The organism is Pseudomonas sp. R43(2017), from assembly GCF_002112345.1.
GTDB lineage: Bacteria > Pseudomonadota > Gammaproteobacteria > Pseudomonadales > Pseudomonadaceae > Aquipseudomonas > Aquipseudomonas kribbensis.
This window is the reverse complement of sequence record NZ_NEHJ01000007.1, coordinates 1-115,343: the sequence shown is the minus strand read 5'-3', so window position 1 is coordinate 115,343 and position 115,343 is coordinate 1. Positions and strand designations below refer to the sequence as shown.

At 59.7% G+C, this 115,343-nt stretch carries 96 protein-coding genes, 3 tRNA genes, 1 rRNA gene, 1 other RNA gene and 1 pseudogene (1 of these 102 running past the window's edge); 28 read left to right on the top strand and 74 right to left on the bottom strand.

Features of this window, described 5'->3' with window-relative positions:
• Both ampD and CAG02_RS20215 read right to left on the bottom strand, forming a co-directional pair.
• On the bottom strand, positions 1–450 hold the 5' portion of the coding sequence (gene ampD, locus CAG02_RS20220) for a 1,6-anhydro-N-acetylmuramyl-L-alanine amidase AmpD (RefSeq protein ID WP_085711840.1). Its footprint begins 111 nt before the window's first position; 450 of the gene's 561 nt are visible here — the first part of the coding sequence; the start codon lies at positions 448–450; its stop codon lies beyond the left edge, outside the window.
• 63 nt (positions 451–513) lie between these two features.
• Positions 514–2,703 (bottom strand): DUF1631 domain-containing protein, encoded by a 2,190-nt coding sequence (locus tag CAG02_RS20215; protein WP_085711841.1) that lies wholly within the window; start codon positions 2,701–2,703, stop codon positions 514–516.
• 254 nt (positions 2,704–2,957) lie between these two features.
• Between CAG02_RS20215 and nadC the strand changes: the two genes are divergently transcribed.
• Positions 2,958–3,806 carry a carboxylating nicotinate-nucleotide diphosphorylase gene (nadC, locus tag CAG02_RS20210; protein WP_085711842.1) on the top strand — a complete coding sequence of 283 codons (849 nt, stop codon included), beginning with the start codon at positions 2,958–2,960 and terminating at the stop codon, positions 3,804–3,806.
• Between the two features lie 51 nt (positions 3,807–3,857).
• Here nadC and CAG02_RS20205 read toward each other — a convergent pair whose 3' ends face one another.
• The gene (locus tag CAG02_RS20205; protein WP_085711843.1) at positions 3,858–4,157 is read right to left on the bottom strand and encodes a DUF6388 family protein; all 300 of its coding nucleotides are present in this window, start codon (positions 4,155–4,157) and stop codon (positions 3,858–3,860) included.
• Positions 4,158–4,433: 276 nt separating this feature from the next.
• Between CAG02_RS20205 and CAG02_RS20200 the strand changes: the two genes are divergently transcribed.
• Positions 4,434–4,937, top strand: a complete 504-nt coding sequence (locus CAG02_RS20200; RefSeq protein ID WP_085711844.1) for a hypothetical protein — start codon at positions 4,434–4,436, stop codon at positions 4,935–4,937.
• Between the two features lie 7 nt (positions 4,938–4,944).
• Here the strand turns inward: CAG02_RS20200 and CAG02_RS20195 are convergent.
• The 16 genes from CAG02_RS20195 to rlmE all read right to left on the bottom strand — a co-directional run bounded on the left by CAG02_RS20195 (position 4,945) and on the right by rlmE (position 20,435).
• Positions 4,945–5,020, bottom strand: a tRNA-Thr gene (locus tag CAG02_RS20195).
• A 129-nt stretch (positions 5,021–5,149) separates the two neighbouring features.
• Positions 5,150–7,255 (bottom strand): polyribonucleotide nucleotidyltransferase, encoded by a 2,106-nt coding sequence (gene pnp / locus CAG02_RS20190; protein WP_007953735.1) that lies wholly within the window; start codon positions 7,253–7,255, stop codon positions 5,150–5,152.
• Between the two features lie 193 nt (positions 7,256–7,448).
• On the bottom strand, positions 7,449–7,718 hold the full coding sequence (gene rpsO / locus CAG02_RS20185; protein ID WP_085698397.1) for a 30S ribosomal protein S15: 270 nt from the start codon (positions 7,716–7,718) through the stop codon (positions 7,449–7,451).
• 115 nt (positions 7,719–7,833) lie between these two features.
• On the bottom strand, positions 7,834–8,751 hold the full coding sequence (gene truB / locus CAG02_RS20180) for a tRNA pseudouridine(55) synthase TruB (RefSeq protein WP_007953739.1): 918 nt from the start codon (positions 8,749–8,751) through the stop codon (positions 7,834–7,836).
• A 4-nt stretch (positions 8,752–8,755) separates the two neighbouring features.
• A complete protein-coding gene (rbfA, locus tag CAG02_RS20175; RefSeq protein ID WP_085698395.1) occupies positions 8,756–9,154 on the bottom strand; it encodes a 30S ribosome-binding factor RbfA in 399 nt (132 codons plus the stop codon).
• Between the two features lie 160 nt (positions 9,155–9,314).
• On the bottom strand, positions 9,315–11,834 hold the full coding sequence (infB, locus tag CAG02_RS20170) for a translation initiation factor IF-2 (RefSeq protein WP_085711845.1): 2,520 nt from the start codon (positions 11,832–11,834) through the stop codon (positions 9,315–9,317).
• A 27-nt stretch (positions 11,835–11,861) separates the two neighbouring features.
• A complete protein-coding gene (gene nusA, locus CAG02_RS20165) occupies positions 11,862–13,343 on the bottom strand; it encodes a transcription termination factor NusA (RefSeq protein WP_003221546.1) in 1,482 nt (493 codons plus the stop codon).
• A gap of 47 nt (positions 13,344–13,390) precedes the next feature.
• Positions 13,391–13,849, bottom strand: coding sequence for a ribosome maturation factor RimP (gene rimP / locus CAG02_RS20160; RefSeq protein ID WP_065260004.1), 459 nt, complete (start codon positions 13,847–13,849; stop codon positions 13,391–13,393).
• Positions 13,850–13,987: 138 nt separating this feature from the next.
• Positions 13,988–14,064, bottom strand: a tRNA-Met gene (locus tag CAG02_RS20155).
• 97 nt (positions 14,065–14,161) lie between these two features.
• Positions 14,162–14,247: transfer RNA gene (locus tag CAG02_RS20150), tRNA-Leu, on the bottom strand.
• A gap of 22 nt (positions 14,248–14,269) precedes the next feature.
• Positions 14,270–14,653, bottom strand: coding sequence for a preprotein translocase subunit SecG (gene secG / locus CAG02_RS20145; RefSeq protein WP_011332406.1), 384 nt, complete (start codon positions 14,651–14,653; stop codon positions 14,270–14,272).
• 4 nt (positions 14,654–14,657) lie between these two features.
• Positions 14,658–15,413, bottom strand: coding sequence for a triose-phosphate isomerase (gene tpiA / locus CAG02_RS20140; protein ID WP_085711846.1), 756 nt, complete (start codon positions 15,411–15,413; stop codon positions 14,658–14,660).
• Between the two features lie 65 nt (positions 15,414–15,478).
• Positions 15,479–16,816 (bottom strand): phosphoglucosamine mutase, encoded by a 1,338-nt coding sequence (gene glmM / locus CAG02_RS20135; protein WP_085711847.1) that lies wholly within the window; start codon positions 16,814–16,816, stop codon positions 15,479–15,481.
• 16 nt (positions 16,817–16,832) lie between these two features.
• Positions 16,833–17,684, bottom strand: coding sequence for a dihydropteroate synthase (gene folP, locus CAG02_RS20130; protein WP_085711848.1), 852 nt, complete (start codon positions 17,682–17,684; stop codon positions 16,833–16,835).
• Between the two features lie 8 nt (positions 17,685–17,692).
• Positions 17,693–19,603: an ATP-dependent zinc metalloprotease FtsH gene (ftsH, locus tag CAG02_RS20125; RefSeq protein WP_085711849.1), complete on the bottom strand. Its 1,911-nt coding sequence runs from the start codon at positions 19,601–19,603 to the stop codon at positions 17,693–17,695.
• A gap of 202 nt (positions 19,604–19,805) precedes the next feature.
• Positions 19,806–20,435 (bottom strand): 23S rRNA (uridine(2552)-2'-O)-methyltransferase RlmE, encoded by a 630-nt coding sequence (gene rlmE, locus CAG02_RS20120; protein WP_085711850.1) that lies wholly within the window; start codon positions 20,433–20,435, stop codon positions 19,806–19,808.
• 101 nt (positions 20,436–20,536) lie between these two features.
• On the opposite strand from rlmE, the gene CAG02_RS20115 reads away from it, so the two are divergent.
• Positions 20,537–20,845, top strand: a complete 309-nt coding sequence (locus tag CAG02_RS20115; RefSeq protein WP_011332401.1) for a YhbY family RNA-binding protein — start codon at positions 20,537–20,539, stop codon at positions 20,843–20,845.
• A gap of 9 nt (positions 20,846–20,854) precedes the next feature.
• Here CAG02_RS20115 and CAG02_RS20110 read toward each other — a convergent pair whose 3' ends face one another.
• The 8 genes from CAG02_RS20110 to grpE all read right to left on the bottom strand — a co-directional run bounded on the left by CAG02_RS20110 (position 20,855) and on the right by grpE (position 31,328).
• Complete coding sequence (locus CAG02_RS20110) at positions 20,855–21,259, bottom strand: MFS transporter (RefSeq protein WP_085711851.1); 405 nt, start codon at positions 21,257–21,259, stop codon at positions 20,855–20,857.
• Between the two features lie 28 nt (positions 21,260–21,287).
• Positions 21,288–21,764: a transcription elongation factor GreA gene (gene greA, locus CAG02_RS20105; RefSeq protein ID WP_085711852.1), complete on the bottom strand. Its 477-nt coding sequence runs from the start codon at positions 21,762–21,764 to the stop codon at positions 21,288–21,290.
• Positions 21,761–24,982 (bottom strand): carbamoyl-phosphate synthase large subunit, encoded by a 3,222-nt coding sequence (gene carB / locus CAG02_RS20100; protein WP_085711853.1) that lies wholly within the window; start codon positions 24,980–24,982, stop codon positions 21,761–21,763. The genes greA and carB overlap by 4 nt, the downstream gene beginning before the upstream one ends.
• 126 nt (positions 24,983–25,108) lie before the next feature.
• Complete coding sequence (gene carA, locus CAG02_RS20095; RefSeq protein ID WP_085711854.1) at positions 25,109–26,245, bottom strand: glutamine-hydrolyzing carbamoyl-phosphate synthase small subunit; 1,137 nt, start codon at positions 26,243–26,245, stop codon at positions 25,109–25,111.
• Positions 26,246–26,502: 257 nt separating this feature from the next.
• Entirely contained in the window at positions 26,503–27,309 is an 807-nt protein-coding gene (gene dapB / locus CAG02_RS20090; RefSeq protein ID WP_085711855.1) for a 4-hydroxy-tetrahydrodipicolinate reductase, read from the bottom strand.
• Between the two features lie 9 nt (positions 27,310–27,318).
• Positions 27,319–28,443, bottom strand: coding sequence for a molecular chaperone DnaJ (dnaJ, locus tag CAG02_RS20085; protein ID WP_085711856.1), 1,125 nt, complete (start codon positions 28,441–28,443; stop codon positions 27,319–27,321).
• 296 nt (positions 28,444–28,739) lie between these two features.
• Positions 28,740–30,656 (bottom strand): molecular chaperone DnaK, encoded by a 1,917-nt coding sequence (gene dnaK / locus CAG02_RS20080; RefSeq protein ID WP_085711857.1) that lies wholly within the window; start codon positions 30,654–30,656, stop codon positions 28,740–28,742.
• A gap of 102 nt (positions 30,657–30,758) precedes the next feature.
• Positions 30,759–31,328 (bottom strand): nucleotide exchange factor GrpE, encoded by a 570-nt coding sequence (gene grpE / locus CAG02_RS20075; RefSeq protein ID WP_085685597.1) that lies wholly within the window; start codon positions 31,326–31,328, stop codon positions 30,759–30,761.
• A gap of 240 nt (positions 31,329–31,568) precedes the next feature.
• Here grpE and recN point away from each other — a divergent pair, with 240 nt between their 5' ends.
• Complete coding sequence (gene recN / locus CAG02_RS20070) at positions 31,569–33,242, top strand: DNA repair protein RecN (RefSeq protein WP_085711858.1); 1,674 nt, start codon at positions 31,569–31,571, stop codon at positions 33,240–33,242.
• Between the two features lie 75 nt (positions 33,243–33,317).
• Here the strand turns inward: recN and fur are convergent, their stop codons facing one another.
• Complete coding sequence (fur, locus tag CAG02_RS20065; protein WP_064119476.1) at positions 33,318–33,722, bottom strand: ferric iron uptake transcriptional regulator; 405 nt, start codon at positions 33,720–33,722, stop codon at positions 33,318–33,320.
• A 97-nt stretch (positions 33,723–33,819) separates the two neighbouring features.
• Between fur and CAG02_RS20060 the strand changes: the two genes are divergently transcribed.
• Positions 33,820–34,347 carry an outer membrane protein assembly factor BamE gene (locus CAG02_RS20060; protein ID WP_085711859.1) on the top strand — a complete coding sequence of 176 codons (528 nt, stop codon included), beginning with the start codon at positions 33,820–33,822 and terminating at the stop codon, positions 34,345–34,347.
• Between the two features lie 61 nt (positions 34,348–34,408).
• On the opposite strand, the gene CAG02_RS20055 is transcribed toward CAG02_RS20060, so the two are convergent.
• The 3 genes from CAG02_RS20055 to CAG02_RS20045 are packed head-to-tail and all read right to left on the bottom strand — an operon-like array spanning position 34,409 to position 36,561.
• Positions 34,409–34,723 (bottom strand): RnfH family protein, encoded by a 315-nt coding sequence (locus CAG02_RS20055; RefSeq protein ID WP_085711860.1) that lies wholly within the window; start codon positions 34,721–34,723, stop codon positions 34,409–34,411.
• Positions 34,716–35,150, bottom strand: a complete 435-nt coding sequence (locus CAG02_RS20050) for a type II toxin-antitoxin system RatA family toxin (protein WP_003221509.1) — start codon at positions 35,148–35,150, stop codon at positions 34,716–34,718. Before CAG02_RS20050 ends, CAG02_RS20055 begins: the two co-directional genes overlap by 8 nt.
• 7 nt (positions 35,151–35,157) lie before the next feature.
• Positions 35,158–36,561 (bottom strand): sodium-dependent transporter, encoded by a 1,404-nt coding sequence (locus tag CAG02_RS20045; RefSeq protein ID WP_085711861.1) that lies wholly within the window; start codon positions 36,559–36,561, stop codon positions 35,158–35,160.
• Positions 36,562–36,680: 119 nt separating this feature from the next.
• Here CAG02_RS20045 and smpB point away from each other — a divergent pair, with 119 nt between their 5' ends.
• Positions 36,681–37,163, top strand: a complete 483-nt coding sequence (gene smpB, locus CAG02_RS20040; RefSeq protein ID WP_007953781.1) for an SsrA-binding protein SmpB — start codon at positions 36,681–36,683, stop codon at positions 37,161–37,163.
• Positions 37,164–37,213: 50 nt separating this feature from the next.
• Here the strand turns inward: smpB and CAG02_RS20035 are convergent, their stop codons facing one another.
• A complete protein-coding gene (locus CAG02_RS20035; RefSeq protein WP_085711862.1) occupies positions 37,214–37,981 on the bottom strand; it encodes an FCD domain-containing protein in 768 nt (255 codons plus the stop codon).
• 261 nt (positions 37,982–38,242) lie between these two features.
• On the opposite strand from CAG02_RS20035, the gene CAG02_RS20030 reads away from it, so the two are divergent.
• From CAG02_RS20030 to CAG02_RS19995, 8 genes are all read left to right on the top strand, one after another.
• The gene (locus CAG02_RS20030) at positions 38,243–39,937 is read left to right on the top strand and encodes a lactate permease LctP family transporter (protein WP_085711863.1); all 1,695 of its coding nucleotides are present in this window, start codon (positions 38,243–38,245) and stop codon (positions 39,935–39,937) included.
• A gap of 161 nt (positions 39,938–40,098) precedes the next feature.
• The gene (locus tag CAG02_RS20025; RefSeq protein ID WP_085711864.1) at positions 40,099–40,923 is read left to right on the top strand and encodes a (Fe-S)-binding protein; all 825 of its coding nucleotides are present in this window, start codon (positions 40,099–40,101) and stop codon (positions 40,921–40,923) included.
• Complete coding sequence (locus CAG02_RS20020) at positions 40,920–42,374, top strand: LutB/LldF family L-lactate oxidation iron-sulfur protein (protein WP_085711865.1); 1,455 nt, start codon at positions 40,920–40,922, stop codon at positions 42,372–42,374. Before CAG02_RS20025 ends, CAG02_RS20020 begins: the two co-directional genes overlap by 4 nt.
• The gene (locus CAG02_RS20015) at positions 42,374–43,045 is read left to right on the top strand and encodes a lactate utilization protein C (protein WP_085711866.1); all 672 of its coding nucleotides are present in this window, start codon (positions 42,374–42,376) and stop codon (positions 43,043–43,045) included. The genes CAG02_RS20020 and CAG02_RS20015 overlap by 1 nt, the downstream gene beginning before the upstream one ends.
• The gene (locus CAG02_RS20010) at positions 43,042–45,864 is read left to right on the top strand and encodes an FAD-binding and (Fe-S)-binding domain-containing protein (protein WP_085711867.1); all 2,823 of its coding nucleotides are present in this window, start codon (positions 43,042–43,044) and stop codon (positions 45,862–45,864) included. Before CAG02_RS20015 ends, CAG02_RS20010 begins: the two co-directional genes overlap by 4 nt.
• Positions 45,865–45,994: 130 nt before the next feature.
• Positions 45,995–46,273 carry a hypothetical protein gene (locus CAG02_RS20005; protein WP_085711868.1) on the top strand — a complete coding sequence of 93 codons (279 nt, stop codon included), beginning with the start codon at positions 45,995–45,997 and terminating at the stop codon, positions 46,271–46,273.
• Positions 46,274–46,368: 95 nt separating this feature from the next.
• Positions 46,369–46,758: a transfer-messenger RNA gene (gene ssrA / locus CAG02_RS20000) on the top strand.
• Between the two features lie 67 nt (positions 46,759–46,825).
• Positions 46,826–47,308, top strand: coding sequence for a cysteine hydrolase family protein (locus tag CAG02_RS19995; protein WP_085711869.1), 483 nt, complete (start codon positions 46,826–46,828; stop codon positions 47,306–47,308).
• 411 nt (positions 47,309–47,719) lie between these two features.
• Here CAG02_RS19995 and CAG02_RS19990 read toward each other — a convergent pair whose 3' ends face one another.
• Positions 47,720–48,850, bottom strand: a complete 1,131-nt coding sequence (locus CAG02_RS19990) for a beta family protein (protein WP_085711870.1) — start codon at positions 48,848–48,850, stop codon at positions 47,720–47,722.
• 11 nt (positions 48,851–48,861) lie between these two features.
• Complete coding sequence (locus CAG02_RS19985; RefSeq protein WP_085711871.1) at positions 48,862–50,073, bottom strand: ImmA/IrrE family metallo-endopeptidase; 1,212 nt, start codon at positions 50,071–50,073, stop codon at positions 48,862–48,864.
• A gap of 706 nt (positions 50,074–50,779) precedes the next feature.
• Here CAG02_RS19985 and CAG02_RS19975 point away from each other — a divergent pair.
• The 3 genes from CAG02_RS19975 to CAG02_RS19965 all read left to right on the top strand — a co-directional run bounded on the left by CAG02_RS19975 (position 50,780) and on the right by CAG02_RS19965 (position 53,451).
• Complete coding sequence (locus CAG02_RS19975) at positions 50,780–51,121, top strand: DUF6124 family protein (RefSeq protein WP_085741429.1); 342 nt, start codon at positions 50,780–50,782, stop codon at positions 51,119–51,121.
• Positions 51,122–51,357: 236 nt separating this feature from the next.
• Positions 51,358–51,945: a ribosomal protein S5-alanine N-acetyltransferase gene (gene rimJ, locus CAG02_RS19970; RefSeq protein ID WP_085713231.1), complete on the top strand. Its 588-nt coding sequence runs from the start codon at positions 51,358–51,360 to the stop codon at positions 51,943–51,945.
• A gap of 69 nt (positions 51,946–52,014) precedes the next feature.
• Positions 52,015–53,451 (top strand): glycosyltransferase family 39 protein, encoded by a 1,437-nt coding sequence (locus tag CAG02_RS19965; RefSeq protein WP_085713230.1) that lies wholly within the window; start codon positions 52,015–52,017, stop codon positions 53,449–53,451.
• Between the two features lie 64 nt (positions 53,452–53,515).
• On the opposite strand, the gene CAG02_RS19960 is transcribed toward CAG02_RS19965, so the two are convergent.
• Both CAG02_RS19960 and CAG02_RS19955 read right to left on the bottom strand, forming a co-directional pair.
• Positions 53,516–54,337: a phosphatase PAP2 family protein gene (locus tag CAG02_RS19960; RefSeq protein WP_085713229.1), complete on the bottom strand. Its 822-nt coding sequence runs from the start codon at positions 54,335–54,337 to the stop codon at positions 53,516–53,518.
• Positions 54,334–55,005 (bottom strand): histidine phosphatase family protein, encoded by a 672-nt coding sequence (locus CAG02_RS19955; protein WP_085713228.1) that lies wholly within the window; start codon positions 55,003–55,005, stop codon positions 54,334–54,336. Before CAG02_RS19955 ends, CAG02_RS19960 begins: the two co-directional genes overlap by 4 nt.
• Positions 55,006–55,259: 254 nt before the next feature.
• Between CAG02_RS19955 and CAG02_RS30295 the strand changes: the two are divergent.
• The 3 genes and pseudogenes from CAG02_RS30295 to CAG02_RS19945 all read left to right on the top strand — a co-directional run.
• Positions 55,260–56,273 (top strand): annotated as a pseudogene (locus tag CAG02_RS30295) (methyl-accepting chemotaxis protein); the annotation flags it as partial.
• Between the two features lie 42 nt (positions 56,274–56,315).
• On the top strand, positions 56,316–57,179 hold the full coding sequence (locus tag CAG02_RS30290) for a methyl-accepting chemotaxis protein (protein ID WP_371321019.1): 864 nt from the start codon (positions 56,316–56,318) through the stop codon (positions 57,177–57,179).
• 469 nt (positions 57,180–57,648) lie between these two features.
• A complete protein-coding gene (locus CAG02_RS19945; RefSeq protein ID WP_085713226.1) occupies positions 57,649–58,032 on the top strand; it encodes a DUF6124 family protein in 384 nt (127 codons plus the stop codon).
• A 109-nt stretch (positions 58,033–58,141) separates the two neighbouring features.
• On the opposite strand, the gene CAG02_RS19940 is transcribed toward CAG02_RS19945, so the two are convergent.
• The 7 genes from CAG02_RS19940 to CAG02_RS19910 form a co-directional block, all read right to left on the bottom strand.
• Positions 58,142–58,369 (bottom strand): plasmid stabilization protein, encoded by a 228-nt coding sequence (locus CAG02_RS19940; RefSeq protein WP_085713225.1) that lies wholly within the window; start codon positions 58,367–58,369, stop codon positions 58,142–58,144.
• A gap of 92 nt (positions 58,370–58,461) precedes the next feature.
• Positions 58,462–59,835: a DUF1329 domain-containing protein gene (locus CAG02_RS19935; protein WP_085713224.1), complete on the bottom strand. Its 1,374-nt coding sequence runs from the start codon at positions 59,833–59,835 to the stop codon at positions 58,462–58,464.
• A gap of 32 nt (positions 59,836–59,867) precedes the next feature.
• Positions 59,868–61,826 (bottom strand): DUF1302 domain-containing protein, encoded by a 1,959-nt coding sequence (locus CAG02_RS19930; protein WP_085713223.1) that lies wholly within the window; start codon positions 61,824–61,826, stop codon positions 59,868–59,870.
• Between the two features lie 45 nt (positions 61,827–61,871).
• Positions 61,872–63,158, bottom strand: coding sequence for a phospholipase (locus CAG02_RS19925; RefSeq protein WP_085713222.1), 1,287 nt, complete (start codon positions 63,156–63,158; stop codon positions 61,872–61,874).
• A gap of 116 nt (positions 63,159–63,274) precedes the next feature.
• Positions 63,275–64,843: an FGGY-family carbohydrate kinase gene (locus tag CAG02_RS19920; RefSeq protein ID WP_085713234.1), complete on the bottom strand. Its 1,569-nt coding sequence runs from the start codon at positions 64,841–64,843 to the stop codon at positions 63,275–63,277.
• A gap of 20 nt (positions 64,844–64,863) precedes the next feature.
• Entirely contained in the window at positions 64,864–66,459 is a 1,596-nt protein-coding gene (locus tag CAG02_RS19915; RefSeq protein WP_085713221.1) for a glycerol-3-phosphate dehydrogenase/oxidase, read from the bottom strand.
• Positions 66,460–66,464: 5 nt separating this feature from the next.
• The gene (locus tag CAG02_RS19910; RefSeq protein ID WP_085713220.1) at positions 66,465–68,060 is read right to left on the bottom strand and encodes an FAD-binding oxidoreductase; all 1,596 of its coding nucleotides are present in this window, start codon (positions 68,058–68,060) and stop codon (positions 66,465–66,467) included.
• Positions 68,061–68,271: 211 nt separating this feature from the next.
• On the opposite strand from CAG02_RS19910, the gene CAG02_RS19905 reads away from it, so the two are divergent.
• Entirely contained in the window at positions 68,272–69,300 is a 1,029-nt protein-coding gene (locus CAG02_RS19905) for an AraC family transcriptional regulator (RefSeq protein ID WP_085713219.1), read from the top strand.
• Here CAG02_RS19905 and CAG02_RS19900 read toward each other — a convergent pair.
• The 9 genes from CAG02_RS19900 to CAG02_RS19860 form a co-directional block, all read right to left on the bottom strand.
• Positions 69,297–69,665: a glyoxalase superfamily protein gene (locus tag CAG02_RS19900; protein ID WP_085713218.1), complete on the bottom strand. Its 369-nt coding sequence runs from the start codon at positions 69,663–69,665 to the stop codon at positions 69,297–69,299. The two genes, CAG02_RS19905 and CAG02_RS19900, sit on opposite strands and share 4 nt — an antisense overlap.
• A 117-nt stretch (positions 69,666–69,782) precedes the next feature.
• Complete coding sequence (locus tag CAG02_RS19895) at positions 69,783–71,240, bottom strand: amidohydrolase family protein (RefSeq protein WP_085713217.1); 1,458 nt, start codon at positions 71,238–71,240, stop codon at positions 69,783–69,785.
• Between the two features lie 25 nt (positions 71,241–71,265).
• Positions 71,266–71,904: a YdcF family protein gene (locus CAG02_RS19890; protein ID WP_085713216.1), complete on the bottom strand. Its 639-nt coding sequence runs from the start codon at positions 71,902–71,904 to the stop codon at positions 71,266–71,268.
• Positions 71,901–72,608 (bottom strand): HAD family phosphatase, encoded by a 708-nt coding sequence (locus CAG02_RS19885; protein WP_085713215.1) that lies wholly within the window; start codon positions 72,606–72,608, stop codon positions 71,901–71,903. Before CAG02_RS19885 ends, CAG02_RS19890 begins: the two co-directional genes overlap by 4 nt.
• Positions 72,574–73,749: an MFS transporter gene (locus tag CAG02_RS19880; RefSeq protein ID WP_085713214.1), complete on the bottom strand. Its 1,176-nt coding sequence runs from the start codon at positions 73,747–73,749 to the stop codon at positions 72,574–72,576. Before CAG02_RS19880 ends, CAG02_RS19885 begins: the two co-directional genes overlap by 35 nt.
• Before the next feature lie 64 nt (positions 73,750–73,813).
• Positions 73,814–75,535: a carbamoyltransferase C-terminal domain-containing protein gene (locus CAG02_RS19875; RefSeq protein ID WP_085713213.1), complete on the bottom strand. Its 1,722-nt coding sequence runs from the start codon at positions 75,533–75,535 to the stop codon at positions 73,814–73,816.
• A gap of 419 nt (positions 75,536–75,954) precedes the next feature.
• Positions 75,955–76,848, bottom strand: coding sequence for an NAD-dependent epimerase/dehydratase family protein (locus CAG02_RS19870; RefSeq protein ID WP_085713212.1), 894 nt, complete (start codon positions 76,846–76,848; stop codon positions 75,955–75,957).
• Between the two features lie 103 nt (positions 76,849–76,951).
• Positions 76,952–77,863, bottom strand: a complete 912-nt coding sequence (locus tag CAG02_RS19865) for a LysR family transcriptional regulator (RefSeq protein ID WP_085713211.1) — start codon at positions 77,861–77,863, stop codon at positions 76,952–76,954.
• Between the two features lie 60 nt (positions 77,864–77,923).
• Positions 77,924–78,514 carry an NAD(P)H-dependent oxidoreductase gene (locus CAG02_RS19860; RefSeq protein ID WP_085713210.1) on the bottom strand — a complete coding sequence of 197 codons (591 nt, stop codon included), beginning with the start codon at positions 78,512–78,514 and terminating at the stop codon, positions 77,924–77,926.
• A 203-nt stretch (positions 78,515–78,717) separates the two neighbouring features.
• Here CAG02_RS19860 and CAG02_RS19855 point away from each other — a divergent pair, with 203 nt between their 5' ends.
• The gene (locus CAG02_RS19855) at positions 78,718–79,032 is read left to right on the top strand and encodes a putative quinol monooxygenase (RefSeq protein WP_085713209.1); all 315 of its coding nucleotides are present in this window, start codon (positions 78,718–78,720) and stop codon (positions 79,030–79,032) included.
• On the opposite strand, the gene CAG02_RS19850 is transcribed toward CAG02_RS19855, so the two are convergent.
• Positions 79,022–79,786: a sulfite exporter TauE/SafE family protein gene (locus tag CAG02_RS19850; protein WP_085713208.1), complete on the bottom strand. Its 765-nt coding sequence runs from the start codon at positions 79,784–79,786 to the stop codon at positions 79,022–79,024. The two genes, CAG02_RS19855 and CAG02_RS19850, sit on opposite strands and share 11 nt — an antisense overlap.
• A gap of 82 nt (positions 79,787–79,868) precedes the next feature.
• Here CAG02_RS19850 and CAG02_RS19845 point away from each other — a divergent pair, with 82 nt between their 5' ends.
• The 3 genes from CAG02_RS19845 (at position 79,869) to CAG02_RS19835 (ending at position 81,767) form a co-directional block, all read left to right on the top strand.
• Positions 79,869–80,750 carry a LysR substrate-binding domain-containing protein gene (locus CAG02_RS19845; RefSeq protein ID WP_085713207.1) on the top strand — a complete coding sequence of 294 codons (882 nt, stop codon included), beginning with the start codon at positions 79,869–79,871 and terminating at the stop codon, positions 80,748–80,750.
• 172 nt (positions 80,751–80,922) lie between these two features.
• The gene (locus CAG02_RS19840) at positions 80,923–81,432 is read left to right on the top strand and encodes a flavin reductase (RefSeq protein ID WP_007953834.1); all 510 of its coding nucleotides are present in this window, start codon (positions 80,923–80,925) and stop codon (positions 81,430–81,432) included.
• A 59-nt stretch (positions 81,433–81,491) separates the two neighbouring features.
• A complete protein-coding gene (locus tag CAG02_RS19835) occupies positions 81,492–81,767 on the top strand; it encodes a LysR family transcriptional regulator (protein WP_085713206.1) in 276 nt (91 codons plus the stop codon).
• Between the two features lie 50 nt (positions 81,768–81,817).
• On the opposite strand, the gene CAG02_RS19830 is transcribed toward CAG02_RS19835, so the two are convergent.
• From CAG02_RS19830 to CAG02_RS19800, 7 genes are all read right to left on the bottom strand, one after another.
• The gene (locus CAG02_RS19830; protein WP_085713205.1) at positions 81,818–82,375 is read right to left on the bottom strand and encodes a chorismate lyase; all 558 of its coding nucleotides are present in this window, start codon (positions 82,373–82,375) and stop codon (positions 81,818–81,820) included.
• A gap of 75 nt (positions 82,376–82,450) precedes the next feature.
• The gene (locus tag CAG02_RS19825) at positions 82,451–82,816 is read right to left on the bottom strand and encodes a helix-turn-helix transcriptional regulator (protein WP_085713204.1); all 366 of its coding nucleotides are present in this window, start codon (positions 82,814–82,816) and stop codon (positions 82,451–82,453) included.
• A gap of 129 nt (positions 82,817–82,945) precedes the next feature.
• On the bottom strand, positions 82,946–84,397 hold the full coding sequence (locus CAG02_RS19820) for an efflux transporter outer membrane subunit (RefSeq protein WP_085713203.1): 1,452 nt from the start codon (positions 84,395–84,397) through the stop codon (positions 82,946–82,948).
• Positions 84,398–84,406: 9 nt separating this feature from the next.
• Positions 84,407–87,484, bottom strand: a complete 3,078-nt coding sequence (locus CAG02_RS19815) for a MexW/MexI family multidrug efflux RND transporter permease subunit (protein ID WP_085713202.1) — start codon at positions 87,482–87,484, stop codon at positions 84,407–84,409.
• A complete protein-coding gene (locus tag CAG02_RS19810) occupies positions 87,481–88,581 on the bottom strand; it encodes an efflux RND transporter periplasmic adaptor subunit (protein ID WP_085713201.1) in 1,101 nt (366 codons plus the stop codon). Before CAG02_RS19810 ends, CAG02_RS19815 begins: the two co-directional genes overlap by 4 nt.
• 136 nt (positions 88,582–88,717) lie before the next feature.
• On the bottom strand, positions 88,718–89,875 hold the full coding sequence (locus CAG02_RS19805) for an oxidoreductase (RefSeq protein WP_085713200.1): 1,158 nt from the start codon (positions 89,873–89,875) through the stop codon (positions 88,718–88,720).
• Positions 89,876–90,105: 230 nt separating this feature from the next.
• On the bottom strand, positions 90,106–91,068 hold the full coding sequence (locus CAG02_RS19800) for an NAD(P)-dependent oxidoreductase (RefSeq protein ID WP_256576970.1): 963 nt from the start codon (positions 91,066–91,068) through the stop codon (positions 90,106–90,108).
• A gap of 68 nt (positions 91,069–91,136) precedes the next feature.
• Here CAG02_RS19800 and CAG02_RS19795 point away from each other — a divergent pair, with 68 nt between their 5' ends.
• A complete protein-coding gene (locus CAG02_RS19795) occupies positions 91,137–92,273 on the top strand; it encodes an LLM class flavin-dependent oxidoreductase (protein WP_085713198.1) in 1,137 nt (378 codons plus the stop codon).
• A gap of 100 nt (positions 92,274–92,373) precedes the next feature.
• Here the strand turns inward: CAG02_RS19795 and rfbA are convergent, their stop codons facing one another.
• From rfbA to CAG02_RS19770, 5 genes are read right to left on the bottom strand one after another with little or no spacing between them, the layout of a single operon-like run.
• Positions 92,374–93,297 carry a glucose-1-phosphate thymidylyltransferase RfbA gene (gene rfbA, locus CAG02_RS19790; RefSeq protein WP_085713197.1) on the bottom strand — a complete coding sequence of 308 codons (924 nt, stop codon included), beginning with the start codon at positions 93,295–93,297 and terminating at the stop codon, positions 92,374–92,376.
• Positions 93,298–93,339: 42 nt separating this feature from the next.
• Positions 93,340–94,422, bottom strand: a complete 1,083-nt coding sequence (gene rfbB / locus CAG02_RS19785) for a dTDP-glucose 4,6-dehydratase (RefSeq protein WP_218189844.1) — start codon at positions 94,420–94,422, stop codon at positions 93,340–93,342.
• 54 nt (positions 94,423–94,476) lie between these two features.
• Positions 94,477–96,654, bottom strand: coding sequence for a prenyltransferase/squalene oxidase repeat-containing protein (locus tag CAG02_RS19780; RefSeq protein WP_085713196.1), 2,178 nt, complete (start codon positions 96,652–96,654; stop codon positions 94,477–94,479).
• Between the two features lie 22 nt (positions 96,655–96,676).
• Positions 96,677–97,927 (bottom strand): hypothetical protein, encoded by a 1,251-nt coding sequence (locus CAG02_RS19775; RefSeq protein WP_085713195.1) that lies wholly within the window; start codon positions 97,925–97,927, stop codon positions 96,677–96,679.
• Entirely contained in the window at positions 97,924–98,724 is an 801-nt protein-coding gene (locus CAG02_RS19770) for a DapH/DapD/GlmU-related protein (RefSeq protein WP_256576969.1), read from the bottom strand. Before CAG02_RS19770 ends, CAG02_RS19775 begins: the two co-directional genes overlap by 4 nt.
• Before the next feature lie 739 nt (positions 98,725–99,463).
• On the opposite strand from CAG02_RS19770, the gene CAG02_RS19765 reads away from it, so the two are divergent.
• Positions 99,464–99,808 carry a cupin domain-containing protein gene (locus tag CAG02_RS19765; protein ID WP_007953863.1) on the top strand — a complete coding sequence of 115 codons (345 nt, stop codon included), beginning with the start codon at positions 99,464–99,466 and terminating at the stop codon, positions 99,806–99,808.
• 76 nt (positions 99,809–99,884) lie between these two features.
• Here CAG02_RS19765 and mmsB read toward each other — a convergent pair whose 3' ends face one another.
• A complete protein-coding gene (gene mmsB, locus CAG02_RS19760; RefSeq protein WP_085713193.1) occupies positions 99,885–100,772 on the bottom strand; it encodes a 3-hydroxyisobutyrate dehydrogenase in 888 nt (295 codons plus the stop codon).
• A 9-nt stretch (positions 100,773–100,781) separates the two neighbouring features.
• Positions 100,782–102,308, bottom strand: coding sequence for a CoA-acylating methylmalonate-semialdehyde dehydrogenase (locus CAG02_RS19755; protein WP_085607979.1), 1,527 nt, complete (start codon positions 102,306–102,308; stop codon positions 100,782–100,784).
• 149 nt (positions 102,309–102,457) lie between these two features.
• On the opposite strand from CAG02_RS19755, the gene CAG02_RS19750 reads away from it, so the two are divergent.
• Positions 102,458–103,405, top strand: a complete 948-nt coding sequence (locus tag CAG02_RS19750) for a LysR family transcriptional regulator (RefSeq protein ID WP_085713192.1) — start codon at positions 102,458–102,460, stop codon at positions 103,403–103,405.
• On the opposite strand, the gene CAG02_RS19745 is transcribed toward CAG02_RS19750, so the two are convergent.
• From CAG02_RS19745 to rrf, 7 genes are all read right to left on the bottom strand, one after another.
• On the bottom strand, positions 103,402–103,902 hold the full coding sequence (locus CAG02_RS19745) for an OmpA family protein (protein ID WP_170931625.1): 501 nt from the start codon (positions 103,900–103,902) through the stop codon (positions 103,402–103,404). The genes CAG02_RS19750 and CAG02_RS19745 overlap by 4 nt on opposite strands.
• Positions 103,902–105,170: a diguanylate cyclase domain-containing protein gene (locus CAG02_RS19740; RefSeq protein ID WP_085713191.1), complete on the bottom strand. Its 1,269-nt coding sequence runs from the start codon at positions 105,168–105,170 to the stop codon at positions 103,902–103,904. The genes CAG02_RS19745 and CAG02_RS19740 overlap by 1 nt, the downstream gene beginning before the upstream one ends.
• Positions 105,167–105,742, bottom strand: coding sequence for a YfiR family protein (locus CAG02_RS19735; protein WP_085713190.1), 576 nt, complete (start codon positions 105,740–105,742; stop codon positions 105,167–105,169). The genes CAG02_RS19740 and CAG02_RS19735 overlap by 4 nt, the downstream gene beginning before the upstream one ends.
• 119 nt (positions 105,743–105,861) lie before the next feature.
• Positions 105,862–107,967: an exodeoxyribonuclease V subunit alpha gene (gene recD, locus CAG02_RS19730; RefSeq protein WP_085713189.1), complete on the bottom strand. Its 2,106-nt coding sequence runs from the start codon at positions 107,965–107,967 to the stop codon at positions 105,862–105,864.
• Complete coding sequence (gene recB, locus CAG02_RS19725; protein WP_085713188.1) at positions 107,964–111,653, bottom strand: exodeoxyribonuclease V subunit beta; 3,690 nt, start codon at positions 111,651–111,653, stop codon at positions 107,964–107,966. The genes recD and recB overlap by 4 nt, the downstream gene beginning before the upstream one ends.
• Positions 111,650–115,102 (bottom strand): exodeoxyribonuclease V subunit gamma, encoded by a 3,453-nt coding sequence (gene recC, locus CAG02_RS19720; protein WP_085713187.1) that lies wholly within the window; start codon positions 115,100–115,102, stop codon positions 111,650–111,652. The genes recB and recC overlap by 4 nt, the downstream gene beginning before the upstream one ends.
• Positions 115,103–115,255: 153 nt before the next feature.
• Positions 115,256–115,343: ribosomal RNA gene (gene rrf, locus CAG02_RS19715) — 5S ribosomal RNA — on the bottom strand; the annotation flags it as partial.

The window sequence follows — 115,343 nt, the reverse complement described above, 5'->3', positions numbered from 1 at the left end:
GACAGTGATCGCTGGAAACGCTTTTTGCAAATGCCGGGTCAGCACGATCAACGCCTGATACTGCGCCTCGGTGAACGGCAGATCATCGGTGCCTTCGAGTTCGATGCCCACGGAAAAATCGTTACAGGTTTCCCGTCCTTCGAACACCGACACGCCGGCATGCCAGGCACGCTCAAGGCAGGAGACAAACTGGGTGACCTTGCCGTCACGTTCGATCAGGAAATGCGCAGAGACGCGCAGGTCGGCGATCCCTGCAAAATAGGGATGCTCCGTGACATCCAGACGATTCTGGAAAAATTCCTGCACCTTGCCGGTGGCGAACTGCGCCGGCGGCAGGCTGATGTTGTGGATGACCAACAGGGAGACTTCGCCCGCCGGGCGTTCATTGAAGTTGGGCGAGGGGCAGACCTGCACCCCGTGACACCACCCGCTTGCGGGATCCAACTGCATACCGATTCCTTCAACGCCGACTGTGTTGCGCCCAGTATGCCGTGATCGGCCCCCGGCGCGCGATCACTTGCCGCGATTGAGCCGTCGCAGATTGCCGAGCACAGACTCCAGCGCGCGGTCGAACAACAACGTGTCATCCAGCGCCCGCACCGTCCCGCGACGGAACTCCATGGCCAGGGCGATGCGGTTACGCTCCTGCACTTTCGTTCCGGTGCGGTCGACAAACACATACTTGCCGGTCGCCTCGATGATCGCCGCCAGTTTACAGCGCAAGGTGTGCTCTTCATCCTCCTGGAACGCCACCCAGCTACCCAGGCGCAACTGGTCGACCTGACGCAGGCTGGCGTCATCGGCTGGCAAACGCTCCGGCCCCAACATCGGATGACCTTCATCGGCGGTCTGCAAAACGATGGCCTGAGACACCTGGATCATCGGCGGCGACTCGGCCTGATCCGGCTCGGCGGAAGGCTGGAGCAAACGCACGTGCAACGCTTCCAGCGCGCTGAAGAACTCGCTGGTGGCAAACGGATCGAACGCCGAGCTGCTCAGCCCGTCACGCAGCGACTTGAGCAGTCCCGGCACCAGCGACAGCAAACGCAGACCCGACTCGGCATCCTCGTGACGCTGCACACTCCAGATCAACTGTTCCATGGTCTGCACGTCGGCTTGCCATTCGGCAGACTGATCTCCGTGCTTGAGGCACGTCAGCAGCAAGACTTTGCTCCAGGCCGCCTGGACGAAGGTCACCACCGTCGGCGGCAGGACTTTGCCGAGCATTGCCTGGTTCAACGCCTGCTCGACACGCAGGCGGGCCAGTTCGGTCTTCGCCCGGCCCTCTTCGGCATCGCGCAGACGCTGTTCAAGCAATTCACTGCGACGACGCTCGTCGCTGGTGAAGGTGAGGAAGTCCGCCAGCAACTCGGAGAAAATCGCCGGGTCATCGACGAAATCCGTCAGCAAGCGCTGCACTACTTGCTCGATGCGCAGATAGAGGCTGTCGCGCGCATCGCCATCGCATTCACCCCAGCCCATGGCCGCTTCAGCGATTTCATTGAGCAGGCGTCGTGCCGGATGGCTGCTGCGACTGAAAAAACTCTTGTCGATCACCGCGACTTTCAACATCGGGATCTGCAACCGGGCGATCAGCGCCTTGAGTGAATCCGGCAGGTTGCGGTCGTCGAGAATGCAGTCGAACACCATGGCAACCAGGTTGATCACGTCCTCATCCGCACCGCCGACGATCCGCGACTTGCCGCTTTTCACGCTGACCCGGGTCAGCAATTGCTCAAGCTGATTGCGTAGATCGAAGTCTTCCTGCCCCGCCAGCGCCGGCACGTACTGCTGCAAGTGCGAGAGCAGACGCAGCAGGTCGCGGGTGGAAATCGGCTGGGGCGCCGCACTCGGTTCAAGGGTCGGCGCGACACTGCCGCGCACGTGCAACAGCAACTCCTGAAGCGCGGCGAAAACTTCCTGCACGCCCGCGTCCGCCGGTGATTGATCGTGTTCGTCGAACTCGCTGTGCGCGCTGGCCGAGGCGTGATCCCTGGCCCGGCGGGCCGGTGCAGGCTTGAGCTCGGGCAACACCCCGGTGGCGACCAACAGTTGGTTGGCCTCCGCGAAGAGTTGGTCGGTATCGGCCAGCACATAACGCTCGAACAGTTTGAGCAGGATCAGCTTGACCTTGATCTCCACGCCCAGGTTGCGCCCGGCCTGGAGGAAAAACTCACACAGCATCGCCGGGCCCAGCGGGTTGTGTTGATCGTCCAGGGATTTGCCGAGCAGCGCATTGAAGCGCGCGGTCAATTGATCAAGGGCGAAACCGTCGCGATTCAGTACGCGCCCCACCATCGTTTCGATCGCGACGCTGCGCTCCATATCGTCGGTGCGCGCAGTGGTGTCCTCGTACTGCAACGCGTGAGGCACGACGTTTGGTACGGGATCATATTGAGTGAGGCCGACAAAGGCCTCGAAGAATTGTTCGAGAAAGCCGCGCTCGATGTTCTTGCGCTTGAGGCGCAGGTCGCGCATGGCTTCGAAAAAGATGTTCTGTTCGACGTCGTTGCGGGCCCGGTCGGCCATTTCGAACAGGGTGTCGTCGGCGTTATCGAACAGTTCCTGCAGGCCGTTGCGCAGGCGCTGTGCAGCCTTGTCGCGAACCTGAAGCAGAATCACAGGCAGGCGGGCGAGCGGCGAGTGAGTCGCCTGATCGGTAGCAGCCTTGTGCAAAGGCACTACATTCCCGTCGTTGTGCATCCAAGCCTCCTGAAACGGTGATTTGCCGACGTCAAAGTCATGGCGTCAAATGCAAGGCGGATTATCTTGCAAAAGTTGTCTCCGGCGCCAGAGCCGTCAGGGTTTCCCCTATGCGCGATACCTTTCAGTGACCACACCGGAATCGGGTTTGCTCAAAGAAAATCGACCGGATGCAGCGCTACGTAGCCGTTCTCGCCTTGGGTTGGCCGACGCCATGCCCCTATAATCGGGCCACTTAGTTTGTGGAGCCCGTTATGCCGAATCTACGTCTCGCCGATTTGACCGCCGAAATCGAAGCCAACGTGCGCCGTGCGTTGCTCGAAGACATCGGCAGCGGCGACATCACCGCGCAACTGATCCCGGCCGAACGCCTGGCCAAAGCCACCATCATTACCCGCGACGCGGCTGTCATTTGCGGCACAGCCTGGGTCGATACGGTGTTCCGTCAGCTCGACCCTCGGGTGGCGGTGCACTGGCAAGTGCGCGATGGCGAACGGGTTTCGCCGAACCAGCCGTTGTTTCATCTGGAAGGCCCGGCCCGTTCGCTGCTGACCGGTGAACGCAGTGCCCTGAACTTCCTGCAGTTGCTGTCCGGCGTCGCCACCCGTGCGCAATACCTCGCGGACTTCGTCGCCGAAACCGACGTGAAACTGCTCGACACCCGCAAGACCCTGCCGGGCCTGCGCCTGGCGCAGAAATACGCGGTCACCTGCGGTGGTTGCCATAACCATCGCATCGGTCTGTACGACGCGTTCCTGATCAAGGAAAACCATATTGCCGCCAGCGGCGGAATCCCGCAGGCCATTGCCGCCGCGCACAAGATCGCGCCGGGCAAACCGGTGGAAATCGAAGTGGAAAGCCTGGATGAACTGAAGGAAGCGCTGGCAGCCGGTGCCGACATCATCATGCTCGACGAACTGAGCCTCGACGACATGCGCGAAGCCGTGCGCCTGAACGGCGGCAAGGCGAAGCTGGAAGCCAGCGGCGGCATCAACGAAAGCACGCTGTTGCCGATTGCCCAGACCGGGGTGGATTACATCTCGATCGGTGCGATGACCAAGGATGTGAAGGCCGTGGACCTGTCAATGCGCCTGAGCCTCTGAATCGAGCGCGCAATAAAAAACGCCAGCCCTTTCGAGGCTGGCGTTTTTGTTTCAGACCACCAGATTGTTCATCTCGCAGTACTCTTCCCAATCGACACCCAGCACTTCGGCCGCCTCCTTGTGCAGTTCCAGGCGCTTGGCCTCGAACTCTTCAGGGGTGCTGGTGTACTTGAGCGTCAGTTCCCACGGCTGCAAACCCTGGGCTTCGGCTTCATCTTCGAACGCCCACTGGATCTGGTCCTTCTGCTCATCGGGACTCAGGTCCTTGATCTCGTCCATCAACTCCGGCGCATCAAGTTTGTACTTCTCCAGCGCTTGTTCGTGGCGTTGCTCTTGGGTCAATTCAGTCATGGCGTTCTCGCTGATCGTAAGAATGGAAGATGGATCTGGATCATCAAGGATCTCTCTGACGCGGATTGTCCGGCCTTCGGAACCATTCGGGATCATCTGAAAACTGCTGGGCGATGCTCATGCAGACAGCGAATATAGGACGTTTGGCGAGCGAATTACACGGGTCTTTACATCTCTCCCACAAAAAGTTGACCTGCGGAACATAAACCGGATTTCCAAGTCGTAGCGATGTGCCATATCGGCACTCACCTTCGCTGTTCACAAGGAAACCCAGTGATGCGCAGTTTTTCGAAGATTTCTTCTGTTGTGTCCGCCACCGCTTTGACCGCCCTGCTGGGCACACTGGCCCTGCCGGCCAGCGCAATGGCCGTTGAACTGAGTAGCAGCAGCCCTTCCTATGGCGACCAGATCTCCGCCATTCACAACGATTTCGGCAAAGACGTGGTGATCAAAAGCGGTATCGGTGTCGAAGACCTGAAAAAGATGCGCGACACCGTTAACGACCAGTCGCGTCAGATCGAAGAACTCAAGCGCAGCAGCGGTTCGAGCTCAAGCTCCAGCGGCAGAGAGATTGATGATCTGAAAAGCAAGGTCAAGGAACAGGACCGTCAGATCGATACGCTGAGTCGTCAGGTCGACGACCTCAAGCGCAACAGCGGCTCCAGCTCCAGTTCGAACAACAGCGAAATCTCCAGCCTGAAGCAGAAGCTCAACGATCAGGATCGCGCGATGGATCAGCTCAAACGCACCGTCGAGGAGTTGAGCCGCAAGGTGAAATAAGGGGAAGTGGTGCCCGAGACAGGAATCGAACCTGCGACCTTCGCGTTACGAGTGCGCTGCTCTACCGGCTGAGCTACACGGGCGGTGGGCTAAACCTAGCACCGGTATTGAAGGTCGGCAACTTCGTAGAATGACTCGATATTTCGCAGACAAAAAAATGCCCCGCCGTTTTCACGGCGGGGCATTTTTATTGCGCTAATGCTGCGGGGTAATTAAACGCCCGAAGCCTTGGCCGCTGCCACGTCTTTGATGGACAGCTTGATACGGCCGCGGTTGTCCACGTCCAGTACCAGCACTTCCACTTCCTGGCCTTCTTTCAGGATGTCGGTCACTTTCTCTACGCGAGCATCGCTCAGCATCGAGATGTGCACCAGACCGTCCTTGCCCGGCAGGATGTTGACGAACGCGCCGAAGTCGACGATGCGCTCAACCTTGCCGACGTAGATCTTGCCGATCTCGGCTTCTGCGGTGATACCCAGAACGCGCTGACGTGCTGCTTCAGCTGCTTCCTTGGTTTCGCCGAAGATCTTGATCGAGCCGTCGTCTTCGATGTCGATCGAAGCCTTGGTTTCTTCGCAGATCGCACGGATGGTCGCGCCGCCTTTACCGATAACGTCACGGATCTTGTCGGTGTCGATCTTCATCGCGATCATGGTCGGAGCGTTGGCCGACAGCTCGGTACGCGACTGACCGATGATCTGGTTCATCTGGCCGAGGATGTTCAGGCGCGCTTCCAGGGCCTGGCCCAGAGCGATTTCCATGATCTCTTCGGTGATGCCCTTGATCTTGATGTCCATCTGCAGCGCGGTAACACCTTTGGCGGTACCGGCTACTTTGAAGTCCATGTCGCCCAGGTGGTCTTCGTCACCCAGGATGTCGGTCAGGACGGCGAATTTCTCGCCCTCTTTAACCAGACCCATGGCGATACCGGCAACCGGAGCCTTCATCGGAACACCAGCGTCCATCAGGGCCAGGGAAGCGCCGCAAACGGAAGCCATCGAGCTCGAACCGTTGGATTCGGTGATTTCCGAAACCACACGGATGGTGTACGGGAACACGTCAGCGGCTGGCAGCATCGCCGAAACCGAACGACGGGCCAGACGGCCGTGACCGATTTCGCGACGACCGGCGCCACCCATACGACCACACTCGCCCACCGAGAACGGAGGGAAGTTGTAGTGCAGCATGAACGGGTCTTTTTTCTCGCCTTCCAGGGTGTCCAGCAGTTGTGCATCACGGGCGGTGCCCAGCGTCGCGACAACCAGAGCCTGGGTTTCGCCACGGGTGAACAGTGCCGAACCGTGGGTCTTCGGCAGAACGCCGACTTCGATGTTCAGCGGACGTACGGTGCGAGTGTCGCGGCCGTCGATACGTGGCTTGCCGTTAACGATGTTTTCGCGAACGGTGCGGTATTCGATTTCGCCGAATGCAGCTTTGACGTCGGACGCCGAAGGCTGGCCTTCTTCGCCGGACAGCTTGGCAACCACCTGGTCACGCAGCTCGCCCAGACGCGCATAGCGGTCGGCCTTGATGGTGATGGTGTAAGCCTGGGAGATCGCTTCGCCGAACTCGGAACGGATGGCGGCCAGCAGCTCGGTGGCTTCCGGAGCAGGCGCCCAGGTCCAGGTTGGCTTGGCCGCTTCAGCAGCCAGTTCTTTAACAGCATTGATCACGACCTGGAACTCGTCGTGAGCAAACAGTACCGCGCCCAGCATCTGGTCTTCGGTCAGCTCTTTGGCTTCCGATTCAACCATCAGTACGGCGTCCGAGGTACCGGCAACGACCATGTCCAGGCTCGAGGCAGCTTGTTGCTCGTAGGTCGGGTTCAGCAGGTAGCCGGTGCTTTCGTGGAAAGCAACGCGGGCGGCGCCGATCGGGCCGTCGAACGGAATGCCCGAAATAGCCAGGGCTGCCGAGGTACCGATCATCGCAGCGATGTCCGGATCGGTCTTCTTGCTGGTGGAAACAACGGTGCAGACAACCTGCACTTCGTTCATGAAGCCTTCAGGGAACAGCGGACGGATCGGACGGTCGATCAGTCGGGAAGTCAGGGTTTCTTTCTCGGAAGGACGGCCTTCACGCTTGAAGAAACCGCCAGGGATCTTGCCGGCAGCGTAGGTCTTTTCCTGGTAGTGAACGGACAGAGGGAAGAAGCCCTTGCCCGGATCGGCTTGCTTGGCACCGACTACGGTCACCAATACGCTGACGTCGTCGTCAACGGTGACCAATACTGCGCCGGAGGCCTGACGGGCGATACGGCCAGTCTCGAGGGTAACGGTCGACTGACCGAACTGGAATTTTTTGATTACCGGGTTCACGGTGTCCTACCTTCTTTGTGGCTCTTGGGGGAACTGGTTTCTTGCGAAATTCTTGGGCAACGTCGGGAATCGGCCCGCTGATTGTCCGGGTAAAACGGTAGTTCAGATAAAACTTGAGGCTGGGAGCCTGCCATGCGCCAGCGGGAAACCCGTTGACGCACGACAGACAACCAACCTCTAGCGCAATCGCTGATTAGCGACGCAGACCCAGGCGAGCGATCAGAGCGCTGTAACGGCTCAGGTCCTTGCCTTTCAGGTAGTCCAGCAGCTTGCGACGCTGGTTTACCATGCGGATCAGACCACGACGGGAGTGGTGGTCTTTACCGTTGGCCTTGAAGTGACCTTGCAGCTTGTTGATGTTGGCGGTCAGCAGTGCAACTTGCACTTCTGGCGAACCAGTGTCACCAACAGCTTGCTGGTAGTCAGCTACGATTTGGGCTTTTTCTTGAACGTCGAGAGCCATGAGGCAATCCTTTTATCAGGAAACCGTTACAAAAACGGTTTCAACAGGCCAGGGACAAATCCCTGTATCTATAAATGAGTAGTGACCGTGCCTGTTAACAGCCACACTCGTTCGGTCATTCTGACCGAATCAGTCGACGCGGCGCGATGCGCCCGTCTTCGCTCACTTCACCGATGCCGATGAAGCGACCGTTATGATCCTGTACCCGCACCATGCCGAACTTCGGAGCATCCGGGGCACGTACCGGCTGGCCGTTGAGCCAGTAGAACGCGCTCGCTTCCGAGAACTGCAGCAGTGGCCAATCCTGCAGGCCGCTGTCCGATGGCATCAGGAAGCGGTCGACCGCTTCGTTGCCGCCTTCGGCATGTACCGCTTCCAGCTCTTCGAGGGTCACAGTCTGCGCCAGGGTAAAAGGCCCGGCCTGGGTACGACGCAGTTCAGCGACGTACGCACCACAACCGAGTTGCTCACCGATATCCTCCACCAGGGTACGAATATAGGTGCCCTTGCTGCAATCCACCGCAAGACGCGCAGTATCGCCTTCGAAGGCCAGCAATTCCAAGCGCGCAATAGTAACAGAACGCGGTTCGCGCTCCACTACTTCGCCTGCACGGGCCAGCTTGTACAGCGGCTGGCCATCACGCTTGAGAGCCGAGTACATCGGCGGTATCTGACTGATTTGACCGCGAAATTTCGGCAAGACCGCTTCAATGTCGGCCTGACCAACGGTCACCGGGCGCTCCTGCAAAACCTCGCCTTCGGCGTCTGCCGTGGTGGTGGTCTTGCCCAGTTGCGCCAGGGTTTCATAACCCTTGTCGGAATCGAGCAGGTACTGCGAGAACTTGGTCGCCTCGCCAAAGCACAGCGGCAGAACGCCGGTGGCCAGCGGGTCGAGACTGCCGGTGTGACCGGCCTTCTCGGCGTTGAGCAGCCAGCGAACCTTCTGCAACGCGGCGTTGGAGGTGAACCCCAACGGTTTGTCGAGCAGGATGATGCCGCTGACGTTACGACGGATACGTTTGACCTGAGCCACCGAGTTACTCCTTGGTGTCTTCGGGTGCAGCAGTTTCGTGCTGACTGTCTTCGGCCACCGCGCGCTCGATCAGAGCCGACAGGTGTGCACCACGGGCGACACTTTCGTCGTAGTGGAAATGCAATTGCGGCACGCTGCGCAGCTTCATTTCACGGGCCAACTGCATGCGCAGGAAACCGGCGGCAGCATTGAGCACCTTGATGCTTTGCGCGATGTCTTCGGCGTTGTCCTGCCCCATCACGGTGATGAAGATCTTCGCGTGACCCACGTCACGGCTGACATCAACAGCGGTAATGGTGACCAGGCCGACACGCGGATCTTTGACTTCACGACGGATCAGCTGGGCCAGCTCGCGCTGCATCTGATCGCCGATACGTTGGGTACGGCTGTATTCTTTTGCCATGATTTGTTACCTGTTACTGCCCCGCGGTGAAACCCGCAAGGTCTGAAAGCGGCAAACGCCCGGCCTGACAAAAAGCCAGACCGGGCGTTGCGTTTAGAGTCCTGACGCCGTGCCGCGCATTTTCATGCGACGGCCCGACGTGGCCCTTGAAGTGCGCGAGTCAGAGGCTGCGAGCAACCTGAACCTTCTCGAAGACTTCGATCTTGTCACCGACCTTGACGTCGTTGTAGCTCTTCACGCCGATACCGCATTCCATGCCGGCACGGACTTCGGAAGCGTCATCCTTGAAGCGGCGCAGGGATTCCAGCTCGCCTTCGAAGATCACGATGTCTTCACGCAGTACACGGATCGGACGGTTACGGTGAACAGTACCCTCGATCACCATGCAGCCGGCGATGGCGCCGAACTTAGGCGAGCGGAACACGTCACGAACTTCGGCCACACCGAGGATGTTCTCGCGAACATCGCTGCCAAGCATACCGGTCAGGGCTTTCTTGACGTCTTCGATGATGTCGTAGATCACGTTGTAGTAACGCATGTCCAGACCTTCCTGCTCGACGATCTTCCGTGCGCCGGCATCGGCACGCACGTTGAAGCCGAACAGTACAGCGTTGGAAGCCAGTGCCAGGTTGGCGTCGGATTCGGTGATACCACCGACACCGCCACCGACCACGCGCACTTGCACTTCGTCGTTGCCCAGGCCGTTCAGAGCGCCCTGCAGTGCTTCCAGCGAACCACGGACGTCGGATTTGAGGACGATGTTGAGCGTCTTCTTCTCTTCCTGACCCATGCTTTCGAAGATGTTTTCCAGCTTGCCGGCGTGAGCGCGAGCCAGTTTGACTTCGCGGAACTTGCCTTGACGGAACAGAGCCACTTCACGGGCTTTCTTCTCGTCGGCAACCACGCTCATCTCGTCGCCAGCATCAGGCGTACCGTCCAGGCCGAGGATCTCGACCGGAATGGCCGGACCTGCTTCCTTGATCGGCTTGCCGTTCTCGTCGAGCATGGCGCGCACGCGGCCGTAGTTCGAGCCGACCAGCACCATGTCGCCTTGACGCAGCGTACCGTCCTGAACCAGAACAGTCGCTACCGGGCCACGGCCCTTGTCCAGGCGCGATTCAACCACGACACCACGGCCAGGAGCCGATGGGGTTGCAGTCAGCTCGAGAACTTCGGCTTGCAGCAATACCGCTTCTAGCAGTTCGTCGACGCCGGTACCCATTTTCGCCGAGACCGGAACGAATGGAGTGTCACCACCCCAGTCTTCGGAGGTCACGCCGTGGGCCGACAGTTCGCTACGGATGCGATCGAGATCAGCGCCCGGCTTGTCGATCTTGTTCACTGCAACTACCAGCGGAACGCCAGCCGCCTGAGCGTGCTGAACGGCTTCGATGGTTTGTGGCATCACGCCGTCGTCCGCCGCAACCACCAGGATCACGATGTCGGTCGCCTTGGCACCACGGGCACGCATTGCGGTAAACGCGGCGTGACCCGGGGTGTCGAGGAAGGTGACCATGCCGCGTTCGGTTTCAACGTGGTAGGCACCGATGTGCTGGGTGATACCACCGGCTTCGCCAGCGGCTACCTTCGCACGACGGATGTAGTCGAGCAGCGAGGTCTTACCGTGGTCAACGTGACCCATTACGGTCACAACCGGCGCACGAGGAACAGCCTCACCTTCAAACTTCAGGGACTCGGCCAGGGAATCTTCCAGGGCGGTGTCGCTGACCAGGGTCACTTTGTGGCCCAGCTCTTCGGCTACCAGTTGAGCAGTTTCCTGATCAAGCACCTGGTTGATGGTCGCTGGAGTACCCAGTTTGAACATGAACTTGATGATTTCAGCAGCCTTCACCGACATCTGCTGAGCGAGATCGCCAACAGTGATGGTTTCGCCGATCTTCACTTCACGCACGACAGGGCCGGTCGGGCTCTGGAAACCGTGGGCGTTGCGTTTCTTCAGCTTGGCCTTGCCGCGACCACCGCGACGGAAGCCATCGCTTTCTTCGTCGGTAGTGCGTGGCGCCACACGTGGAGCCGGTGCCTTTTCCTTGACCGAAGCGCGATGCGGAGCGTTCTTGCGCTCGCCATCGCCGCTGCCGCGACGGTTGTTGTCGTCGGCGCGTGGTTTGTCCGGACGGCGCTGTTCGTCACGCTTGCGAGTGTCGGCAGCTGGCGCAGCAGCCACAACCGGTGCAGCTTCGCGCACGGGTTCAGCGGCTGGCGCAGGCGCAGCAACAGGCTCGGCAGAAGCGGTCGGTGCGGCAGCAGGCTGGCGACGCGCTTCTTCTTCGGCGCGAACACGGGCTTCTTCTTCAGCCTTTTGACGGGCAGCATTTTCTACTGCGCGACGCTCATCCAGTTCACGCTTGCGCTCGGCTTCGATTTCTTCCGGGCTACGCTGTACGAAAACTTTCTTCTTGCGGACTTCAACGCTGATGCTTTTGCTGCCAGCCACACGCAGGGTGCTGGTGGTTTTACGCTGCAGCGTGATCTTGCGTGGTTCTTCCACTTTCGCCTTGTGGCTGCTCTTCAAGTGAGTCAGCAGGGATTGCTTCTCACTGTCAGTCACATGTTCTTCGGCGGCGGTGTGCGGCAGACCTGCCTCACGCATCTGCTGCAACAGGCGCTCTACCGGTGTTTTGACCTCATCGGCCAGTTGTTTCACCGTGACTTGCGTCATGCATTTCTCTCCTCAGGCCGCGCCTAATTACTCGAACCAGTGGGCTCGGGCGGCCATGATCAACTTGCCGGCACGATCATCGTCAATGCCGTCGATGTCGAGCAGGTCGTCAATAGACTGCTCGGCCAGGTCTTCGCGGGTAATTACGCCGCGCACCGCCAGTTCCATCGCCAAATCCTTGTCCATACCCTCAAGCGAGAGCAGGTCTTCGGCCGGATGGGCGTCTGCCAGCTTTTCCTCAGTAGCGATGGCTTTGGTCAACAAGCGATCCTTGGCACGAGCGCGAAGCTCGTTGACGATGTCTTCGTCAAAGCCGTCGATGTTGAGCATTTCTTCCAACGGTACGTAGGCAATCTCTTCCAGGCTGGTGAAGCCTTCGTCTACCAGCACCTGAGCCAGCTCCTCGTCGACTTCCAGCTCGTCGATGAAGTTGCGCAGGATGTCGCCGGTTTCTGCTTGTTGCTTAGCCTGGATGTCCGATTCGGTCATCACGTTCAGGGTCCAGCCAGTCAGCTGGCTCGCCAGACGCACGTTCTGACCACCACGACCGATGGCCTGAGCCAGATTGTCTGCGCCAACGGCGATGTCCATGGCGTGGGCATCTTCGTCAACGATGATGGCCGCCACTTCTGCCGGCGACATGGCATTGATCACGAACTGCGCCGGGTTGTCGTCCCACAGGACGATGTCGACACGCTCGCCACCCAACTCGCCCGACACGGCCTGGACGCGCGAACCGCGCATACCGATGCACGCGCCCTGCGGGTCGATGCGTTTGTCCTTGGAGCGGACGGCGATCTTGGCGCGCGAACCCGGATCACGGGAAGCGGCCATGACTTCGATGAGGCCTTCAGCGATTTCCGGCACTTCGATACGGAACAGCTCGATCAGCATTTCCGGCGCGGTGCGCGACAGGATCAGCTGCGGGCCACGGTTCTCGGTGCGGATTTCCTTGAGCAGCGCACGCAGACGCACGCCAACACGGAAGGTCTCGCGAGAAATGATGTCTTCACGGGCCAGCAACGCTTCAGCGTTATTACCCAGGTCGACGATCACGTTGTCGCGGGTCACTTTTTTCACGGTGCCGGAGATGATTTCTCCCAGGCGCTCGCGATAAGCGTCGACCACTTGAGCGCGCTCGGCTTCGCGCACTTTCTGCACGATGACCTGCTTGGCGGTCTGCGCAGCAATACGGCCGAATTCGATGGATTCGATCTTTTCTTCGACGACGTCACCAACCTTGGCACCAGGATGCGTTTCGGCAACCTTGCTTGGCCAGGTTTCGATGGCCGGATCATCGAGATCATTCTCTTCGACGACCGTCCAGCGACGGAAAGTTTCGTAAGAACCGGTGTGGCGATTGATTTCCACACGCAGATCAACTTCGTCTTCAAAACGCTTTTTGGTAGCAGTGGCCAGAGCCAGCTCCAGCGCTTCAAAAATTACGCTTGCCGGTACGCCCTTTTCATTGGATACCGACTCAACAACCAGCAGTACTTCTTTGCTCATCGTACGCCTCGCCTTTCGCAAGCCATTGGATCCGCGGGATCCGCGTCTCAGTCAAAACTGGGAATAATGTTGGCCTTGTCGATCATATCGATCGGCAACAGGAACTCATGGTCATCTACCTGCACCACGACATCCTGCTCTTCTACACCGCGCAGAAGGCCCTGAAAGTTGCGTCGTCCTTCAAAAGGCGAGCGCAGCCTGATCTTTACTTGTTCACCGGCAAATTTGGCAAACTGCTCAAGAGTGAACAGTGGGCGTTCCATGCCAGGCGAGGAAACTTCAAGGGTGTATTCAACGGAGATCGGATCTTCAACATCCAGCACACCGCTGATCTGACGGCTGACGATGGCACAATCGTCCACCAGTACGCCGCCTTCCTTATCGATATAAACGCGCAACATTGAGTGACGACCTTGAGCCGAGAACTCAATACCCCAGCATTCATAGCCCAGGGCCACGACCACCGGGGCCAACAAGGCCTGCAACTCTTCTAGCTTGCTCGACACCTGAACCCCCTCGTGCATGTATGTGCATGCTTTGCAAAATAAAAAAATGGGCGAAACGCCCATCCTTGAAACGCCGTCGAACAGCGGCGTTGAAAGTGTCCAGCTAACAAAAAGCCCCTTAAAAGGGGCTCCTTAAACTGGTTGCGGGGGCCGGATTTGAACCGACGACCTTCGGGTTATGAGCCCGACGAGCTACCAGACTGCTCCACCCCGCGACAAAGCTGGGGCGGAAGTATACGACCGATCCCCAGTAGGGTCAATGTAACCTTCCACCTGCAAGAAAGCCCGCAACAGCGGGCTCTCCTGACTAATTGGTACCGAGAAGGGGACTCGAACCCCTACACCCTATGGGCACAACCACCTCAAGGTTGCGTGTCTACCAATTCCACCACCTCGGCAAAACTACATTTGAAACTCTTCTTACTTCTGCTCTTGAGCTGGAGGTACGTCAGTCGCTGGAGTAGCCGACTTTTGCTCTTGAAGCACCGGGACATCATCAGAAGCCGGTTGTTGCTTTGGAACTTCCAACACTGCCGGATTTGGCAAACCTGCTTGAGTCAGCTGATGAGCCTTCTCTTTAGCAAAGTATCCTAACCCCAAGCTGGTTATGAAGAAACCGGCGGCAAGTATAGCAGTAAACTTACTAAGAAAGGTAGAGGAACCTTGGCTTCCGAACACAGTATTTGAAGCACCTGCTCCGAAAGACGCGCCAGCGTCCGCACCCTTACCCTGCTGCAGCAAAACCAGAGCAACTACGCCCAATGCACCCAGCAGATGAAAAACGACTACGACTGTTTCCAGCATTTTTTCAGTTTCCCGCGGCGCGACAGATCGCACCGAACTCATCTGCATTCAGGGAAGCTCCACCAATGAGCCCCCCATCGATATCCGGCATGCCGAACAGTTCGACCGCATTGGCCGCCTTCACGCTGCCGCCGTATAGAAGCCGCACATTTCGCGCGACTTCAGAATTCTCTGCCGCCAGCTGCTCCCGAATGGCTTTATGCACATCCTGAGCCTGCTGCGGCGTTGCAGTCAGCCCGGTACCAATGGCCCAGACCGGCTCGTAAGCGATCACTGCATTGGCAAAAGCACCAACACCCAGCTCCTCGATGATACTGCCCAACTGACGCCCGACAATCTCAAGAGTTTTTCCGGCTTCGCGTTGCTCCAGGGTCTCCCCCACACACAACACCGGAATCAAGCCACATGCCTGTGCCGCTGCGAACTTGCGATTCAGCATTCCGTCTCGCTCGCCCATGATCTGGCGGCGTTCGGAGTGCCCGACAAGCACAAGGGAACAACCTGCATCCACCAACTGACTCGGTGCAATTTCACCGGTCAACGCACCTTGCATCGATTCCACCGCAGAATTCTGCGCGCCGACCGAAATCGACTTTCCTTTCAAGCCATCAATCACTTGATTGATATGCAGGCAAGGCGGGAATACCGCGACATCAACACCGCTTGGCAAGGCCAGATGACGAAGGCCGTTGATCAGCTCAGCGACGCTGGCGCGGGTACCGTGCATCTTCCAGTTACCAGCTACCATAGGGCGACGCATGCTGTACCTCGTCGGTCAAAGTGGGCGCAGATGTTACCCAACACAATCATGGCTGGCAAGCCGTATCAGGCAGAAACTTCAGTTACCAGTTTTGCCAGTTCTTCGGCATAGCTGCGAACCTGGGTTTCGTCCTCGCCTTCGACCATGACACGCACCAGAGGCTCTGTCCCGGACTTGCGCAGAAGCACACGCCCACGACCCGCCATTGCCTCGGTCACACGCTTGCTGGCTTCCTTGACAGCCGGGTGATCGAGCGGACTGTCGCCACCGCCGAAACGGACATTGATCAGCACTTGCGGACACTTGCGCAAGGCCTGGCGGGTTTGCGCCAAGCCTTCATTTCGGGTTTTCAGCGCCATCAACACCTGCAGGGCCGCGATGATCGCGTCACCTGTCGTGGTGTGATTGAAGCAGACAACATGCCCCGAGTTCTCACCCCCGACCAGCCAATCGCGCTCAAGCAGCTCGGCAATCACATAACGATCGCCGACATTTGCACGCACGAAAGGAATACCGAGGTCCGCCAGCGCCAACTCCAGGCCAAGGTTGCTCATCAACGTACCGACCACGCCACCCTGCAATTTGCCACGCTCATGCAGGTCGCGCGCAATAATGAAGATCAGCTCGTCACCATCAACTATTGCACCCGTGTGATCGACCATCAGTACCCGGTCGCCATCACCGTCGAATGCAATCCCCAGATCAGCGTGCTCGGACAGCACCGCCGCCTGCAACGGCCCCATATGAGTGGAGCCGCAGTTGTCGTTGATGTTCAGACCGTTCGGCTGCGCGGACAGCACCACGACTTCAGCGCCCAGCTCGCGGAACACACTTGGCGCGACCTTATAGGTCGCTCCGTGTGCACAGTCGATCACGATCTTGAGACCTGCAAAACTGGTATTGGTCGGCACACTGCTCTTGCAGAATTCGATGTAGCGGCCGGACGCGTCGTTGATTCGCGAAACTTTGCCGATCTTGCTCGACTCGACAACGGTCATTGGCGTATCGAGCAACTCCTCGATCATCAGCTCCAGCTCATCCGGCAACTTGGTGCCTCTGCCGGAGAAAAACTTGATGCCGTTATCGTCGTGAGGGTTGTGCGATGCACTGATCACAATGCCGGCTTCAGCCTGGAAGGTTCGCGACAAGTAGGCGATAGCCGGCGTCGGCATCGGACCGAGCAGCATCACATCAGCACCCGCCGATGTCAGGCCAGCTTCCAGCGCCGATTCGAACATGTAACCGGAGATTCGCGTGTCCTTGCCGACGAGCACCTTGCAGGCACCCATTTTTCGGAAGGCCATGCCCGCAGCCCAGCCGAGCTTGAGCATGAAGTCAGGAGTAATCGGGTATTCACCGACACGACCACGAATGCCGTCGGTACCAAAGTATTTCTTGCTCATAAGTGCTCCATCATTCTTATTCGGCTGATTCCACGGCCGCGATCATGCGTACGACATCCACCGTTTCTGCCACGTCATGGACGCGCAATATACGCGCCCCCTTGACGGATGCCAGCGCCGCCAGGGCCAAACCACCATGCAGACGCTCGCCCACAGGGCGATTCAGGGCCTGTCCAATCATGCTTTTTCGCGAGACACCAACCAGCAGAGGTCGCCCCAACACATGAAGGGCATCCATGTGCTTGAACAAGCTTAGATTGTGCTGCAGGGTTTTGGCGAAGCCAAAGCCAGGATCAAGAATGATCCGCTCGGCAGGAATGCCAACCGAAGCGCATCGCTCCATACGCTCGGCGAGAAACTCACTCACTTCCCGGGTGACATCCTGATATTGCGGATTGTCCTGCATGTCACCTGGCTCACCCAGCATGTGCATCAGACAGACCGGTAATCCGGTGGCAGCAGCGGCATCCAGCGCACCGTCACGCTGCAGCGATCTCACGTCATTGATCAACCCGGCACCCAGTCGCGCAGTTTCCCGCATGACGGCCGGAGTCGACGTATCGACGGAGATGATCACATCCAGCTCGCGATTGATCAGCTCCACGATCGGCGCCACGCGCTCCAGCTCTTCGAGCGGCGAGACCGCTCGCGCACCAGGTCGAGTGGACTCTCCTCCAACATCGATCAGCGTCGCACCGGCCAACACCATTGCCTCGGCATGACGCAGGGCCGCATCAAGCTGGCTGTATCGACCACCATCGGAGAAGGAATCGGGAGTGACATTGAGAATGCCCATGACATGCGTCCGGGCCAAATCAAGAACCCGGTTGCCGCAAGGCAACCGGGTCAGGGACTGTACAGAAGTCATTTCAAACCTTAAACGTCAGCAGCCGGACCGCCAATCGGTGTTTCCGGACGCTCATCCTGAACCACCGGAGGAGGCGTGCCAGTGCCGGTGCCGCCCGACCAGTCACGAGGTTCGCGAGGCGTGCGACCCGCCATGATGTCGTCGATCTGCTCGGCATCGATCGTCTCGTACTTCATCAAGGCATCTGCCATGGCATCGAGTTTGTCACGATTGTCGGTCAGGATCTGCTTGGCGGTGCCGTAGCACTGATCGATGATGCTGCGCACTTCCGAGTCGATCAGCTTGGCCGTTTCGCCCGAGAAGCTGGCGTTCTGACCGCCACCGCCACGACCGAGGAACACCTCGCCCTCTTCTTCTGCATACATCAACGGACCGAGTTTTTCAGACAGGCCCCACTTGGTCACCATGTTCCGTGCAATCTGGCTGGCACGCATGATGTCGTTGGAGGCGCCAGTGGTCACACCGTCGAAGCCCAAGGTCATTTCTTCCGCGATACGGCCGCCGTACAGCGAGCAGATCTGACTGATCAACGCACGCTTGGACAGGCTGTAGCGATCTTCCTCCGGCAGGAACATGGTCACACCCAACGCGCGACCGCGCGGGATGATCGACACTTTGTAGACCGGATCATGCTCGGGCACGACGCGACCAACAATGGCGTGGCCTGCTTCGTGATAAGCGGTGTTCTGCTTTTCCTTCTCGGACATGACCATGGATTTGCGCTCGGCACCCATCATGATCTTGTCTTTGGCCAGTTCGAATTCCTTCATCTCGACGATGCGTTTGCCGGCACGGGCAGCAAAAAGCGAAGCCTCGTTGACCAGGTTGGCAAGATCGGCACCGGAGAAACCCGGAGTACCACGTGCGATAACGGCCGGAGCAACGTCGTCACCCATTGGCACTTTACGCATGTGCACCTTGAGGATCTGCTCGCGACCACGGATGTCCGGCAGACCGACCACCACCTGACGGTCGAAACGACCAGGACGCAGCAGAGCCGGGTCCAGTACGTCAGGACGGTTGGTTGCAGCGATGACGATGATGCCGTCATTCATTTCGAAGCCGTCCATCTCCACCAGCAACTGGTTGAGAGTCTGCTCGCGCTCGTCGTGACCGCCACCCATGCCGGCGCCACGATGGCGACCAACGGCGTCGATCTCGTCGATGAAGATAATGCAGGGTGCGTGTTTCTTGGCCTGTTCGAACATGTCGCGAACGCGGCTGGCACCGACACCGACGAACATTTCGACGAAGTCGGAACCGGAAATGGTGAAGAACGGCACCTTGGCTTCGCCGGCAATCGCCTTGGCCAGCAAGGTCTTACCGGTACCCGGAGGACCAACCATCAGCACGCCGCGAGGAATGCGGCCGCCCAGGCGCTGGAACTTGCCCGGATCACGGAGGAACTCGACCAGCTCACCAACTTCTTCCTTGGCTTCGTCGCAACCGGCAACGTCAGCCAGAGTGGTTTTCACCTGATCTTCGGACAGCAGACGCGCCTTGCTCTTGCCAAAGCTCATTGGCCCGCCCTTGCCACCGGCACCGCCCTGCATCTGGCGCATGAAGAACATGAACACCGCGATGATCACAAGGATCGGGAAGCTGGCCACCAGAAGCTGGGTCCAGATGCTTTGCTGCTCAGGCTGCTTGCCTTCGACCACGACGTGGTTGTCGACCAGATCGCCGATCAGGCCATTGTCCTGGATTGCCGGACGAATGGTCTTGAAGCTGTCGCCATCGTTGCGCTTGCCGGTAATCACGTAGCCATCGACGGCCACGCGCTCGACCTTGCCATCCTTGACCTGCTGGATGAAGTCGGAATAGTTGAGGGTCTGCGGCTCGTTAGGGCTGGAGAAGTTGTTCATCACCGTCACCAGGACAGCCGCGATGATCAACCACAGGATCAGATTCTTTGCCATATCGTTCAATTAACTACCCTCTGAAGCAAGCTCCGCTACTGGCGCGCGCTTCGCATGATATTCACCGGCCTAACTTACTACATTACCTACAGCTCTGGCAGGCGCCGTCTGTAACCCTTTGTGAAACACTTTCTACACAATATTCGCTTATGCACGCGGGGCGAAATACGAAAAACCTATCACCCCGCCAAAAAACCTCGTTTTACTCGCTGCGACCGCGATAACCCCAAGCCAGCATGTATTGCTCGCGGGAACTGTCGCGGGAAGAGTCCGGCTTGATCATCTGGACCTTGTCGAATTTCCGACGAGCGTCCTTCAGGTAAACATCGAACCCTTCGCCCTGAAAAATCTTGATCAGGAAATTACCGCCCGGCTTGAGAATCCGCTCCGCCAGGTCAAGCGCCAGCTCGCAAAGAAACATGGCTTTCGGCATATCTACGGCAGGCGTACCACTCATATTGGGGGCCATATCGGAAATCACAAGGTCCACTTGTGAATTACCCACAGCCTCGAGGATTTGAGCGAGCACTTCATCCTGAGTGAAATCCCCCTGAATGAAGGTCACGTCCGGAATGCTGTCCATTTCCAGGATGTCCGAGGCGATCAGACGCCCCTGCCCACCGATCAGCCGGCTGGTGACCTGAGACCAGCCGCCGGGCGCCGCGCCCAAGTCGACCACGCTCATGCCTGGGCGAATCAGTTTGTATTTCTCCTGGACTTCCAGAAGCTTGTAACTCGCACGCGAGCGGTAGCCATCCTTCTGCGCCTGCTTCACATAAGGATCGTTGACATGTCGTTTCAGCCAACCAAGGCTTGTCTTGGAACGCGCCATTGGGCACCTCGTTGATTAGGGTCGTGATTAATTGGGCGGATCCACGAGCCCTCGGGTAAAATGGCCGCCATTTTACAGAATCCAGACGAAAGGGTCAGATTATGCCGCTCACTCCAGAGCAGAAGAAACAGTACAAATCCATCGGCCACCACCTCAAACCAGTTTTGACGGTGGCTGACAACGGTTTGACTGAGGGTGTTTTAGCCGAACTCGAACGCGCATTGGCGGATCACGAGCTGATCAAGATCAAGCTCAACATCCTCGATCGCGAGGCGCGACTGGCGTCCGTTGCAGAGCTGTGCAAGGTCGGCAAGGCCGATCTGGTTCAGGTCATCGGCAAGATGGCACTGATTTATCGCAAGAACTTCAGCGTCAACAAGCAGCTGTCGAACGTCCATCGCTTCAAGTGATGAAAAGGGTCAAGGGTGTGCTTCGCGCACCCTGCCACTCCACCCCGGCACCGGCTGCAACACCAGTACCAGCCCGGAAAAGCCCAGAACAAGATAACTGAACACCTGCCAGCGCTGCGCATCCGGCCAGCCGACACGCACTGCGACATACATCGCACTCGCATACAACGCCATCAGCAGCACTTGCCCGCGAAAATCCCGCCATAGACTGGCAAGGCCTTCGGCCCGCACCAGCACCAAAGCCTGAAAAACCACGCACACGGCAGCAAAACCCACCACCGGCACTTCGAAAGCACTGGCGACTTCGTCGATCAGCAGCGGTGCCAGGCCAATCTGGCCCAGCACCGGCCGCAAACCGAGGTGCACCAGCCATAAACCGCCGACCCACAACATCTGGGTCAGCTGCCAGAGCATGGCGCCCGCCTGCAGCGGGCGCCCTGTTTCAGATGTGACGGACTTCGACAATCTCATACTCGATATCGCCGCCCGGCGTTTTCACGACGACCGTGTCGCCCTCTTCCTTGGCAATCAAGGCGCGGGCGATCGGCGAGCCGACCGAAATCTTGCCGAGCTTGATATCCGCCTCGTCTTCACCAACGATCTGGTAAGTCACGCTTTCATCGGTCTCGACGTTGGCGATCTCGACGGTAGTGCCGAAAATCACCTTGCCGGTGTGCGGAATGGTCGTCACATCGATGATCACGGCATTCTGCATGCGACCTTCGATGTCACGGATCCGCGCCTCGACCATGCCCTGCTGTTCGCGGGCGGCATGGTATTCGGCGTTTTCCTTCAAGTCACCCAACTCGCGGGCCGTACCGATGTCCTGGCTGAGCTTCGGACGAACGACCTTGGTCAGATGAGCGTGTTCCTCTTCCAGGGCTTTCGCGCCCTGGACGGTCATTGGGTATTTATTCATGCCTTCAATCCTGCGTGTAAATCCTGCAAGCGGCGTACGGTCTTCTCGGGACCGAACTTCAGCGCTTCGCAGATGGCTTCGCCAGCAGCAATGGTGGTGGTGCAGTAAATCTTGTGCTGCAAGGCGTTACGACGAATGGAGTAAGAGTCGGCGATCGACTGACGACCTTCGGTGGTGTTGATGATCAGCGTGACTTCGTCATTCTTGATCATGTCGACCACGTGCGGACGACCCTCGGTCACCTTGTTCACACGACGCACTTTCAGGCCAGCAGCCTCGATCAGCTTGGCCGTGCCGGCAGTGGCGACCACTTCAAAGCCCAAGTTGATCAGATCACGCGCCACACCTGCAACCAGCGGCTTGTCGTCATCACGTACGCTGATGAATGCGGTACCGCCGGTCGGCAGTACTTCGCTCGCGCCCATCTGGGCTTTTGCAAAGGCTTCGCCGAAGGTGTCGCCGACGCCCATCACTTCACCGGTGGACTTCATCTCCGGGCCGAGGATCGGGTCAACGCCAGGGAATTTGGCGAACGGGAACACCGCCTCTTTCACGCTGTAGAAGTTCGGGATGATTTCCTTGGTGAAGCCGATTTCCTTCAGGGTTTTACCAGCCATCACGCGAGCCGCGATCATGGCCAGGGAAACACCGATGCACTTCGACACGAACGGTACGGTACGGGAAGCGCGCGGGTTGACTTCGATGACGTAGATGTCTTCGCCTTGCAGCGCCAGCTGAACGTTCATCAGGCCGACCACGCCCAGCTCCAGGGCCATTTTCTTGACCTGCTCGCGCATCTCGTCCTGGATGTGCGCCGGCAGCGAGTACGGCGGCAGCGAGCACGCAGAGTCACCGGAGTGAACGCCCGCCTGTTCGATGTGCTGCATGATCGCGCCGATCACTACGTCCTTGCCGTCGCAGACCGCATCCACGTCCATCTCGATGGCGCAGTTGAGGAAGTGGTCGAGCAGCACCGGGCTGTCGTTCGACACTTGCACCGCGTCACGCAGGTAACGCTTGAGCTCTTCTTCCTTGTAGACGATTTCCATCGCCCGGCCGCCCAGTACGTAGGACGGACGAACCACCAGAGGGTAACCGATCTTCGCGGCAGCGCGAACGGCTTCGTCTTCGCTGCGCACGGTGGCGTTTGGCGGCTGACGCAGGTTCAGACGCTCAACCATCTGCTGGAAGCGCTCACGGTCTTCGGCACGGTCGATAGCGTCAGGGCTGGTGCCGATGATCGGCACGCCGGCCGCTTCGAGGGCGCGAGCCAGTTTCAACGGAGTCTGGCCGCCGTACTGGACGATCACGCCTTTCGGCTTCTCGACGCGGCAGATTTCCAGCACGTCTTCCAGGGTCACCGGCTCGAAGTACAGACGGTCGGAAGTGTCGTAGTCAGTGGAAACGGTTTCCGGGTTGCAGTTGACCATGATGGTTTCGTAGCCGTCTTCGCGCAGGGCGAGAGCGGCGTGTACGCAGCAGTAGTCGAACTCGATGCCCTGGCCGATACGGTTCGGACCGCCACCCAGAATCATGATCTTGTCGCGACCGGACGGCGCTGCTTCGCACTCTTCCTCGTAAGTCGAGTACAGGTAAGCGGTGTCGGTGGCGAACTCGGCGGCGCAGGTGTCGACGCGCTTGTAGACCGGGAACACTTCCAGCTTTTGACGGTGAGTGCGCAGGTTCTTCTCGGTCACGCCCAGCAGCTTGGCCAGACGCTGGTCGGAGAAACCTTTACGCTTGAGCTTGAACATCAGGTCGCGGTCGATAGCGGACAGACCGAGGGTCTTGACCTTCTCTTCGTCCTTGATCAGATCTTCGATCTGCACCAGGAACCACGGGTCGATCATGTTCATGCCGAAAATTTCTTCGACGGTCATGCCGGCGCGGAAAGCGTCCGCCACGTACCAGATACGCTCGGCACCCGGCACAGTCAGTTCGCGCTTGAGCACGCTCATGCTTTCAGGGTTGCTCAGGTCGACTTTCTCGTCCAGACCGCAAACGCCGACTTCCAGACCACGCAGAGCTTTCTGCAGGGATTCCTGGAAGGTACGGCCGATGGCCATGACTTCACCAACCGACTTCATTTGAGTGGTCAGGCGAGCGTCAGCGTTGGCGAACTTCTCGAAGGCGAAGCGCGGCAGCTTGGTCACGACGTAGTCGATGGACGGTTCGAAGGACGCCGGGGTCTTGCCGCCGGTGATGTCGTTCGACAGCTCGTCGAGGGTGTAGCCGACTGCCAGTTTGGCCGCGACCTTGGCAATCGGGAAACCGGTGGCTTTCGAAGCCAGGGCCGACGAACGCGATACACGCGGGTTCATTTCGATCACGACCATGCGGCCGGTGTCCGGGCAGATACCGAACTGAACGTTGGAACCGCCGGTCTCGACGCCGATCTCGCGCAGTACCGCCAGCGAGGCGTTACGCAGGATCTGGTATTCCTTGTCGGTCAGGGTCTGAGCCGGGGCAACAGTGATCGAGTCACCGGTGTGCACGCCCATCGGGTCGAAGTTTTCGATCGAGCAGACGATGATGCAGTTGTCCTTTTTGTCGCGGACAACTTCCATTTCATATTCTTTCCAGCCGATCAGCGATTCGTCGATCAGCAGTTCCTTGGTCGGCGACAGGTCCAGACCACGGGCGCAGATTTCTTCGAATTCTTCTCGGTTGTAAGCGATACCGCCACCGGTGCCGCCCATGGTGAAGGACGGACGGATGATGCACGGGAAGCCCAGGCGCTCGAGCACCGCGTTGGCTTCTTCCATGCTGTGGGCGATACCGGAACGCGGGCATTCCAGGCCGATGGCTTTCATCGCCTTGTCGAAACGCGAACGGTCTTCAGCCTTGTCGATGGTGTCGGCGTTGGCGCCGATCATCTCTACGCCGAACTTCTCCAGAACGCCTTCGCGTTCCAGGTCCAGGGCGCAGTTCAGAGCGGTCTGGCCGCCCATGGTTGGCAGCACCGCATCCGGACGCTCTTTTTCGATGATCTTGGCAACGGTCTGCCATTTGATCGGCTCGATGTAGGTGGCGTCGGCCATGTCCGGGTCGGTCATGATGGTGGCCGGGTTGGAGTTCACCAGGATGACGCGGTAACCCTCTTCGCGCAGGGCTTTACAGGCCTGGGCGCCGGAGTAGTCGAATTCGCAGGCCTGGCCGATAACGATCGGGCCAGCGCCGAGAATCAGGATGCTTTTAATGTCTGTACGTTTTGGCATGGGTTTGTCACTCAAATCCGCAGGTCAGTCGGCAAGCCGTCTTGATCGATTTCTGAAGTCCCGAGGGGGCCGCCGGTTCCGGGGCCGCCCTCGAGGGGCTTCTCGCTACAGTCTCAAGGCGAGCGCTTAGCGTCGCTTGGCCATCTCGTTGATGAAGCGGTCAAACAGAGGGGCCACATCGTTCGGGCCCGGGCTCGCTTCAGGGTGACCCTGGAAGCTGAACGCGCTCTTGTCGGTGCGCTCGATGCCTTGCAGGGTGCCGTCGAACAGCGATTTGTGGATCGCGCGGACGTTGGCTGGCAGGGTCGCTTCGTCAACCGCAAAACCGTGGTTCTGGCTGGTGATCATCACGACGCCAGTGTCCAGATCCTGAACCGGGTGGTTGGCACCGTGGTGGCCGTGGCCCATTTTCAGGGTCTTGGCGCCGGAGGCCAGGGCCAGCAGCTGGTGGCCGAGGCAGATGCCGAACACCGGAATTTCGGTTTCCAGCACTTCCTTGATCGCCTTGATCGCGTAGTCGCAAGGCTCCGGATCGCCAGGGCCGTTGGACAGGAACACGCCATCCGGATTCAGGGCCAGCACGTCGGCAGCCGGAGTTTGCGCCGGCACTACGGTGACGCGGCAACCGCGCTCGACCAGCATGCGCAGGATGTTGACCTTGACGCCGTAGTCGTAGGCAACCACGTGATATGGCAGCTCGGAGGCTTCGATGGTCGCGTGGCTGTCGGTTTTCAGATCCCAGACAGTGGAGCGCCATTCGTATTGGGTCTTGGTGCTGACGACTTTCGCCAGGTCCATGCCCTTCAGGCCCGGGAAGCCTTGCGCAGCGGCGATGGCCGCTTCTTCGGAGATGTTGTCGCCGGCCATGATGCAGCCGTTCTGTGCGCCTTTTTCACGCAGGATGCGGGTCAGGCGACGGGTGTCGATACCGGCGATCGCCACAACATTGTTGGCTTTCAGGTAGTCGGACAGGGACATCGTGTTACGCCAGTTGCTCGCTACCAGCGGCAGGTCACGGATGACCAGGCCAGCGGACCAGACGCGATTGGACTCGGCGTCTTCCGGCGTGGTGCCGGTGTTGCCGATGTGCGGGTAAGTCAGGGTAACGATCTGTTGGGCGTAGGAAGGATCGGTAAGGATTTCCTGATAGCCGGTCATTGCGGTGTTGAACACCACCTCACCAACGGTCTGACCGTCGGCTCCAATGGCTTCGCCGCGAAAAATGCTGCCATCAGCAAGGGCGAGTATGGCTGGCTTAGTCAAGAAGACCTCCCGTAAATAACGCATGAAAGGGCAATCGCAGGTTGTAAAAAAGCGGAGTGACGTATGGACACGTCACCCCGCTTCTTCACTGAATTATTCTGCGCGCTTTTAGTGGACACACTAAAGCTGTAGCTTACAGAAAAAGGGATTTTTGGTCTACCGCCAATGAGCCCGAAAGGCCGGAGAATGCGACAGGGCGTCGCCAGGCGGAGCAAACCCGGCGCAAACAGGGCGTTTGCGCCGGGTTCAAACAAGGTTCAACGCAGGTCGAGCACGTCCTGCATGTCGTAAAGACCCGGTTCACGAGCATCCAGCCACAACGCTGCACGCACGGCACCCTTGGCAAACGTCATGCGGCTCGAAGCCTTGTGAGTGATCTCCAGGCGCTCGCCCTCACAGGCGAACAGCACCGTGTGATCGCCCACCACATCACCGCCGCGAACAGTGGCGAAACCGATGGTTTCACGCTCACGCGCACCTGTGTGGCCTTCGCGACCATAGACCGCGACCTTCTGCAGATCACGATCCAGCGCACCGGCAATCACTTCACCCATGCGCAGGGCCGTACCCGACGGCGCATCGATCTTGTGACGGTGATGGGCTTCGATGATTTCAATGTCCGCATCATCACCCAGCACGCGAGCCGCCATGTCGAGCAGCTTCAGTGACAGGTTGACGCCAACGCTGAAGTTGGCCGCGAACACGATCGGAATATCCTTGCCTGCCTCGGCCAGCAACTGCTTCTGGGCAGCGTCCAGGCCGGTCGTACCGATCACCATCGCCTTGCCGGCCTTGCGGCAGAAGGCCAGGTTTTTCAGCATGACTTCCGGCAGAGTAAAGTCGATCAACACATCGAACTCTTCTGCGACCGATTCCAGATTCCCGGACAACGGCACGCCGATTCGACCGAGCGAAGCCAGCTCACCGGCATCCACCCCGATCAGCGTACTGCCAGGGCGAACAATGGCCGCCGTCAAACCGGTCAGCGGCGCGCGCTGCTGCACAGCCTCAACCAGAATCTTGCCCATGCGCCCAGCGGCACCCATCACAGCTATACGTCGCATGCCGACTCCTTACAGATCGCCGAAGAAGCGCTTCACGCCATCGAACCAACCGGTGGTTTTCGGCGAGTGGCTGTTGTCATCCGCCAGAGAGCTGCGGAATTCTTCGAGCAATTCACGCTGACGACGATTCAGATTGACCGGCGTCTCGACCGCCACACGGCACATCAGGTCGCCCGCACCACCGCCACGCACCGGCGCTACGCCTTTGCCGCGCACGCGGAACTGCTTGCCGGTCTGAGTTCCTTCCGGAATTTTCAGCTTCACGCGACCGTCGAGGGTCGGGATTTCCAGCTCGCCACCCAGCGCCGCATCGACAAAGCTGATCGGTACTTCGCAGAACAGATGCTTGCCGTCACGCTGGAAGATCGCGTGCTCACGCACGTTGATCACAACGTACAAGTCGCCAGTCGGCCCGCCCTGAGTACCCGCCTCACCTTCGCCGGACAGACGAATGCGGTCACCGGTATCAACGCCGGCTGGTACTTTGACGGAGAGGGTTTTGTATTCTTCGACACGACCGTCACCGTGGCAGGAGTCGCACGGATCGGAAATGATCTTGCCCTGGCCATGGCAGCGCGGGCAGGTCTGCTGCACCGAGAAGAAGCCCTGCTGCATGCGCACCTGGCCGATACCGCCGCAGGTCGGGCACGTCGATGGCGACGAACCTTTCTTGGCGCCCGAACCGTCGCACGGTTTGCAATTGACCAGTGTCGGAACGCGGATATTCACGGTGGTACCGCGCACCGCTTCTTCCAGGTTCAGCTCCAGGGTGTAGCGCAAGTCGCTGCCACGCTGGGCGCCGCCACGGGAGCCGCCGCGACCGCCACCGAAGAAGTCACTGAAGACATCACCGAAGATATCGGAGAAGTTCTGACCGCCAAAGCCTGCACCGCCGCCGCCCATGCTTGGGTCCACGCCGGCATGACCGTACTGGTCGTACGCTGCACGCTTGCTGGAATCGGACAGCACTTCGTAGGCCTCGTTGGCCTCTTTGAACAGCTCTTCCGACGCTTTGTCATCGGGATTACGGTCCGGGTGATGCTTCATCGCCAGACGGCGATAGGCCTTTTTCAGGTCCGCTTCGCTTGAGCCACGCTCAACACCCAACACTTCGTAATAGTCACGCTTTGCCATAAGTCTTTGCACTCTTAAGGACGTTCGGCAAACCCCTCCTGAGCTTCGCCAAACTCGTTGAGCCCCAATACAGGCCCGGACCCAACTCACGTCAATTCAACGATCCTGGTCTTTGATTCATGCGGTACTTGCGGCGCGAAAAGCAGGAGCATTTCCGGCCATACCGCCAACACGCGAAGCTTGTCGCATGCTGTAAAAATTCGCGTATTCCAGATACGCCAACGCGGGAGCAAGCTCCCGCGCGGCGACATCCTACCAGTCAGTGCCCAAAGGCAGTCAACCGGCCGACCAACAACTTACTTGTGGTCTTTGACTTCTTCGAACTCGGCATCGACAACATCGTCAGCCTTTTCAGCTTTCTCTGCGTGCGGTGCCGCGCCTTCGGCAGGCTGAGCCTGTTCGGCGTACATCTTCTGGGCAACCGGAGCCGAGACTTTCGACAGCTCTTCAACCTTGGCGTCGATGGCAGCCTTGTCGTCGCCTTTGACGGCGGCTTCCAGGGCAACCACGGCCGCTTCGATTGCAGTCTTCTCTTCTGCAGTCACTTTGTCGCCAGCGTCAGCGATCATCTTGCGAGTCGAGTGAACCAGTGCATCACCCTGGTTACGGGCAGCGGCCAGCTCTTCGAACTTGCGGTCTTCCTCGGCGTTCAGCTCGGCGTCGCGCACCATCTTCTGGATTTCTTCATCCGACAGGCCGGAGTTGGCCTTGATGGTGATCTTCTGCTCTTTGCCGGTCGCCTTGTCTTTCGCGCCGACGTGCAGGATGCCGTTGGCGTCGATGTCGAAGGTCACTTCGATCTGTGGAACACCGCGTGGCGCTGGTGGAATCTCGGCCAGGTCGAACTTGCCCAGGGACTTGTTCTGTGCGGCTTGCTTGCGCTCACCTTGCAGGACGTGAATGGTCACGGCGCCCTGGTTGTCATCGGCAGTCGAGAACACTTGCGATTTCTTGGTAGGAATCGTGGTGTTTTTCTCGATCAGCGCGGTCATCACGCCGCCCATGGTTTCGATACCCAGGGTCAGCGGGCTGACGTCGAGCAGCAGAACGTCTTTCACGTCACCGGCCAGAACGGCGCCCTGAATCGCAGCACCCATGGCAACGGCTTCGTCCGGGTTCACGTCTTTACGAGCTTCTTTACCGAAGAAATCGGTAACGGCCTTCTGCACCAGAGGCATACGAGTCTGGCCACCGACCAGAATCACGTCGTCAATTTTGCTGGCGTCGATGCCGGCGTCTTTCAGAGCGATGCGGCATGGCTCGATGGTACGGTTCACCAGGTCTTCGACCAGCGACTCGAGCTTGGCACGAGAAATCTTCACGTTCAGGTGCTTAGGACCGGTCGCATCTGCAGTGATGTACGGCAGGTTGACGTCGGTCGACTGCGAAGAAGACAGCTCGATCTTGGCTTTCTCAGCGGCTTCTTTCAGACGCTGCAGGGCCAGTGGATCGTTCTTCAGGTCCATGCCGGACTCTTTCTTGAACTCGTCGACGAGGTAGTCGATCAGACGCATGTCGAAGTCTTCACCACCCAGGAAGGTATCACCGTTGGTGGCCAGTACTTCGAACTGGTGCTCGCCGTCAACTTCAGCGATTTCGATCACGGAAACGTCGAAGGTACCACCACCCAGGTCGTAAACGATCACGGTGTGATCGCCCTTGGCCTTGTCCATACCGTAAGCCAGAGCAGCTGCGGTTGGTTCGTTGATGATACGTTTTACGTCCAGACCGGCGATGCGACCGGCGTCTTTGGTCGCCTGACGCTGGCTGTCGTTGAAGTAGGCCGGAACGGTGATCACCGCTTCGGTCACTGCTTCGCCGAGGTAGTCTTCGGCGGTCTTCTTCATTTTCTTCAGGACTTCGGCGCTGATTTGCGGCGGAGCCATCTGCTTGCCGGAGGCCTCGACCCAAGCGTCACCATTGTTGGCCTTGACGATCTTGTAAGGCACCAGCTTGATGTCTTTCTGCACGACTTCTTCGTCGAAGCGGCGGCCGATCAGACGCTTCACCGCGAACAGTGTGTTGTGCGGGTTGGTCACAGCCTGACGCTTGGCGGACTGGCCGACCAGGATTTCGCCATCGTTGGCGTAAGCGATGATCGACGGCGTGGTACGCGCGCCTTCGGCGTTTTCAATAACTTTGGCTACGCCGTTTTCCAGCACGGAGACGCAGGAGTTGGTAGTCCCCAGGTCGATACCGATAATTTTGCCCATGTTCACTCTCCCGAAACTTTGGATTTGGTTGCCGCAGCAGTGGTGGCTAACTGCGGTAATACTTAAACGCTTGACTTCTAAATGGGGGCCTTGCGGCTAATTTCAAGCCTTCTCGTCAATCGAAGGCGAAACTGGCGCCGGCGCCTTGCTGACCACGACCATCGCCGGACGCAGCAGGCGGCCATTGAGCTGATAGCCCTTCTGGAACACTTTCAGAACGCTGTTCGGTTCCAGGTCCGCACTTTCCTGCATGGCCATTGCCTGATGTTCCACGGCGTTGAACGGTTCGCCTTCCTGCGGGCTGACAGCTACAAGCTGATAGCGCTTGAGGGTGTCCTGGAACATTTTCAGCGTCAGCTCGATACCTTCGCGCATCGGACGGATGCTTTCGTCGTCCGGGCTCGACAGCTCGAGGCCGCGCTCCAGGCTGTCGACGATCGGCAGCAGGTCGCCGGCGAATTTTTCCAGTGCAAACTTGTGAGCTTTCTCTACGTCCTGCTCGGCACGGCGGCGGACGTTCTGCAGATCGGCAGCTACGCGCAGAGATTGATCCTGCGCGGCGGCCAATTGCTCTTCGAGCACTTGTACACGGGTCGCCAGGTCATCACCCGAAGCCTCGGGCGCCTGATTGGCTTCTGGATTTTGCGTATCTACTGTCTGTTCGTCAGCCATAGAATTCTCCTTTCAATATCGTCCGCGAGTTCGATTCGCGCTTCTGCCCCGGTATATGGGGCCGCAAAATCAGGCTTCAAGGGCTGACAATGATTAACCCTACAAAAAAGTGCTGCATTGTCATTCCCGGGCGCGATAAGCATTTGATCGGATCAAGCCAATCGAGCTAAGCGAGGGCATTGTCAGGCCGAAACAAAACACTGTATAAATAACCAGACCTAAAGCCTGGGAGCGGCCTTTATGCTGGTGCACCTGTCCGTACACAACTACGCCATCGTTGAACATCTCGATCTCGAACTCGATCGCGGGATGAGCGTGATTACCGGGGAAACCGGCGCCGGCAAGTCGATCATGCTCGACGCCCTCGGCCTGACCCTGGGCGATCGCGCCGACAGCGGCGTGGTGCGCCCGGGCGCCGACAAGGCCGACATCCTGGCGACCTTCGACCTGGCCGACATCCCAGAAGCCAGCGCCTGGCTGGCCGAGCGCGACCTGGAAATCGACGGCCCGTGCATCCTGCGCCGGGTCATCACCTCGGAAGGCCGCTCCCGTGGCTATATCAACGGCACGCCCTGCCCGCTCGGCGACCTCAAGGCCCTCGGCGAGCTGCTGATCGACATCCACAGCCAGCACGAACACCAATCCCTGCTCAAGACCGATACCCACCGTCGCCTGCTCGACGAGTACGCCGGCGCCACCGATCTGGCCCGACAGGTACAACTGGCCGCCCAGCGCTGGCGCCAGACCCGCCAGGAGCTGGAACGCCTGTCCAACTCCGGCGACGAGCAACGCGCACGCCATCAACTGCTCAGCTACCAGCTCGAAGAACTGGAGAACCTGGGTTTAGGCGAAAACGAGCTGGAAGACCTGGAGCAGGAACACAAGAACCTGACCAACGCCGAAACCCTGCTGGGCATCTGCCGGCAAGTGGTCGAACAATGCAGCGAAAGCGATTCCGGCAATGTGCTGAATGCGCTGACCGCCAGCCTCAATCGCCTGTCCAGCGTGAACAACTCGATCGGCGCCCTGGGCGAAGCCAGCAGTTTGCTGACCAGCGCACAGATCCAGGTCGAAGAGGCTGTCGGCGAACTCAACCGCTTCCTCGACAACTTCGACGCCGATCCGCTGCGCCTGCAATATCTGGAAGAACGCCTTGATGCCATTTACACCCTGGCACGCAAACACCGGATCCAGCCGACCGAAGTCGCCGAGATGCAACAAAAACTGCTGGATGAAATCGAAACCCTGAATGCCAACGACGAATCCATCGAGCGCCTGGGTGAAGAACTTGCTTCATATGCCCGTCATTATCAGGAAAAGGCTCGCGAGTTGAGCGATCTGCGCCATCAGGCTGCCGGCAGTCTGGCAAGCGCGGTGGAACAGGAGATTCAACGCCTCGGCATGCCTGGAGGACGCTTCACCATCGAGTTGCGGCCCAACGCCAGCGGCGAACTCCTGCCCAACGGACTCGAACAGGTCGAACTGCTGGTCAGCGCCAACCCTGGCCAACCATTAAAGGCCTTGGCCAAAGTGGCCTCCGGCGGCGAACTCTCGCGGATCAGCTTGGCGATTCAGGTCATCACCGCCCAGACCTCACGCGTGCCGACGCTGGTATTCGACGAAGTGGATGTCGGCATCGGCGGCCCGACCGCCGAGATTGTCGGCCAGTTGCTGCGACGCCTGGGCGAACGCGGTCAGGTCCTGACCGTTACACACTTGCCGCAAGTGGCCGCACAGGGCCATCAGCATTTATTTGTGCACAAGGTACGGGGCGATCAGGCGACTCACACTGCCGTGTCGAAACTGAGCAAAAATGACCGTATAGAAGAAGTCGCACGCATGCTCGGCGGCATCGATCTGACCAAAGAGTCTCTGGCACACGCCAAGAAGATGGTCGTTACGGCAAAGGTTTAAGCACGACAGAAAGCACGAAGGCGACCCTTGGGTCGCCTTCGTTCGTTTCGCGAACCTGAAATTCGCGCGACATGCTTACTTTTTCTTGCGTACGTACAGCACCAGGTTGTGATCCACCAACTCGACACCGTGCTCTTCGGCAATTGCCTTCTGGAGCTTTTCGATTTCGATGCTGACGAATTCGACAACCTCACCGGTTTCCACGTTGACCATATGGTCGTGGTGGCCACCGTCGGCCAATTCGAATACCGCGTGGCCACCGTCGAAGTTGTGACGGACCACGAGGCCAGCCGCTTCGAACTGGGTCAGAACACGGTAGACCGTGGCCAGACCGACGTCCTCGCCAGCTTCCATCAACGCCTTGTAGACGTCCTCGGCACTCATGTGACGCTGCTCGGTAGAGTCGAGCATTTGCAGGATCTTGACCCGTGGCAGGGTCACTTTGAGGCCGGCTTTGCGTAGTTCGCTATTTTCAACCATGGTCAGCTTTCTCGCGATGCTGCTTCGCAGCTTCTCTTAATGCGGGTATGATCGGCGTTTACGTTGTCCCAGCCAAGATAGTGGAAGTCGCCCACCGATGCAAAACACCAAGCTCTTGCTAACCAGTTTCACCTTTGTGGGACTGCTCGCACTCGCCGGTTGTTCATTCCCCGGGGTTTACAAAATCGACATCCAGCAGGGCAATGTCGTCACGCAGGACATGATAGACCAGTTACGCCCGGGAATGACCCGGCCGCAAGTACGGTTTATCATGGGCAACCCTCTGCTTGTCGACACGTTCCATGCCGATCGCTGGGATTATCTGTACAGCCTGCAACCTGGTGGCGGTGAACGCCAGCAGGAACGCATGAGTGTCATTTTCGACTCTAACGACCGCCTTGTCAGCCTGTCCGGTGACTTCATGCCAGGCGTGAGCCGTGACGAAGCCATTCTCGGCAAGGACAGTGGCACCAGCGTGACCGCTCCTGCCGAAAACGCCGAGAAGCCAAAACCGGAAAAACCGGTCAAGCCAGGTTCCTTGCTGGATCAGATCCAGAAGGACGTCGATGGTGTGGAAACCGTTCCGGTTCCGACACCAGAGCCGCTGGACACCTCGCCGCAATAATTTGCGACGCAATAAAAAACCCGGAAATTCCGGGTTTTTTATTGCCTGCAGATCAGTGCAATCACTGTTTTCCGGCTTTAGCCTCGGCGGCCTTGGCGGCCCGCAACCGGCGCACCTCTTTCGGATCAGCCAGCAGCGGTCGGTAGATTTCGAGACGATCCCCCGCCTGAACAACCCGCACATCCGGATCGGCAATCACTTTGCCGAAAATCCCGACCGGACAACCCGCCAGATCCAGCTCGGGAAAGTCGGCATCGATGCCGCTGGCCGACAGTGCAGCCCGCACCGTCGAACCCTCTGCCACGCTGATCGTACGCAACACCTGACGATCAACCGCCGCGTACACCACTTCTATTTCGATCACCGGCTCAACCATGCATCTGCTTGGCGCGCTGGCAGAAAGCATCCACCAGAGTGTTGGCCGCCTGATTGAACAGCGGCCCGAGCGTGGCGCGCACCAGCGGGCCGGCATAATCGAAGGACAGATCGAGGCTGATCTTGCAGGCCTTCTCGTTCAGCGCCTTGAACACCCAGACCCCGTGCAATTGATTGAACGGACCTTCCTCAAGGTTCATCTCGATCGATTGCCCCGGCACCAGGGTATTGCGCGTCACGAAGTGCTGGCTGAGGCCGCCCTTGGCCACACCGACGCTGGCACGCATGTGTTCAGGCGAGCTTTCCAGGACTTCCGCAGACGAACACCACGGCAGAAACTCCGGATAACGCGCCACGTCATTGACCAGGTCATAGAGAAATTGCGCCGGGTAAGGCAGCAGCGCTGATCGTTGAATATGTGTCGTCATGTAAGCGTCACTTCCAGAGCTGGGTGGCAAACACTACAAGAATGCCGATGGGCGCCACATAGCGCATCAAGAACAGAGACAGGGCGAACAGCGCCGGACTGCGAATCGACAATTCGTCACGCACCGCCTCACGCCCCATCACCCAACCGGCAAACAGCACAAAGCACAGCCCGCCGAGCGGCAACATGATCCGCGAGGTGAAGAAGTCGATCACACCAAAGAAGTCCAGACCGCCTGCGGCACCCCATTGGTAGAGATGGAACATCCCGCCTTCGTTCACGAAAAATTTCGCTTCCTTCCAGATATTGAAGGAAAACACCGTGCCCAGACCGACAAACCAGCAGGTGAACGCCAACCAGAATGTCACCCACGCACGACTGATTTTAGTCCGCTCGACCAGATAGGCGACCATCGGCTCCAGCAGGGAAATCGCCGAACTCCACGCAGCAATCGCCACCAGAACGAAGAACACCACGCCCATCAACTGGCCGAACAGCACGTTACCGAACGCAAATGGCAGGCTGACGAACATCAGCCCCGGACCTTCGCTCGGGTTCAAACCGCCGGCGAACACAATCGGAAACAAGGCCAGACCGGCCACCAGCGAAACGAAGGTATCGAGCAGCGCCACACCCACGACAGTGCCGGAAAGCGAGGCTTCCTTGGTCATGTAGGCGCCGTAGATCATGATCGAGCCCACGCCCACGCTCAGGGAGAAGAACGCGTGGCCCATGGCCGGCAGCAAGCCATCAAGGACTTTCTCCGGGTGGAAGTCGAACATGAAATGCACGCCTTCCATGAAGTGCCCGGTGGTCATGCTGTAACCCAGCAACACCAGCACCATCACGAACAGCAACGGCATCATGATCCGCAGGCTGCGCTCAAGCCCGGCGACCACGCCTTTGGCGATCACCACCGCCGACAGCAGCATGAACACCGTGTGCCACAGCGTGATGCGCCATGGGTCGGCGATGACATTGCCAAAATAGGCACCGACCTGCTCGGCCGTCGCCCCCTGGAAGTCCCCGCGCCCCATATCAATGATGTAATCCAGCGACCAGCCGCCGACCACACTATAGAAAGACAGGATCAGCAACGCCGTGATCATCCCGGCGAACGCGCCCCACGACCACTTGCCCGAGTGTCCGGCTTCGAGAGCCAGCACCTTCAAGGCGTTGGCCGGACTCTGACGGGCACGGCGGCCGATCAGGGTTTCGGCGAGCATCACCGGAATGCCTATCAGCGCGATACACGCCAGAAACATCAGCACAAAGGCGCCGCCACCGTAGACCCCGACCATGTAGGGGAACTTCCAGATGCTGCCCAGTCCCACGGCCGAACCGGTCGCGGCGAATATGAAAACCCAGCGGCTAGCCCAACTGCCGTGGACAGAAACCTTGTCTGTCGACATCGTTTATCACGCCCAAGCGTTAGAAAAAGAGGCCGCATTGTCCGGGATTCACTCAACCTGCTCAAGCACGCAGCATCACCGTAGCCGACAGCCGTTTATCTCCATATAATGCCGCCCCTATGGCTAAACAGAAGAAACACCCAACAGGGACCATCGCGCAGAACAAAAAGGCGCGACACGATTACTTCATCGAGCACAAGTTCGAGGCTGGTCTGGTCCTGGCCGGCTGGGAAGTAAAAAGTCTGCGGGCAAGCAAGCTGCAACTGGTCGACAGTTACGTCCTGCTCAAGGACGGCGAAGCCTGGCTGCTCGGCAGTCACATCACGCCGTTGATGACTGCCAGCACCCACGTCATCGCCGACCCGGTCCGCACCCGCAAGCTGCTGCTCAACCGCCGCGAGCTGGACAAGCTGGCCGCCGCCGTACAGCAGAAGGGTTACGCCTGCGTGTGCCTGTCCTGGTACTGGAGCAAGCACATGGTCAAGTGCGAAATCGCTCTGGGCAAAGGCAAGAAGGAATACGACAAGCGTGATACCGAACGCGAACGTGACGCCGGTCGCGAGCTGCAGCGTGCGGTGCGCAACAAGGGCAAGGAAGACTGATTCTTCTGCCTGAATGACCGTTCCCGCGCTCGGCACGGGAACGGTCATGCTTACATCCCTTTGCGCCGCTCGGCCCGAGCCATGCGCTGCACTTCCTGACGCACTTCTTCCAGCACTTCCTGCACATACAGAATGTGTCGGCTGGACACTTCTCGTGCCTGCTCCGCCCGCCCTTCGATAATCGCCTGATACAGTTCCCGATGCTGCGTGATCAGCATGTCGCGGGTTTCCGTGCGCTGTTTGTACATGCCGCCGATGTTGGTCACCACGTTGCGCTTGAGCAGGTCGAACAGCCCGCGAATGGTGTGCAGCAACACAGCGTTATGACTGGCCTCGGCGATGGCCAGGTGGAATTTCGCGTCTGCCGCCCCCTCTTCCGCCCGACTCACTTCGTCGTGACGCGAGTAGCAGTCCTGTAATTCTTCAAACGCGGCGGTCAGTCGCTCGCGATCCACATCGGTGGCACGCAATGCCGCGTAATAAGCGCACGACGCCTCCAGCGTGTGGCGAAATTCCAGCAGATCGCGCTGGGCTTCAGGATTGCTTTCCAGCAATTGCAGCAAGGGATCGCTGAAGGTCGAGCCCAGGCTTTCCACTACGTAATTGCCGCCGCCCTGCTTGCTGACCAGCAACCCCTTGGCCGCCAGCTTCTGGATCGCCTCGCGCAACGAAGGTCGGGAAACACCGAACTGCTCCGCCAATGCGCGCTCCGCCGGCAGGCGCTCGCCAGACTTCAGCGTGCCCTCGAGGATCATCCCCTCGAGCCGCTCGACAATATCGTCAGACAAACGGCGCTGACGTATCTGATCAAACCCCATCACTCAATTCTCCACGAGCCCGACCACTCGCCGGGCTCTCTATTCTGGCCTATCGGCGCCTTGCCGACACCTGCCAGATGAAACGCCCCGGACCGGATCAGATCGAGTCTGCACCGGTGATTCGACGAAAGTTTCAGGGCGGCAAATTGACACACCGACATCAAGGCTTTTACCCTAGCCAACAGCGATTGTAAATTGGTCTTACCAATTAACCAAGAACGCTGACAGTGCATGACCAACAACAATTAGGGGCCACCCCATATGCAAACCTGGCAACAGCTCTACAGCCCGCTCGGCAGTCTCGGCGTGTCCGCACTCGCGGCCGTCATCCCCATCGTTTTCTTCTTCCTCGCCCTGGCGGTGTTCCGCCTCAAAGGTCATGTGGCCGGCAGCATCACGCTCGCCCTGGCCATCGCCGTGGCGATCTTTGCGTTCCAGATGCCGGTGGACATGGCGTTCGCCGCCGCCGGTTATGGTTTCGCCTATGGTCTGTGGCCGATTGCCTGGATCATTGTCGCGGCAGTGTTCCTGTACAAACTGACGGTCAAGAGCGGTCAGTTCGAAGTCATCCGCAGTTCGGTGCTGTCGATCACCGATGACCAGCGTCTGCAGGTGCTGCTGATCGGCTTCTGCTTCGGCGCTTTCCTCGAAGGTGCAGCCGGTTTCGGCGCACCAGTGGCGATTACCGCCGCGCTGCTGGTAGGACTGGGCTTCAACCCGCTGTACGCCGCCGGCCTGTGCCTGATTGCCAACACCGCGCCGGTCGCGTTCGGTGCCTTGGGGATTCCGATCATCGTCGCCGGGCAGGTCACCGGTATCGACGCGTTCAAGATCGGCGCCATGACCGGCCGCCAACTGCCGCTGCTGTCGCTGTTCGTGCCGTTCTGGCTGGTGTTCATGATGGATGGCCTGCGCGGCGTGCGTGAAACCTGGCCAGCCGCGCTGGTTGCCGGCCTGAGCTTTGCCGTGACCCAATACTTCACGTCGAACTTCATTGGCCCGGAGCTGCCGGACATCACCTCGGCCCTGGCCAGCCTGATCGCGCTGACCCTGTTCCTGAAAGTCTGGCAGCCAAAACGCACCGCAGGTGCACAGATTGCCGGTGCAACCTCGAACGTCGCGGTCACCGCCAGCGTCGGCGGTTTCGGCCAGAAACGCACCACCATCGCTTCGCCCTACAGCCTCGGGGAAATCTTCAAGGCCTGGTCACCGTTCCTGATCCTCACCGTACTGGTCACCATCTGGACCCTCAAACCGTTCAAGGCGATGTTTGCCGCTGGTGGTTCGATGTACGCCTGGGTGTTCAACTTCGCGATCCCGCACCTGGATCAACTGGTGATCAAGACTGCGCCGATCGTCGCCACACCGACAGCCATCCCGGCGGTGTTCAAACTCGACCCGATTTCCGCCACCGGCACGGCGATTTTCTTCTCAGCGTTGATCTCGATGGTCATCCTGAAGATCAATTTCAAAACTGGTCTGACCACTTTGAAAGAGACCTTCTACGAACTGCGCTGGCCAATTCTGTCGATCGGCATGGTGCTGGCGTTCGCCTTCGTGACCAACTATTCCGGCATGTCTTCGACCATGGCTTTGGTGCTGGCAGCGACCGGCGCGGCGTTCCCGTTCTTCTCGCCGTTCCTCGGTTGGCTGGGGGTGTTCCTCACCGGTTCCGATACCTCGTCCAACGCGCTGTTCAGTTCGCTGCAAGCGACCACCGCGCACCAGATCGGAGTCAACGACACCTTGCTGGTGGCGGCCAATACCAGCGGCGGCGTGACCGGCAAAATGATTTCGCCGCAGTCGATTGCCGTGGCCTGCGCCGCGACCGGGCTGGTGGGCAAGGAATCCGATCTGTTCCGCTTCACCCTCAAGCACAGCCTATTCTTTGCAACGATTGTCGGCCTGATCACTTTGGCTCAGGCCTACTGGTTCACCGGCATGCTGGTGCACTGATAACGACAAGAAGACTACAAGAAGCATGGAAATAACCGACGCCGGTTCGTGATTCCGGCGTCAGCAATTCACGACCCGGTCTGTAAGGCTGCTGAAAGCAATGCGCTCTATATTCGGCAGCCTCACAGACGGATAACCGGGCCCACCCGGAGACACGCCTGATGAGCGAGCTTTTTTACAACGCAGTGCCCAACGCCACTCGCGTCGCACCGCCACTGCCAGAGCCCCGGCAGTACCCGAGCGAGAAACCGTCGCGGGTCTACCTGTTCGGCACTTGCGTGGTCGACCTGTTTTATCCCGAAGCCGGGATGGACGCGATCCACTTGCTGGAGCGCGAAGGGATTCGGGTCGAGTACCCGCAAGGGCAGAGCTGCTGCGGACAACCGGCCTACACCTCGGGTTACACCGAGCAGGCGCGGACAGTGGCGCGCTCGCAACTGGCGCTGTTTGCCGGGGATTATCCGGTGGTGGTGCCGTCGGGTTCCTGCGCGGGAATGCTGCGCGAGCATTACGCCGACTTGTTCAAGGACGAGCCGGAAACGTTGAAACAGGTTCAGGCCCTTGCGGCCCGCACCTATGAACTGGCCGAGTTCCTGCTGTTCGTCTGCAAGGTGCAGCTCAAGGACAGCGGCGAGCCGGTCAAAGTGGCGCTGCACACTTCGTGTTCGGCGCGACGGGAAATGAACACCCACCTGCACGGCCGCGAGTTGTTGGCGCAGTTGAGCAACGTGGAACGGGTCAACCATGACCATGAAAGCGAATGCTGTGGCTTCGGTGGGACATTCAGCGTCCGTATGCCAGACATTTCCGGCGCGATGGTGGCCGACAAGACCCGGGCGTTGAAGGAATCCGGCGCGCATCAGGTACTCAGTGCCGACTGCGGCTGCTTGATGAACATCAACGGCTCGCTGGAAAAACAGCAGGAAGCGCTGCGCGGGCAACACCTGGCGAGTTTCCTCTGGCAACGAACCGGAGGTGCGCGATGAGCACTTCCACGATTATTCCTACGGTTGCCGTAGAAGAAGATTTCCGCACCCGGGCGCACAACGCCCTGGGCGATTCGCAGTTGCGGAACAACTTCCGCACCGCGATGGATTCACTGATGACCAAGCGGGCAGCGGCTTTCAGCGATGCCCACGAAAGAGAACACCTGCGTGAACTGGGCAATGCGATCCGTGCCCGCGCGCTCTCCAAGTTGCCCGACCTGCTCGAGCAACTGGAACAGAACCTGACCCGCAACGGTGTGACAGTGCACTGGGCGGAAACGGTGGACGAGGCCAATGGCATCGTCCTTTCGATCATCCGCGCTCACGAGGCGCGGCAAGTGATCAAGGGCAAATCGATGGTCAGCGAAGAGATGGAGATGAACCATTTCCTCGAGGCTCGGGACATTGAATGTCTGGAGTCCGACATGGGGGAGTACATCGTCCAGCTCGACCACGAGAAGCCTTCTCACATAATCATGCCGGCAATCCACAAGAATGCCGGTCAGGTCGCGTCCTTGTTCCACGACAAACTTGGCGTGGAATACACCAAGGACGTTGACCAACTCATTCAGATCGGTCGCAGGGTCCTGCGGCAGAAATTCTTCGAAGCGGACATCGGCGTCTCCGGCGTCAACTTCGCCGTGGCCGAAACCGGCACCCTGCTGCTGGTGGAAAACGAAGGCAACGGCCGCATGACCACCACCGTGCCGCCAGTGCACATCGCCGTCACCGGCATCGAAAAAGTCGTGGAAAACCTGCGCGACGTGGTGCCGCTGCTGTCGTTGCTGACCCGCTCGGCGCTGGGCATTCCGATCACCACCTACGTCAACATGATCTCCGGCCCGCGCAAGGAACATGAACTCGACGGCCCGCAGGAAGTGCATCTGGTGCTGCTCGACAACGGTCGCAGCCAGGCGTTTGCCGACAGCGAATTGCGCCAGACCCTGAACTGCATCCGCTGCGGCGCGTGCATGAATCATTGCCCGGTCTACACCCGTGTCGGCGGCCATACCTATGGCGAGGTTTACCCCGGCCCCATCGGCAAAATCATCACTCCGCACATGGTCGGCCTGGCGAAAGTCCCGGATCACCCGAGCGCGTCTTCGTTGTGCGGCGCCTGCGGTGAAGTGTGCCCGGTAAAAATTCCGATCCCCGCGCTGCTGCGTCGCCTGCGCGAAGAAAACGTCAAAGCTCCGGACTCACCGCATCAGGTAATGCGCGGCCAGGGCAGCAAGTATTCGCGCAAGGAACGCTTTATCTGGAACGCGTGGGCGAAGCTCAACAGCTCGCCGACTTTGTATCGATTGTTTGCGTTTTTCGCCACGCGCCTGCGCGCCCTGGCGCCGAACAACGTCGGCCCGTGGACGCAGAATCACAGCGCTCCAAAACCCGCCGCCCGCTCACTGCATGACATGGCTCGCGAGCATCTGGCCAAACAAGGAGACCGTTGATGAGCGCCAAGCAAAACATCCTCGGCAAGTTGCGTAAAAGTCTGACGGGTACCACACCGATTGCCGACAACTTTGACGTCGATCTGGTGACCCAGCCTTACACCTACAGCGCCGAACAACGCATCCCGCAACTGCGCAAACTGATGGAAGCGGTGCACACCGAAATCCATCTGACGTCCGCTGACACGTGGCCGGCGCTGCTCACGCAATTGCTGCGCGACCGTCAGTTGCCGAGCCTGTTGATCGCACCGACTACGTCCCACGGGCAGCGCATCACACAACACTGGGCGAACAATCCTGATCTGCCGGCGCTGAAATCCTACGACCGGCCGATGGAAGACTGGAAAGCCGAGCTGTTCAATGACACCCCGGCCAGCCTCACCGGCACCCTCGGCGCCATTGCCGCCACCGGCAGCCTGATTCTGTGGCCGACCCGTGAAGAACCACGACTGATGAGCCTCGTACCACCGGTGCATTTCGCCCTGCTCAAGGCCAGCCAGATCCGCGACAACTTCTATCAGGTGCAGCAGGAATTCGAGTGGGCCCAAGGCATGCCGACCAACGCGTTGCTGGTGTCCGGCCCGTCGAAAACCGCCGACATCGAACAAGTGCTGGCCTACGGCGCCCACGGCCCGAAAGACCTGGTGGTGTTGATCCTGGAGGACCAATGACCTTACCGGCGACTTTCCTGCGCGATGCGCAGCAACTGATTCCTGCCGAACGGCGCTTCGACGATCCGCTGTCGACCCTGGCCTTCGGCACCGACGCCAGTTTCTACCGGTTGATCCCGCAACTGGTGATCCGCGTCGAATCCGAAGATGAGGTGGTGGCGCTGCTGAAACTAGCCCAGCGCGATCAGGTCCCGGTGACCTTCCGCGCCGCCGGCACCAGTCTGTCCGGCCAGGCGATCAGCGATTCGGTGTTGATCGTGCTTGGGGATAACTGGAATGCCCGTGAGATCCGAGGGCAAGGCACGCAGATCCGCCTGCAACCGGGCGTGATCGGTGCCCAGGCTAACGCATGGCTCGCGCCATTCGGGCGCAAGATCGGTCCGGATCCGGCCTCGATCAACGCCTGCAAGATCGGCGGCATCGTTGCCAACAACGCCAGCGGCATGTGCTGTGGCACTGCACAAAACACCTATCACACGCTGGCCGGGATTCGTCTGGTGCTGGCCGATGGCACACGTCTCGACACCGAGGATGCTGCCAGTGTCGCAGCGTTTCGAACGAGCCACGGTGAATTGCTGGAACGCTTGGCGACACTGGGCCGCGAGACCCGCGCCAATGCCGAACTGGCCGCGCGAATCCGCCACAAATACCGTCTGAAAAATACCACCGGCCTGTCGCTTAACGCCCTGGTGGATTTCGATGAGCCTGTGGATATCTTGAGTCACTTGCTGGTCGGTTCCGAAGGCACCCTCGGCTTCATCAGCGCGGTGACTTACGACACGGTGATCGACCATCCGAACAAGGCCTCGGCGCTGATCGTGTTCCCCGACGTGGAAACCTGCTGCAACGCCGTCACCGTGCTGAAAAGCCAACCGGTGTCCGCCGTGGAACTGCTCGACCGCCGCAGTCTGCGTTCGGTGCAGGACAAACCCGGCATGCCGGATTTCGTACAGCACCTGTCGAACAATGCCTGCGCGTTGTTGATCGAATCCCGCGCTGCCTCTTCCACTTTGCTGCAAGAGCAACTGGCGCAGATCATGGCGTCGCTCAACGGCTTCCCGGTGGAAAAACAGGTCGACTTCACCGAAGACCCGGTCGAGAACGCCCGCCTCTGGGCGATCCGCAAGGACACCTTCCCCGCCGTCGGCGCCGTGCGCAAGACCGGCACCACGGTGATCATCGAAGACGTGACCTTCCCGGTGGAACAACTGGCGATAGGTGTGAACCGCTTGATCGAGCTGTTCGACAAACATCACTACGACGAAGCGATCCTTTTCGGGCACGCGCTGGAAGGTAATCTGCACTTCGTCTTCACCCAAGGCTTCAACAGCCCGGAAGAAGTCGCACGCTATCAGGCGTTCATGGACGACGTGGCGCAACTGGTGGCCGTGGAGTTCGGCGGTTCGCTGAAAGCGGAACACGGCACCGGGCGCAACATGGCGCCTTTCGTCGAACTGGAATGGGGCAGCGATGCCTATCAACTGATGTGGCAGCTCAAGCGCCTGCTCGATCCCCAAGGCATTCTCAACCCGGACGTGGTGCTCAGCGAAGATCCGCAGATCCACCTCAAGCACCTGAAACCGCTGCCGGCGGCCGATGAGATTGTGGACAAGTGCATCGAGTGCGGTTTCTGCGAGCCGGTTTGTCCATCAAAGGGCCTGACCCTGAGCCCACGTCAGCGCATCGTGATATGGCGCGACATTCAGGCCCGAAAACGCGCCGGGATCGACACCACCGAACTGGAAAAAGCCTACGAGTACCAAGGCATCGAAACCTGCGCCGCGACCGGTTTGTGCGCGCAACGTTGCCCTGTAGGCATCAACACCGGTGAGCTGGTGAAAAAGCTGCGTGCCCGCAACGCCACGCATGCGAAAACCGCCAACTGGATCGAAGGAAATTTTGCCACGACCCTGCAAGGGGCGCGCTTCACCCTGCACGTGGCCAACGGTGCGCGAATGTTACTGGGAGCGCCGCGTCTAGCGAAGTTGTCGGCAACACTGACGCGCCTGTCCAAGGGCCAGGTGCCGCTGTGGACCAACGCGATGCCGCAGCCGGAAAAAGCCATTCGCCTCAGTACAACGGTGTCGGACGAACGTCCGCGTGTGGTGTATCTGGCGGCTTGCGTGTCGCGGGTGATGGGACCGGCGGCGGGTGACAAGGAACAAATGTCGCTGTACGACAAAACCCGTGCCCTGCTGGAAAAGGCCGGTTATCAGGTGGTGTTCCCGGACAATCTGGACAACCTCTGCTGCGGACAGCCGTTCGCCTCCAAAGGCTACGCCGAACAGGCCGAGCACAAACGCCAGGAACTGATCGGCGCCTTGCTGCACGCCAGCCGTGGCGGGCTCGATCCGATCTATTGCGACACCAGCCCCTGCACCTTGCGACTGGTGCAGGATGTGGGAAATGTTCGCCTTGATCTGTATGACCCTGTGCGGTTTATCCGTACGCATCTGATGGATCGTCTGGATTTCACTCCGCAGGAAGCACCGATTGCCGTTCATGTGACGTGCAGCACGCAACACCTGGGGGAAAGCCAGGCGTTGATCGATCTGGCGCGCAAGTGCAGCAAGAACGTGGTCATCCCGGAAGGCATTCATTGCTGCGGATTTGCCGGCGACAAGGGCTTCACCATACCGGAGCTGAACAGCCATTCCCTGCGCACCCTCAAGGATGCGGTGCAGCATTGCAGCGAAGGGATCTCCACCAGCCGCACCTGTGAGATTGGTCTGACACAACATGGCGGAATCGACTACCACGGGCTGGTCTATCTGGTGGATCGAGTAACCCGGGCCAAACCCGGTGAAACCGCCATCTGAAGAAAAATAGAACCCCTGCGAACGAGAGCAGTCCACAGAACAGGCCCCGAACAATCGGGGCTTTTCCTCCACTCGGTTGCCCGTCCTGACGGCCAGCGAAGTCGGGATCCCTCAGTTCAAGGAGATTCATATGAAACGTTCTGTACTGTTAGGTCTGTTCGTTACTGCCTCGATGATGGCTTCCACGTCCTTTGCTGCAGACAAGCCTGCCGACCTGTGCGATGCCAACATCCAGACCATCAACAATGCCAAGGGGCAGCTGTCATCGTCGCCCGAACTGAGCCAGCGTGCTGAAACCAGCGTGCAAAAGGCTCAGGCGCTCAAGGCCCAGGGCAAGATCGATGACTGCGTTGCGGAAACCTCGCAAACCATTCTGGAACTGCGCAAATCCACCGGCACCAACAATTGATCCAGGCCCGGCCAACCTTCGGGTTGGCCTAGCGGGCCGTTTGGCGTACACTGCGCGTGCTTGTTGCTCGAACAGATGTACCGGGCAATGAGTTCGGGGCCGTTTAGGATTCGACGCCGGTTGCGAAACTCTAGGTGCATGCCGACTTGGTAACAGAAGTCGTAAATCCACTGTTGCAACTTCTTATAGTTGCCAATGACGACCAATACGGTGCTGCTCTCGCTGCTTAATTGCAGCTGACATGCACTCCTGGTGCCTTCGGGCCCAGCAATCATCAGGGGATGTCTGTAAACCCGAAATGATTGTCATATAGAACAGAATCGCCGTGCAGTACGTTGTGGACGAAGCGGCTAAAACTTACACAACTCGCCCAAAGCACCCTGCCCGTCGGGTCGCTGAGGGTTAACTTAATAGACACGGCTACGCATGTAGTACCGACAGCGGAGTACTGGCGGACGGGGGTTCAAATCCCCCCGGCTCCACCAACTCTCAACGACAAGGCCCGCCAAGTGCGGGCCTTGTCGCATCTGGGGATTTATATCCGGAGAGCTCATGCGCCAGGCACTGCTGATCATCGACGTACATCCCTGCTTTTCCCCGCCGCAATGGCTGGTCGAAGGCATCCGGTCGCTCATCGGCACGCTGCCCAGTATCGCCACAGTCGAACGTCACGACGAAAGCCGCACACCTTTCCAGCGCCAGCTTGGCTGGCACCCGGCGGCGGACGATGACAGCCTGATCGCTGCGGATCGCATTTTCATCAAGTACGGGTATGCGCCGTCGCTGGACACGATCGAGTATCTGAAAAGCCTGAATCTGGATCGCGTGTTGGTTTGTGGTCTGCAGACCGAGACTTGCTGCCTCGCTGCCGGGTTTGCGCTGTTCGATGCCGGGTTGCAGCCGACGTTGCTGACGGATCTGACGGTGGGTTCGTCGCTGGATCGTTCGGGCGGGCTGGGTGTGCGGCTGTGGGAACATCACTTCAGGCACACGCTGACGTCGAGTGAACTTCGCTCCTGCCTGCAGGCGTCCTAGGAAATTTTCCGCAGCACGCGTCGATTTTCATGAACTGATTAAAGATGCTTCCGGACTACGGTTTACCAAAGGAATTCGCCGGGAGCTTGAAACCATGGAGCTTTTTCATGAGAAAGACACTCAAAACCCAATGAAAAAAGGGGGCAGATTAATTTCCTTCAAAATAAATCTGTCCCCTTTTCCAGAGCCGTATAGTTAGCACTGATCCAGTGTAGGATATCCATGCTCTGCCCGCTCTTGACGGTCGAATCCTCTCAATCACAGCTTGCCGGCCTGTGCATGATGAAAGCGATAAACGCCTCTGAAAAGCCGCATAATGGCTTCGAAAAACTGTTTACCGATATTTTGCTTGATTCTAATCTGTAATGACCATGGCGCTACGATCTAGTAAATGTAGCGCCATTATCAGCTTCACACACGCTCCGCAACTGCCGCAAGCTGGGTCGTGAACTCATGGATCTCTCCAACCACTGTCTTCAGATGGTGATTAGTGTCGTAAGAGATCCAGTTCGTGGGGCTACCAATCAGTTTACCCAGACTGCACTGCATAATCTTTGCGTCACCCCAGCTAAAGCCAACCCCTCTATAGTGAATTGACTCAACAATTTTTTTGGAAAGCTTTTGACTTTGTGCAAAGCCATCCTCGCCTTTAACCGAGTGCCCCCGAACCACAAAAAACGCATTATTCACAGTATATCTGATCTTCACATTCATATTTGTGGCTATAGCATCCGAGGAGCGTGGATTCCTTACACCATAGTCACCAAAGTAAAGCGATGCAGTTGGATTCGCTGACAAGAAACCTTTCCAAACAATCATTTCCTTCCTTTGTACCAAATTGCTTGAGTCACGGTCTTTCACAGCCTTATCAATCGAGTCAGGTATTGAACTAGCGGCCATAATAATGTACTCAAACCCTAGACCCTTCATATGCCCATATGCGGTTTCTACGATTTCCATAACATCTTGCATTGGTAGCTTTGTTACATCCCCAATATCGATGAGCACCGGTGTACTTCTTTCATTAAGCCCGGCACTCAAAACCATATCTTCTATGATTTCATCTAAGTGATCTACATCACCTAAATCTTCAATTGCCAAGCTATCCAACCTTATGCAATAGAAGGCTTTTTCAGGAAGCACCATAGACTTTATCGTCTCTCGGTACTCTACGGCTTCCCATCTGTCATACCCGATTACTGGACAGACCAATACCCCCAGCTCACTCAAACTATTGCAAATATAGCTTAGTATCTGCTCACCACCTTCGGTACTGAATCCGATGGGCCATTGAGACACATCCAAAATGACATGCTTTCCTATGAAAATTTCAGCTATTTGGTGTGCTCGCGCATCTAAGTAATCTTCAAAAGGGGTATTACTTTTTTTTCTAGCAGCCTCCAGAGACTTTCCTTCGAGCTTTGTTATCTCGAATATAGGCGTACACCGCTCCAAGGAAGCCTTATCAAGCTTGCTTAAATTTTTCAAAGCTTCGATTTCGCCGGCCTTAGCCCTAACGACTGGAAAGTACTGACTATTCATAGCCTTACACCTTATAGGTTTTCAAGTTGAGCCCTAACCATTCCCTGGCCGACTAGATCTGTAAACTGGTTATAATTACCCGCTTCTTTTCTAAGGCGCCCAGCAATTATCGCCGGATGAATTTTTAATTCTTTTGCAAGCTCAACAATTGTCTCCCTACTAGGTTTCAAATATGCATCAGTGCGTTTCCAAATAGACCGAGGAATGAATGCATCCCGTGCGATTCTGTTAGCCTCAGACTCTCTTTTATCTGTGGTGGCGTGTTCCAAATCATCAAGAATAGCTTCGCTGGAGTCATCAATATGCTTCCAAACGTGAACCAATTCATGCACTAAGGTAAACCAGAAGTTGTCAACTCTGTCATACCTAAGCGTAAGTGCAATAATAGGTGTTCCATCTATTTCTTTAAGCGCTGCACCATCAAGCATAGTACCTTTCAGCTGTGGCTCAATAATCACAGCTATGCCGTAACTTTTGAGCAATTCCACCGCCATTCTCGGACCCTCCTCGAAACGGCTGAGCTGGGCTACCTCTTTAATTAGCGCATCGCCTATCTTTGCCTTATCATACTCAGGCAATTGGCTTTTAAGCTCCCGAGTCCTCTGAATGACTCGGGCTAGCCATGCATACAAAGCATATGTCGTTGTCGGAGTTGGTGAGTCGCCAGAAAGGGTACGGCGAAAAGAGGCTCCACTCTCCTGCAATCCCATTTCAGAAATAAAGCCCTGCACTATCTCTTCAACAGTCTTTTTTGCCTTGCTTGTTATGCTATTAATCCAGCCTCTAGCCACCATTTCCTTAACTGGAAATTTGGACCAGTCCACATTAGCTTTATTAAAACTATTCCCTACCTCGTCAAGCCCCACCAATGTGTCCGCTGAGATTCCAAGCCCAACCGCTAAAGCTCTAATCATAGGTACTGTAAGAGGACGCTTTCTCGCCAGCACCTCAGATACTCTACTTCGTGTTCCAAAGTAAGGAACCAAGTCTGCCTGCTTCAGGCCTTTTTCGGTCATACGAAAAAGGATAGCATCAATTGGATCAGGAGCCTCTACTGGATATTTTTGCTTCTCATAGTCCTCTATGAGCATCGAAAGAAGTTCGAGCCTATCACTCTCCTCCGAACCAAGCCTCGGAGAAGAAATTATCAGCGAATGCACCTCATTAAAGTATTCGAGGTATTGTTCCTCTGTTTTGATAATTTTAGGGCTCAAGATATTCATAGTTTTTTCACTATTGCAGTGATTATTGCAATTCCCTGGGCAAAAGCGACCTTCAACTCTAAGAATGTGTTGGACTCACAGACAGAGAAAAGAAAGGTATCTTCGGAGGTAGAAAGCGCATTAGGGTACTGTTCGAGTAGCTCAGCGGGGACCTTCCACTTTGCGTGACCGATCTCACTCACCCATACACAAATCCATTTGCGGATATGCTCGCTTTCCCCCTGGAGAGGAGGCAGTTTCTCTCTACCAAGCAATCTCATGATCGTCGCTTTGTTCCCAATTTGGGAACAAGCTACCTTAGCACCTTTGCCGCGTCAAGAGAGTGTTCCCAAATCGTGAACACCAGCCGCCCTGCACACGCGCCTTCCTATATGGATGACGGGGGGTCATTCGCACTGAATTTCTATATTTTCCCAGAGGATACTGGCGATAATGCAGCCTCTTTTCGCTGACGCGTCAGGGCGGCAAAATCTGCAAGAAATAGGCGGCAGCTACTCAACCATTACAGACACAAGCCATTGATTTTTAATGCTTTTATTTTACAATTGTTTCGGGCTCACCTCCCCCCCCCGGCTCCACCAACTCTCAACGACAAGGCCCGCCAAGTGCGGGCCTTGTCGCATCTGGGGATTTTTTATCCGGAGAGCGAACTTCGCTCCTCCCTACCAGCATCCTAGGAAATTTCCCTCAACCCGCGTCGACTTCCATGAACTATCCCCCGGTTGCCGAGTCCAGGACGATCTCGACTTCCGAACGTCCCATTACCGTTGCCCGCAGGCGCAATTCCCGGCTTCTTCCGGTCGATCAGATCTTCAGCGTGCGTCCCGACGTCGACCTGGTCACTCTGTTGACCCACGCCAGCCAGAATCTCGCGGCGCTCAATATGATGGCGCATGATCTGGTTCATCGACCGGATGAAGTGCAACGTGCGCGGATCGTTGCGATGCATCAGTTGGCCGGGTTGGCGGAGATGCTGGTCAGCAGCGCCCTGAGCAAACTTGACCCACTGCAGCAGGCGGCCGATTCGAAGCCGGTTATCTGCCACTGATCCTCTTGAAAGAGCCGAAATCAGGGGACCTGGCGTCTTGAACGAAGGTGCAGCGAGATGAATTTTTCTTCACTGCCCCGCTTCCGCCAAAGCTGTAAAGTCCGCTCGCTCATTCAAGAAACTACGGTTCGCCCGCTCTCCTGCGGGCTTTTTTTTGCCCGGGTTTTGGCCACGCGTTTGTATTTTCCCGCCCACCGCGCAATTCTGGCGATCAACCCCGCCCCCCGGAGCCCCCAATGCCGCTGTTGACCCTCCCCTGCCAACGCCTGACGCTCGCGGTGCTCTCCCCGGACCAAGCGCCCCTGGAAAGCGATTTCTACCAACGCAACCTGCGCCATCTCGCCCCGTGGTCACCGATTCGCACCACCGATTACTTCTCCACCGAACAGATCCGCCGACGTCTCGAAGTCCAGGCCAGCGCTTTCGATGCCGGATTGGCGGTGCATATGGCGCTGCTGACTCCCGACGGCCAGCAAATGATCGGCGCGTGCAATTTCAGCGGGATCATTCGTGGTGCGTTCCAGGCGTGTTATCTGGGTTATCACATCGATGCGGCCCATCAGGGGCAGGGTTTGATGCAAGAAGCGCTGGAGTCCGCCATCGCCTATATGTTCGAGACCCAGAACCTGCACCGGATCATGGCCAACTACATTCCCGGCAATGAACGCAGTGCGCGGCTGCTTGAGCGCCTGGGGTTCGAGAAAGAAGGCTATGCCAAGGCCTACCTGAACATCGCCGGGCGCTGGCAAGACCATGTGCTGACGGCGCTGGTCAATCCGGCATTCGAAGCCCCGGATCAGCGCTGGTCCCGTCGCCTTGCGTGAGTTTCACAATTTGTTAAGCATTGACGAAGTATGCTCACGCCTCTCGCCCCTTCCGGTTAACTGAAACCTATGTCGTCGCGTGCCGTCACTTCCCTGTTCCTGCTTGCCGCCCTGCTGTTTTTCTTCGCGTTGGGTAACCATCAATTGCAAGGCTCCACCGAAGCCCGGGTCGCCGGCATCGCCATGGAGATGCATCTGGACGATGACTGGGTGACGCCTCGTCTGTTCGGTGAACCGTTTCTGGAAAAACCACCGCTGAGTCTGTGGCTGGATGCCGGCGCCATGCGCGTGTTCGGGGTTTCGCCGTGGGCGGTGCGGCTGGCGTCGGCGGTGGCCGGCCTGCTCAGCGTGATGATTCTGTACGGCATGCTGCGGCGCTTCGGACGGCCGAAAGCGATCGCGTGGACGGCGGGGATTCTGCTGGCGACCATGGCCAGTTACTGGAGCAACGTGCGCGGGGTTGGCGAGGATGCGTTGCTCGCGCTCGGCGTGACCACGGCGTTGCTGGCGTTTTTCCAGGCGCAACGCGCTTCGACGCCGGGTAATTCGTTGCTGTTTATCGTCGGGATTGCCATCGCCACGCTCAGCAAAGGCGTGCTCGGTCTGGCGATGCCGGGGGTGGTGATTTTCGCTTATCTGCTGGCCGACAACCTGATGGACAAGCGCTTCAAACTGACCGAGTGGCTGCGGCCCGGTTTGTTGACCGCGCTCGGGCTGATTCCGCTGCTGATCTGGCTCGCGGTGCTGTATCAGCACGGCGGCGCCCAGGCCGTCAGAGAAGTCTTGCTGACCAACAGCGTCGGGCGTTTCAGCGGTTCCTTCGTCGAAGCCGGGCACTATGAGCCGTTCTACTACTACATCGCCAAACTGCCTGAAGCGTTCCTGCCCTGGAACATTCTGGTGTATCTGGGGCTGTGGCACTTCCGTAAACAATTGAAGGCCAATCGTTACCTGCTGTTTTTCAGCCTGTGGATCGTTGCGCAGTTCATCATGCTGACCCTGGCCTCAAGCAAGCGCACGGTGTACCTGATGTCGATGACGCCGGCAGCGGCAGTGATTGCGGCGGAATATGCGGGCGTACTGTTCGAGAGGTTGAAGGACCGTAACAGCGGGTTTGTCGGATGGATCGCCCGTCATCGTCAGGCATTGGCGGCCGGTATCCTGACGGTGGTGATCGCCAGCTACCTCGGTGCCGCGCAATGGGCACTGCCGAAGGCGGACAAGGAATTGTCGTTCCTGCCACTGACCGAACATATCCAGAGCCTGCAAGCCAGCGGCCACCAGGTCGCGCTGTTTCAGGCCAACGAACGGGTCGGCGGCGCCAGCGTGTTCTATACCCAGAGCGTCCTCAAGGGCCTGGATACCGATGCGCAACTGAAGGATTACCTCAGTGCCTCGCCTTCGAACATCGCGGTGATGTCGGGGGACAGCGAGCCCGCCGCCCCGTTGAAAGTCCTCAAGACCATGATGGTCGGGCGCCAGGCGTATTACTTCGTAGGCTATTGATACAGCGATGCACAAACGAAAAACCCGCCGGTGATGGCGGGTTTTTCATTTCAATCGCGACGCTTCAGAGAGCAGCCTCGGGCTGTGCACTGAACACCTGTCGCTCACGCTTGCTCAACACCGGCAACTCCAGACGAGCCCGGCCATAGAACGCCAGCGCCGTCAGCAAACACGCCAGCCATACGAAGATACCGGCCCAGAATGTGTGGGACATGTAGTGCCAGCCCTGCAGGACGCGTGTGGTGCCGTAGACGAAACCGAGCAGCAGCGAGCCCCACAACAAGGCGATGGAGAAGCGCCATTGATAACGCCGCGCGACAAAATACAGCGCCAGCATGGTGAAACCGCCGGAGGCGTGTCCGCCCGGCCAGCAACGGCCGTCGCCAGCCTCATGGAACAGCTGGAAATTGTTGTACCACTCGATGTGCGCCATCTTGCCGCCGTACAGCGTCGTCTCGATCGGGCAGTAAACGCTGGTGTGGGCCTTGAGGAAGTGGATCACGCCGGTACACACCGCGAACGCCACCACCACAAACAGAAAATCCCGGCGATGGTCAGCGGCAAAGCGCAGCACAGGCGCCACTTTGCAGCGCTCGAGAAACCCGGCGAGGCCCGGGCGCTTCTGCGGATTGACCAGCGGCCAGACCACCGACAGCATCGCACCGACCAAGGCAATTTCAGCAGTCCAGTTCGGAATGATCCGCGCCCACTTGTGGGTCAACTTTTCAAAGAAGTGGATCTTGTCGAGGGGGAAGGTATTGGTCAGCGGATCGAACAGCAGATTGCTGAAGGCGATGTCGATGTTCGTCATGTCGAACATCAGAAACACCACAGCAGCACAGAACAGCGGGATACCGAAGTTGTAAGCGTAAAAGCGAGCACTCATCGGGTGGACACCGTGCGCCAGTCGGAGGCCTCGATGAAGCCGAGCATTTTCGGAGCCGCCGGGTTGGCAGCGGAAACGAACAGCGAGGATCCATAACCGAGGGTCGAGGTCGGCACCTTGAGGTCTTTTTCCAGCTGCGCCATGCATTCGCTGTGGGTGACCAGGATCAGGTTGCGCCCCGGGACCTTGTGCGCGAGCGCATCCTGCAACATGCGGCCCTTGCAGCTGATCAGCCAGTCTTCGCCGGTCGTCGCGTGGTTGAACATGTAACCGGCGGTCTGCACGGTGCGGGTCATCGGGCTGTTGTAGATGTCGGCATGGTTCAGGCCCAGGTGCTCGAACTGTGCGCCGACGGCGACCGCGACACTGCGCGAACGGTCGGTGATGCCGTCATTGCCGCTCAGGCATGGCGCCGGAGAGTGATCGCAGCGCTCAACATGACGCACCAGCACGATCATGTCGCCCTTGGCCCAACCGGCCGCCAACGCCTGCGCACCGGCCACATTGCCGTGGGCCAGATCAGGCACCGCCGCCGGGGCAAGCAGCCACAGGGTCAATGGCACCACCAGCGCCAAGGTCGCCAGGACAACCCCGGCGTTCCGAAAACGGGCCAAACCGCTCAGGTCGATCGAGCGTTTGACGCCGAACAGACTCAGTCTCAATTCCACAAAAATCCGCCTCGCCAGCTCGCAGCACTGTCATTTGATCCGGCGAAGGTACAGAGGCCCCCGTGGGCAGCCAGTGAAAGTCATGTGAAAAAAGTCTTGGGATCCCTTGTTACAAATTCCGTCGGACAAAATCCTTTCAGCTCTCGGATTTGCGGCCGATACAGTCCTGCTAACACCCTTGCTGGCTCAAAAAAACAACAATCTTCCAGCCTGACCGACGATCAAGACGCACAACGTTTTCTGGAGGAATTGTGATGAATAGCTGGTTCGGCAACATCAGCGTGAACCTCAAACTGGGGCTGGGTTTCGGTCTCGTCCTGGCCCTGACCTGCATCCTTGCCCTGACCGGCTGGACCAGCCTCGGCGGCCTGATTGACCGCAGCAACTGGATGAGCGACATCACCCAGCTGAACGCCGGCCTGACCAAGCTGCGCGTGGTGCGCCTGCAATACATGCTGACCAACGGCGACGAAACCGCCGCGCAGAACGTGCAAACCACCCTCGACGGTTTCGCTGCACAGCAACAAGCGCTGATCGGCAAATTCAAGAGCCCGGAAAACGTCAAGCTGCTCAAGGAGCAGGCGGCGACCATCGCCGAGTACCAGACGTCCCTGAACAAGATGCGCAACGCCTACCGCACCGGTAATACGGCGCGCGACACCATGGCCGCCAACGCCGAGACCGCGTACAACCTGATCGAGTCGATCAGCACCCGTGTGCAGCAAATGCCGCTGAGCGATACACGTTTCGAACAGTTCCAGGCCATCACCGAAGCCAAGGAAGCGTTCATCCTGGCGCGCTATGAAGTGCGCGGCTACACCGCCACCGCCAATGCCGACACCGAGCAGAAAGCCGTCGGCCAACTGGATGTGGCCATCGCCAGCCTGAAACAGCTGAGCGTGCATTTCTCCAGCACCCAGCAAGACACCCTGCGTCAGCTGGAAACCGCGCTGACCAACTACCGCAGCGCCCTGCAGGCGTTCAAGAACGCCAACAGCGAAGCGGTGCAGGCACGCAAGGAAATGACCGACCAGGGCAACCTGATCGTATCCTTGAGCGAACAGCTGTATCAGATCCAGCTTGACCGTCGTGACGTGGAAAGTGCCCAGGCTCGCACCCTGCAACTGATCAGCACTCTGCTGGCGTTGCTGGTGGGCGTCATCGCGGCGTTCATCATCACCCGCCAGATCACCCGTCCGCTGCAGGAAACCATGGCCGTGGTTGACCGCATCGCCAGCGGCGATCTGAGCCACAACGTGATCGTCACCCGCCGCGACGAACTTGGTGTGCTGCAACAAGGCATCGCGCGCATGGGCGTGACCCTGCGCGACCTGATCAGCGGCATCCGCGACGGCGTGACCCAGATCGCCAGCGCCGCCGAAGAGCTGTCGGCCGTCACCGAACAGACCAGCGCCGGCGTGAACAGCCAGAAGGTCGAGACCGATCAGGTGGCCACCGCCATGCACGAGATGACCGCCACCGTGCAGGAAGTCGCACGCAACGCCGAAGAAGCCTCGCAAGCCGCAGCCGCCGCTGACGGCGAAGCCCGCGAAGGCGACAAAGTGGTGAACGAAGCCATCGCCCAGATCGAGCGTCTGGCCAGCGAAGTGGTGCGTTCCACCGAAGCCATGAGCGTGCTGCAACAGGAAAGCGACAAGATCGGCAGCGTCATGGACGTGATCAAGGCTGTGGCCGAACAGACCAACCTGCTGGCACTCAACGCTGCCATCGAAGCCGCCCGTGCCGGTGAAGCCGGTCGCGGTTTTGCCGTGGTCGCCGACGAAGTCCGTGGCCTGGCCCAGCGCACGCAGAAATCCACCGAGGAAATCGAAGGCCTGGTGGCCGGTCTGCAGAACGGCACTCAGCAAGTCTCGGCCGTGATGAACAACAGCCGCGCCCTGACCGACAGCAGCGTGGCCCTGACCCGCAAGGCCGGCGACTCCCTGGAAAACATCACCCGCACGGTGTCGAACATCCAGTCGATGAACCAGCAGATCGCCGCTGCCGCCGAACAGCAAAGCGCCGTGGCCGAAGAAATCAGCCGCAGCATCATCAACGTCCGCGACGTGTCGGAACAGACTGCTGCGGCGAGTGATGAGACGGCCAAGTCCAGCGTTGAACTGGCGCGGTTGGGTGGGCAGTTGCAGCAGATGGTGAGCCATTTCCGCGTGTAAACCCTGCACACGAAAGCCGATGTACAAAGAAGGGCAGCTGAAAAGCTGCCCTTCTTTTTTGTCCTGAAATTGCCATCTTCAGGAATTGGATGACGGGATCTGAATCGCAATTACACACGATTGGTCAGCGGTGTTTAAGGACACGCCGTGAAACGTCCCGAAGCCCACAAAACCTTGCGCCGTTGCCTACGGCTACGCCAGAATCCGCCGGCTTGTGCGCCTTGGACTGGCTGCGTAATTTGATTGCGTCACTGATTTCCAGTGATCGAACTTAGCGGTTCGGAATGTCCCCTACGGTTGCACATGTCGAATCCAGTCAGGCGCCAGCCTGCACTTGATGGTGGCTGTGCGCATGGCACCTTCGGGTGCGCCGGGTTGTGGGTGACTACCGGTCCGCTAACTTGCGCACAGCTGCCACCCTTTTGCTTAGCGGCAAAAAGGTGCAGCCTCAACCAGAGGTTAGTCACCCATGTTCAAGGTAACGCCAAACCCACCGCTCACCGAACCCACAATCATCCCGGATCCGGCATCCCCCTACGAATGCCCCGGCTCGAAACGCTTCAACGAAGCCGCCGAACGCGCCCTCGATTATCACCTCGGCCCACTCAGCGCCCACATCATGGCCGCGCCCTACAAACCCAACACCCTCTATCAGGCCCACCCCGAAGCCGACACCGAATCCCTGCTGGTAGACGCCAGCGAATCCCTCGGCTCCGCCACCGTCATGCTCAACAATCATGTGGCGGTGGTCGAGGGCAGCCACCGCAAGACCCTGCAAGGCATCGCCCAGATCGTGATGATCGCCGAAATGGCCGTTAACCGTGCGCTGGACAAAGTGGTGCCGACTGATTGATGCGGGAGGTGGCGAGTGCGGTGCACTCGCCATTTTTTTGCACCCTATAAAAAGCCCGCCGCTACACTGGTTCTGGTGTGGCGGCGGGCTTTTTTGTGAGCGGTGTTTATCAGCCGCTGAGGTTTTCTGAACGTGATGGAAGATCAAGCTCGACGCCACCCATGGCGCCGAATCGATTGCGTATCCGAGTACCTAATCCGCCAGCTCGATCAACGGTAACCAACGCGTTCTCCAGAATGTGCCGCGCTTCGTCTTCCATGGAATGGCCATTTTGGGCGGCAGCGATACGCAGTTGCTCTGTCATCTGCTCATCGAGTCGAATAGTGATGCTGGTCATAAGGCTTCCTTCGATCCGTGAAATGAGTGATTGCAGACTAACAAATCAACTCGAAAACCTCTGCCTGATCCTTAGAAGAAGCGAGGTTCATCTCACCGCGTCCCCCGCTGCCGCAACGCCGACGGCATGAAATACGAATCCTCCGGCACCGGTTGCGAGAAGTCGACGGTGGAGGCTTCTTCGTTATCCAGGTTTTGCACGTAGTAACGCCGGGCCTGCAAGTCGTGGAAGACGTCGAGTGCGCTCCAGGTGGTGGGCAGGTCGTAGAAGTTTTTCAGGTAGGCCATCGACACGCGCCACAACTCCCCTCGCCCGTCGTACTGGTCCACCAGCGCGGCGCCCCAGCTGTCTTCGTCGAGGAACAGCACTCGCTTGGAATAGACGTGTCGCGCGCCTGGCTTGAGCGTGCCCTCCACGACCCAGACCCGGTGCAGTTCGTAGCGGGTGTATTGCGGGTTGAGGTGGCCGGGGGTGAGCAGTTGGGCGTATTTCACGTCGGGGCTGCCGACTTTGTAGTTGTTGTAGGGGATGTAGATTTCCTGCTTGCCCTTGAGCTTCCAGTCGAAGCGGTCCGGCGAGCCGTTGAACAGGTCGGTATCGTCGGCGGTGCGCAGGCCATCGGAGGAAGCGATCGGCGTGTCGTAGGCGAGGTTCGGCGCACGGCGGACGCGGCGTTGGCCGGCGTCGTAGATCCAGGCCTGACGCGGGTCCTTGAGCTGGTCCAGCGTCTCGTGCACCAGCGCAGCACCACCGGCGAGGCGTGCCGGGCTTTTCACGAAGGCGAGGTAGTAGAACAGGATGTTTTTCAGGTCGGCGAACTGGCCGCCCGGGCGGTAGTAGTTGAAGAAGCCTTCCTGCTGCGAGGTCACCAGCGCGAAGCTGCCGTTGCGTTGTACCGGTGCTTCGGAGGCACGACGGACCACGTAGATGCCGCGATAGCGAGTGATGTGATTCCACAGCACTTCGACCCCATCCTTCGGTACCGGAAACGGCACGCCGCCATAGGCATCGGCAAATCCGCTGCCGCCCTCCAGCAGTTTGGCCGAGGTCGCATTCTTCAGGGTGTTGTCATACAGCCATTGCGGCGCCGAGCCCGATCGACGCGAGGGATAGACCGGCATCTGGAAGGTGTCGGGGTAGCTGTTGAACAGGGCGATCTGGCCGGGGCTGAGATGCGCCTTGTATTGGTCGAGATTGGCCTTGGTGATGGTGAACAGCGGTTTGTCCGCCGCGTACGGATCGGGGTGATGCTGGCCGGGTTTGTAGCCGGCCGGCGCCTGGGTGATGCCGCCGGTCCAGGCCGGAATGGTGCCGGCAGCATTGCCGGCGCGCTCGGCGCCCATGGGGGTGAGCGTGGTTTTCAGTTGTTCGGCCTGCTGGGGCGAGATGGCCGCCAGTGCACTTGCGGCGGTAAGGCTCAAAAGCAACGCCAGTGTGGTCTTGGTCAGTCGTGATGCAGGAAACATGCTCGTTCTCCGAATTCAAAAAACCTGTGGACTCACAAGAAATACTTGAGGTTGAACCCGACGTTGTCGCGGTCGCGAATGCCGTTGTTCTGCCCGCCGCCCCAGAACTCGGTGTACTGCAGTTCGGCTTCGAGCTTGTTCTGGTAGTTGGCCTTGACCCCCAGCGTGTAGGCCTTGCGCCCGTCGATGGCATTGCCGGCCTGGTAGCTGTTGCCCTTGAAGTCGTCCTTGTAGACGACGTAAGGCGAGACGTTGATCCCGGCGTAGACATCGTTCCAGGTGCCGTTGAACATCACCGTGTAGCTGTAGGAATTGCGGTTGACCTGATCGTCGCGATCGCCGCCGGACACGTACGAAGTGTTGCCGGTGCCGGCGTAGTAACGGGTGCTGCCGTCGTAGGCGGTGTATTGCAGGCTGCTGCCGCGCAGGTGCTCGGAGGCCAGTTCGAAGATGCCGAACATCGAGTCGAACGACAGCGTAGGACCGAAGTTGTAGATGCTGCCCAGCGAGGTGTTGAACGCCTCCACCCGCTCGGCGTTGTTGATCTGGCTGTCGAGGGTGACCATTTGCCCGCCGACGTTGATGGCCTTGCCGGACACCGCCGCCGCAGCGCCGTTGGCCAGATCGCCGATCAAATCGTTGGTGGCGGCGATGCCGATGGGCAGGTTCGGTCGATAGGCCAGTTCACCGAACACCGAGGCATTGCCCAGCGTGGTGTTGAAGCTGAAACCGTACATGCGGATGTCTTCGGCATAGCGCCGATGGGCCTGGATGTTGCCCATCACATCGGCAGTCGCCAGCCCATTGGCGAGGGCCCCGGCCTGACTGCCGGCAACGCTGGAGAGCATGTTGGTCAGAGCATTCATGTCGATGCCCTTGTAGCCACCGAGGTCGGCGGCGATGGTCGGTTCCTTGGCGTGGTAGTTGACCATGTACAGGCCGAATTCGGTGCTGTTGAGCTCCTCGGCGATGTAGCGAAAGGCAAAGCCGAACTGGCCGTCATTGCGCGCGTTGTAGTCCTTGCCGATCGACGCCACTTTCAGGGTGTTGCCATAGGCCGGGGTCACGCCGTTGGCGTAGAGGCCGGTGGATTTTAGTGCCGGGCCGAGCAACGGGTTGTTGCCCAATGCGCTGTACAAGCCGATGACATTGCCGAACCCCGGCACCGGCGTATCGAGGGCGGTGCCGCTGAAGTTGTTGTAAGCAGTGTTGCCGCCGTCGGCGAACAGGTCGGTCTGCGAGTAGAAGGTGCCGACCGGATCGATGCGGGTTTCTTTCCAGTTGGTCTGGTAGAAGCTTTCCATGGTCAGGCTGTCGGTCAGGCCGATGTTGAAGCTGACCGCCTCCACCGGCATCAGCACTTCCTTGACCTCGGCGCCGGGCAAGCGGTACTTGGCGGCGTCCACCGGGTTGGTGGTGTTGATCCCGCCGCGATAGAAAATCCCCTCGCCCCAGTTGAACACCTGACGCCCTACCCGTGCGGTGACCGGCATTTGCGCAACGTCCCAGCTGCCGTGGACATAGGCGTCGAGCATCTCGACCCGGCTGCCGGCGATGTCGCGGGTCTGGCTGGTGAAACGGTCGTCCTGGGGATAACTCTGGCTCGGCTGCGACGGGCTGTTGTTGTGGTAGTAGTCGTTGCGCTTGTCCATCAACTGGGTGTCGTAGAACGCCGTGCCGCGCAGGAACATCCCGTAGTTCTGGTAGTTGGCCTCCAGCTCCGAAGTGATCTTGTACACCTCGGAAACCAGCCCGGTGTCGAAGTTGCGATTGCCGTCGTTGGTGTTGACGTCATCGTTGTTCTTGTCCCGGCCCTGCACCCGCCACAAGCGGCCATAGGACAAGGTCGTGTCGAGCGAGCCGGTGACCTGATTGTCCAGCACGCTGAACTCGGCGGCCTGCACCGCGTCGACTGCGCAGAGTTGCAGCAGCCCTGCCAAACCGACACCGGGGAGCGCTACGCCAGACAGGCGCAATCGAGTGTTGATCATCTGTTCCTCCTTCCCTGTTCTTATTGTTGTGTGTTGCCGCGATGCTCAGGGCGCCAGTCCCGCACTGACATAAATCCGGCTGTGGGCGCCGAAATGGCCGAGCAGTTTGAGTAGTTGCCGATTCAGTTCCGGATGGTCGAAATTCTCTTGCTGCAACTGATTGCCGGCACTGAAGTCGCTGGTGACCGGGGCCGTCTCCAGCCATTGGCCGATGGTTTCATCGAAGGCGGCGGAGTCATCGACCGACTCGGCACTCACCACTTCACGCAGGTAGTCCACGGAGTACGGCGGGTAATGCGCGTCCCCGGCGGCATCGGCGTAGGCGTCGAGCATCGGATGCGGCTGACCGGCGCGCAGCATGCGGCGCAGCCAGGTCGACTGGTATTTCTCGACTTCCATGTGGCGGGTCGCGACCCGTTCGATGGACGCCTGTTTGTCCTCCGCAAAACCGGCCAGCGCCTTGCCTTCCAGCAACAGAAGGCTCGGCAGTTCGACGCCGGGCAACGGCTTGGCGTGATACGGCTGGGTCAGGTCCTGAACGTGGTGCAGGCCCCAGCCGAGAAAGCGATAACCCCAGTAGGAATGGCCAGTGGCAAACGCCAGCCGCGCCAGCCCCATGTACTGATACGCGCGCCAGTCCGGCCAGCTGCGCTCGAGAAATCCGGCAGCCGCGTACACCACCGGGCTCTCATGGAAGAAGCCCATGTGGAACGGCGCCTGGGAGCTGTACTGGAAGCGTGCATCGCCAAACGGCTGCGGACCGAAGCCGTACAACGCGGCGACTTCACCGGGGTTGTCGCTGAACAGATTGATGTCGTGGCCGTAGTCCGGCTCATCGGCGGCGCTGGCCAGCACGGCCAGGGGTGCGACTTTTTCGTGATCGGCCACGCGAATGAAGCGCTGGCGATTCCACGGTGAAAGCGTCTGCTTGACCATCACCTGATCGGCCTGCAGATGCTCGCGCTCGGGCAGGTCTTTGCCCGGCAACGGCTGGATGACCATCGCCAGATGAATCTGCGGATTGATCCGCAGCGCAGTGAGGAAATCGTGGCGCAGATTGTCGCTCGGCACCGCCGGCAATTTCAGATTGTCGGGGCGCAGCGGGTATTGCTTGAAGTGTTCGCGGGCGAAGCGTTCCTGCTCATCGAGCAACACGACGATGGCCGGGTATTGCTCGGAGAGAAACTGCTCCAGCGGTTCGACGTCCACGGGCGACGCATCGCGCAACGCCGGCAGGTCCTGCAACGCCAGGTAGCTGCCCACCGTATGGTTCGACCAGCCCCACGCCGTCGGGGCCATTGCGCAAAGCAGCAGGAGGGAGATCAGCTTCATTGCTTCTGGTTCTTGTTATGTGTGCCGTGGGGATCGAGCCTAACAACCGCCCCCGCCCCTGACACTGTCCGATCTCACCAGAAAAGTTCTCCGATAGCGCCACGTGCGCTGTTGTTTCAGGCCGGGTAACCGGTGATCTTGCGGATGCTCTGGTACAACGGCTTGAGCTGCCGGTACATGCGCAGATACACGTCCCGGTAAAGTCGCTCATAGACCTTTTGCGCCTCTGGTTGTGGCTGAAACACAGCACCGACCCGGGTCATCGCCGCTATCGCCGAAGGGAAATCCGCGTGCAACCCCAGCCCCACCGCGCAGCAAATCGCCGCGCCCAGACCGGATGCTTCATAGACATGCGGGCGCTCCGCCGGCAGGCCGAAAATGTTCGCCGTGAGTTGCATCGCCGCATCACTTTGCGAGCCACCGCCAGCGACACGTAGACGGGTGACGGAGATCTTCGAGCGCTTCTCGATTTTCTCCATGCCCTGGCGCAAGGCATACGCCAGACCTTCGAGGATTGCCCGATAAATATGCGCGCGGGTGTGCACGTCACCGAAGCCGATCATCGCGCCTTTGGCTTCAACACCCGGTTCGCGAATGCCCGGCGACCAGTACGGCTGCAACATCAAGCCCATCGAGCCCGGCGGCACCGCCTCGACCAGTGCATCGAACAGCTGCTCGGGCTCGATGCCCTGCTCTTTGGCCTGCTGCATTTCCCGCAGGCCGAACTCGTTCTTGAACCAGCTGACCATCCAGTAGCCGCGATAAATCATCACCTCGCAGTTGTACTGATCCGGCACCGCCGACGGGTACGGCGGAATCAACGGGACGATTTCCAGATAGCGCGAGCGGGTGCTGGTGATGGTCGCGGTGGTGCCGTAGGACAGGCACACCGTGCCCGAATCGACGACCCCGGAGCCGAGCACTTCACAGGCCTTGTCGGCCCCCGCCGCGATTAGCGGAATCCCCTCGGGAATGCCGGTGTGGCGACTCGCTTCGGCACTGATATGGCCGAGGGTTTCACCGGGCTTGTACAAGGCCGGCAGTTGCTCGGGGCGCACCGCCAGCGCCTGCCATTTCCAGTCACGTGGTGCCGCCCAGCGCAGGCGTTTGAAATCGAACGGCAGATAACCGACGCAACAACCCACCGAGTCGACAAAACGCCCGCACAGGCGATGTGTGAGAAACCCCGAGAGCAGCAGAAACTTGTCGGTCGCCGCCCACACTTCGGGTTGATGGCGGGCGATCCAGTTGGCCTCGGCCTGGGCGCGAAAGTAATCCACTGTGGCCTGCGCGCCGGCCAGTTTGAACAGCCAGCCCCACGGTCCCTTGATCCCGCCTTCGACTTCGCTCTGGCGCTGATCGAGCCAGAGAATCGCCGGGCGCAGCGGCTTGCCCTGAGCATCGACGTTGATCACCGTGCCACGCTGGGTGGTCAGGGAAACCCCGGCAATCTGCGAACGATCGATGCCGGTTTGCGCCCACACCTGCTGGCAGGCCTCGCCCAGTTTCGCCCAGTAATATTCCGGATCCTGCTCGGCCCAGCCCGGTTGCGTCGAGTAATAGGCCTGCAATTCAACCTTACCCTTGCCGAGCAGATTGCCCTGCAAATCGAAGAGCAGCGCGCGCACGCTCTGGGTGCCATTGTCGATGGCCAGCAGGTAACGCTTGTTTGGGTGGTTGTCCATGGAGCTCTCTTCGAGGGGCATCACTGCGCGATTTCCGGCAGGCCGTGATGGCGTTGCCATAACGCCTGATAGCGTTGCTGTTCCTGTTGCCAGCGCTCGTCGTCCCAGCCCAGAAGTGGTTGGCAGAGTCGGCGAATGGCCGGGAAATAATCGGCGCCGCCATGGGGCAGCAACAGGCCGAGACGGGTGCGACGCAGCAGCAGGTCATCCAGGTGCAGGACCATTTCCGCGTCGCAGGCAAAGACCAGTTCTGCCCACAAAGTGTCGGTGGCGCCGACCGTTTCATGGCCCAGTTCGGTGAGCAGTTGCGCCAGCCTTGGCAGGTCCCGGCCATGTCGCCCGGCCAGCCGTCGCCACTGGCCGGGGCTGAGACCGGGGATCGCCAGTGGCGGCACGGCGGCAAACACCGGCGCGGCATCGTCATCGAACGAACGGCCGAGCATGTCGGCACAGGCCTTGAGCACCTCGATGGCTTGCGGGCGGAACGTCGTGAGTTTGCCGCCGGCCAGGGTGACGCAACCCGGCTCCTGCCACAGCACATGCTCACGGGTTTCGTTCGACGGTTTGTCCTGATGCTCACCCGCCGCACTGCCCACCACCGGGCGCACGCCAGACCAGGTTGAAAGCACGTCGGTCGCTGTCACTTCAGCGCCGGGAAACTGCTGTCGGCAGGCGGCCAGCAGATAGTCGAGTTCTTCACCGCTGATGCTCGCGCTCTGGTCCAGATTCTCGCGATGATCGAGGTCGGTGGTGCCCACCACCGTGGCGCCTTCCCACGGGAAAACGAACACAGGACGCCGATCCTGCTCGTGCATGAACGTAAAGGCTTGCGCCACCGGCAAGCGCCAGCCCGGCAGCAGCAAATGGCTTCCGCGCAACGGACGCAACTGGCGCGGCGCCTCGGGTGGACGCAAGCGTTCGGCCCAGGCGCCGGTGGCTACCGCCAGCACACCACAACGCAGTTGCAGTGAGGCGCCGGCCTCGCAATCCTCGACCTGAACTCCGCACACCCGTCCGTTTTCCCGCAACAGATGTTCGACCCGCATGCCGTTGAGCACCACCGCGCCATCGGCCCGCGCTTCGCTCAACACGCGCATCACCAGCCGTGCGTCATCGGTCAGCGCATCGACAAAACAGGTGCCGCCCAGCAGGTCATGTTCTTTCACGCCCGGCGCCAGAAAACGTAGTTGCTGCGCGTCATGGAAACGATGGTCGCGGCGCCCGGCCAATGCGTCATAGACCGACAACAAACCACCCAGCACCCGAGGCCCGGGGAAGCCGCCGCGATAGTGCGGCATCATGAAACTCATCGGCTCCACCAGCCCCGGTGCTTCGTCGAGCAGGCGCTGGCGTTCGCGCACCGAATCCCGGGTCAGTCGCCACTGGCCCTTGGCGATATAGCGCAAACCGCCATGGACCATTTTCGAAGAGCGGCTGGACGTGCCCCAGGCGAAATCACGCTGCTCCAGCAGCAGGCAGCGCCAGCCACGGCGCGCGGCTTCGCGCAGGATGCCGGCGCCGCTGATACCGCCGCCGATGACGATCAAATCCCAGCTTTCACCCGCCAGTGTCGGCAGGACTTGCTGGCGCCAATCGGCGTTCCAGTCCGCGCTCATGGCGGTCACTCCTGCAACAGCGTGCCGGGGTTCAGGCGCCCGGCCGGGTCGAAGTGCCGGCTCAGCGCCTGCAGGGTGTCCATCGCCAACGCGCCCTTTTCACGCGGTAGATACGGTGCGTGATCCTTGCCCACGCCGTGCTGGTGGCTGATGGTGCCGTGGTTGTCGACGATGGTCTGGCTGGCCGCGTGCTTGAGGGCCTTCCAGCGGGCCAGCGTCGCGGGATAGTCCGCCGCCGGGCGAAACACATAAGTGGTGTAGATGCTTGAGCCTTCGCCGTAGACGTGGGACAGATGCGTGAACACGTGCACCCGTTCGCCTTCGGCCGCCAAGGCATCCCGCAGGCTGTTTTCGATCCGGTTGAGCAGGTTGTCGACGTTGCTCCAGTCGGTGGCGGTTTCCAGGGTGTCGACCACGTAACCGGCGTTCCACAGGTTCTCCCGCAGATAGGGAAAACGGAAGCGGTTCTGCGCCCACCTCTTGCCGAGCAGTGTGCCAGTGAACACCCCGCCAAACGCCTTGAGATGCTGGCGGGCTTGACTCAGGGACAACGCGTTCTGCTTGCGATTGCCGGTCACGCCGAAGGTCAGCAGGCACTTGCCCTGCCCCGCGCCGCGCAGGCTCAGGTATTTTTCCAGCCAGGCGATCTGCTGCGGATGGCCGGCGAGCGCCAGTTGGGTTTCGGTCTCCACCGCGTTGGACAGGCGCAGCATCGACAGCGGCACCCGCGCTTGCGCCAGTTGCCGAATCGCCTGCAACGCCTTGTTCCAACTGGGCAGAAACACACCGTAGAAACGCTCATCGGCCGGCAACGCACTGACCCGCACCTTGACCTCGGAAATGATCCCGAAACGCCCCTCGCAACCCAGCACCACTTCGCGCAAGTCAGGACCCGCCGCCGAGGCCGGGAAGGTTGGAATTTGCAGCGGCCCGGCAAAGGTTTCCAGGGTTCCGCCGGCGAACAGTTGCTCGATCCGCCCATAACGCAGCGACTGCTGACCGCTGGAACGACTGGCCACCCAACCACCCAGCGTCGACAACTCCCACGACTGTGGGAAGTGCCCCAGCGTGTAGCCCCGGGCGCGCAATTGACTTTCCACCTGCGGACCACTGGCACCGGGGCCGAAAGTGGCCAGCAGGCTTGGTTCGTCGAGATCGAGCAGGCGGCTCATCCGCGCCAGCGACACCGTCACTACAGGCCGCGCGGAGTCCGGCGGATTGATGTGCCCGGCCACCGACGTGCCGCCGCCATAGGGAATCAGGCAGAGGTCCTGCGTCTGGGCGAGCGCCAGCAACTGGCGAATGTGTTCGGCGGTTTCCGGGAACGCCACGGCGTCGGGATAATTGCCCAGCGCGCCTTCACGCAACGCCAGCCAGTCCGGCAGGCTCTGGCCCCGGGCATGCAGCAGACGGTCATGGGCATCGATGCTGTACAAGGCGTGTTCCGCCAGCCGCGAGACCGGCACCCGGGCCAACGCCGCTTCAAGCGTCGCGTCGGGCAGCGCGCGTCCCTCCCCCAGTCGCTCATGGAGAAAACTTGCGCCCTGGGCCGGCAGTTCGACCACCGTGGTTGCATCTCCCCAGCCGTTCCAGCGTCGCATGCGTGTGTCCTTCTGTGCAGTCTGATCAGTGAGATTTCAGGCCCTCATACTAGTCAGCCGGCCGAAAGTGTCACGGTCGCATCCGGCCAGTTCGAGTAGCCAATTGAGTCAAACGTCGCGCAAGCGCCAGCCATTTACTTTAGTCGTGGATTCAAATTACCTTTCAGGGCGCTCATCCGCCCGTGGCGGCCTCGATCAAGGGAATTCGGTCATGCAATCGCTCGGCTTCACCTCTGTTCCGCCCCTGCTCAAATACCTGCGTCATGCCGAACATCTGGGTCTGGCCATCGAGCCTGCGTTGGCGGCGGCGGGGTTGCAGGCGCAGCAGTTGAGCGACAACAGCCTGCGCCTGCCGGGGGAAACCCATGAACGGTTGCTCGACTACTTTTGCGAACACTCGGGCGACCCGCTGTTCGGTCTCAACGCGGCGAATTTCGTGCTGCCCAATTCCTGGAGCGTGCTGGGCTACATCACCATGAACTGCGCAACACTGGGCGACGCCATGAGCCGCATCATGCCGTTCGAGAAACTGGTGGGCGACATGGGCGTCAGCCGCGCCGAGATGCACGACAGCCGCGTGCACCTGATCTGGAGCTGCCGCTTCGAACGCCCGCGGATTCGCCGGCATCTGGTGGAGAACGTGCTCGGCTCCTGGCTGCAATACGCACGCTGGATCGCCGACACCCAGTTGTCGCCGGCCGCCGTGTGGCTGGAGCACTCACGCCCGGCGGACACGACGCTGGAACAGTACGAACGGTTTTTCGAATGCCCGGTGCTGTTCGATCAGCCGTATTCCGCGCTGATCGTGCCATTGCCGTATTTGCAGTTGCCGTTGCGCCAGGCCGATGCGCATTTGCTGCGCACGCTGGAGGAACACGCGCAAAGTCTGATGGCGACACTGGAGGATGCGTCGCTGGAGCAACGGGTCAAGAGCATCCTGCGCCAGTTGCTCAAGGAAGGTCTGCCGCGCAAGGAACAGGTGGCCGAGCATCTCGCGGTGTCCGTGCGCACGCTGCAACGCCAGTTGCATCAGGCCGGCACCTCGTATCAGCAGATCCTCGATGACTTGCGCCAGGAACTGGCCGAGCATTACCTGCTCAACAGCACCTTGCCGATTCAGGACATTGCGCAGTATCTGGGCTTCACCGAACCGCGCTCGTTTCACCGCACCTTCAAGAGCCGACGCGGCATGCCGCCTGGTGAGTTTCGGCAGACTCACCGGGTGTCGAACGACAGCTAGAGGCTGATCGCGTTGGTGAACACCAGGCGATTGCCGAACGGGTCGGCGATGGTCATGTCCTGGCTGCCCCACGGCATGGCCTGAATCCCCGGGTGCGAGAACTTGTAGTTCTTGGCGACCAACTGCTGCTGGAAGGCCTCCAGCTCATCGGTCTCGATCCGCAGGGCCGAACCCGGTGTTGCATCGCCATGATGCTCGGACAGGTGCAGCACACATTCGCCCCGGGAGACTTGCAGATACAACGGGAAACCGGGTTCGAAACGATGCTGCCAATCGATCTTGAAACCGAGGAAGTCGACATAGAACTCCAAGGCCTTGGCTTCATCGAAAATCCGCAGGATCGGGGTGGTTTTGCCGAAGCTCATGGGGTGCTCCCTGACTGATTGGCCCCGCAGTGTAGCCGGGGTAGATGTCAGCAATTCGGCTTGGTGACGGCTTTCTTTAATCGCAATGTGCCATCACTGTGACGCAATCCGCGAAACTCAGTGAAAGTTGTCACGCAGATCACCCTCACGCGCCAGAAACCGCCCTGCCCTTTGCCCATTGGCCTGCCCCTCGCGATAACTCAGCACGCCGTTGATCCACACGCCGTCGATGCCTTGCGCGGCACGTTGCGGGTCGCTGAAGTCGGCCACGTCATGCACGGTTGCCGGATCGAACAACACCAGATCCGCCCAGTGTCCTTCGCGAATCTCGCCGCGCTCCTTCAAGCCGAAGCGCGCCGCCGACAGACCGGTCATCTTGTGCACGGCGGTGTGCAGCGGAAACAACCCGACATCGCGACTGAAATGACCGAGCACCCGTGGGAAAGCGCCCCACAGGCGCGGATGGGGAAACGGGTCTTCCGGCAAGCCGTCGGAGCCGACCATTGTCAGCGGATGGGCGAGGATGCGGCGCACGTCGTTCTCGTCCATGCCGTAATACACCGCGCCCGCCGGTTGCAGGCGTCTGGCGGCATCGAGCAGTGGCATCGTCCATTCGGCCGCGATGGCGGTCAGGTCGCGACCGCTGACTTCCGGGTGAGGCGTCGACCAAGTGATGGTGATGCGGTGGGCGTCGGTGACCTGCTTCAGATCCAGCGTCGAAGAACTTGCCGCGTAGGGGTAGCAATCACAGCCGACCGGGTGGGTTTTCGCCGCCTCTTCCAGCGATGCGAGCAACTGCGGGCTGCGCCCCCAGTTGCCCACGCCGGCACACTTGAGGTGGGAAACGATCACCGGCGAACGGGCGTGGCGGCCGATGCGAAAGGCTTCGTCCATGGCCTCCAGCACCGGTTCAAACTCACTGCGCAAATGCGTGGTGTACACCGCACCAAACGCGTTCAGTTCTTCAGTCAGTTGCATGACTTCATCGGTGGACGCGGAGAACGCGCTCGCATACGCCAGACCTGTGGATAAACCAAGGGCGCCCGCCTCGAGGCTTTCACGCAACTGCTCGCGCATGGCGGCAATTTCATCGTCGGTCGCCGTGCGAAACAGATCATCGAGGTGATTGCTGCGCAGCGCCGTGTGCCCCACCAGTGCCGCGACATTCAGCGTGGTGTTGGCCGCTTCGACCGCCGCGCGGTAATCGCTGAAACGTGGATAGACGAAGGCGGCGGCCGTGCCGAGCAGGTTCATCGGATCCGGTGGATCACCCTTGAGACTGACCGGTGCGGCGCTGATGCCGCAGTTGCCGACAATCACCGTGGTCACACCCTGGCTGAGCTTGGGCAGCATCTGCGGCTGGCGAATTACCACGGTGTCATCGTGGGTGTGCACGTCGATGAAACCCGGCGCCAGCACGCGGCCGGCGGCGTCGATCTCTTCGCTGGCGCGGGCATCGCCCAGATCGCCGATGCGCGCGATGCGGCCATGGAGGATTGCCACGTCAGCGGCGTAACCGGGAGTGTTGCTGCCGTCGATGACCAGGGCGTTGCGAATCAGTGTGTCGTACTGCATGTCAGTCTCCGGCGGTAGCGCGGCGTCAATGTCTGCCTTTGATCAAATGGTGATCGAATCCTTGTTCGATGAGGTAGCGCCAGGCTGCCTCGACTTCCTCGGGAATCACCTGCTCCGCCTGAAAGCCCAGCGAAGGGTAAACCATGATCCGGTGGATATCCCCGACCATTTCGTCGATCAGCCCCAGGACCCCGATCAGGTTGCTGACCTCCCCCGGAAAACCGAACGACGGCGCATCCACCCAGGCCTCAAGTCCTGGCCATTGAACGGGCAAGGTCAACGCCACGCGCCGGATCGAATTCGGCTTGGTCAGGAACGTCGCCCGACGCACATCCGGGAACAACTCGCGAGCAAACGCGATGTTCTCGGCGAAGTTGGTGGCACGGGATTCGAGGGTGAATTGATCCGGCGAAACACCTTGAATCATGGCCCGTTGCGCAAAAATATCGGCTTCGGTGCGTTCCCACAAATGCTTCGTCCAGTTGCCAGTATTGCCAGTAAACAACAGATGCGGGGCGACGCCTTTTTTCAGCAACTGGCAGGCGTAATCGCAGACCCGCAGGTCGTAGGAGCCGCACACCACGATCAGCTCACAGTCACTGTGCTGGCGCCCTGCCCCGAGAAAATTCCACAGGACGGTCGCGTGTCGCAAGGTCGGTGTCATGAGTGTGCGAACCTCTTGGTAACGTTCCCGTTGATAAACAGCCCGCCGTCGGCATAGAGGTGTGTATCCACCCCGCCCTGCGAGACCGGGAGCGCCGTGAAATCTGCGTACGTTCGCAGTGCTCCGTGGGCAGTCAGCGTCGGATCGTCGCCAATACCGATGCACAGCGCGCCGCTGCTGACCGCCGATTGCACGCCACTGACGGAGTCCTCGAAGACCAGACATTCATCGCTCTGACGCTCCAGTCGCGCGGCGGCCAGACGATAGGGATCGGGAGCCGGTTTGCCGCTGCGCACATCGTCGCGGCAGATGATGCAGTCGAAAACCGACGTCAGATCGTGTTGCTGCAGGACGTGGTCGACGCGCGCTCGCCAACTGCTGGTCACCAGCGCCAGCGGCACGCGCCCGTTCAATTCGGCGATGAACGCAGCGACGCCCGGCACCAGCGCGCAGATCGAAACCTCTTCGATGGCATCGACTTCCTGCTTGATGGTCACGCGCTGCTGCTCGTCAAACTGACCAAACAGGGCCTGCAGGGTGTAACCGCCCGGGCGGCCGTGAATGTGATCGTCGATGAAGGCCTGATCAACCGTCACACCGTACTTGCGCGCCACCGTGGTCCAGGCCAGTTCGATGACCTGGCGCGACTGGATCAGCACGCCATCCATATCAAAGCAGACGGCTGTAAACGTTCGTTGTGTCATCGGTTGCACTTCGCATTTTCTGGTGAGCAATGAATGCCAGCACGGTCCCCATCAGGGCAAACAGCGCCATGACATACCAGGACCATTGTGGCTGCGTCTCGTACAGATACCCGGCAAAGGGTGTGGCCAAACCCATGGGCAAGGCAACCGCCAGCGAGTAATAGACACCCTGGGTAAAGACCTGGATATCCGCCGGGGCATGATCGCGAATGCAGCGCATGATCGCCGAGTGATACGCCGCGAAACTCAAGGCGTGCAGGCACTGCCCCAACAGGATCACCGGCACCGCATCGCTGTCGGAAAACAGCGCCCAGCGCGCCGCTGCGCAGACACTGGAAAACATCACGATAGACAACGGCGAACAGAACGACAGGACTCTGTTGGAGAACGCGAAATAGGTGATTTCCGCGATCACCGCCACTGACCAGAACACCCCGATGGCGGTTGAAGAGTAGCCCTTCACGCCCCAGCCGATCGACGCCGTGGAAAAGTACAGGGTGTGGCTAAGTTGAATGAAACTGGCGGCGGCAATCGCAATCAGCAGGCCCTTTTGGGCGAACAGCGCCTTCCAGTCGGGCCGCTTCGTCACACGCTCGGGCGGTTGCAGATGCGCCAGCGTGACCTGACGCTTCAGCCGCAGGCACGCCAGCGCAGTGAGCAACATGCACGCGACAATCACCACCGGCACCCATGACTGGCTGTACTGCGCAAACAACAGGCCGCCGAAAGTCGATGTCAGGATAAAGGCCGAAGAGCCCACCGCGCGGACCCAGCCGTAGTTCTGCAGGGCTTGTTTGTCACGTTTGAGCAGATAGGACTCGGACAGCGGCAACACCACCATCCACAGCCCGCCAAACAGAATGCTCAGGCACACGAATCCCCACAGGTGCACCGGCATGAAATAGAACAGCAACGTACATAACGCTGCCGAGAAACCGAGAAACGCCGCGAGCCGAAGCTGGTCCACGCGCCAGTCGGCCACGTAGGTGATCAACACTCCGGTCACCACCTGGGGCCAGTAGACCGCCGCGATCAGCAGGCCAATCTGGCTGGCGCTGAAGCCCAGCGAATTCAGCCAGGTCGGCCAGAACGGGTAGATGATCCCTTCTGCCGCAAAGAACCCGAAAAAGATCAGATACATGAATCAACCATACGCTCGATACTCCTGAGCAGGGCTCCAGCGGAGCCCTGTAACCATCCTTGCGTTATTCGAAGCGTTGCTGGGTGAAGCTGTTTTTGCCTTTGCGCCAGACAATCAGCGACTCACTCATCACCACCAGATCGACCATCCCTTCTTTCAGCGCATCCAGCGCATCCTGAGGTGAACACACGATCGGCTCTTCATGACGGTTGAACGAGGTGTTGATCAACGCCGCCTGACCGGTGCGCTCATGCCAGGCATTCAACAGGCGATGCATGAACGCATCGCGCTCCGGACGAATGATCTGCGGCCGCGCCGTGCCGTCGATGTGCACGACTGCCGGACTGGCCTCGCTGAACTGCGGATGACAATCGTAGGTCATGGTCATGGTGTCTGCCGCGACTTGATCCTCATCCCAGCCGACGTAGCAGGCCGCGGCCTGTTCGATGGCGGTGACCGGGCCGAACGGCATGAACTCGGTGCGGTGCATGCGTTTGTTCAGCCAGTCGTTCACTTCGCCATCCTGCGCGTGATAGACGATGCTGCGGTTGCACAGCGAGCGCGGGCCGAACTCCATCTTGCCCTTGAACATGCCCAGCACCTGGTTTTCCATCAGTGCGTCGGTCAGCACGTCGATGATGTTCGACGGGGTGTGGTAACCGAGCTCGGGATAGTCGCGATGGATCAGGTTGATGTTCTGCGAAACGCTGCGCGAGTCCGGGCCGAGGGTCATTACCGGGTTCTTGAAGCGGGTGCCGTTCTCCAGGTACGCCGCCCCGACAGCCGCCGCCAGCGCCAGCCCGCCATCGCCCATGCATGGCAGCACATAGACGTTTTTCACCCCGGGAATCTCGCGCAGGCGCTGGTTGAGTTTGACGTTGCCAAACACGCCGCCGGCCAGGCACAGGTTGGTGCTGCCGCGTTGTTCCAGATGATGTTTGACGACCGCCACCAGCAAGTCTTCTGAGTGGCGCTGCACGGCGGCGGCGATGTCCTCGGGGGTTTCCCGGGAGAACAGGGTTTCCAGTGATTCGCTGTAGTTGTTGTAGGACGGCACGAACAGGTCGCCGCAATTCGCCTTGATGCGCCCGTCTTCGAAACGGATCATCTGCTGCATCACCCCCAGCAACTTCTGCGGGTCGCCGAACGCGGCCAGGCCCGTGACCTTGCCTTCATGCCGGTTGGGTTTGTAGCCCAGCAAGTGGGTGATCCGGCCGTAGAAGTAACCCAGGCTGTCGATGCTGGTTTCGCGCTGCAGCACCGTGGTTTCGGTCGGGCTGTACCAGGTCACGGTCAGGGACTGGAAGTCGCCGCGTCCGTCACAGGTCAGGGTCAAGGCTTCATCGAACGGCGAGCAGACATAGGCACCAAGGGCATGGCACTCGTGGTGGTCGATGTAGTACGCCTTGCCGGCCAGGCCATTGGCAGCGATGTACTGGTCGAATTCGGCGCGCTTCTCTTTGTCGTTGCGGACTTCATCGGTGACACGCTGGCGGAACTGCGCCAGGCCTTCGGGGTTGTTCCGGACCTCTTCGACGATCCGGTCGAAATACAGCTCAAGGTGTTTATCGGCGTTGAAACCGGCATTCCATCCGTAAGCCACGTAGTCGACATCTTCCAGCGACACGCCGGCCTGGCTCAACACAAACTCGATGGATTTGGCGGGCCAGATCTTGTGGTCCTTGATCCGGGTGAAACGCTCTTCGCTGACCGCCGAGAGAATCTGACCATCGCGTACCAGGCAAGCGCCCGACAAATCGTTATTGGTAATGCCCAAAATGACCATAACTACTCCTTGTTCTTGCCAATTTCGCGGATGAGTTTGCCCGTGACCGAAGAGCGCAATGCTCCGGCCAGGGCGCTTGGCGCCGTGTCATGAACCGTGAGGAGGCGAAATCGTCTGGTTCGCCCGGGATATGCCTTTACGAGCAGGCAGCAGAGGTGCGTATTGCCATCGCAAATTCCTTTTTGCAGAAAAATTCCACGGGCGTTACCCACCGACCCGGCCTCATGGCCAGACAACCAGTGGGTGCCCGCTATCCTACAAACCGGCCAGCTGCCCTGGCCATGTCTGTGCGTGGACCAGACTAGTAGGAAATGTCTGAACGTTTCGATGAGCCTCGGCACCCTGTCCTTCTTTTCCGGGGCACAAAAAAACCTGTGGGAGCCGGTTGGCTCCCACAGGTTCAAGTGCGGTGTGTGGACTCACACCATTTCGTTGCGAATCCAATCAACCACCGACGTACGCTTCGGCGCCCAGCCCAGCAGTTCGCGGGCGTGTTTGCCGCGTACCCGGCTGTTGGAGCCCAAGCCATAGTTGGCCATTTCGTAGCCCCACTCGGCTTCGGCGTCTTTCAGCGGCCAGTCTTGTGGCTCGCCCAGATTCAGGGCCACGGCCATGGCGGTGGTCATGTCGATGAACGACGCTTCGCCGCTTTCGACGAAGTAAAACGTTCCCGGCACGTTTTTGGTCAGGGCCAGCAGATACAGCGAGACTACGTCTTCGATGTGCACGTTGGACCAGATGTTCTGGCCAGTGCCGACGTGACGCACCACGCCGCTTTTGCGCGCCTGTTTCAGCAGGCGCGGCAGTTGCACGCTGTCGCGATTGACGCCCAGGCTGTGGCCGTAGATCAGGGTGTTGCAAATCACTGCCGAGTTCACGCCGTCCTTCGCTGCGGCGAGGATCAGGTTGTCGATGGCCACGCGTGCGGCCTTGTCGACGGTGGGCTCAGGCAGGTTGTCTTCGAAGTAGATGGCGTCGCTGGATTCGCCGCCCGAGGCATCACCGACGATGCTCGAACCGCTGGTGTGCAGGAACACTTTGTTCGAGCCGCGCAGGGCATCGAGCAAGGCTTCGACCGCACCGCGATGGTCGCTGCTGGCGGCGTTGATCACTGCATCGGCGGCGCGGGCCTGTTCGGTCAGCAGTGCCTTGTCGTCGAGGGTGCCGAGCACCGGGGTGATGCCCAGTGCTTTCAGCTCATTGGCCTGTTCGGCGCTGCGCACCAGACCGGTAACCGTGTGGCCGGCCTCGACCAGACCGGTGGCGATGGAGCCGCCGATAAAACCGGCAGCGCCGGTGACGAATACGTTCATGGAGAAACTCCCTGCGTGAATAAGTGATGGAGCGAGTATCGACCGCCGAGCCCGGCGGAAAAACCCGCCCACGACCAAATCACTGTTGCGCAGGGATCACGAATCAGCCTTTGAAATCAGCGCTGGCGTAAGTCGCCAGTTTGCTCTGGATGAAATCCAGGAAGCACTGAATCCGCAGCGCCAGTTGCGAGTTGCGGTAGTACACCGCGTTGATCGGCTGGCGATAACCGCTGTTGAATTCCGCCAGCAACACCTTCAGACGCCCGGCGCGAATGTCGTCGATGGTCATGAAATGCGAGAGGCAGGCAATGCCCTGGCCTTCCAGCGCCAGATGGCGGACCGTCTCGCCGCTGGAGGCGCTGATCGCCGGGGTGATCGGCCAGCGGTCGCCGTGCACGTAGCGCAGCGGCCATTGGTTGAGGCCTTCGTTCTGAGTGAAGCCGAGCAAGGTGTGTTCACTCAGATCGGCGACCTGGAGCGGCGCACCGTGTTTTTCCAGATACGCAGGACTGGCGACGATCAGCAGCGGACTGCAACCCAGCGACCGGGCATGCAACGTCGAATCGGCGAGGGTGCCGATGCGGATGGCGACGTCGGTGCTTTGTTCCAGCAGGTCAATGATCAGGTCATTGCTGTTGAGTTCGAGCTGGATGTCCGGGTACAGCCGCCGGAATTCGTCGATGTACGGCACGATGGCGTGGAGCATGAACGGCGACGCGGCGTTGATTCGCAGTCGCCCCGATGGCGTCTGTTGACGAGAAGAGAGGCGCTCTTCAAGTTGATCCATCTGGTCGAGGATCAGCTTGGCCTGTTCGAAGAAATACTTGCCCTCCTCGGTCAGGTCCATGCGCCGTGTGGTGCGGTTGATCAACGTGGTGTCGAGCTTGGCTTCCAGCCGCGACAGCGTGCGGCTGACCGCCGACGGCGTCTGTCCGACCTGCTCGGCGGCGGCGGAAATCGAACCGCATTCGATCACGCAGACGAAAATCTGCAACTCATCGGATCTGGCTTTCACGGGTGTCCTCGAATCGAAAGGCCTGCTGCACAGGCTCAGGCCTTCGATAGTAGCCGAGCGTCAGGCCTTGAGGCCAAACACCTCGCTCAGATGCTGCTCGTAACGCGCCACATCCGCTTCGATGTTCGGGCGCTTCATCACGTCCACGCAGAGGAACGTCGGCAGACCGGTCATGCCGAGGAACTCGTTGGCCTTGTGGAACGGGAAGTAAACCGCGTCGACGCCTTTGGCTTCGAAGAAGTCGGTCGGATCATCGAACGCCTGCTGCGGTGCGTTCCAGGTCAGCGACAGCATGTATTGCTTGCCCTGGATCAGACCGCCGCTGCCGTACTTCTGCGACGAATCGGAACGGGTGCGACCATCGCTGGCGTACAGGCTGCCGTGGCCTTCGGTGAAGACTTCGTCGATGTACTTTTTCACGGTCCACGGCGCGCCCATCCACCAGCCCGGCATCTGATAAATGATCACGTCGGCCCAGAGGAATTTGGCGACTTCTTCGGCGATGTCGTAACCCTCGTCGATGAAGGTGGTCTTGACGTCGACACCGCCGCGATCCAGCACGCTCAGCGCCGCTTCGTGCAGGGTGGTGTTGTAGCGACCGTCGGAGTGGGCGAATTTTTTACCGCCGTTGAGCAAAAGTACTTTTTTCATGGAACAGCCTCGATCGGATGCCGATGCACAGCGCAGAGCGCCGGATGGACAAGGGGAGAAATTGGATGGCGGCAGATTAGCGATGCGCCTCGCGCGGAATAAGCCGCGGTTGCGCAAAATTCATTTGAGTAAAACGCACGAATCGATTGCCGATTGTTGCCGTAGGATTGGCCGCCATCTGAATCTGAATGGAGTTTTTTGCGATGAGCGAACGCCAGGGTTTCATCCTGCACGCCAAGACCCGCCCGGAAAAAGCCGAGGCCTTCGAAGCGTTTTTCCGCGCCTACGTCGAGCCGAGCCGCGCCGAACCCGGCTGCATCGAGTACCACATGCTGCGGGACAAGGAAGACCCGACCCTGTTCATCTTCTACGAGGTCTGGGAAAGCCAGGCGCATCTGGACGTGCACTCGAACCTGCCGCACATGCAGCAGTTTCTCGCTCAGCGCATGGAGTATCTGGAGCGGGATTTCGATATCCGCCCGATCGAGATGCTCAGCGATTCGTCCGCTAGCCGCTGATCAACAGATGGGCGCCGAGCGCGCCCAGACCGATGAAGAACACCCGCTTGAACAGCACGGCGCTGATGCGCTGGCGCAGCCATTGCCCGAGCAGCATGCCGAGCATCGCCGGGATCAGCGCCAGCAGCGATGCACTCAGTTCCGCGCCGCCGAGTGAACCGCGCCAGAGCAATCCACCGGCCAGCGCCAGGGTCGACACGGTGAAGGACAGGCCCAGCGCCTGCACCAGTTCATCGCGGCTCAAACCCAGTGCCTGCAGATACGGCACCGCCGGAATCACGAACACACCGGTGGCCGAAGTGATGACGCCGGTGATCACCCCACACAGCGGCCCCAGCCAAGGTTCATGGCGGCGACGGACACTCAGCGTCGGCAGGAACAATCCACTCAGCGCATAGAGCAACAACGCCGCGCCGAGCCCGCGCACCACCCAATGCCCGCCCGCCATGCCGATCCACAACGTGCCGATGGCCGTACCGAAAAAGATCGCCAGCAGCATTGGCCACAAGCGTTTTACCAGCCCGCGCAGATGCCCGCCGAACGCCAGTTGCCAGAGGTTGGTCAGGGTCGCCGGAATGATCAGCAACGCCGCAGCCTGCGACGGCACCATAGCCAGACCGAGCAAGCCCATGGCGACGGTGGGTAGGCCGAGACCGATCACGCCTTTCACCAGACCAGCGAGGACGAAGGTCATCAGCACCAGCAAAGACAGGGCCAGACCGAGGTTTTGATAGAAATCTGCGAGTGCGTTCATGGCGATACTGTGCGCCTGCGCGGATGAACTGAAAATCTGTCATACACTGAGGCAGCCTCTCTTTCAGCAAGAGCCACGAACGATGCACTTCGACCTCACCGACCTGCGCCTGTACCTGCACATTATCGACAGCGGCAACATCACCGCTGGTGCCGCACGCAGTCATCTTTCGCTGGCGGCGGCCAGTGCGCGGATCCGGGCCATGGAGGCGTCGTTGGGCACCGAGTTTCTTGAACGCGGGCGCCGTGGCGTCACGCCAACACCGGCCGGTAAAGCGTTGGCGCAACATGCGCGTGTGTTGCTGCAACAGGCCGACCGCCTGCAACAGGATCTGGCCGAATACGCCCGGGGCGTCAAAGGCCAGGTGCGTCTGCTGTGCAACACCACAGCGCTCAGTGAGTATTTGCCGGAGGTGCTGGCGGATTTCCTGCGTGAGCATCCCAATCTCGATATCGATCTGCAGGAGTTGCCCAGCGCCCGCATCACCCATGCCTTGCGCCAGGGGGCGGCGGATCTGGGCATTGTGTCCGACGCGATCGACACCACCGACTTGCAGACCCGAGCCTTTCGCGACGACCCACTGGTGTTGATTCTGCCGCTGGAACATCCCCTGTCTGACGCGACCGAAATCAGCTTCAGCGACGCCCTGCGTCACGACTTCGTCGGTCTACACGCTGACAGCGCACTGGCCGTGTATCTGGAAGAACAGGCGCTGCACAGCGGCTCGCGGATGCAGATCCGCATCCGCGCCGATGGTTTCGACGGTGTGATGCGCATGGTGGCCCGAGGTGCCGGTCTGGGCATTGTGCCGCTGGCGGCGGTTCAGCGTGCCGCGCCGCAATCCTTCAAATCCCTGCCGATGAGTGAAGCGTGGGCCAGGCGCAAACTGTTGCTGTGTGCCCGGGATTTCTCCACGTTGCCGCCCTATGCCACAGCCTTGTTGCGAGCTTTGGCTCTCGCCTGAGCGTGATCTTTTGAGCTGCAAAATAAGCACACGGAATAGTTTTCAAGGTACGAATACATACGTACTATATCGCCAGAGCGAACGTGTTGCCCGATACCCGTTTTCGCACAACGACAACGGACAAGGAAGAACGGATCGGCTCCATTAAACCTACATGGAATGAGGTGACGCGATGGTTGATTCAACGGAGTTTCGTAATGCAATGGCGATGCTGGGGAGTGCCGTCACCATCGTCACGACCGATGGCCCTGCGGGGCGTTTCGGCTTTACCGCCTCGGCGGTGTGCAGCGTGACGGATTCACCGCCCACGCTGCTGGTGTGCGTCAATCGCTCGTCGTCCAATCACGAGCATTTCAAGACCAATGGCGTGCTGTGCGTGAACGTCCTGACCGGTGATCATCAGTCGACATCAGGGGCATTCGCCAATCGGCAGTTGAGCATGCAGGAGCGTTTTTCCAGCGTGAACTGCCAGACATTGAAGACCGGTTCGCCAGTGATCGAAGAAGCGCTGGTCAGCCTCGATTGCCGGGTCAGCAAGGTCGATGAAGTGGGCACTCACAGCATCTTCTACTGTGAAATCCTCGAGCTGCAGCAACACAGCGAGGCCACGGAAGGCCTGGTCTATTTCAACCGCAGTTACTACCGCCTGAACGACGAACTGCGCCTGGCACCCGAGCAGTGATCCAGACACCCGCCGGCCTCGGCTGACGCCAGCCGGCGGGTCATGACAGGGATGTAACCATGCTATTCAATGAAGACAACTTCGCGGATATCGACCTGAACCTGATCATCATTTTCCTGGTGCTGTTCCGCGAACGCAGCGTGTCACGCACGGCCGAGCGCCTGCACGTCAAACAACCCGCCATCAGCGGATCGCTGGCACGACTGCGCAAGCGGTTCGATGATCCTCTGTTTCTGCGTTCATCCAGAACCATGCGCCCGACCTCGAAAGCCGAGGAGCTGGCGCAAGCCCTGACGCCGGCAATCAAGCAGATCGAAGCAGTCATCCGGCTCTGAGTAACTTGCGAAAAAAAACCTGCGGGCGTTCGCTCCCGCAGGTTTTTTTGTCAGGCCGATTTGCGCGCCTGAGCGTACTCGACCCGGGCCCAGAACGCCGGCAGGAAGCACTCGCTGACCAGCAGCGCCGAGCCATTGCGGGTGAAGCGCGAACGTCGGGCCAGCAGGCGCTTGGCCTGCGGCGCGTAGCGCTGGGACAGCGCCGCCAACGGTGCGCCGGGGGGCAGCAAGGCGCACTGGAAGGGCTCGCGCAGCGTCTGCTCCGAGGTGTAGAGAATCTCGGCCAGCGGTCGGCGACCGTAGCCGTTCAGATCCGCCCAGTCGCCGTTCAGCGCCGGCATGCTGGTCAGGCTGCGCGCGGTGACGCAGGCCTCGCCATCGAGTTTCATCACCACCTCGCGCACCCAGCCGATGGTCATCGGCGGCACGTTCAGCGCTTGCGCTTCTTCTGGATTGAGCGGGCCATGGGACTGCTCGACCACTTCGATTGAATAGTCGCCCATGGCTTTCAGACGCGGGGTCAGTGCCCCGGGCAAAAACAGCCAGTGATGCTCAGAGCCGGTCAAATCCGACAGCGGTCGCGACGACCAGTAATGACTTGTATCCATACCCGCACACACCTTCCTGGTGATGGTGAATTGATTGGTTGCCGTGGAAGGCCAACCCTTCACCGGCGGTGTCTGTCACTCGGTTCCGTTTTCTTCGGTCACTTCGTGTTTGCTGATGACGCTGATGGTCTGTTCATCGGTCTTCACCGCCGACAACAGCGAATCGAGCAGGCCAGGGAAACGCACGTCCATGTCTTCACGACGCAAGGACAACAGGTTTTCCCGACCGTAGGGGCGCTGCCAAATCAGACCGCTGTCGCGCAGGACCCGCCAGTGGTGGGTCATGGTCGACTTCGATGCGCCCTTGAGGATCCGGCCGCATGGATGTTCCTGGCCATCGGACAACACTTTCAACACGGTCAGGCGTAGCGGGCTTCCCAATGCGTTCAGCACATTTTCCAGAAGGATCTGATCCTGATTGGGATGATTCGGGACGTTCATAGGTAGGTACCCTTGATGATATAGGCGGGGAAAATCCGTCTTGTATTCGTCTATACGAGAACAGTAAGACTATACACAAGATGCTTTTTTCCCGCGACAGCCGCCCCGAAGGCGGCGTCCCGGAAAACACTACAGAGCACTGCTCTGTGCCGTCTCCAGCGCGGGGGCCTGGAACCCGCCACCCAGCGCTGCCATCAACGAAACCGAACTGTCGATGTGCTTGCTGTTGAGGAAGGCCAGACGCATTTCGTCCTGAATCAATTGTTGCTCGATATTCAGCGCATCGAGGAACGTATCTTCCCCGGCCTTGTAGCGCGATTGCGACAGATCGTAAGACGACTGCGCAATCGAACAGGCATCGCGCTGTACGACGATTTGCTGCTCGAAGGAACGCAGCTGCGTCACTGATATCGCCACCTCGTGCAGGGCCGAATTCAACACCCGGTTGTACTGGGCGATGGAGCTGTCGAGTTCGGCGTTGCCGGCTTTCAAGTCCGAGCGCAGGCGCCCGGCATCGAAGATCGGCAGCGACACCGTCGGCGCCACGTTCCAGAACTTGCTGACCCCGGCGAACAGCGCATCACCGGTCAAGGCATGGGAACCCGCCGCCGCCACCAGATTGATGTTCGGGTAGAAAGTGGTCTTCACCGCCGCGACGTTTTTGGTCTCGGCCTCCACCCGCCAACGCGCAGCGACGATGTCCGGACGACGACCGAGCAATTGCGCAGGCAACTGCGCCGGCAATGCCACGACGCTGGCTTGCAGATTCGATGGCCGCTCGAGCGTGTGCGCACGATCGACGCCCTTGCCGATCAGCGCCGACAGTTGCAGCCGAGCGATTTCGATGTCTTCGTTGGCGCCGATCAGGGTCGATTCCGAACGCGCCTTGAGGCTCTGCACCTGCTTGAGCTGCGAGAGGTTGTCGAGGCCCGAGCCGTAGCGCGAATCCGTCAGTTCCACCAGCTTGCTCAAGCGTTCCAGATCGCGCTGATTCAGCTCCGACACCTGCCATGCGTACGCCAGCTGGTTGTAGGCCTTGGCCACGTTGACCGCCAGAATCAGTCGCGACGATTGCAGATCGACTTCCGCCGCTCGTGCGCTGTTGAGCGCCGATTCCCAGGCGGCACGCTGGCCGCCCCAGAGGTCGAAGGTGTAGCTGAAATTCACCGCCAGATTGCGTGCGGTGAAATACTTTTCACCCTCGCCGCTGTAGTCCTCGAAGCGCGACAGCCGACCGCGAGTGACACCCGCCGACGCGTCCATTTCCGGGTAACGCTCGGCGTCGCGCAGGTCGAGAAATGCGTTGGCCTTGGCGACCCGGGCAGCGACTTCCTGCAAGTCCGGGTTGCTGGCATACGCCTCTTCGATCAGCGCGCCCAGACGCGGATCACCCAGCGATGTCCACCAGTCCGCACGGGGCCACTGGGCCGGTGGCAACTTGTCTTTCAGGCTGTCGGACGGCGCATCGCCGACCGCCAGCAGTTTGCCCTGATGATCGATCCCGGCGTAATTCACACAACCCGCCGCCAACAGGATGGACGCCGCCAGGGGCGCCAGCATCAAACGTGTAATCGAATACATGTCACGTCCTCACAGGATGGGTTGCGGCACACCGGCCGGTTCGGCTTCAGGTGCGTGGCTCGGCTGCTTGATCGAACTGAGCAGCGTGTACACCGACGGCAGAATGAACAGGGTGAACAAGGTGCCGATCAGCATCCCGACCACAATCACCAGGCCCAGGCCGAAGCGGCTGTTGGCGCCGGCACCGCTGGCGAACAACAGCGGGGCGAGACCGACCACCATGGCAGCGGTGGTCATCAGGATCGGCCGCAAACGTACTTGCGCGGCGTGCTGGATCGCTTGCACGCGGTCCATGCCTTGCTGGCGCTGCAACTCGTTGGCGAACGCGACCATCAGGATCCCGTGCTTACTGATCAGACCGATCAGCGTGATCAGGCCGATCTGGGTGTAGATGTTCATCGAGGTCATGCCCAGCGCCAGCGGCACCAGGGCCCCGCAGATCGACAGCGGCACGCTGATCAGAATGATGAACGGGTCGCGGAAGCTCTCGTACTGCACGCTCAGCACCAGGTAGATAATCACCAGGGCCAGGCCGAAGGTGAACGCCAGGCTGTTGCCTTCCTGCACGTATTGGCGGGCGTCGGACTGCCAGTCGAAACTGAAGCCGGCCGGGAAGCCTTCCGATTGTTTTTGCAGGAAGCCCACCGCATCACCCAGGGTCACGCCCGGTGCCGGAATGGCCTGGAACGTGGCGGAGTTCTGCTGGTTGAACTGGGTCAGGCGATTCGGCTCGACCTTGACGCTGAGGGTGGCCAGCGTCGACAACGGCACCGGGTTGCCCTTCTGATCCTTCACGTAATACAGCTTCAGGGTTTCCGGAGTCAGGCGATCCGCCGACACCGACTGCGGGATCACGTCGTAGGAACGACCGTGGAACGAGAACCGGTTGACGTACTTCTCGCCGATCAGGCTGTTCAGCGTCTCGCCGATGTCCTGCATGCGGATGCCGAGGGCGTTGGCCTTGGCCCGGTCAACCTGGATTTCCACAACCGGGTTGTTGAAGTCCAGATCGCTGTCGACCACCGCGAACAGACCACTGGCCTGGGCGGCTTGCTTGAGCTGATCCATCACGTTGTACAGCGCCAGATAATCCTGATCGCTGCGGATCACCATCTGCACCGGCAGACCACCGGTGGAGCCCGGCAGCGGCGGCATCTGGAACACGAAAATGCTCGTGCCTTCGATCTGGTTCACCCGCGCCTGCAAGTCAGGCTGGATGGTGTTGGCATCGCGGCCGCGTTTTTCCCAGTCCACCAGGTTGATCCCGCCGACGCTGTTGGACAGGCCGTCGGAACCGTTCGCCACCCAGTTGCTGTAGCCCTCGGGGATTTCGTTGAAGGTCTTGTACAGCTCGTGGGCGTAGGCTTCGAGGTAATTCAGGTTGGCGTGCTGCGGCGCCTTGATCGCGGTCAGCAGGATGTTCTGGTCTTCCAGCGGCGCCAGTTCGGTCTGCGCCGAGCGATAGAGGAACGGCAGGCTGAAGAAGATCACCAGCGCCACGCTCAGGCTGATCCAGCGACGTGCCAGCGAACCGCCGAGCAGCGCGCCATAACGACGGGACAGGTACTGGAAGAAACGATCCGCCTTGACCGCCATGAAGCCTTCGCTGGTTTTCGCGTCCAGCAGACGGGTACTCATGATCGGCGACAGGGTCAGTGCGACGATGCCGGAAATCACCACGGCGCCGGCCAGGGTCAGTGCGAACTCCTTGAACAGCGTGCCGGTGAGGCCGCCCATCAGACCGATCGGCGCGTACACCGCCGCCAGAGTGAAGGTCATCGCCACCACCGGCCCGGCCACTTCACGAGCGCCGATCAGAGCAGCGTCGAACGGAGTCTTGCCCTCTTCGATGTGACGGTGAACGTTTTCCACCACGACGATGGCGTCGTCCACCACCAGCCCGATGGCGAGCACCATGGCGAGCAGGGTCAGCAGGTTGAGGCTGAAACCGAACATCTGCATCAGCATCGCTGCGCCAAGCATCGACAGCGGGATCGTCACCAGTGGAATCAGCACAGTGCGGAACGTGCCCAGGCACAGGTAAATCACCAGCACCACGATCACCAGCGCTTCGAGCAGGGTGTAGCTCACCTCGTCGATCGACGATTGAATGAAGTGCGCCACTTCGAACGGGATCTGCACGGTCACGCCCGGTGGCAGGGTTTCCTGGATCTGCGGCAGCAATTCACGCACGCGTTTTACGATGACCAGCGGGTTGCCGGTGGGTGCCGCGTCCAGACCGAGGAACAGCGCCGGTACGTCGCTCATCGCGCCGCTGGTGTCGGTGGAGGCCGCGTTCAACTCGACGGTGCCGACGTCACGCACACGGATGATGTGGCCGTTGTCGTTGCGCAGCACCATGTCGCGGAAGTCTTCGACGCTGTTCAGGTCGGTGTTGACCCGCAGGTTGCTGACCACGTACAGGCCTTTGACCTGGCCCGGTGCCGCCTGGAAGTTGTTGCCTTCGATGGCGGCCGAAACGTCCTGCCCGGTCATACCGTAGCCGGCCAGACGCTGCGGATCGAGCCACAGGCGCATGGACAGTTTCTGCTCGCCCATGATGTTGATCTTGGCCACGCCTTCGATGCCGGCGAACATCGGCTCGACGACGCGGGAGATGTAATCCGACATCTCCGGGATGGTCAGGTTGGAACTGGCGAACGCGACGTAGGCCACGCTGGTGAAGCCGCCGGAAGTACGCTCCACCACCGGGTCGTAAGCGTCCTTGGGCAAGCGGTATTTGATCTGGTTGACCTTGGCCATGACCTCGGTCAGCGCCGCGATGGAATCACTGTTCAGTGCCATGCGGATCGTCACCTGGCTGCGACCCTGGGTCGAGGCCGACGACAGATAGTCAATGCCCTCGACCGAGGCCACGGCCTGACTGATTGGTTGGGTGACGAAGCCCTGCATCAGCTCCGAAGAGGCGCCGGGATACTGGGTGGTGACCGTGATGGTCGACGTTTCCAGCATCGGGTATTGACGGATCGGCAGGTTCATCAGCGCACGCACCCCGAACAGCAGGATCAGCGTGCTGACCACCACGGCCAGCACCGGGCGGCGAAGAAAGAGGTCGGTGAAATTCATTTTTCCAGCCCACTGAGTTTAAGAGCAATCGTGTCCGGCACGCCTTCCACCGCCACACCGTCGTGGAGCTTGAGCTGACCGGATGTCACTACCTGCACACCTTCGATCAAGCCCTTGTCGACCACCGCCCAACCGTTGCGACGCTCGCCGACCTTGATGCTTTCACGCTTGACCTTCTGCACGCCGGTCTCGTCGGTGTAGACCGAGAACACGCTCTCGCCGTAGGCGTTGTAGGTGATCGCGGTTTCAGGGATCAGCAGCTCGGCGGTCTGTGGCAGGGTCACCGAGACCCGTGCATACATGCCGGGACGCAGGCGTTTTTGCGTGTCGGTGATGACCGCTTGCACGTTGATGGTGTGGGACTGGTTGATCTGCGGATCGACCGCGACGATCTTGCCGGCGAAGGTCACGTCACCCCAGGCATCGACCTTGGCCTGCACGGTCTGGCCCAGTTGCACTTGCGAGCCATCGCGCTCGGCGAGGGTGAAGTTGACGCGCAGCAGGCCCGGATCCGTCAGGGTCGCCACCGCGCTGCCGGCTTGCAGGTATTGGCCAAGGTGCGCCTGGCGAATGCCGAGGGTGCCGGCGAACGGCGCACGAATGTGCCGCTGAGCGATCTGCGCCTGCATACGTTCCATGTCGCCCTTGGCCGCGTCGTATTGAGCGCGGGCACTGTCGAAGGCGCGACGGCTTTCGGCGCCGGTCTTGGCCAGCTCCTGGACCCGGGCGAACTGGGCCTTGGCCGATTCGTACTCGCCTTTCAGGCGAACCAGTTCACCTTGCTCCGGCGCGTCGTTGAGCTTGAGCAGCACCTGCCCCGCCTTCACTTCATCGCCGGACTCGAAATCGATGTCCACCACTTTGCCGCTGACTTCGGCGGAGACCAGCACCTGACGCTGTGCCTCGAGTTTGCCGATGGCTTCGAGGTAGTAGGTGTAGGGTTGTTTCTTGACCACGGCCAGACCGACCCGGGTGCTGGGGATTCGTTGCTCGGCCGCGGCCGGTGGCGGCGACCAGAAACGCCAGCCCAGCGCGGCGGAAAGAACCACCACCAGAACAATAAAGATCAGCGACTTGATAATATTTCGAGCAAGCATGTGGCACTCCCTTGACTCTTTACTGCGAGCACAAAAGTTTGAGATTTAAGAAAATAAAGGTGCAACTTGAAACGGGCGCGTTATTGATCCCTGTGAACATTCACTGATAACGCGCCCGTTTTTTATTTATCGGCTATTACGCCGCAGCCAGTACATTGGTTTTATCCAGGTAATACTTTCCGATACCGTGCAAGTTCAAAGGCGACAGAGTGAAGTGCTTCGAACCGGTATGAATATCGCGGAAGCAACGCTCCAGGAAGTGCGACTTGTAGACCGCTTTGGAGCCGGCCATCGAGTAGAGCTGGTTGACTGCATTGACCGAGTTTTCAGTCAGCACCGAGGCTGCCAGACCGACACGGGCGCTGACCGGTTCGCCGATGGTTTCACCACGGCTGATCACCTGGTGAATCGCATCTTCCAGCAGCAATTGCGCGGTGTGCACCGAGGAGATGGCGCGACCGGTCTTCTCGAAGATCACCCCTTCCAGACCCGGGTCGGTGTTGACCGCACGGTCGTTGCGGAAGTGATCCACCGCCGCCCGGGCCACGCCCAGCACGGTGGACATCGCCGCCAGGGTGCCGAACTCGTAGTAGCCGGTGGCGTAGGCACGGGAGCTGCGCGCTTCGGGGGATTTCTTCAGGGTTTCGACGTCCAGCGAGTACGACTTGTGGACGATGACGTTGGAGCACTGGAAGTGATGGCTGCCGGTGCCACGCATGCCCAGGGTGTCCCAGGTCGGCAGAACGGTGCACTGGCTGGCAGGGACGAAGAACATCCGCACTTCCGGGGTGGTGTTGTTTTCGGTGCCTTTGACGGTGGCGGTGCAGACCAGCCAGTCGGCGTGGGCCGAGCCGCTGGCGAACGCCCATTTGCCGCTCAGCAGGTAATCGTCGCCCATCGGCAGCGCTTCGCCGCCGGAGTGGATGGCGCCGATCACGAAACCGTCGCAGTGGTTGTAGATCGCTTCGGAAGTGGCTTCCGGCAGGTAGTCCGAGAGGCGCCCCATCGCCACCTGAACCGCCAGTTGCCAGGACAGCGAAGCGTCGTACCGGGCAAATTCCAGCACCAGCGCGGAGGTAGTCTGGATATCGACCTGGGAACCGCCGAACGCTCGGGACACCGACGTACGGCCAAAACCGTCCTTGAAGAAGCGGGACATCACATCCTTGTGCGTCGCATTGGTCTGCTCGCTGTAATCGCGGTGCTGAATAATCAGCGGATTCAGTGCACGCACCTTCTCGAGCCATTCATTGGATTCGGAGGGAAGGCTGTTCCATTGCATTAGATTTTTCATAACGGCTCCTAGCTATTATTTATTTACGATCAGCAGACGAAAAAACAGACGAACTTTTATTGTTGTTAAACCCCGATAAAAATGTACGTCTACAGTCGTACATTTGACAAGCATTATTCTCAGACTTCTTTAACTTTTCAGTGAAAGGTAAATAACTGTCCGACAATAATTAAAAGCGCAAGATGCCGTCCGAACTTGCAAAGCAAATTACGGTGTTTAAATCCGATTGATTACTTCACACCGGCACGCCGGTCACTGACCCGCGACAGCGATGCCCAGTCCTGATCCGCCTGACCATGGGCCATGCCGTCCAGCAAGTTGTCCTTCAACACACTGGCAAACGGCAGCGGTATCTGGGCAGCCTCCCCGGCCTCCAGCACCAGACGGACGTCCTTCAATCCCAACGACAACTTGAAGCCGGCCGGCTCGAATGTGTCATCGGCCATCTGCTTGCCATAACCCTGATAGACCGGAACGGGGAACAGCGTCGAGGTGATCATGTCGATGAATGCGGCACGGCTGATGCCGTAGCCACCGGCCAGGGTCGAGGCTTCGGCCAGGGACTCGATCGCCGAAGCGACCATCAGGTTGGCCGACAGTTTGGCGGCGCACGCCACGTCGGCGGCTTCACCAAAGTGCCAGGTCTTGCGTCCCAACACATCGAACAGCGGCTGCACCCGGGCCAGTGCTTCGGCAGGCCCGGAGGCGAGGATATTCAGATTGCCGGCAGCCGCCACATCGACTCGCCCCAGCACCGGTGCCGAGACGTAACCGACGCCGCGCGCCTCGTGCAGCGCAGCCAGTTCCTTGGCCAGTGCCACGGAAACCGTGGACATGTTGATGTGAACGCTACCGGCCTGAAGTCCTTCCAGCGCCCCGGAATCGAGAAACACCGAGCGGATCGCCGAGTCATCACCGAGCATCGAAATCAGCACCTCGGCCTGCGCAGCCAGCGCGGGTGAATCGACAGGTTCGGCGCCAGCCCTCGCCAGTTCCGCCAGCGGTGCCGACGAGCGATTCCACACGCGGACCCGATGCCCGGCCTTCAGCAGGTTCAGCACCATCGGCGCACCCATCGTGCCCAGACCGATAAATCCCAGTTCCATGTCGCGCTCCTCTCTCGATGAGGTCTTCAAATCCGTTTGTAAAATGACCCACGATTGCGATTGTACGTGTACAGGCGTACATTTCAAGTGCCACGTTGATTCATTCTTCGCGGCAAGGGTTTCAAACGTACCTTTACCCAAGGCAAGGAGGCTTTATGCAATTCGGGATCTACACCGTTGGCGACGTCACACAGGACCCTACCAACGCCCGTACCCCCAGTGAATCCGAGCGCATCCAGGCCACCCTGCAAATTGCGCAGAAGGCCGAAGACATCGGACTGGACGTGTTCGCCACCGGCGAGCACCACAATCCCCCGTTCATCACCTCCTCTCCCACCACGCTGCTGGCCTACATCGCAGCGAAGACCCGACGCATCATTCTTTCGACATCCACCACCCTGATCAGCACCAACGATCCGGTGCGCCTGGCGGAAGAATATTCGCTGCTGCAAAACCTCTGCGGCGGGCGCATGGACCTGATGCTCGGCCGTGGAAACACCGCCCCGGTCTATCCCTGGTTCGGCAAGAGCATCGCCGACGCCCTGCCCCTGGCGATGGAAAACTATCGCCTGCTGCACCGGCTCTGGCGCGAGGAAGACATCAACTGGAGCGGACGCTTTCGCACGCCGCTGAACCACTTCACGTCGATCCCGCGACCGCTGGACGACCTGCCGCCCTTCGTCTGGCACGGCTCGATCCGCACCCCGGAAATCGCCGAGCAGGCGGCGTATTACGGCGACGGATTTTTCGCCAGCCACATCCTCTGGCCCCGGGAGCATTTCATGGCGCTGGTGGAGTTCTACCGCGCGCGGTTTGCCCATTACGGCCATGGCACGCCAGAGCAGGCGATCGTCGGCCTCGGCGGGCACATCTTCATGCGCCGCAACTCTCAGGATGCGCGCCGTGAATTCCGTCCCTACTTCGACAACGCCCCGGTGTACGGTCACGGTCCTTCCCTGGAAGAGTTCATGGAGATGACCCCGCTAGCCGTCGGCAGCCCTCAGGAAATCATCGACAAGACCCTGACCTTCCGCGAGCACTTCGGCGACTATCAGCGCCAGTTGTTCCTGTTCGACCATGGCGGTATTCCGCTGAAGACCGTGCTGGAGCAACTCGACATGTTCGGCAAGGAAGTGTTGCCGGTGCTGCGTGAGGAAACCCGCAAACGCCGCTCGCCACTGGCGGCCGAAGCGCCGACTCACGCCAATCGCCTGGCCCGTTTGCAAACCCCGTCGGCCGATCCACGCGCTACGGTCAAAGCTGCACAACTCGACAGCGTGACCGGCCACTAAACCTGTAGGAGCGAATTTGCTCGCGAAGGGGGCGTCACATTCAACAACATCGTTGACTGAAAGACCGCTTTCGCGAGCAGGCCCGCTCCCACACTTGATATCAAGCAGCGCCTTTCAACGGGCGCTGCGCATCCATCGAAACCACCACATCATCGTTGATCAGTCGCGCCAGATACTGACCGTAACCGGTCTTGCTCATGCTGCCCGCGTGCACCAGCAATTGTGCGTCGTCGATCCAGCCCTTGTTGTAGGCGATCTCTTCGAGGCAGGCGATTTTCAGGCCCTGGCGTTTCTCGATGGCCTGCACGAAGTTGCCGGCTTCCATCAACGCATCGTGGGTGCCGGTGTCGAGCCAGGCCATGCCACGGCCCATCACCGATACGTTCAACTTGCCGCGTTGCAGGTAGACGTTGTTGACGTCGGTAATCTCCAGTTCACCGCGCGGCGACGGCTTGATGTCGGCGGCAATCTGCAGCACTTCGTTGTCGTAGAAATACAGGCCGGTGACCGCGTAGTTGGACTTTGGATCGCTCGGTTTTTCGCAGATGCTCAGGGCCTTGCCGTCAGCATCGAATTCCACCACGCCAAAGCGCTCCGGGTCGGCCACGTAGTAACCGAACACCGTGGCACCCTCGTCTCGAGACGCGGCTTGCAGCAGGGTCTCACCGAAACCGGCGCCGTAGAAAATGTTGTCGCCGAGCACCAGACAAACGTTGTCTTCACCGACGAACTCACGACCGATGATGAACGCCTGGGCGAGGCCGTCCGGGCTCGGCTGAACCGCGTAACTGAGGCTCAGGCCCAACTGGCTGCCGTCGCCGAGCATGCGTTGAAAGCCCGGCAGATCTTCCGGGGTGGAGATGATCAGGATCTCGCGGATTTCCGCCAGCATCAGCACCGACAGCGGGTAGTAGATCATCGGTTTGTCATACACCGGCAGCGACTGTTTCGAGACGCCCAGGGTGATCGGGTGCAGACGCGAACCGGCGCCGCCCGCCAGCAAGATTCCTTTGTACTTGGCCATGCTTTTTTCCTTTCAAGCAGTGAGATTTGAATGACTGAGAGTTCAGGCCACGAGGGCTTCGTTGCGTTGCTCGCCGAGACGCTCCAGCGCGTAGGCTCCGGACATCACCCGCACCCACCAGGCGCGGTTATCCAGATACCAGTCGACGGTTTTCTTCATGCCGCTTTCGAAGGTTTCCTGCGGCGTCCAGCCGAGCGTCGCGTGGATTTTTCCGGCATCGACGGCGTAGCGTTTGTCGTGACCAGGACGATCCTTGACGAAGGTGATCAGGTCGCGGAAGTGCGCGATGCCCGCCGGTTTTTCCGCACCACGCGCTTCGAGCAGATCGCACAGGGTTTGCACGACTTCGAGGTTGGTCTTCTCGTTGTGGCCGCCAATGTTGTAGGTCTGCCCTACTTCGCCGCGGGTCACCACCGCATACAGCGCTCTGGCATGGTCCTCGACAAACAGCCAGTCGCGGATCTGCGCGCCATCGCCGTACACCGGCAACGGCTTGCCTTGCAGCGCGTTGAGGATGACGTGAGGAATCAGTTTTTCCGGGAAGTGATAAGGCCCGTAATTGTTCGAGCAATTGCTCATCACCACCGGCAAACCATAGGTGCGATGCCAGGCGCGGACCAGATGGTCGGAACCAGCCTTGGTCGCCGAATACGGCGAGCTTGGCGCATACGGCGTGCGTTCGGTGAACGCCGGATCTTCGGGTTCCAGGTCGCCATACACTTCGTCGGTGGAAATGTGATGGAAGCGGAACGCCGCCTGACGCGCCGCGTCCAGCCGGTTCCAGTAACCGCGCGCCGCTTCGAGCATCGTGTAGGTGCCGACGATGTTGGTTTCGATGAAGGCTTGCGGGCCATCAATCGAGCGGTCCACGTGGGACTCGGCGGCCAGGTGCATCACCGCATCCGGTTGCAGCCGTGCGAACAGTTCGTCCAGCACCGGCTTGTCGCAGATGTCGACCTGACAGAACCGATAACGCGGCGAGTCGGACACATCAGCCAGCGACTCGAGATTGCCGGCGTAGGTCAGTTTGTCGACGTTGATCACTTCGCATTCGGTCTCTTCGATCAGAAACCGCACCACGGCCGAGCCAATGAAGCCCGCGCCCCCTGTCACTAAAATTTTCATCAGCGCCTCCCCTGGCAAAATGATGATTTAACGTCCTTCGATGCTATGTGCAGGTCAGTTCAACAACGCGACCCAGTATTGCGACAGCCCTTGCTCGAGAATCAGCAGCGTCTGGATGCAGACGAAGCTTTCGTCAGTGGTCGCCGAGGTTGCGTTGAGCGGGCCGAATCCACCGTCCTGCTTCTGATGGGAAGCGATCCAGTCTTTCGATTCCTGCAAATACGTCGGTTGGGCGTCGAGCAGAAACATTGCCGCGATGGCCATGTAAGTGCCCACCAGACTGACCGCTTTGCCTGGCCGGTAGTGGAACGAACCGTTGGCCAGTTGCAGCTTTTGCAGCCAGGCGACGGTCTGTTCGGCATCGACGATGCGCCGGTTGAGAATGAACAGCGTCGACACCACGCGGTACACCGAAAACGCGTCTGGCGGATATCCGGGCTTGTTGGCGAAACCGCCGTCGGCGGAGCGGCAGCGCAGGGCAAACGCCATCACGCCCTGCTCGTCCGGCGCCTTGGCTTCCAGCGCATGCAGCGACAGCACTGCCAGGTTGGTGTGCCAGATGTCCGAGCCGAAACCCGGCACATCGCCGAACCCGCCATCGGGGTTCTGACACGCTTGCAGGTAACGCACGCAACCGCCGATATCGTTCGGCAACGCGCCCAGCACCCGCAGCGACAACACCGCGCAGTAGGTCGCGAACACATCGCTCAGGTGCCCCGGCTGCTCGGCAAATCCACCGTCGGTGTTTTGCGAAGCCCTGATGCAATCGATCAGGCTGGCCTTGTTTTCGATTTGCAGGCCCAGGGCATGCAAGTCCGAGATCACGTGCAGCCCGGAAAACACCTGCCAGGTCTTGTCGGCCCGGAAGCCCAGCGGCGCGGTTTCGGCGGTCAGCCCGTAAGGGGTTTCATTCGACGCACGAGCCTTGGCCAGCCACGCCAGATAACGCTGCAGATCGACATTGATGGTCGGCACGCCATTCGGGTGAATGCGCTGGACGTCGCCACCGCCATCGATCACTTGCAGCTCACGGTTTACCAGCGCTGCATCGTCATGATGAGCAACGCCAGCAGCCGGCTCGATGGCCTGCAAGGCGTGGGCGGCGGCGAGCTGGGTTTTCAGGCTCTTCAGGTGCAGCGGCAGGTACGTCAGGTTGCCGATGCTGAAGATCCCCGGCTGACGCGGCGGCGCCCAGAACTGCCGGATGAACGGCACGGTCGGGTCATCCGGTGTCGACCAGAAATAGCCCTTGCCCATGAACAGTCCGCCATTGCGGGCGTCGTGAAACTCCAGCAAGGCAGCCGTCACCGAAGCGCGGTCAGCGTCGCTCGCGCCGGACGGCAAGGCCTGGATCGCCTGCAACAGCAACGCGACGTCGTAGGCGGTTTTGATCGGGAATGGCGACTCGTGATTTTTGTACGAGGTGTGCCAGTCGCATCGCACTTTGCCGTTGATCCCGACCCGGTCCCAGTACCCGCCGTAGGCCGGATCGCGGAACAGTGCCAGGGTTTGCAGCAGGAACGAACGGGCCAGATTCGACAACGCGTTGTCGTCGCGCACATCGGCCAGTTGCGCCAGCACCAGGCTGACCTGAGCACGCACGGCGCAACGGGTCAGCGCCACATCGACACAGGATTGGCTGTCGCTGCCGGCCACCCGGCCGATCAGGTTTTCTGCATGAATCTGCAGGTGCCCGACCAGTCCCAGGCCCAACGGCTCGTTGCCGATGCGCGCCAGCAACGCCGTGGCGCTGATGTCGAGATCGATCGAGGTCGCCAGCTCCAGCGGCGTCGACCAGTCGCTGCTGTACAGACCCGCAACCGTGGAACGGGCGTAAAGCGCTTCGACCTTTTCCAGCACGCTGTGGATCACCGCATCGTTCGCCGCGTCCTGCGGCACTCGACGCTGATAGGCAATCAGCGCAGCCAATGCGTCCAGTTGCAGCGCCAGCGTCCGGCAACGCCCCGAACCGTGGGGCGTCCAGTAGCGGTCAGCGAGCTCATGAAAACCGGCGTTCGGCGCATCGTACAAACGCATCAGCCCGTCGTGGGCAAAACGCAGTTGAACATCGTCACCGTGGTCGGCCTGGTAGAGCGTGGCCGCGACCTGGTCCTGCAACTGCTTGTCAGTGGAAATCGCGACTTCGCCACTGGCATCGGTGACAGCAAAAAAACCGCCGTACTCAATGTCCTTGAGGCCTTGATCAAATACAAACTGCGGATGCAGCGGCATGGTAAATCCCTCTTCCTTGAGGTTAAGCGGCTTTGCTTGCGGTCAGCGATACAACGCTGCCCTGGCACAACTCGATGATGCGCGTCGCGGCGCGGGCGGCACCTTCGCCGTCCGGTGCGGCCACCTGGCGATGAGGCGCGTAATAGGCCGAAGCGCGAGTGTCTTTCTCCAGTTCGCCCTGAATCAGATCGACGATGGCGTCGCGATCGTGACCCAGATGCGTCGGGAAACCGAGCAGCTCCAGACGGCGCAGGGCTTCGAGTTCGTGGTATTCGGATTTGGACGGCAGCACGAACAGGGTCGGAATCTGCAGTGCGGCGATTTCCGTCACGGTGATCCAGCCCGGCGCCGAAATCAGCAGACTGGCTTCGCGCAGCAGGCCCATCCAGTCCGGGTAATACGGCACGCAAACCACGCCGTCCTGGGCCTGGATATCCTGACGGCCGAGCAATACCAGTTTCAGTTCCGGATTGCGTTCGCGCAGGACCTTGAAGCTGTCGAGGTAGGCGGCAAGCAGCGCATCCTTGTTCTGCGCAAACATCGTGGTGCCGCTGATCGAGGCAACCACAAACGGCGCATCGCCCAGGTTCAGTTGCTCGCGCACGTTCAAGCCGGTCTGCACATTGATGTCGCGGATCATCGGCCCGACAAAATGCGCCTTGCCGCTGTTCAGTGCTTCAGCCACCGGCGTGCCCTGATCGAGTGAAGCCACGTACGGCTTGTCGGTCAGCACCAGTTGGCTCTGATTGATCATCCAGTTGAACTGGCTGTGCAGCGCGGTGCGGGCCCGGGCCATTTCCAGCGCGTTGACCTCGAAGCCGCCGTCGGCCAGGTCGTGATCCTGGAGCTGGCAGAGGGTGAAGTCATAACGCTCGGTCACGAACACCAGCGGCGTGCCGCTGAAAATCGCAGCCAGGCAGGCGGCCATGTTGTAGTCCGACACCAGGGCGGTCGGCTTGTACTCGTCGATCAGAGCCAGGTAAGACAGAATCCGTTCGCCAGACAAAAAGGTATTGGCAATATAACCGCCGATGTAATTATTCCAGTCGAGTTCTTTCGACAAGTTGCTCTTTTTCGAGTAGTCGACCAGACGACCGGCAATATCCACCACTTCGACGCCGGACTTTTCGAACATGGGCGTAAAGGTTGGCTGCAAAGAAGCCAGTGCTACGGTCAATGGCATGTCCGGACGTTGCTTTTTAATCGCCTGAGCGATCGAAAGCGCGCGCATGTTGTGGCCTGAACCGGTCGGATTGGGGGCAAATAAAATCATTCTTGAATCTCCATTAGTTGAACAACGCCATGAACCACAGTGTTTTCCAATACATCCCTTATCACCACCGAGTACGGTTTTATTACTGCACCGTCACCGATACTCAGTGGACCTACCAAGATGGCGCCCTCGCCAATTACGCAACGACTTCCAATGCGCACAGGTGCCTCCTCCCAGGGCAGTGAGCGAAAAGAATGATCATGAGTGGACGCAACAATCGTGACGTCTTCGGCCAGCTCGCTGAAGGCACCGATGGTCACTCCGCCGGCCGCTTCGATAACCACGCCCGGCGCCAGTCGAGCACCAGTGCCCAGTTCGATGCCGCCCAGTTGCGACATGCCGCCCTGACGGCTGCTTCGCCCGATCAGAATGCAGTCCCGGGCAATTTCCACCGAAGCACCGCCGCGCAATTCGGCATCGATCAGGGCTTCGTCGCTGATGTCCCAGGTCGCGGTGTCGGGGTTCAACGCCTTGAGGCGCGGCACCGACTGCGTGGAACGATCGAGCATCGACGGCAAGCCCTGACGCGCCCGGTCCCGGACTTTGGCCAGCACCGGCGCCGGGCTCGGCAGGCCGTCCTCGACGACTGTGCGCTGGGCGATGACCCGCGCCGGACGACCGACCACGATGGCATCTGCCGGCACATCCGCCGTCACCAGCGCTCCGGCTGCGATCACCGCTCCCGCACCGATGGAAACCCCGGCGGTTACGGTGGCCTTGGCGCCCAGCCAGACGTTTTCGGCAATCTGCACCGGTGCTTGCGCCGTTCCCAGGCAACGTGCGCCAGTGGCAAACATGCTGGACGCGCCAACTGAAGTGAACTGCAAATCACACTTGAATCCGATGAAACAATCATCGGCGACCTGAACGTTTTGCAGGCAACTGCCAGCACGAATCCAGACATGCCGGCCCAACTCACTCGCGTCATTCACGGTCGTCGAAACTTCAACTACATTTATGTCGTCCACAATAAAGCCTCATTCCATTGATGCCGGGCACATAAAAATTCGATAGGCGTGCGTATCCCGCAGATATAATTCCGCCGCAGCACAAATAATAATCAACTGTTTATTTAGGGCTTCTATTCAAAGCACGCAAAACATTGCGTCTGCGCAACTTGTTAACTGACCGGTTCATTCAATTGTCGTTATTCATTAACAACAGGTAGAAGTTCACGCTTGCGCCGAAGGCCAAGTCAGTTTCATGTGAAGAAAAGCCGATTCAAGTCTGTCCGTGACTCTGATGTAGCTCCAGTAGGGTGGGATTGTCCTTTAGTACGAATGTTATAGTACAGACGATTTTGTTTTGCAATAGGTGCCAGAATGGTTATCTCGTTTTGGTCTAAAAATTTATTGAACTTTTATGGTGCGCGCTTGTATTAAAACCGTCATATATGCACAGCATTGGTGCAAATTACGGTTTTATCGGGTTTTCCCGCTCAGCGCTAACGGGCATCTGGAGGTCGAACCCAGACATTCCGACGGTGCTCACCCACGTTACGGTGGCGGCTCAAACTGCCTTTGACCTGGAGCCGTCATGCCCGCACCTATCACCGTTCTGCGCGACACCCATCCGCTGCCCGTACTCGACGCCTGCAAATGGGAGAAGCTCGAGGGCGACCCCCACACCGTCAACCTCAACGCCTACACCAGCGAAGACGGCAGCAAGATCATGGGCACCTGGATCTGCACGCCAGGCAAGTGGCGGGTGGATTACGTGAAGTGGGAGTACTGCCATTTCCAGGAAGGCTACTGCGTCATCACCCCGGACGGCATGGAGCCGATCCATCTGCGTGCCGGGGACATCTTCGTCGTCGAGCCAGGCATGAAGGGCACCTGGGAAGTGGTCGAGACCGTGCGCAAATATTTCGTGTTCGCCTGATACAAAAAAGCCGGGAAACCACCCGACGTGATTTCCCGGCAATACAGACCTGTGCCGAGCACAGGCCTGACGACATTTACTGCGGTTTGCGATAGCTGTTGATGATCGCCGAGAAGTCCTTGCCACCCTCTCCGCGCTGACTCATCGCCTGATACAACTGCTGCGCCACCGCGCCCAGCACCACCGGCTGATGGGCCTGACGCGCCGCTTCGGTCGCCAGCCCCAGATCCTTGAGCATCAGCTCGGCGCCGAAACCACCGGTGTAACCACGGGAGGCCGGGGCCGTTTCGACGATGCCCGGCCACGGGTTGTACATTTCCGAACTCCAGCAACGACCGGTCGAGCTGTTGATGATCCCGGCGAGCACACCGGTATCGATCCCCAGCGCATCGCCGAGGGCCATCGCCTCGCTGACGCCGACCATCGAAATAGCGAGCAGCAGGTTGTTGCAGATCTTGGCGATCTGCCCGGTGCCGACTTCACCGCAATGCACGATGTTACGGCCCATCTGCGCCAGCACCGGTTGCAGGGTGGCGAACAGTTCCGGGGTGGCGCCGACCATGAAGGTCAATGTACCTGCGGTGGCGCCGCCAGTACCGCCGGACACCGGCGCATCGGCCATGGCCACGCCTTGTTTGGCAGCGGCGGCTGCCACGTCGCGCGCAGTCTGCGGATCGATGGTGCTGCAATCCACCGCCGGCACACCTTTGCCGATCCCGGCCAGCACGCCGTCTTCACCGAGCCAGACGCTGCGTACATGCACGGCCGCCGGCAACATGGTGATCACCAGTTCTGCGTCCTCTGCAGCTTCGCGCGCCGAGGCGCGGATGGTGCCGCCCAATTGCTCGAGTTCCGCCAGCACGGTCTTGTTCAGATCCACCAGATTCAGCGAATGCCCGGCCTTGATCAGGTTGCGCGCCATCGGCGCGCCCATGTTGCCCAGACCGATAAATGCGATTTTCATGGCCATTCCTCAGCGCAGGTTAATGGTGGTGTTCACGCCGTCGTTGACGCTGTCGTCATCGAACCAGCGCGCCGTGACCGTTTTGGTCTGGGTGTAGAACTGCACCACTTGCTTGCCGTACGGGCCGAGGTCGCCGAGTTTCGAACCGCGCGAACCGGTGAAGCTGAAGAACGGTACCGGTACCGGAATCGGGATGTTGATGCCGACCTGGCCGACGTCGATTTCAGTCTGGAATTTACGTGCCGCTGCGCCGCTCTGGGTAAACAGGCCGGTGCCGTTGCCGAACGGGTTGGCGTTGACCAGCGCAATGGCCTGATCGAGGGTGTCGACTTCCAGCACCACCAGCACCGGGCCGAAGATTTCCTGGGTGTAGATCTGCATGTCGGTAGTCACGCCCGAGAACAGGGTCGGGCCGACGAAGTTGCCTTTCTCGTAGCCCGGCACGCTGATATCACGACCATCCAGCTCGAGTTTGGCGCCTTCCTTGATGCCGCTTTCGATCAGATCGAGAATCCGCGCCTTGGCCTTTTTCGAAATGACCGGGCCGACATCGGTGCCCGGCTCGTTGCCGGCGTTGACCTTGAGTTTCTGCGCCAGCGCTTTCAGATCCGGCAGCCACTGTTTGGCCGCGCCCACCAGCACCACCACCGAAGTAGCCATGCAGCGCTGACCGGCCGCACCGAAACCGGCGCCGACCAGGGCATTGAGCGCTTGCTCGCGATTGGCGTCCGGCAGCACCACGGCGTGGTTTTTCGCGCCCATCATCGATTGCACGCGTTTACCGTGTTTACCGGCCAGGTCATAAACGTGAGTGCCGACGGCGGTCGAACCGACGAACGAAACGGCCTTGATGTCCTTGTGAGTGCACAGGCCATCAACCACGTCCTTGCCACCGTGCACAACGTTGAGCACGCCCGCCGGGATGCCGGCTTCGATGGCCAGCTCCACCAGCAGCATCGTCGACAGCGGATCCTGTTCGGACGGTTTGAGCACGAAGGTGTTGCCGCAGGCGATGGCCATCGGGAACATCCACAGCGGAATCATTGCCGGGAAGTTGAACGGCGTGATGCCGGCGCAAACGCCGATCGGCTGGCGCAGGGTATAGGTGTCGACACCGCCGGCCACGTTCTCGGCGAACTCGCCCATTTGCAGGCTGCCGATGGAGCACGCGTGCTCGACCACTTCCAGGCCACGGAAAATATCGCCCTCGGCATCGGCAATCGTCTTGCCCTGCTCGGCGCTCAGTACCACGGCGATACGTTTGGAGTGTTCGCGGATCAGCGCCTGCAGCTTGAGCATGATGCGCATGCGTGCGCCGATCGGGGTGAGCTTCCAGGTCTGGAAGGCGCGCTGGGCGGCACTCACGGCAGCGTCGACTTCAGCGGCGGTTGCAAACGGGACTTTGGCCAACACCTGTTGGGTCGCCGGGTTGACGATGTCGTGCCACTCGGTGGTCTGCGATTCGACCCACTCGCCGTCGATCAGCAGCTTGACCTTCTGGACCGTGGTTTCGTTGGGCGTAAGCGATGCGTTCATGCTGGTCTCCAGAAATTGTTTTTATCTTGGGAGCCAAGGCGAAGGGTTCGCCTTGAGATGAGGCGTGTGTCACGAATTGGTTGTCGGACTGTTTTTGGAGTATAGATGTGCAAACTTCTAATAAGAACGCACATATAAGCCCGTCCATCATGCAAAAAAACATCACGTCTTTAGGCTCGCTGAACTGGGACGACCTCAAGTTTTTCCTCGAAGTCGCCCGTACCCGCAAGGCCAGCACCGCGGCCAAACGTCTGGCGGTGGACTACACAACCGTGTCGCGGCGGATCAGTTCACTTGAAGCGGCGCTCGGCACATTGCTGTTCGAGAAATCCCGCACCAGCGGTTTCGTGCTGACCGCCGAAGGCCAGCGCCTGCTGAGTTACGCCGAGTCGATCGAAAGCACGCTGCACATGGCCTGTGAGCAGGTGTCCGGCTCCGGCGTCGCACTGTCCGGACATGTGCGCATGGGCTGCACCGAGGGTTTCGGCAGCTTCTTCATCACCCCGCAACTGAGCCACTTCGTCGACGCCTACCCGGCGATCTCGGTGGACATCCTGCCGCTGCCGCACTTCATCAGCCTGTCCAAACGCGAAGCCGACATCGTCATCGCCCTCGAACGCCCGGAACACGGGCCGTACGTGTGCTGCAAACTCTGCGACTACCGCCTGCAGCTCTACGCGACCCAGGAATACCTCGACAAACATCCACCGATACGCCGCCCCGCCGACCTGGGCAAGCATCAATTCATCAGTTATGTGGATGACTTGGCGTTCAGCTCGGAGCTACTGTATCTGGCAAACGTGGTGCCAAGCGCCAGCGCGAACTTGCGCAGTACCAGCGTGATCGCGCAATTCGTGGCGGCGCAGCAGGGGCGTTCGCTGGCGATTCTGCCGTGCTTCCTCGCGGCCCAGGATCCGCGCCTGTTGCCGGTGTTGCCGGAGGAAATCGACATCACCCGGCAGTTCTGGATGTACTGCCGGGAGGATCTGCGCAAGCTCAAGCGGATCACCCTGTTGTGGGATTACATCCGCGAAGTGACCGAGCGCAATCAGGGTCTGCTGATGGGGCAGACGCGGGAGATGCAGTTCGCCGACTAGTCGGCGCTAACGACGATCGACACCCGGCGGTTTTCGGTGCGGCCGGCGGCGGTGTCGTTGGAGGCCACCGGTTCGCGGCTGCCGAGGCCTTGCAGCTGGATATTCTCTTCTTTCATGCCGACCGAGGTCAGCACTTTGCCCACACTTTTTGCCCGGCGCAGAGACAGCTGCTGGTTGTAGGCTTCCTTGCCCGAAGCGTCGGTATGACCATCCACGCGAACCCGTTCGATGCCTACACCCAACAAGGCCTTGCCGATACGTTCGACGATCTCGGTACTTTGCTTGTTCAGGCTTTCGATGTCGCTGCCAAACAGCACTTTGCCCGAAAGGCCGAACTCCCAGCCGTCGTCGGTCAGTTCAAAACCTTGCTGCTTGAGCACGGCAATCTGTGCCGGTGTCAGGCCTTTTTGCGGTGCGGTCTGGCAACCGGTCAGGGCCAGCATGGCGGTCAGTAACAGGGTGGAAAACAGTCGAAAGGACATTGAGAACACGGGCATCAGCTCCTGGTTTGAACGGGATCGACCGGGTGCTCCGACCCGGCGGTGAATTGGGCGCCGCGGGACAGGCGCTTGGCTTGATACATCGCGGCGTCGGCCGCATCGAGCAAGGTGCCGGGCGTGGCGCCATGGTCGGGGTAAACCGCAATGCCGATACTGAGCGAGGTCACCACACTGGTGTCGCCCGGCAATGCAATCGGGGTGTCCATGCTGGCGAGAATCTTGTCGGCAATGCGCTCGGCGTCTTCGGTCTTGTGCAACGGCGTCAACAGCACGGCAAATTCATCGCCGCCCAGACGCGCCACCAGATCCTCTTCGCGCAGCTGCGCCCGCACCCGGTTCGCGACCGCCACCAGCACCGCATCGCCGGCCGCATGGCCAAAATTGTCATTGATCTCCTTGAAACGATCACTGTCCAGAAACAGCACTGCTGCGCGCTCGTTGAGTTTGTTGGCACTGCGCAATGCACGAATCAGGCGCCCTTCGAAAAACGCCCGGTTGGGCAGTCCCGTGAGGCTGTCGTGAGTGGCCTGGTGGGCAAGGGTTTCGTTCTCGTTTTGCAGGTGGGTCTGCCACGACTCCAGCTCATCGAGCAAAGCGTTGAAGTCGTTGCCGAGGTTGTGGAGCTCGGCGATTTTCGCCGGTGGCACCCGCCGGTCCAGTGCCCGTTCGCTGCGGGCGGCGTGGGCCACCCCCGCCAGGCTGTGCAGCGGGCCGATGATCCCCCGCAACTGACGGCGCGCCAGATAAAGCGCCACCCAGGCGCTGATCGCCGTGCAGAGAATAATGCCCGCCAGACCGCTCAACAGAAACTGCATCAGACTGCCGCCGTGACCGATCAACAGGATCCGGCCGATCTCGCGATCCTGGTGCAGGATCGGCAGACTGATCGGTTTTTCCAGCACTATCCGTGTGATCTGCATTTCCAGCCCGGAAAACAAACCGTTTTCCGGACGCTGCCATCGCGCCAACAACTGACCCTGGCTGTCCAGCACCTGCGCGTCTGCCACCTCTTCGGTCGAGGCGATCAACGCCAGCGCCTCCGTCGCGGCAGGCTTGTCGTTGAACACCACCGCCGCTTCCACGGTGTAACTGATCGAACGAGCGATCAAGTGCAGGTTGTGATCGGCATAGACCCGCAGCGCCAAAACGCCGAGCAGGGTCAGGGACACACTGGCCATCGCCACGGCAACCAGCGCGACGATCAAGTGCCCGCGACCGATGACCGAACCCAGGGTCGGACGCCCTGTGGATTTGTCGCGTCTCATGGAGCCGCCGGCTTGCGGCGCGACAACTGCAGCACGCTAGGATGAATGCGCACGCCGCTGCGGGCGACGGAGTCGAGATTGACCTCGAACGACACCTGTTCGTCACCGACTCGCAGGCAGAACAGGCTGCCGACCGTGCATTGATCGCCGCCCTCGCTGATGCTCAATATTGGGTGACCGATCAGCGAAGCGAACAGACGGCTGCGTTCATCGGCGGTGAGCTTGCCGATATACACCGCATCGCACTCGCTGACGATGGACGGGTTATCGGCCAAGAGGCGACGCACCGTGACAGGCCGGCCCGTAGCCTGGGTCGTGCCTTTCACCAGATCGTCGGTGTATTCGGTGGGACCGACGATGCACAGGCGCAACTGCGCAGGCTCGACCGGCCAACGGGCGTAACTGAGGATGCCAAGGACTACCTGAGTGACGGATTTGGCCCGTTGTTCAGCCATACCGACCGGTGTTTGCGGCTGGGCAGCAACCCCGCCTGTGAGCAAACAGAGCAGAACGGCAAGCAACGCTCGCTTGCTGCCAACTACGCGCTCTGTCGCCCAGACAGCCAGCTTCATGCAGGGATTCTCTTGGATCGTTACGAAATGATGCCGCAACGATAGCACAGCGTTGGAACGCCAGCGATACAGCCCCCTCTGACCGGTCGGTCAGATAACGCCGGCAATCACTGGCAACTTCACCCTCGAAGCGCCGCGCCTTCCTCCAGTTCCAGCATCAAACCGCTCAAGCGCTTGACCTTGCGCTGCACCGCTTCCTCGAATACCCCGGCTCGCGGTTCGATCAAGGTGAACCAGTGTTTGGCTCGGGTAATGCCGGTGTAAATCAGCTCTTTGGTCAATACCGGATTCAGAGCGTCGGGAAGGATCAACGCGGTATGGGCAAACTCCGAGCCTTGCGACTTGTGCACCGTCATGGCGTACACGGTTTCAACATCATTAAGCCGGCTCGGCAACACAAACCGCACCCCTCCGCGCCCATCGTTACGCGGGAACGCCACCCGCAGCACCGGTTCACCGGCGTTCGGTCCATCTCGTTCGGGCAGTTTTAGAGCGATACCGATATCACCGTTCATCAACCCCAGGCCATAGTCATTGCGGGTCATCAGGACCGGACGGCCTTCATACCACTGCTGGTCGCTGTCGATCAGCCGCGCCTTGAGCAGTGCTTCGGTGATACGCAGGTTCAGCCCCTCGACACCCCACGGCCCTTTGCGCACGGCGCACAGTAACTGGAAAGTATCGAACGCCTGCAAGACTGCTCGCGCCCAATCGAGCCAACCGGGATTTTCAAGTGGGGCACCGGCAGGCGGGCGCTGATTGCGCAAGACGCTCAGGTAATGCCGATAACCATGGGGCCCCTCGCCATGCCCGTCCAGAACAAGGCGTTCCAGTGCATGGTCATGCTCTCCCTTGAGTGCCAGCGAATACACGTCGTCATGGCTTCGCGCTGCCAGCAAGTGACGAGCTTCATCTGGCCGTTGTTGATTCACCCGGCGCGCAAGCTGGCCGATGCCACTGCCCTCGCCGAAACGCCGCGAGTGACGCAACATCACCACTTGCTGTGCCAGCGGATGCGTACCGTCGGAGTCTTCGTGCAAACCGGCGTCCTGCAAGGACTCCCCGCTCACGGACTCCAGCCACTTACGCGTCTGCGGACTGTACCAACCCGCCTCGGCATCACGACACAGATCCCCCAGCACCGCACCGGCCTCGACAGAGGCCAGTTGATCCTTGTCGCCCAGCAACACCAGACGAGCATGTGAAGGCAACGCATCAAGCAGGTTGGCCATCATTTCCAGGTCGATCATGGACGCTTCATCGACCACCAGCACATCCAGTGGCAGGCGGTTACCCGCGTGATGGCGGAAGTGTCGAGTGCCGGGACGACTGCCGAGCAGGCGGTGAACGGTAGTCACCTCGGAAGGAATCTTCTCCCGAACGGCTTCGGCAACCTCCAGCGATTGCACTTGCTGGCTGATGGACTCGGTCAGCCGCGCTGCCGCTTTACCCGTAGGTGCGGCCAGGCGAATGCGCAAAGGCTGACCGGCTTCGACCGCCGGAGCCTGAAGCAACGCCAGCAAACGCACGACCGTGGTGGTCTTGCCGGTGCCCGGCCCGCCCGTGACGATGCTGAAGGCACCTCGGGTCGCCAGTGCGCAGGCGAGTTTCTGCCAGTCGATCGCACCGGATGTCTTTGCCGATCCGAATAACTCGCCCAGTCGCTGCGACAGATCACCCGGCGTCGCTTCATGCTCTGCCAAACGTAGGCGCAATGCCGTGTCGATACGTCGTTCATAGGCCCAGTACCGGCGCAGGTACAGGCGTTTACCGGACAGCACCAGAGGGCATTGCCGTGCAGACTCACTCTCGTCGGCAGCCAGCGCCACCAGAGGGCTGCCGGCCAGCACTTTGCACCAGTGCGCGCCGTCAAGTGATTCAAGCAATTGCGATGGCAACAACACACCGGATTGCGCATCACCTTCAGGTGGCAGGGACAGGGCAAAGTCAGGAGCCTTGAGGGTTTCAAACAAATCCAGGCACACATGACCATGACCGAGCTGGTGACTGGTCAAAGCGGAGGCAAGCAGAACCAGCGGGTCGACGTCTGGCACCAACTCATGAAGAAACGTCACGAATGCCTTGTCCAGTGCCCGCAGCCACCCTCGCTCTACCCAGTGGGTCAGTAACTGCAGCAAGTCCTCGGCCTGCATCAGGGGCATCAGTCGAGCAAGACTGTCTGCATCCAGCGCAATCGGCGACAAGTGCGCGAAGGTGCGGCTCATAGCAATTCTCCCTGTTCCCATACCGGCTCGGATTTCGGTTCCGGTTTGCCCTGGAACATCCGGTCCAGACGCTCGATCAGCTCCCGTGGCGGCCGCGCGAAATACACGCCACCGCTGTCTGCCCGTGTACCCCGCAGGAACAGATACAGCGCACCACCCACGTGCCGGTCGTAATCGTAATCGGCGAGACGGGCCTTGAGCTGACGATGCAGTGCCAGCAGGTACAGCACGTATTGCAGGTCGTAGCGGTTTTCCAGAATCGACTGTTCCATGGCCTGCTCGGTGTAGGCGGCATCATCGACGCCCAGCCAGTTGGATTTGTAGTCCGCCACGTAGTAACGACCATCATGCTCAAAGGTCAGGTCGATGAAGCCTTTGAACATGCCGTTGAGTTGCACGGCCTCGGCGGCAACCCTGGAAACGCCGTTGTGGGTGAACTTGCGTACCTGCTCGTCGAGTCTGACGACATCGACCTTGTGGCTGGCGAACCAGAACTCCATCTCGACCCGATACTGTTTCAGTTGCTCCAGCACGACTGAAGGTCGACCGGCGCCTGCCGGCATCGGCGATTTGAGCAGATGCCGCAACCAGTCGCTGAGAGTCGTGATCCAGCCTTCCCAGCCACGACGATTGCAGCGCCGGGCGATCGCGTCTTCCAGCGACTCGCGCGAAACCGCGAAACCTTCATCACCTGCCCATTCGAGCAATCCATGGAGAAACGTCCCCGGATTCGGCCCTCGGGGGAAACGATGAATCTCGGCGCCCCCCGGAATGATCTCGCGGGGGGCATCGGGTTCGAGGCGCTCGTCGTCGAACAGTTTCTGCGCTTGCGGACTGTCCGGTGCCTCATCACTGCCGACGCTCAACACATCACTGATGCGCAATGCGCTATAGGAGGCGATCCACCAGTTTTCGCTGGCCCTGCGCTTGGGTATCAACGTGGCACTTGGGGTCGCTTCATTGCGTGGTGGCTGGTAGAGCTCGCTGGTCGCCAGCGGCATTTCAAGAACGCTCAGTGCAGGACAATACTGTTGCAGATCGTCCAGCCAACGAGTCAAACCGCTGGACTCGCTCAGTGACGCGCCACCACCCAGCAGATAGCCAAGTGCCGAGAGATGCAGAACCGAACTGTTGTTATTGCCGCGTTTAAGGTCCGTAACACCAAGCCAGCAAGCATGTTGTGCCCGGGTCAGCGCGACGTAGAGCAAACGCAGATCCTCCGCCAGACGTTCATTGTCGGCCAGGGCAATCAGCTCCGCATCCGGTTTGAGACTGACCTGAGCCTTGCCGGATGCATCGTGGTAATGCAACGGCAGCCGGCTGCCGTCCACGGGTTTGGCCGAGCAGATGAAGGGCAGAAACACCAACGGATACTCAAGCCCCTTGGACTTGTGGATCGTCACGACCTTGACCAGTTGCTCGTCGCTTTCAAGGCGCAGGATTTGCTCCTCACCCGCCTGACCGGACAACGCAAGGTGCTCGGCCAAATGACGGATCAGCGCCTGCTCGCCATCCAGTTCGGAGGCCGCCTGCTGCAACAACTCCGACAGGTGCAACAGGTTAGTCAGCACCCGCTCACCATCACTGCGAGCGATCAGGGTTTGCGGTAGATGAAAGTCATGCAGAAATCGCCGCAACATCGGCAGCACGCCTTGTTTGCGCCAGATCTCGCGATAAGCCCGAAACTGCATGACTCGTCCTTCCCAGACCAACTCATCCTGATTCAGGCGTTCGAGTTCAGCCAACGGCAGATTCAAGGTAATGCAGGCCAAGGCTGCCTTTAGCGAGCGCTCGACATCCGGCTCGGCACAGGCCTTGAGCCAGGCCAGCAGGTCATGGGCCTCCTGGGCCGCGAAGACTGAATCCTTGTCCGACAGATAGACGCTGCGCACCCCACGGGCGGCAAGCTCACCGCGTATCGCTTGAGCCTCCTTGCCATCGCGCACCAGAATTGCGATGTCCGCCGGCTGCAGCCCGCGAAAATCCTTGCCTTCCTGGGCGAAACCCGCGCTACCGGCTTGTCCGCCATTGAGCAGGGCAGTGATTTCACTGGCGCAGGCCGCCGCCAACTGCTGGCGGTAGACCGCACCGGAGACTGGCTGCTCTGTAGATAAACGCCAGATGTTCAGCGCCGGCACGTCTTGCCCGGAAATCAGTAAATGCTCCTTGCGCCCCTGAGAATCCACAGGCTGAAACGGCACCGGGTTGTCACCGTCTTTCTCTCGAAACAGAAACGCACCGCGCCCCTGTTCACGGGACTCGGCGCGCTCGAACACCTGGTTTACTGCGCGGACCATCCCATGGCTGGAGCGAAAGTTCGTACCCAGCGTATGCAGTCGCCCTGCGGTGGCTATTCGCGCGCGCAGGTAGGTGTAGATGTCCGCGCCACGAAAGGCATAGATCGCTTGCTTGGGATCTCCGATCAGAAACAGTCCGGTCTCGGGATTGTTTTCCTCGATGCGATAGATGTTCTCGAAGATCCGGTACTGCACCGGATCCGTGTCCTGGAATTCGTCGATCAGGGCGACCGGAAACTGCTCGCGGATAAGCGTGGCGAGGCGCTCGCCGCCTTCGGATCGCAACGCGGCGTCAAGGCGCAGCAGCATGTCATCGAAGCCCATTTCGGCACGTCTGCGCTTCTCTTCCTCAAAGCGCGCACCTACCCATTTGGCGGCGTGCTGCAACACAGCCGCGTCAGGCGTCGGCAGCCCGTCGAGACTCGACTTGAGCCTCGACATCGCGTCCAGTCCCGGATGACTCGGGGGCTCGCCTTTCCAGGCTTCGGCCATGCCGTCCGGCGTCAGCCGAGTAAATCCGGTACCGATATCCAGTTGTTCCAGTGACTCGTCTTCAGCCCAGGTCTTGAGTTTCTCGAACCAGGGCTCGAAGTAGCGGGCCTGCATCTTGCGTCCGTCGACTGTCTTGCTGGCAACACCCTGATGACAAATGACGAGCAATTCTTCCGCCCACTGCTGCCAGGGCTTTTTCAATTCAACCAATGCTGCGCGGCGTTCCAGCAGGCACTCGTCGATCAGTTCGGCCGGAGATCTGTCTTCCTTGCCGTCACGTTCAGTGCCGAAGAGAGCACGTACACGAGGCAACAGGGCGGCCGGACCTCCCCAGTTAGTACGAACCCAATTCAGGGCATCCCCCTGCATCGGATAGCAGAACAGGCGCCAGTAATCACGGAGCACTTCGCCGAGCAGATCGCTGTGATCGGTTTCCAGAGACTGGGTAAACAGACTGCCGCTGTCGAATGCGTGTTCGCGCAGCATTCGCTGACACCAGCTGTGGATCGTCGAGACCGCAGCCTCGTCCATCCATTGCGCGGCGATATCCAGGCGATTGGCGCAACCGGGCCATTGCTGAGGATCGAACTGCGCGCGCAGCTCATCGATCAACGTATCAGGGGGTGGCGTCTCGTCACGGAAGAAGCGTGCGGCCTCGGCCAGACGTGTGCGGATGCGCTCGCGCAACTCCTTGGTTGCCGCATCGGTGAAGGTCACTACAAGAATCTGCGGTGGCAACAACTCGCGACCGAAGCCGCTCGCCTCACTTCCGTGGCCGAGGATCAGGCGCAGATACAACGCGGAGATGGTGAACGTCTTGCCGGTGCCCGCACTGGCCTCGATCAGTTGGCTGCCCTTCAATGGAAACGCCAGGGCAAGTGGCTGCTTTGTACTCATGAACGTACCCCCTCGCTGGCCAATGACTGCCAAGGGGCTTCGAGCACCGGGCGGTATAGAGCGTTACACCAATCGGGGAATGTCTCCCCGACCAGCAAAGCATCGTAATCCGGGAACTGCCGCGCCAATGCGGGGCTTTCGCGTCTCTCGCCTTCGCTGGTCTGGCCATCACCTTCATAGGCTTTGCGTGCAGCGGCTTCGGCCTTCAGCGGGTCGCTCTGGCCCAGCCATGCAAAAGCGGTTTTCACCGCAACCGGAAGTGGCTGGCGCATTCCTGACTGCCAGGCGAGCAGCAGGTCTTCGAGTACCCGCCACGCCCGATCCTGCTCCATGGGTTCAAGCAAGAGAGTGTCGTCGCTGGCGACCAGTGCAGTGGTCAAGGACAGTCCACTCGCACAAGCGACCAGATGATCGACCCACGGTTTGATCAGACGGTGCCATTTGCGGTTCTTGATTGAACCGATGCTGTTGGGGATAGTCGTCACCGACAGCACACCGCCATCGGCGCGTTGATGCAACCCTCCAAGCCACCCTTCCAGGCGCAATCCCTGCCATTCAAGATTGATCGGGATCGCACTGGTCAGCGGAGTCGGCCAAAGCGTCAGCAGTTGTTGATAGCGTTGCAGCAAATCAGGAAGCGGTTCGATCAGCTCTCGTTGCAGGCACTCTCCGAATCCCGCCATGGGCAGCAGCCCACTGTTTTGCAGGCGCCGGGCCTGAGCTTCAAGCGCCTGATCAACACTCTCCGGATGCCTCAAGGCCGCGTCGAGCAAGCTGCTGCTGAGGGTATATCGCTGCAAGGCATCCAGCACAAAGGGCTCTTCATCGGCTTGAGGTACTTGTGCCGCTTCGAAGTAAACCTTCAAGCGTTGAGTGAAAAAGTGTCGAACCGGGTTACGCAGAAAATCCTGCAGCAGTGCAAGGCCGAGCGGCTCCTCCTGAACATGGGGTTCAAGCATTCCTTTCACTTCAGCAGGCTCATGAAGTTGATGCAGCACCTGCCATTCATTGGCATAGCTGAACAGCTCATCACCGTCATGGAAGTAACGTGAACTGAAAGGCTGCAGCGGGTGCTCCTGGGTCATGGCATGCAACAGATCCGAGTTTTCAGCAGTCGTTCGCCAACCATTGGCGAGATGATCGCGCAACTGACCGATCAGCACCGAGGGTGGCCGTTCACTGTTGTCACGAATGCTGCGTCCAACCCAACTGATGTAGAGCTGATGGCGAGCAGACAGCAGTGCTTCGAGCAACAGATAGCGATCATCTTCACGACGGGAGCGATCTCCCGGCCGGTAATCGCTGCCCATGAGGTCGAAGTCCAACGGTGGTTGTGCCCGGGGATAATCGCCGTCGTTCATGCCCAGCAGACAAACCAGCTTGAAGGGAATTGCCCGCATCGGCATCAGGGTACAGAAGTTCACCGAACCGGCCAGGAAGCGTTGGGACAAACGCCCCTGATCCAGCCCGGCCAGCCAGGCCTCGCGAACAACGGTCAGCGGTAATTCGTCTTCCAGTCCGACAGACTCACAGGTCTCCAGCCATGTCTCGCGCAGCTCCTCAAGCTGAGTCAGCAAGTAGTCGTCATGCTCGTTGCTCGCGTTGAAAAACAACTGAATCAGTACCTGTAATCGACTCCCCCACTCTTGAGGTTTCGCAGGTTTGAGCAATTGCTGGTGCGAGTACTCCAAGGCATCCAGCAAGGCGGACAGAGGACCGATCAGCGCAGCATCGAGGCCGCCAATTTCGTCGTAGGGCTCAATGCCCCCGCAGGCACTGGAATCGCCAACCGCATATCCGAGGAGCATCCGCTTCAGGCCGAAACGCCAGCTGTTCTGCTCCAGTTCATTTGGCAACCCCAGTCCGGCACGCTGGTCAGCGTCCATCCCCCAACGCACCCCGGCGCCTTCGATCCAGCGATGCAGTGTCGGCAGGTCCCGCTCCTCCACCCCGAACCGTGTGCGTAACGCCGGCACATCGAGCAAGTCGAGGATTTCACTGACGGGGAAACGACTATCGGGCAGCTTGAGCAGATGTTCGACGGCGATCAGCAATGGGTCGCGACCGCGTTGCCCCTGGTCGGCCAGCGTGAAAGGAATGAACCGTGGATCATGACGATCCAGCTGTCCGAACACTGCACGGACGTGCGGCGCATAACTGTCGATGTCGGGCACCATCACGATTACATCGCGGGGGCGCAGTTCAGGATCGGCGCTGAATCGAGCCAGGAGCTGATCGTGGAGAATCTCCACTTCGCGCTGCGCACTATGGGCAATGTGGAATCGAATCGATTGATCCTGCTTCAGATCGATCTTAGGCCAGAGCTCACGCGTCTCGCTGAGCGGGCGCAGCTCCAGAATGTCGTCCTGCAGTTGATTGAGCATGTTTTGCGGGATTGTTTCGCTGAACAGATCGATACGACCATTGCGAAATGCCGCGCGATAGCTGCCGGGGTCGTCATAGCTGTCGAGCAGATTGATGTAGTCACGACCTTGCTTGCCCCAGGCGGCAAGCAGCGGATGGGCGTGTTGATGCAGTGACTCCGGATCCAGCGCTACGGGCATGCCGCTCTTGCGAGCCTGACGCTTGTATTGATGACGCAACAGATCCTTGTCGGCAACGATATCGGCCCAATGATAACGGCAAGGATTGTGTACGCAGAGCAGGACCTGGCTGAAGCGGGCCAGCCCAGCCAATGCTTCGAGTACTTGTGCAGGCAGTGAGGAAATTCCGAAAACGATTACCCGTGACGGCAAGCCTGTCGGTGCTTTTTCAAGGTTGTTGATGCACTCGATGAATCGCTGGTGCACGCCCGCACGGCTTTGAGCCATACCTTGTTCACCGACATCCTCAAGCAATGCGCGCCACAACTCCGCCTGCCAGCAACTGGTGATGGGCAGTGGTTTTATTTCGCCTCTGACATTTCGTAGTTGATGTCGCCCCTCGGCCCAATCCTCGAGCCAGTCGGCACGGTACACCTGATACTGATCGAACAGATCCGCCAGTCGCTCGGACAACTGGTAGCGCTTGCGCAAGTCGGTGTCATGGGTCAGAAATCGTTGCAGGGGTTCGAAATGCGGCAAGTCGATGACCTGCGGTAACAAGCGCATCAGGCGCCAGGTCAGAGGGGCCTTGTCGAGCAAGGACTTGGCCGGAATCTCATCTCGTCCCAGAACCATGCGGTAAAGCTGCCACATGAAACTGCCCGGCAACTGCACATCAATTGCCGCGGCAATACCGCAGCCACCCAAATCATCCTCTTCAGGATCCTCTGCCAGTGCCAGCTTGAGCCATTGGGCGATGCCGTTGCTCTGCACAAGCGCAATTTCGTTTTCCAGAGGAGCCAGCGGATAACGCCGCATGATGCTGATCACAAGGCTGCGCAGTTCGTCCAGACTGTTGCTCTGAACCACCATGAATGCAGCGTTGAGGGACTGTGTGTCCGGCATGAGGCTTCCTTGGAAAAATACAAAAGCTAGGGCTGAACCTTAGCATTGTCGGTTGGTAAGGGCAGCCGCAAGGCGTCTGAGAATGCTGTACGAACTTTCCTGCGGGCAAAACAAAACCCCAACTGCTTTCGCAATTGGGGTTTCGGAATTTAATCTTGACGATGACCTACTCTCACATGGGGAAACCCCACACTACCATCGGCGATGCATCGTTTCACTTCTGAGTTCGGGATGGGATCAG

What these genes read in the sequence shown, in the direction of transcription:
- CAG02_RS20215 (WP_085711841.1), bottom strand. Translation starts at nt 2,703, where the DNA reads ATGCACAACGACGGGAATGTAGTGCCTTTGCACAAGGCTGCTACCGAT.
- nadC (WP_085711842.1), top strand. Translation starts at nt 2,958, where the DNA reads ATGCCGAATCTACGTCTCGCCGATTTGACCGCCGAAATCGAAGCCAAC.
- CAG02_RS20205 (WP_085711843.1), bottom strand. Translation starts at nt 4,157, where the DNA reads ATGACTGAATTGACCCAAGAGCAACGCCACGAACAAGCGCTGGAGAAG.
- CAG02_RS20200 (WP_085711844.1), top strand. Translation starts at nt 4,434, where the DNA reads ATGCGCAGTTTTTCGAAGATTTCTTCTGTTGTGTCCGCCACCGCTTTG.
- rpsO (WP_085698397.1), bottom strand. Translation starts at nt 7,718, where the DNA reads ATGGCTCTCGACGTTCAAGAAAAAGCCCAAATCGTAGCTGACTACCAG.
- rbfA (WP_085698395.1), bottom strand. Translation starts at nt 9,154, where the DNA reads ATGGCAAAAGAATACAGCCGTACCCAACGTATCGGCGATCAGATGCAG.
- infB (WP_085711845.1), bottom strand. Translation starts at nt 11,834, where the DNA reads ATGACGCAAGTCACGGTGAAACAACTGGCCGATGAGGTCAAAACACCG.
- nusA (WP_003221546.1), bottom strand. Translation starts at nt 13,343, where the DNA reads ATGAGCAAAGAAGTACTGCTGGTTGTTGAGTCGGTATCCAATGAAAAG.
- secG (WP_011332406.1), bottom strand. Translation starts at nt 14,653, where the DNA reads ATGCTGGAAACAGTCGTAGTCGTTTTTCATCTGCTGGGTGCATTGGGC.
- tpiA (WP_085711846.1), bottom strand. Translation starts at nt 15,413, where the DNA reads ATGCGTCGCCCTATGGTAGCTGGTAACTGGAAGATGCACGGTACCCGC.
- glmM (WP_085711847.1), bottom strand. Translation starts at nt 16,816, where the DNA reads ATGAGCAAGAAATACTTTGGTACCGACGGCATTCGTGGTCGTGTCGGT.
- folP (WP_085711848.1), bottom strand. Translation starts at nt 17,684, where the DNA reads ATGACTTCTGTACAGTCCCTGACCCGGTTGCCTTGCGGCAACCGGGTT.
- ftsH (WP_085711849.1), bottom strand. Translation starts at nt 19,603, where the DNA reads ATGGCAAAGAATCTGATCCTGTGGTTGATCATCGCGGCTGTCCTGGTG.
- rlmE (WP_085711850.1), bottom strand. Translation starts at nt 20,435, where the DNA reads ATGGCGCGTTCCAAGACAAGCCTTGGTTGGCTGAAACGACATGTCAAC.
- CAG02_RS20115 (WP_011332401.1), top strand. Translation starts at nt 20,537, where the DNA reads ATGCCGCTCACTCCAGAGCAGAAGAAACAGTACAAATCCATCGGCCAC.
- CAG02_RS20110 (WP_085711851.1), bottom strand. Translation starts at nt 21,259, where the DNA reads ATGCTCTGGCAGCTGACCCAGATGTTGTGGGTCGGCGGTTTATGGCTG.
- greA (WP_085711852.1), bottom strand. Translation starts at nt 21,764, where the DNA reads ATGAATAAATACCCAATGACCGTCCAGGGCGCGAAAGCCCTGGAAGAG.
- carB (WP_085711853.1), bottom strand. Translation starts at nt 24,982, where the DNA reads ATGCCAAAACGTACAGACATTAAAAGCATCCTGATTCTCGGCGCTGGC.
- dapB (WP_085711855.1), bottom strand. Translation starts at nt 27,309, where the DNA reads ATGCGACGTATAGCTGTGATGGGTGCCGCTGGGCGCATGGGCAAGATT.
- dnaJ (WP_085711856.1), bottom strand. Translation starts at nt 28,443, where the DNA reads ATGGCAAAGCGTGACTATTACGAAGTGTTGGGTGTTGAGCGTGGCTCA.
- dnaK (WP_085711857.1), bottom strand. Translation starts at nt 30,656, where the DNA reads ATGGGCAAAATTATCGGTATCGACCTGGGGACTACCAACTCCTGCGTC.
- grpE (WP_085685597.1), bottom strand. Translation starts at nt 31,328, where the DNA reads ATGGCTGACGAACAGACAGTAGATACGCAAAATCCAGAAGCCAATCAG.
- recN (WP_085711858.1), top strand. Translation starts at nt 31,569, where the DNA reads ATGCTGGTGCACCTGTCCGTACACAACTACGCCATCGTTGAACATCTC.
- fur (WP_064119476.1), bottom strand. Translation starts at nt 33,722, where the DNA reads ATGGTTGAAAATAGCGAACTACGCAAAGCCGGCCTCAAAGTGACCCTG.
- CAG02_RS20060 (WP_085711859.1), top strand. Translation starts at nt 33,820, where the DNA reads ATGCAAAACACCAAGCTCTTGCTAACCAGTTTCACCTTTGTGGGACTG.
- CAG02_RS20055 (WP_085711860.1), bottom strand. Translation starts at nt 34,723, where the DNA reads ATGGTTGAGCCGGTGATCGAAATAGAAGTGGTGTACGCGGCGGTTGAT.
- CAG02_RS20050 (WP_003221509.1), bottom strand. Translation starts at nt 35,150, where the DNA reads ATGACGACACATATTCAACGATCAGCGCTGCTGCCTTACCCGGCGCAA.
- CAG02_RS20045 (WP_085711861.1), bottom strand. Translation starts at nt 36,561, where the DNA reads ATGTCGACAGACAAGGTTTCTGTCCACGGCAGTTGGGCTAGCCGCTGG.
- smpB (WP_007953781.1), top strand. Translation starts at nt 36,681, where the DNA reads ATGGCTAAACAGAAGAAACACCCAACAGGGACCATCGCGCAGAACAAA.
- CAG02_RS20035 (WP_085711862.1), bottom strand. Translation starts at nt 37,981, where the DNA reads ATGGGGTTTGATCAGATACGTCAGCGCCGTTTGTCTGACGATATTGTC.
- CAG02_RS20030 (WP_085711863.1), top strand. Translation starts at nt 38,243, where the DNA reads ATGCAAACCTGGCAACAGCTCTACAGCCCGCTCGGCAGTCTCGGCGTG.
- CAG02_RS20025 (WP_085711864.1), top strand. Translation starts at nt 40,099, where the DNA reads ATGAGCGAGCTTTTTTACAACGCAGTGCCCAACGCCACTCGCGTCGCA.
- CAG02_RS20020 (WP_085711865.1), top strand. Translation starts at nt 40,920, where the DNA reads ATGAGCACTTCCACGATTATTCCTACGGTTGCCGTAGAAGAAGATTTC.
- CAG02_RS20015 (WP_085711866.1), top strand. Translation starts at nt 42,374, where the DNA reads ATGAGCGCCAAGCAAAACATCCTCGGCAAGTTGCGTAAAAGTCTGACG.
- CAG02_RS20010 (WP_085711867.1), top strand. Translation starts at nt 43,042, where the DNA reads ATGACCTTACCGGCGACTTTCCTGCGCGATGCGCAGCAACTGATTCCT.
- CAG02_RS20005 (WP_085711868.1), top strand. Translation starts at nt 45,995, where the DNA reads ATGAAACGTTCTGTACTGTTAGGTCTGTTCGTTACTGCCTCGATGATG.
- CAG02_RS19995 (WP_085711869.1), top strand. Translation starts at nt 46,826, where the DNA reads ATGCGCCAGGCACTGCTGATCATCGACGTACATCCCTGCTTTTCCCCG.
- CAG02_RS19990 (WP_085711870.1), bottom strand. Translation starts at nt 48,850, where the DNA reads ATGAATAGTCAGTACTTTCCAGTCGTTAGGGCTAAGGCCGGCGAAATC.
- CAG02_RS19985 (WP_085711871.1), bottom strand. Translation starts at nt 50,073, where the DNA reads ATGAATATCTTGAGCCCTAAAATTATCAAAACAGAGGAACAATACCTC.
- CAG02_RS19975 (WP_085741429.1), top strand. Translation starts at nt 50,780, where the DNA reads ATGAACTATCCCCCGGTTGCCGAGTCCAGGACGATCTCGACTTCCGAA.
- rimJ (WP_085713231.1), top strand. Translation starts at nt 51,358, where the DNA reads ATGCCGCTGTTGACCCTCCCCTGCCAACGCCTGACGCTCGCGGTGCTC.
- CAG02_RS19965 (WP_085713230.1), top strand. Translation starts at nt 52,015, where the DNA reads ATGTCGTCGCGTGCCGTCACTTCCCTGTTCCTGCTTGCCGCCCTGCTG.
- CAG02_RS19960 (WP_085713229.1), bottom strand. Translation starts at nt 54,337, where the DNA reads ATGAGTGCTCGCTTTTACGCTTACAACTTCGGTATCCCGCTGTTCTGT.
- CAG02_RS30290 (WP_371321019.1), top strand. Translation starts at nt 56,316, where the DNA reads ATGGGCGTGACCCTGCGCGACCTGATCAGCGGCATCCGCGACGGCGTG.
- CAG02_RS19945 (WP_085713226.1), top strand. Translation starts at nt 57,649, where the DNA reads ATGTTCAAGGTAACGCCAAACCCACCGCTCACCGAACCCACAATCATC.
- CAG02_RS19940 (WP_085713225.1), bottom strand. Translation starts at nt 58,369, where the DNA reads ATGACCAGCATCACTATTCGACTCGATGAGCAGATGACAGAGCAACTG.
- CAG02_RS19935 (WP_085713224.1), bottom strand. Translation starts at nt 59,835, where the DNA reads ATGTTTCCTGCATCACGACTGACCAAGACCACACTGGCGTTGCTTTTG.
- CAG02_RS19930 (WP_085713223.1), bottom strand. Translation starts at nt 61,826, where the DNA reads ATGATCAACACTCGATTGCGCCTGTCTGGCGTAGCGCTCCCCGGTGTC.
- CAG02_RS19925 (WP_085713222.1), bottom strand. Translation starts at nt 63,158, where the DNA reads ATGAAGCTGATCTCCCTCCTGCTGCTTTGCGCAATGGCCCCGACGGCG.
- CAG02_RS19920 (WP_085713234.1), bottom strand. Translation starts at nt 64,843, where the DNA reads ATGGACAACCACCCAAACAAGCGTTACCTGCTGGCCATCGACAATGGC.
- CAG02_RS19915 (WP_085713221.1), bottom strand. Translation starts at nt 66,459, where the DNA reads ATGAGCGCGGACTGGAACGCCGATTGGCGCCAGCAAGTCCTGCCGACA.
- CAG02_RS19910 (WP_085713220.1), bottom strand. Translation starts at nt 68,060, where the DNA reads ATGCGACGCTGGAACGGCTGGGGAGATGCAACCACGGTGGTCGAACTG.
- CAG02_RS19905 (WP_085713219.1), top strand. Translation starts at nt 68,272, where the DNA reads ATGCAATCGCTCGGCTTCACCTCTGTTCCGCCCCTGCTCAAATACCTG.
- CAG02_RS19900 (WP_085713218.1), bottom strand. Translation starts at nt 69,665, where the DNA reads ATGAGCTTCGGCAAAACCACCCCGATCCTGCGGATTTTCGATGAAGCC.
- CAG02_RS19895 (WP_085713217.1), bottom strand. Translation starts at nt 71,240, where the DNA reads ATGCAGTACGACACACTGATTCGCAACGCCCTGGTCATCGACGGCAGC.
- CAG02_RS19890 (WP_085713216.1), bottom strand. Translation starts at nt 71,904, where the DNA reads ATGACACCGACCTTGCGACACGCGACCGTCCTGTGGAATTTTCTCGGG.
- CAG02_RS19885 (WP_085713215.1), bottom strand. Translation starts at nt 72,608, where the DNA reads ATGACACAACGAACGTTTACAGCCGTCTGCTTTGATATGGATGGCGTG.
- CAG02_RS19880 (WP_085713214.1), bottom strand. Translation starts at nt 73,749, where the DNA reads ATGTATCTGATCTTTTTCGGGTTCTTTGCGGCAGAAGGGATCATCTAC.
- CAG02_RS19875 (WP_085713213.1), bottom strand. Translation starts at nt 75,535, where the DNA reads ATGGTCATTTTGGGCATTACCAATAACGATTTGTCGGGCGCTTGCCTG.
- CAG02_RS19870 (WP_085713212.1), bottom strand. Translation starts at nt 76,848, where the DNA reads ATGAACGTATTCGTCACCGGCGCTGCCGGTTTTATCGGCGGCTCCATC.
- CAG02_RS19860 (WP_085713210.1), bottom strand. Translation starts at nt 78,514, where the DNA reads ATGAAAAAAGTACTTTTGCTCAACGGCGGTAAAAAATTCGCCCACTCC.
- CAG02_RS19855 (WP_085713209.1), top strand. Translation starts at nt 78,718, where the DNA reads ATGAGCGAACGCCAGGGTTTCATCCTGCACGCCAAGACCCGCCCGGAA.
- CAG02_RS19850 (WP_085713208.1), bottom strand. Translation starts at nt 79,786, where the DNA reads ATGAACGCACTCGCAGATTTCTATCAAAACCTCGGTCTGGCCCTGTCT.
- CAG02_RS19845 (WP_085713207.1), top strand. Translation starts at nt 79,869, where the DNA reads ATGCACTTCGACCTCACCGACCTGCGCCTGTACCTGCACATTATCGAC.
- CAG02_RS19840 (WP_007953834.1), top strand. Translation starts at nt 80,923, where the DNA reads ATGGTTGATTCAACGGAGTTTCGTAATGCAATGGCGATGCTGGGGAGT.
- CAG02_RS19835 (WP_085713206.1), top strand. Translation starts at nt 81,492, where the DNA reads ATGCTATTCAATGAAGACAACTTCGCGGATATCGACCTGAACCTGATC.
- CAG02_RS19830 (WP_085713205.1), bottom strand. Translation starts at nt 82,375, where the DNA reads ATGGATACAAGTCATTACTGGTCGTCGCGACCGCTGTCGGATTTGACC.
- CAG02_RS19825 (WP_085713204.1), bottom strand. Translation starts at nt 82,816, where the DNA reads ATGAACGTCCCGAATCATCCCAATCAGGATCAGATCCTTCTGGAAAAT.
- CAG02_RS19820 (WP_085713203.1), bottom strand. Translation starts at nt 84,397, where the DNA reads ATGTATTCGATTACACGTTTGATGCTGGCGCCCCTGGCGGCGTCCATC.
- CAG02_RS19815 (WP_085713202.1), bottom strand. Translation starts at nt 87,484, where the DNA reads ATGAATTTCACCGACCTCTTTCTTCGCCGCCCGGTGCTGGCCGTGGTG.
- CAG02_RS19810 (WP_085713201.1), bottom strand. Translation starts at nt 88,581, where the DNA reads ATGCTTGCTCGAAATATTATCAAGTCGCTGATCTTTATTGTTCTGGTG.
- CAG02_RS19805 (WP_085713200.1), bottom strand. Translation starts at nt 89,875, where the DNA reads ATGAAAAATCTAATGCAATGGAACAGCCTTCCCTCCGAATCCAATGAA.
- CAG02_RS19795 (WP_085713198.1), top strand. Translation starts at nt 91,137, where the DNA reads ATGCAATTCGGGATCTACACCGTTGGCGACGTCACACAGGACCCTACC.
- rfbA (WP_085713197.1), bottom strand. Translation starts at nt 93,297, where the DNA reads ATGGCCAAGTACAAAGGAATCTTGCTGGCGGGCGGCGCCGGTTCGCGT.
- rfbB (WP_218189844.1), bottom strand. Translation starts at nt 94,422, where the DNA reads ATGAAAATTTTAGTGACAGGGGGCGCGGGCTTCATTGGCTCGGCCGTG.
- CAG02_RS19780 (WP_085713196.1), bottom strand. Translation starts at nt 96,654, where the DNA reads ATGCCGCTGCATCCGCAGTTTGTATTTGATCAAGGCCTCAAGGACATT.
- CAG02_RS19775 (WP_085713195.1), bottom strand. Translation starts at nt 97,927, where the DNA reads ATGATTTTATTTGCCCCCAATCCGACCGGTTCAGGCCACAACATGCGC.
- CAG02_RS19770 (WP_256576969.1), bottom strand. Translation starts at nt 98,724, where the DNA reads ATGTTTGCCACTGGCGCACGTTGCCTGGGAACGGCGCAAGCACCGGTG.
- CAG02_RS19765 (WP_007953863.1), top strand. Translation starts at nt 99,464, where the DNA reads ATGCCCGCACCTATCACCGTTCTGCGCGACACCCATCCGCTGCCCGTA.
- mmsB (WP_085713193.1), bottom strand. Translation starts at nt 100,772, where the DNA reads ATGAAAATCGCATTTATCGGTCTGGGCAACATGGGCGCGCCGATGGCG.
- CAG02_RS19755 (WP_085607979.1), bottom strand. Translation starts at nt 102,308, where the DNA reads ATGAACGCATCGCTTACGCCCAACGAAACCACGGTCCAGAAGGTCAAG.
- CAG02_RS19750 (WP_085713192.1), top strand. Translation starts at nt 102,458, where the DNA reads ATGCAAAAAAACATCACGTCTTTAGGCTCGCTGAACTGGGACGACCTC.
- CAG02_RS19745 (WP_170931625.1), bottom strand. Translation starts at nt 103,902, where the DNA reads ATGCCCGTGTTCTCAATGTCCTTTCGACTGTTTTCCACCCTGTTACTG.
- CAG02_RS19740 (WP_085713191.1), bottom strand. Translation starts at nt 105,170, where the DNA reads ATGAGACGCGACAAATCCACAGGGCGTCCGACCCTGGGTTCGGTCATC.
- CAG02_RS19735 (WP_085713190.1), bottom strand. Translation starts at nt 105,742, where the DNA reads ATGAAGCTGGCTGTCTGGGCGACAGAGCGCGTAGTTGGCAGCAAGCGA.
- recD (WP_085713189.1), bottom strand. Translation starts at nt 107,967, where the DNA reads ATGAGCCGCACCTTCGCGCACTTGTCGCCGATTGCGCTGGATGCAGAC.
- recB (WP_085713188.1), bottom strand. Translation starts at nt 111,653, where the DNA reads ATGAGTACAAAGCAGCCACTTGCCCTGGCGTTTCCATTGAAGGGCAGC.
- recC (WP_085713187.1), bottom strand. Translation starts at nt 115,102, where the DNA reads ATGCCGGACACACAGTCCCTCAACGCTGCATTCATGGTGGTTCAGAGC.